The organism is Mongoliimonas terrestris, assembly GCF_001927285.1.
Classification (GTDB): Bacteria; Pseudomonadota; Alphaproteobacteria; order Rhizobiales; family Pleomorphomonadaceae; genus Chthonobacter; species Chthonobacter terrestris.
On the sequence record NZ_MSIG01000015.1, the window covers coordinates 1 to 103,694 of the forward strand.

General features: G+C 69.7%; 99 protein-coding genes. 33 read left to right on the forward strand and 66 right to left on the reverse strand.

Features of this window, described 5'->3' with window-relative positions; all coding sequences use genetic code 11:
• Positions 1 to 105: 105 nt before the first annotated feature.
• From BUQ68_RS18155 to BUQ68_RS18165, 3 genes are read right to left on the reverse strand one after another with little or no spacing between them, the layout of a single operon-like run.
• Positions 106 to 801, reverse strand: coding sequence for a P-loop NTPase family protein (locus BUQ68_RS18155; RefSeq protein ID WP_075217434.1), 696 nt, complete (start codon positions 799 to 801; stop codon positions 106 to 108).
• A complete protein-coding gene (locus BUQ68_RS18160) occupies positions 798 to 1,925 on the reverse strand; it encodes an AI-2E family transporter (protein ID WP_083656695.1) in 1,128 nt (375 codons plus the stop codon). Before BUQ68_RS18160 ends, BUQ68_RS18155 begins: the two co-directional genes overlap by 4 nt.
• A 16-nt stretch (positions 1,926 to 1,941) precedes the next feature.
• Positions 1,942 to 2,487 carry a CDP-alcohol phosphatidyltransferase family protein gene (locus tag BUQ68_RS18165; protein ID WP_075217436.1) on the reverse strand — a complete coding sequence of 182 codons (546 nt, stop codon included), beginning with the start codon at positions 2,485 to 2,487 and terminating at the stop codon, positions 1,942 to 1,944.
• A gap of 176 nt (positions 2,488 to 2,663) precedes the next feature.
• On the opposite strand from BUQ68_RS18165, the gene purM reads away from it, so the two are divergent.
• Positions 2,664 to 3,737, forward strand: coding sequence for a phosphoribosylformylglycinamidine cyclo-ligase (purM, locus tag BUQ68_RS18170; protein WP_075217437.1), 1,074 nt, complete (start codon positions 2,664 to 2,666; stop codon positions 3,735 to 3,737).
• A 19-nt stretch (positions 3,738 to 3,756) separates the two neighbouring features.
• Entirely contained in the window at positions 3,757 to 4,479 is a 723-nt protein-coding gene (gene purN / locus BUQ68_RS18175) for a phosphoribosylglycinamide formyltransferase (RefSeq protein WP_075217438.1), read from the forward strand.
• 67 nt (positions 4,480 to 4,546) lie between these two features.
• Here purN and BUQ68_RS18180 read toward each other — a convergent pair whose 3' ends face one another.
• Positions 4,547 to 4,852: a hypothetical protein gene (locus BUQ68_RS18180; RefSeq protein ID WP_075217439.1), complete on the reverse strand. Its 306-nt coding sequence runs from the start codon at positions 4,850 to 4,852 to the stop codon at positions 4,547 to 4,549.
• Between the two features lie 851 nt (positions 4,853 to 5,703).
• On the opposite strand from BUQ68_RS18180, the gene BUQ68_RS18190 reads away from it, so the two are divergent.
• The 3 genes from BUQ68_RS18190 (at position 5,704) to BUQ68_RS18200 (ending at position 7,870) form a co-directional block, all read left to right on the forward strand.
• Complete coding sequence (locus BUQ68_RS18190) at positions 5,704 to 6,879, forward strand: MFS transporter (RefSeq protein ID WP_075217441.1); 1,176 nt, start codon at positions 5,704 to 5,706, stop codon at positions 6,877 to 6,879.
• A gap of 146 nt (positions 6,880 to 7,025) precedes the next feature.
• On the forward strand, positions 7,026 to 7,193 hold the full coding sequence (gene rpmG / locus BUQ68_RS18195) for a 50S ribosomal protein L33 (RefSeq protein ID WP_075217442.1): 168 nt from the start codon (positions 7,026 to 7,028) through the stop codon (positions 7,191 to 7,193).
• Positions 7,194 to 7,534: 341 nt separating this feature from the next.
• Complete coding sequence (locus tag BUQ68_RS18200) at positions 7,535 to 7,870, forward strand: hypothetical protein (RefSeq protein WP_075217443.1); 336 nt, start codon at positions 7,535 to 7,537, stop codon at positions 7,868 to 7,870.
• A 547-nt stretch (positions 7,871 to 8,417) separates the two neighbouring features.
• Here BUQ68_RS18200 and BUQ68_RS18205 read toward each other — a convergent pair.
• Positions 8,418 to 9,788, reverse strand: a complete 1,371-nt coding sequence (locus tag BUQ68_RS18205; RefSeq protein WP_075217444.1) for a PleD family two-component system response regulator — start codon at positions 9,786 to 9,788, stop codon at positions 8,418 to 8,420.
• A 13-nt stretch (positions 9,789 to 9,801) separates the two neighbouring features.
• A complete protein-coding gene (locus BUQ68_RS18210; protein ID WP_075217445.1) occupies positions 9,802 to 10,173 on the reverse strand; it encodes a response regulator in 372 nt (123 codons plus the stop codon).
• Between the two features lie 246 nt (positions 10,174 to 10,419).
• Here BUQ68_RS18210 and BUQ68_RS18215 point away from each other — a divergent pair, with 246 nt between their 5' ends.
• The 3 genes from BUQ68_RS18215 (at position 10,420) to BUQ68_RS18225 (ending at position 12,841) form a co-directional block, all read left to right on the forward strand.
• Positions 10,420 to 10,695, forward strand: coding sequence for a DUF3572 domain-containing protein (locus tag BUQ68_RS18215; protein ID WP_245293310.1), 276 nt, complete (start codon positions 10,420 to 10,422; stop codon positions 10,693 to 10,695).
• Positions 10,696 to 10,764: 69 nt separating this feature from the next.
• The gene (locus tag BUQ68_RS18220) at positions 10,765 to 11,490 is read left to right on the forward strand and encodes a 3-keto-5-aminohexanoate cleavage protein (protein WP_075217447.1); all 726 of its coding nucleotides are present in this window, start codon (positions 10,765 to 10,767) and stop codon (positions 11,488 to 11,490) included.
• 52 nt (positions 11,491 to 11,542) lie between these two features.
• Entirely contained in the window at positions 11,543 to 12,841 is a 1,299-nt protein-coding gene (locus tag BUQ68_RS18225) for a DNA polymerase IV (RefSeq protein ID WP_075217518.1), read from the forward strand.
• Between the two features lie 969 nt (positions 12,842 to 13,810).
• Here BUQ68_RS18225 and BUQ68_RS18230 read toward each other — a convergent pair.
• From BUQ68_RS18230 to rocF, 3 genes are all read right to left on the reverse strand, one after another.
• Complete coding sequence (locus BUQ68_RS18230) at positions 13,811 to 14,662, reverse strand: MBL fold metallo-hydrolase (protein ID WP_075217448.1); 852 nt, start codon at positions 14,660 to 14,662, stop codon at positions 13,811 to 13,813.
• A gap of 221 nt (positions 14,663 to 14,883) precedes the next feature.
• Entirely contained in the window at positions 14,884 to 16,095 is a 1,212-nt protein-coding gene (gene rocD, locus BUQ68_RS18235; RefSeq protein WP_075217449.1) for an ornithine--oxo-acid transaminase, read from the reverse strand.
• Between the two features lie 30 nt (positions 16,096 to 16,125).
• On the reverse strand, positions 16,126 to 17,097 hold the full coding sequence (rocF, locus tag BUQ68_RS18240; RefSeq protein ID WP_075217450.1) for an arginase: 972 nt from the start codon (positions 17,095 to 17,097) through the stop codon (positions 16,126 to 16,128).
• 139 nt (positions 17,098 to 17,236) lie between these two features.
• On the opposite strand from rocF, the gene BUQ68_RS18245 reads away from it, so the two are divergent.
• Positions 17,237 to 17,662, forward strand: coding sequence for an Lrp/AsnC family transcriptional regulator (locus BUQ68_RS18245; RefSeq protein WP_075217451.1), 426 nt, complete (start codon positions 17,237 to 17,239; stop codon positions 17,660 to 17,662).
• 57 nt (positions 17,663 to 17,719) lie between these two features.
• On the opposite strand, the gene copM is transcribed toward BUQ68_RS18245, so the two are convergent.
• Together copM and BUQ68_RS23395 are read right to left on the reverse strand one after the other, a co-directional pair.
• Positions 17,720 to 18,163, reverse strand: coding sequence for a CopM family metallochaperone (gene copM, locus BUQ68_RS18250; protein ID WP_075217452.1), 444 nt, complete (start codon positions 18,161 to 18,163; stop codon positions 17,720 to 17,722).
• A gap of 53 nt (positions 18,164 to 18,216) precedes the next feature.
• Positions 18,217 to 18,654: a hypothetical protein gene (locus BUQ68_RS23395; protein ID WP_139315271.1), complete on the reverse strand. Its 438-nt coding sequence runs from the start codon at positions 18,652 to 18,654 to the stop codon at positions 18,217 to 18,219.
• A gap of 228 nt (positions 18,655 to 18,882) precedes the next feature.
• Between BUQ68_RS23395 and BUQ68_RS18260 the strand changes: the two genes are divergently transcribed.
• Together BUQ68_RS18260 and BUQ68_RS18265 are read left to right on the forward strand one after the other, a co-directional pair.
• A complete protein-coding gene (locus tag BUQ68_RS18260; RefSeq protein ID WP_075217454.1) occupies positions 18,883 to 20,505 on the forward strand; it encodes a fumarate hydratase in 1,623 nt (540 codons plus the stop codon).
• Between the two features lie 375 nt (positions 20,506 to 20,880).
• Positions 20,881 to 21,480, forward strand: a complete 600-nt coding sequence (locus BUQ68_RS18265; RefSeq protein ID WP_075217455.1) for a L,D-transpeptidase — start codon at positions 20,881 to 20,883, stop codon at positions 21,478 to 21,480.
• 367 nt (positions 21,481 to 21,847) lie between these two features.
• Here the strand turns inward: BUQ68_RS18265 and BUQ68_RS18270 are convergent, their stop codons facing one another.
• Positions 21,848 to 22,219: a gamma-butyrobetaine hydroxylase family protein gene (locus tag BUQ68_RS18270; protein WP_075217456.1), complete on the reverse strand. Its 372-nt coding sequence runs from the start codon at positions 22,217 to 22,219 to the stop codon at positions 21,848 to 21,850.
• Between the two features lie 25 nt (positions 22,220 to 22,244).
• Positions 22,245 to 23,126 carry an NAD(P)-dependent oxidoreductase gene (locus BUQ68_RS18275; RefSeq protein WP_075217457.1) on the reverse strand — a complete coding sequence of 294 codons (882 nt, stop codon included), beginning with the start codon at positions 23,124 to 23,126 and terminating at the stop codon, positions 22,245 to 22,247.
• 178 nt (positions 23,127 to 23,304) lie between these two features.
• Here BUQ68_RS18275 and ade point away from each other — a divergent pair, with 178 nt between their 5' ends.
• On the forward strand, positions 23,305 to 25,104 hold the full coding sequence (gene ade, locus BUQ68_RS18280) for an adenine deaminase (protein WP_075217458.1): 1,800 nt from the start codon (positions 23,305 to 23,307) through the stop codon (positions 25,102 to 25,104).
• A gap of 177 nt (positions 25,105 to 25,281) precedes the next feature.
• Here ade and BUQ68_RS23875 read toward each other — a convergent pair whose 3' ends face one another.
• The gene (locus tag BUQ68_RS23875; RefSeq protein WP_175577853.1) at positions 25,282 to 25,758 is read right to left on the reverse strand and encodes a hypothetical protein; all 477 of its coding nucleotides are present in this window, start codon (positions 25,756 to 25,758) and stop codon (positions 25,282 to 25,284) included.
• Here BUQ68_RS23875 and BUQ68_RS23880 point away from each other — a divergent pair.
• A complete protein-coding gene (locus BUQ68_RS23880; protein ID WP_175577854.1) occupies positions 25,757 to 25,933 on the forward strand; it encodes a hypothetical protein in 177 nt (58 codons plus the stop codon). The two genes, BUQ68_RS23875 and BUQ68_RS23880, sit on opposite strands and share 2 nt — an antisense overlap.
• Complete coding sequence (locus BUQ68_RS18290; protein WP_075217460.1) at positions 25,930 to 26,208, forward strand: type II toxin-antitoxin system RelE/ParE family toxin; 279 nt, start codon at positions 25,930 to 25,932, stop codon at positions 26,206 to 26,208. The genes BUQ68_RS23880 and BUQ68_RS18290 overlap by 4 nt, the downstream gene beginning before the upstream one ends.
• Positions 26,209 to 26,293: 85 nt before the next feature.
• On the opposite strand, the gene BUQ68_RS18295 is transcribed toward BUQ68_RS18290, so the two are convergent.
• From BUQ68_RS18295 to mobA, 5 genes are all read right to left on the reverse strand, one after another.
• Positions 26,294 to 27,130 carry an ABC transporter permease gene (locus BUQ68_RS18295; protein ID WP_075217461.1) on the reverse strand — a complete coding sequence of 279 codons (837 nt, stop codon included), beginning with the start codon at positions 27,128 to 27,130 and terminating at the stop codon, positions 26,294 to 26,296.
• Positions 27,127 to 27,840: an ABC transporter permease gene (locus BUQ68_RS18300; RefSeq protein ID WP_075217462.1), complete on the reverse strand. Its 714-nt coding sequence runs from the start codon at positions 27,838 to 27,840 to the stop codon at positions 27,127 to 27,129. Before BUQ68_RS18300 ends, BUQ68_RS18295 begins: the two co-directional genes overlap by 4 nt.
• Before the next feature lie 128 nt (positions 27,841 to 27,968).
• Positions 27,969 to 28,748: a lysine/arginine/ornithine ABC transporter substrate-binding protein gene (locus BUQ68_RS18305; protein WP_075217463.1), complete on the reverse strand. Its 780-nt coding sequence runs from the start codon at positions 28,746 to 28,748 to the stop codon at positions 27,969 to 27,971.
• A gap of 719 nt (positions 28,749 to 29,467) precedes the next feature.
• Positions 29,468 to 30,745, reverse strand: coding sequence for a molybdopterin molybdotransferase MoeA (locus BUQ68_RS18310; RefSeq protein ID WP_075217464.1), 1,278 nt, complete (start codon positions 30,743 to 30,745; stop codon positions 29,468 to 29,470).
• A 15-nt stretch (positions 30,746 to 30,760) separates the two neighbouring features.
• A complete protein-coding gene (mobA, locus tag BUQ68_RS24495; RefSeq protein WP_342587022.1) occupies positions 30,761 to 31,951 on the reverse strand; it encodes a molybdenum cofactor guanylyltransferase MobA in 1,191 nt (396 codons plus the stop codon).
• Positions 31,952 to 32,145: 194 nt separating this feature from the next.
• Between mobA and BUQ68_RS18325 the strand changes: the two genes are divergently transcribed.
• Positions 32,146 to 33,315 (forward strand): Mrp/NBP35 family ATP-binding protein, encoded by a 1,170-nt coding sequence (locus BUQ68_RS18325; RefSeq protein WP_075217465.1) that lies wholly within the window; start codon positions 32,146 to 32,148, stop codon positions 33,313 to 33,315.
• A 123-nt stretch (positions 33,316 to 33,438) separates the two neighbouring features.
• Here the strand turns inward: BUQ68_RS18325 and BUQ68_RS18330 are convergent, their stop codons facing one another.
• The 5 genes from BUQ68_RS18330 to BUQ68_RS18350 form a co-directional block, all read right to left on the reverse strand.
• On the reverse strand, positions 33,439 to 34,671 hold the full coding sequence (locus BUQ68_RS18330) for a multidrug effflux MFS transporter (protein WP_075217466.1): 1,233 nt from the start codon (positions 34,669 to 34,671) through the stop codon (positions 33,439 to 33,441).
• The gene (locus BUQ68_RS18335; protein ID WP_210215660.1) at positions 34,664 to 35,680 is read right to left on the reverse strand and encodes a DMT family transporter; all 1,017 of its coding nucleotides are present in this window, start codon (positions 35,678 to 35,680) and stop codon (positions 34,664 to 34,666) included. The genes BUQ68_RS18330 and BUQ68_RS18335 overlap by 8 nt, the downstream gene beginning before the upstream one ends.
• Before the next feature lie 344 nt (positions 35,681 to 36,024).
• Positions 36,025 to 36,306, reverse strand: a complete 282-nt coding sequence (locus BUQ68_RS18340) for a DUF3892 domain-containing protein (protein WP_075217468.1) — start codon at positions 36,304 to 36,306, stop codon at positions 36,025 to 36,027.
• A 387-nt stretch (positions 36,307 to 36,693) separates the two neighbouring features.
• Entirely contained in the window at positions 36,694 to 37,719 is a 1,026-nt protein-coding gene (gene moaA / locus BUQ68_RS18345) for a GTP 3',8-cyclase MoaA (RefSeq protein WP_075217469.1), read from the reverse strand.
• Positions 37,720 to 38,403: 684 nt separating this feature from the next.
• Entirely contained in the window at positions 38,404 to 38,886 is a 483-nt protein-coding gene (locus BUQ68_RS18350) for an Lrp/AsnC family transcriptional regulator (RefSeq protein WP_483428771.1), read from the reverse strand.
• A gap of 407 nt (positions 38,887 to 39,293) precedes the next feature.
• Here BUQ68_RS18350 and BUQ68_RS18360 point away from each other — a divergent pair, with 407 nt between their 5' ends.
• Positions 39,294 to 40,790 carry a sensor histidine kinase gene (locus tag BUQ68_RS18360; protein ID WP_245293311.1) on the forward strand — a complete coding sequence of 499 codons (1,497 nt, stop codon included), beginning with the start codon at positions 39,294 to 39,296 and terminating at the stop codon, positions 40,788 to 40,790.
• A 164-nt stretch (positions 40,791 to 40,954) separates the two neighbouring features.
• On the opposite strand, the gene cobT is transcribed toward BUQ68_RS18360, so the two are convergent.
• The gene (cobT, locus tag BUQ68_RS18365; protein WP_083656696.1) at positions 40,955 to 41,992 is read right to left on the reverse strand and encodes a nicotinate-nucleotide--dimethylbenzimidazole phosphoribosyltransferase; all 1,038 of its coding nucleotides are present in this window, start codon (positions 41,990 to 41,992) and stop codon (positions 40,955 to 40,957) included.
• 116 nt (positions 41,993 to 42,108) lie between these two features.
• On the opposite strand from cobT, the gene BUQ68_RS18370 reads away from it, so the two are divergent.
• The 3 genes from BUQ68_RS18370 to BUQ68_RS18380 all read left to right on the forward strand — a co-directional run bounded on the left by BUQ68_RS18370 (position 42,109) and on the right by BUQ68_RS18380 (position 43,554).
• On the forward strand, positions 42,109 to 42,927 hold the full coding sequence (locus tag BUQ68_RS18370; protein WP_175577855.1) for an adenosylcobinamide-GDP ribazoletransferase: 819 nt from the start codon (positions 42,109 to 42,111) through the stop codon (positions 42,925 to 42,927).
• Positions 42,928 to 43,087: 160 nt separating this feature from the next.
• Positions 43,088 to 43,288, forward strand: a complete 201-nt coding sequence (locus tag BUQ68_RS18375) for a DUF1289 domain-containing protein (RefSeq protein ID WP_245293312.1) — start codon at positions 43,088 to 43,090, stop codon at positions 43,286 to 43,288.
• Positions 43,285 to 43,554 carry a hypothetical protein gene (locus BUQ68_RS18380; RefSeq protein WP_075217473.1) on the forward strand — a complete coding sequence of 90 codons (270 nt, stop codon included), beginning with the start codon at positions 43,285 to 43,287 and terminating at the stop codon, positions 43,552 to 43,554. The genes BUQ68_RS18375 and BUQ68_RS18380 overlap by 4 nt, the downstream gene beginning before the upstream one ends.
• 19 nt (positions 43,555 to 43,573) lie before the next feature.
• On the opposite strand, the gene BUQ68_RS18385 is transcribed toward BUQ68_RS18380, so the two are convergent.
• Together BUQ68_RS18385 and dusA are read right to left on the reverse strand one after the other, a co-directional pair.
• The gene (locus BUQ68_RS18385) at positions 43,574 to 44,404 is read right to left on the reverse strand and encodes a sulfite exporter TauE/SafE family protein (protein WP_075217474.1); all 831 of its coding nucleotides are present in this window, start codon (positions 44,402 to 44,404) and stop codon (positions 43,574 to 43,576) included.
• A 639-nt stretch (positions 44,405 to 45,043) separates the two neighbouring features.
• Positions 45,044 to 46,048: a tRNA dihydrouridine(20/20a) synthase DusA gene (dusA, locus tag BUQ68_RS18390; protein ID WP_075217475.1), complete on the reverse strand. Its 1,005-nt coding sequence runs from the start codon at positions 46,046 to 46,048 to the stop codon at positions 45,044 to 45,046.
• A gap of 311 nt (positions 46,049 to 46,359) precedes the next feature.
• Between dusA and BUQ68_RS18395 the strand changes: the two genes are divergently transcribed.
• Positions 46,360 to 47,175, forward strand: coding sequence for an alkaline phosphatase family protein (locus tag BUQ68_RS18395; RefSeq protein WP_075217476.1), 816 nt, complete (start codon positions 46,360 to 46,362; stop codon positions 47,173 to 47,175).
• 399 nt (positions 47,176 to 47,574) lie between these two features.
• Complete coding sequence (locus BUQ68_RS18400) at positions 47,575 to 47,967, forward strand: c-type cytochrome (protein ID WP_075217477.1); 393 nt, start codon at positions 47,575 to 47,577, stop codon at positions 47,965 to 47,967.
• A 116-nt stretch (positions 47,968 to 48,083) separates the two neighbouring features.
• On the opposite strand, the gene BUQ68_RS18405 is transcribed toward BUQ68_RS18400, so the two are convergent.
• The 4 genes from BUQ68_RS18405 to BUQ68_RS18420 all read right to left on the reverse strand — a co-directional run bounded on the left by BUQ68_RS18405 (position 48,084) and on the right by BUQ68_RS18420 (position 50,692).
• A complete protein-coding gene (locus tag BUQ68_RS18405) occupies positions 48,084 to 49,373 on the reverse strand; it encodes an NAD(P)/FAD-dependent oxidoreductase (RefSeq protein ID WP_075217478.1) in 1,290 nt (429 codons plus the stop codon).
• A complete protein-coding gene (locus BUQ68_RS18410; protein ID WP_075217479.1) occupies positions 49,370 to 49,744 on the reverse strand; it encodes a c-type cytochrome in 375 nt (124 codons plus the stop codon). Before BUQ68_RS18410 ends, BUQ68_RS18405 begins: the two co-directional genes overlap by 4 nt.
• Before the next feature lie 238 nt (positions 49,745 to 49,982).
• Positions 49,983 to 50,306, reverse strand: coding sequence for a thiosulfate oxidation carrier complex protein SoxZ (locus tag BUQ68_RS18415; RefSeq protein ID WP_075217480.1), 324 nt, complete (start codon positions 50,304 to 50,306; stop codon positions 49,983 to 49,985).
• On the reverse strand, positions 50,306 to 50,692 hold the full coding sequence (locus BUQ68_RS18420) for a thiosulfate oxidation carrier protein SoxY (RefSeq protein WP_175577856.1): 387 nt from the start codon (positions 50,690 to 50,692) through the stop codon (positions 50,306 to 50,308). Before BUQ68_RS18420 ends, BUQ68_RS18415 begins: the two co-directional genes overlap by 1 nt.
• 317 nt (positions 50,693 to 51,009) lie before the next feature.
• Between BUQ68_RS18420 and BUQ68_RS18425 the strand changes: the two genes are divergently transcribed.
• Entirely contained in the window at positions 51,010 to 51,396 is a 387-nt protein-coding gene (locus BUQ68_RS18425) for an ArsR/SmtB family transcription factor (protein WP_075217482.1), read from the forward strand.
• 652 nt (positions 51,397 to 52,048) lie between these two features.
• Here BUQ68_RS18425 and BUQ68_RS18430 read toward each other — a convergent pair.
• The 6 genes from BUQ68_RS18430 to hydA form a co-directional block, all read right to left on the reverse strand.
• Entirely contained in the window at positions 52,049 to 52,183 is a 135-nt protein-coding gene (locus BUQ68_RS18430; protein WP_075217483.1) for an entericidin A/B family lipoprotein, read from the reverse strand.
• Positions 52,184 to 52,674: 491 nt separating this feature from the next.
• Positions 52,675 to 53,667: an ABC transporter substrate-binding protein gene (locus BUQ68_RS18435; RefSeq protein WP_075217484.1), complete on the reverse strand. Its 993-nt coding sequence runs from the start codon at positions 53,665 to 53,667 to the stop codon at positions 52,675 to 52,677.
• A 115-nt stretch (positions 53,668 to 53,782) separates the two neighbouring features.
• The gene (locus BUQ68_RS18440) at positions 53,783 to 54,925 is read right to left on the reverse strand and encodes an ABC transporter permease (protein ID WP_425349551.1); all 1,143 of its coding nucleotides are present in this window, start codon (positions 54,923 to 54,925) and stop codon (positions 53,783 to 53,785) included.
• Positions 54,922 to 55,851: an ABC transporter permease gene (locus BUQ68_RS18445; protein ID WP_425349552.1), complete on the reverse strand. Its 930-nt coding sequence runs from the start codon at positions 55,849 to 55,851 to the stop codon at positions 54,922 to 54,924. Before BUQ68_RS18445 ends, BUQ68_RS18440 begins: the two co-directional genes overlap by 4 nt.
• Positions 55,841 to 56,647, reverse strand: a complete 807-nt coding sequence (locus tag BUQ68_RS18450) for an ABC transporter ATP-binding protein (protein ID WP_075217525.1) — start codon at positions 56,645 to 56,647, stop codon at positions 55,841 to 55,843. Before BUQ68_RS18450 ends, BUQ68_RS18445 begins: the two co-directional genes overlap by 11 nt.
• A 293-nt stretch (positions 56,648 to 56,940) precedes the next feature.
• The gene (gene hydA / locus BUQ68_RS18455; protein ID WP_075217485.1) at positions 56,941 to 58,404 is read right to left on the reverse strand and encodes a dihydropyrimidinase; all 1,464 of its coding nucleotides are present in this window, start codon (positions 58,402 to 58,404) and stop codon (positions 56,941 to 56,943) included.
• A 214-nt stretch (positions 58,405 to 58,618) separates the two neighbouring features.
• On the opposite strand from hydA, the gene BUQ68_RS18460 reads away from it, so the two are divergent.
• Together BUQ68_RS18460 and BUQ68_RS18465 are read left to right on the forward strand one after the other, a co-directional pair.
• Positions 58,619 to 58,843 carry a DUF433 domain-containing protein gene (locus tag BUQ68_RS18460; protein WP_075217486.1) on the forward strand — a complete coding sequence of 75 codons (225 nt, stop codon included), beginning with the start codon at positions 58,619 to 58,621 and terminating at the stop codon, positions 58,841 to 58,843.
• Positions 58,840 to 59,217, forward strand: coding sequence for a DUF5615 family PIN-like protein (locus tag BUQ68_RS18465; protein ID WP_083656701.1), 378 nt, complete (start codon positions 58,840 to 58,842; stop codon positions 59,215 to 59,217). The genes BUQ68_RS18460 and BUQ68_RS18465 overlap by 4 nt, the downstream gene beginning before the upstream one ends.
• Positions 59,218 to 59,231: 14 nt before the next feature.
• Here BUQ68_RS18465 and BUQ68_RS18470 read toward each other — a convergent pair whose 3' ends face one another.
• The 10 genes from BUQ68_RS18470 to aptA form a co-directional block, all read right to left on the reverse strand.
• A complete protein-coding gene (locus tag BUQ68_RS18470; RefSeq protein WP_075217487.1) occupies positions 59,232 to 60,482 on the reverse strand; it encodes a Zn-dependent hydrolase in 1,251 nt (416 codons plus the stop codon).
• A gap of 26 nt (positions 60,483 to 60,508) precedes the next feature.
• On the reverse strand, positions 60,509 to 60,964 hold the full coding sequence (locus BUQ68_RS18475) for a type II toxin-antitoxin system VapC family toxin (RefSeq protein ID WP_075217488.1): 456 nt from the start codon (positions 60,962 to 60,964) through the stop codon (positions 60,509 to 60,511).
• Positions 60,961 to 61,209 (reverse strand): type II toxin-antitoxin system Phd/YefM family antitoxin, encoded by a 249-nt coding sequence (locus tag BUQ68_RS18480; protein ID WP_075217489.1) that lies wholly within the window; start codon positions 61,207 to 61,209, stop codon positions 60,961 to 60,963. Before BUQ68_RS18480 ends, BUQ68_RS18475 begins: the two co-directional genes overlap by 4 nt.
• A 96-nt stretch (positions 61,210 to 61,305) precedes the next feature.
• Positions 61,306 to 61,725, reverse strand: coding sequence for a type II toxin-antitoxin system VapC family toxin (locus BUQ68_RS18485; RefSeq protein ID WP_075217490.1), 420 nt, complete (start codon positions 61,723 to 61,725; stop codon positions 61,306 to 61,308).
• Positions 61,725 to 61,970, reverse strand: coding sequence for a type II toxin-antitoxin system VapB family antitoxin (locus BUQ68_RS18490; protein WP_075217491.1), 246 nt, complete (start codon positions 61,968 to 61,970; stop codon positions 61,725 to 61,727). The genes BUQ68_RS18485 and BUQ68_RS18490 overlap by 1 nt, the downstream gene beginning before the upstream one ends.
• Before the next feature lie 71 nt (positions 61,971 to 62,041).
• Positions 62,042 to 62,440 carry a type II toxin-antitoxin system HicB family antitoxin gene (locus BUQ68_RS18495; RefSeq protein ID WP_075217492.1) on the reverse strand — a complete coding sequence of 133 codons (399 nt, stop codon included), beginning with the start codon at positions 62,438 to 62,440 and terminating at the stop codon, positions 62,042 to 62,044.
• A 3-nt stretch (positions 62,441 to 62,443) separates the two neighbouring features.
• A complete protein-coding gene (locus BUQ68_RS18500; RefSeq protein ID WP_075217493.1) occupies positions 62,444 to 62,632 on the reverse strand; it encodes a type II toxin-antitoxin system HicA family toxin in 189 nt (62 codons plus the stop codon).
• Positions 62,633 to 62,680: 48 nt separating this feature from the next.
• Entirely contained in the window at positions 62,681 to 62,980 is a 300-nt protein-coding gene (locus BUQ68_RS18505; RefSeq protein WP_075217494.1) for a cupin domain-containing protein, read from the reverse strand.
• Positions 62,981 to 63,004: 24 nt separating this feature from the next.
• Complete coding sequence (locus BUQ68_RS18510) at positions 63,005 to 64,498, reverse strand: CoA-acylating methylmalonate-semialdehyde dehydrogenase (RefSeq protein ID WP_075217495.1); 1,494 nt, start codon at positions 64,496 to 64,498, stop codon at positions 63,005 to 63,007.
• A 216-nt stretch (positions 64,499 to 64,714) separates the two neighbouring features.
• On the reverse strand, positions 64,715 to 66,046 hold the full coding sequence (aptA, locus tag BUQ68_RS18515; protein WP_075217496.1) for an omega-aminotransferase AptA: 1,332 nt from the start codon (positions 66,044 to 66,046) through the stop codon (positions 64,715 to 64,717).
• A gap of 192 nt (positions 66,047 to 66,238) precedes the next feature.
• On the opposite strand from aptA, the gene BUQ68_RS18520 reads away from it, so the two are divergent.
• Complete coding sequence (locus BUQ68_RS18520; protein ID WP_075217497.1) at positions 66,239 to 66,778, forward strand: cupin domain-containing protein; 540 nt, start codon at positions 66,239 to 66,241, stop codon at positions 66,776 to 66,778.
• Positions 66,779 to 66,865: 87 nt separating this feature from the next.
• Positions 66,866 to 67,513 carry an HTH-type transcriptional regulator RutR gene (rutR, locus tag BUQ68_RS18525; protein ID WP_075217498.1) on the forward strand — a complete coding sequence of 216 codons (648 nt, stop codon included), beginning with the start codon at positions 66,866 to 66,868 and terminating at the stop codon, positions 67,511 to 67,513.
• 91 nt (positions 67,514 to 67,604) lie between these two features.
• Here rutR and BUQ68_RS18530 read toward each other — a convergent pair whose 3' ends face one another.
• Both BUQ68_RS18530 and pepN read right to left on the reverse strand, forming a co-directional pair.
• Positions 67,605 to 70,046: a sensor histidine kinase gene (locus tag BUQ68_RS18530; protein WP_075217499.1), complete on the reverse strand. Its 2,442-nt coding sequence runs from the start codon at positions 70,044 to 70,046 to the stop codon at positions 67,605 to 67,607.
• 737 nt (positions 70,047 to 70,783) lie between these two features.
• Positions 70,784 to 73,432, reverse strand: a complete 2,649-nt coding sequence (pepN, locus tag BUQ68_RS18535; RefSeq protein WP_075217500.1) for an aminopeptidase N — start codon at positions 73,430 to 73,432, stop codon at positions 70,784 to 70,786.
• A gap of 463 nt (positions 73,433 to 73,895) precedes the next feature.
• Between pepN and BUQ68_RS18540 the strand changes: the two genes are divergently transcribed.
• On the forward strand, positions 73,896 to 74,366 hold the full coding sequence (locus BUQ68_RS18540) for a group III truncated hemoglobin (RefSeq protein WP_075217501.1): 471 nt from the start codon (positions 73,896 to 73,898) through the stop codon (positions 74,364 to 74,366).
• Between the two features lie 202 nt (positions 74,367 to 74,568).
• On the opposite strand, the gene BUQ68_RS18545 is transcribed toward BUQ68_RS18540, so the two are convergent.
• The 3 genes from BUQ68_RS18545 to argE form a co-directional block, all read right to left on the reverse strand.
• A complete protein-coding gene (locus BUQ68_RS18545; RefSeq protein WP_075217502.1) occupies positions 74,569 to 76,770 on the reverse strand; it encodes an anthranilate synthase in 2,202 nt (733 codons plus the stop codon).
• A 519-nt stretch (positions 76,771 to 77,289) separates the two neighbouring features.
• Positions 77,290 to 78,087, reverse strand: a complete 798-nt coding sequence (locus BUQ68_RS18550) for a phosphodiesterase (RefSeq protein ID WP_175577857.1) — start codon at positions 78,085 to 78,087, stop codon at positions 77,290 to 77,292.
• 79 nt (positions 78,088 to 78,166) lie between these two features.
• Positions 78,167 to 79,318: an acetylornithine deacetylase gene (gene argE / locus BUQ68_RS18555; protein WP_075217504.1), complete on the reverse strand. Its 1,152-nt coding sequence runs from the start codon at positions 79,316 to 79,318 to the stop codon at positions 78,167 to 78,169.
• 560 nt (positions 79,319 to 79,878) lie between these two features.
• Here argE and BUQ68_RS18560 point away from each other — a divergent pair.
• The 6 genes from BUQ68_RS18560 (at position 79,879) to BUQ68_RS18580 (ending at position 86,288) form a co-directional block, all read left to right on the forward strand.
• Positions 79,879 to 81,258, forward strand: a complete 1,380-nt coding sequence (locus BUQ68_RS18560; protein WP_075217505.1) for an NAD(P)-dependent oxidoreductase — start codon at positions 79,879 to 79,881, stop codon at positions 81,256 to 81,258.
• A gap of 83 nt (positions 81,259 to 81,341) precedes the next feature.
• The gene (gene preA / locus BUQ68_RS18565) at positions 81,342 to 82,655 is read left to right on the forward strand and encodes an NAD-dependent dihydropyrimidine dehydrogenase subunit PreA (RefSeq protein ID WP_075217506.1); all 1,314 of its coding nucleotides are present in this window, start codon (positions 81,342 to 81,344) and stop codon (positions 82,653 to 82,655) included.
• A gap of 356 nt (positions 82,656 to 83,011) precedes the next feature.
• Positions 83,012 to 84,595 (forward strand): methyl-accepting chemotaxis protein, encoded by a 1,584-nt coding sequence (locus tag BUQ68_RS18570; protein ID WP_083656710.1) that lies wholly within the window; start codon positions 83,012 to 83,014, stop codon positions 84,593 to 84,595.
• Between the two features lie 192 nt (positions 84,596 to 84,787).
• Complete coding sequence (locus tag BUQ68_RS18575) at positions 84,788 to 85,246, forward strand: DUF4112 domain-containing protein (protein WP_095407372.1); 459 nt, start codon at positions 84,788 to 84,790, stop codon at positions 85,244 to 85,246.
• Positions 85,243 to 85,683, forward strand: a complete 441-nt coding sequence (locus BUQ68_RS23405) for a hypothetical protein (protein WP_139315272.1) — start codon at positions 85,243 to 85,245, stop codon at positions 85,681 to 85,683. Before BUQ68_RS18575 ends, BUQ68_RS23405 begins: the two co-directional genes overlap by 4 nt.
• Before the next feature lie 287 nt (positions 85,684 to 85,970).
• Entirely contained in the window at positions 85,971 to 86,288 is a 318-nt protein-coding gene (locus BUQ68_RS18580; protein ID WP_175577858.1) for an ATPase inhibitor subunit zeta, read from the forward strand.
• Between the two features lie 552 nt (positions 86,289 to 86,840).
• Here the strand turns inward: BUQ68_RS18580 and BUQ68_RS18585 are convergent.
• The 14 genes from BUQ68_RS18585 to BUQ68_RS18650 form a co-directional block, all read right to left on the reverse strand.
• Positions 86,841 to 89,852, reverse strand: coding sequence for a bifunctional [glutamine synthetase] adenylyltransferase/[glutamine synthetase]-adenylyl-L-tyrosine phosphorylase (locus BUQ68_RS18585; RefSeq protein WP_083656704.1), 3,012 nt, complete (start codon positions 89,850 to 89,852; stop codon positions 86,841 to 86,843).
• Positions 89,833 to 91,302, reverse strand: coding sequence for a sensor histidine kinase (locus BUQ68_RS18590; RefSeq protein WP_075217529.1), 1,470 nt, complete (start codon positions 91,300 to 91,302; stop codon positions 89,833 to 89,835). The genes BUQ68_RS18585 and BUQ68_RS18590 overlap by 20 nt, the downstream gene beginning before the upstream one ends.
• Positions 91,286 to 91,969 (reverse strand): winged helix-turn-helix domain-containing protein, encoded by a 684-nt coding sequence (locus tag BUQ68_RS18595; RefSeq protein WP_083656711.1) that lies wholly within the window; start codon positions 91,967 to 91,969, stop codon positions 91,286 to 91,288. The genes BUQ68_RS18590 and BUQ68_RS18595 overlap by 17 nt, the downstream gene beginning before the upstream one ends.
• Positions 91,970 to 92,142: 173 nt before the next feature.
• On the reverse strand, positions 92,143 to 93,684 hold the full coding sequence (locus BUQ68_RS18600; protein WP_075217510.1) for a Do family serine endopeptidase: 1,542 nt from the start codon (positions 93,682 to 93,684) through the stop codon (positions 92,143 to 92,145).
• A gap of 152 nt (positions 93,685 to 93,836) precedes the next feature.
• The gene (locus BUQ68_RS18605) at positions 93,837 to 94,298 is read right to left on the reverse strand and encodes a cytochrome c-type biogenesis protein (protein ID WP_075217511.1); all 462 of its coding nucleotides are present in this window, start codon (positions 94,296 to 94,298) and stop codon (positions 93,837 to 93,839) included.
• Positions 94,299 to 94,390: 92 nt separating this feature from the next.
• Positions 94,391 to 96,379 carry a heme lyase CcmF/NrfE family subunit gene (locus BUQ68_RS18610; protein WP_075217512.1) on the reverse strand — a complete coding sequence of 663 codons (1,989 nt, stop codon included), beginning with the start codon at positions 96,377 to 96,379 and terminating at the stop codon, positions 94,391 to 94,393.
• A gap of 90 nt (positions 96,380 to 96,469) precedes the next feature.
• Positions 96,470 to 96,976: a cytochrome c maturation protein CcmE gene (gene ccmE / locus BUQ68_RS18615; protein WP_075217530.1), complete on the reverse strand. Its 507-nt coding sequence runs from the start codon at positions 96,974 to 96,976 to the stop codon at positions 96,470 to 96,472.
• Positions 96,977 to 97,098: 122 nt separating this feature from the next.
• Entirely contained in the window at positions 97,099 to 98,250 is a 1,152-nt protein-coding gene (gene ccmI, locus BUQ68_RS18620; protein ID WP_075217513.1) for a c-type cytochrome biogenesis protein CcmI, read from the reverse strand.
• 138 nt (positions 98,251 to 98,388) lie between these two features.
• Complete coding sequence (locus BUQ68_RS18625; RefSeq protein ID WP_075217514.1) at positions 98,389 to 99,774, reverse strand: hypothetical protein; 1,386 nt, start codon at positions 99,772 to 99,774, stop codon at positions 98,389 to 98,391.
• A 201-nt stretch (positions 99,775 to 99,975) separates the two neighbouring features.
• A complete protein-coding gene (locus BUQ68_RS18630; RefSeq protein ID WP_075217515.1) occupies positions 99,976 to 100,446 on the reverse strand; it encodes an RT0821/Lpp0805 family surface protein in 471 nt (156 codons plus the stop codon).
• A 198-nt stretch (positions 100,447 to 100,644) separates the two neighbouring features.
• Positions 100,645 to 102,045, reverse strand: coding sequence for an ATP-binding protein (locus tag BUQ68_RS18635; protein WP_210215661.1), 1,401 nt, complete (start codon positions 102,043 to 102,045; stop codon positions 100,645 to 100,647).
• Positions 102,038 to 102,742, reverse strand: a complete 705-nt coding sequence (locus BUQ68_RS18640; RefSeq protein WP_075217516.1) for a response regulator transcription factor — start codon at positions 102,740 to 102,742, stop codon at positions 102,038 to 102,040. The genes BUQ68_RS18635 and BUQ68_RS18640 overlap by 8 nt, the downstream gene beginning before the upstream one ends.
• A 42-nt stretch (positions 102,743 to 102,784) precedes the next feature.
• Complete coding sequence (locus BUQ68_RS18645; RefSeq protein ID WP_210215662.1) at positions 102,785 to 103,084, reverse strand: PepSY domain-containing protein; 300 nt, start codon at positions 103,082 to 103,084, stop codon at positions 102,785 to 102,787.
• A 133-nt stretch (positions 103,085 to 103,217) separates the two neighbouring features.
• On the reverse strand, positions 103,218 to 103,430 hold the full coding sequence (locus tag BUQ68_RS18650) for a hypothetical protein (RefSeq protein WP_075217517.1): 213 nt from the start codon (positions 103,428 to 103,430) through the stop codon (positions 103,218 to 103,220).
• Positions 103,431 to 103,694 lie beyond the last annotated feature (264 nt).

Genomic DNA, 103,694 nt, shown 5'->3' on the forward strand with positions numbered 1-103,694 from the left:
TGGTCCGCCTGCGCGGACCATGACGAGGAGGGTGCGGATATATGAACGGGGCGCGGGCGGCGAACGGGAGCGTCGACCGTCCCCATCCGGCGCTGTCCTTGCACCCTAATCCGCGTCGTCGTCCGATCCCTCCGGCGCCAGGATTTCCGTTGCCATGGCGCGGGTGACGCGGCGGCCGCGGGCGAGGCTTTCGCGGTCGAGGGCGTCGACGATGCGGTTGGCGGCGGCGAAGGACCGTTCCATGCGGATGAGGAGGGTGTCGATGATGCCGGCGTCGAGGTCGATCTGGCGGTCGGCGAAGAGCTTCACCAGCACACGGCGGAGGAGGTCGTCGTCCGGCGGGCCGAGGATGGCCGGCTGGGCGGCGCGCAGGCGCGACAGGAGGTCCGGCAGCGTCAGGCCCCAGTCGCTCGGGATCGAATGAGCGGTGATGAGCACCGAGGCGCCGCGGCCGCGGGCGGCGTTGAGGATGTGGAAGAGCGCGGTCTCGTCGAGGGAGGGCTCGTCGGCGTCCTCGACGACGAGGGCGCCGCGGCCGACGAGAGCCGTCGGATCGGTGCCGGCGAGGTCGCTGGCGCGGACGATGGGGGCGTTGCTGCGCTCCGCGAAGGCGCGGGCGAGATGGCTCTTGCCGGACCCGGCCGGGCCGATCAGGAGCACCACGGAGGCCGGCCAGTCGGGCCAGGCGTCCACGAGGGCGGCGGCCTCCTCGTTGGCCTCGCCGACCAGGAAGTCGGCGCGGCCGAGGGCGGCCTCGTGCGGTAGGGAGAGCGGCAGTTGCTTGGGGCGTTGGCCGGTCATTCTCCTGCGGCTCCCTCGCGCGGCATGTCGATGGTCTTCGGCGGCACGGTGACGAGGGGCGGCACGGCGCGGCCCCGGTAGAGGGGGCTTGCCATGTATTGGGCCAGGCCGAAGCGGAGGAGGACGCTGACGGCGGTGGCGGCCGGCACGGCGATCAGCATGCCGACGAAGCCGAACAGGGTGCCGAAGGCGAAGAGCGCGAACATCAGCCAGACCGGGTGCAGGCCGACGCTGCCGCCGACGAGCTTGGGCTGCAGGATGTTGCCCTCGATGAACTGGCCGACGGCGAACACGGCGGCGACCACCAGCACCCAGGTCCAGTCCGGATAGAACTGCACGATGGCGACGCCGATGGCGATGCCGCCGCCGATGATGGACCCGACATAGGGAATGAAGCTGATGACGCCGGCGAACATGCCGATGAGGAGCGCGAAGTTGAGCCCGGTCAGCGTCAGCCCGATGGCGTAGAAGAGGCCGAGCAGCGTTGAGACCGCCACCTGGCCGCGCACGAAGTTGGAGACGCCCTGGTCCATCTCGCGGGCGAGCCGGCGGATGGTGGGCTGGTGGTCGCGCGGCAGCCAGCCGTCCACGGTGGCGACCATGCGGTCCCAGTCGAGCAGCATGTAGAAGGCGACCACGGGGGTGACGACGAGGAGCGACACGACCGAGAGGAGCGCCTGCCCGCCGTTCCAGATCGACGAGAAGATGCGCATGATCCAGGCGCCGCCCTGGTTCACCACCTCGCCGAGCGAGCCCTTCATCTCCTCCGGCGAGAGGCGGAGCAGCTCGGTCAGCCGGGTGCCGGCGGTGTCGTTCACGAAGCCCTGGAGGCGGTTCATGTAGTCGGGCAGGCGGGCCATGAAGGCGGCGAGCTGGTTGCCGAGCACCGGCACCACGACGATCAGCATGATGACCGCGACGAGGACGAAGAGGACCAGCATCAGGACGGTGGCGAGGAGGCGGGAGAGGCCCGCCCGCTCCAGCCGGTCGGCCACCGGGTCGAGCAGGTAGGCGAGCGCCATGCCGGCCACGAAGGGCAGGAGGATGCCGGAGAAGACATAGAGGAAGAGGCCGAGCCCGACGGCGGCCAGGACCCAGAAGAGGATGGTGGACCTCAGTGTCACGCGCGGGTGCTCCGTTTCACGGCCGGCTCGGCTCGCCCATATGGCGGATCCATCCGATGAGGTAGGCCGCGGCGGAGACGACAGTCAAGGCGGCGACCACCCAGATGAGGACGTCGGTCATCGGCGCGAGCCGATAGTGGAAGGCGAGATCGGCGAGCGCCACCGCGGCGAACAGGATCTGGGCGGCGGTGTTGGCCTTGGAGACGAGGAGCGGCTCGATGCGCACCGGCCGGCCGATCGCCAGCGACACCATGACGGCGCCGACGATGAGGATGTCGCGGCTGACGACGAGCACGGCGAGCCAGCGCGGCACGTAGCCGGTGACCGCGAGCGTTATGTAGATGCAGACGAGGAGCGCCTTGTCGGCGATCGGATCGAGGTAGCGGCCGAGCTCGCTCGCCTGGCTCGGGAAGGTGCGGGCGATGGCGCCGTCGATGCCGTCGGAGATGCCTGCCGCTACGAACACCGCGAACGCCCAGCCGTAGGCGCCTTCCAGGAGAAGGAGCACCAGGGCCGGCACGGCGATGAGCCGGGCGAGGGTGATCAGGTTGGGCAGGGTCACGGGGGTTGCGAGGGGCGCCGCGTCTGGAGGGATCCGATCCCTCATGTGGCAGCGCGCGGGGCGGATGTGAAGGGCGGCCCGGACGGCGGCGGATCGGCGATTGCGCCTTGCCAAAGCCGCCGGTTTCAGGTTTGTGCCGTTCCGATGACCCGCCGCATAAAAGGACGACGCGGACGATGAGCGACGACAACCGCCGCAACGGCCTCACCTACCGGGACGCGGGCGTCGACATCGACGCCGGCAACGCCCTCGTGGAACGGATCAAGCCGCTGGTGAAGGCGACCCGCCGGGTGGGCGCCGACGCGGACATCGGCGGCTTCGGCGGTCTGTTCGACCTCAAGGCCTGCGGCTTCAAGGACCCGGTGCTGGTGGCCGCCAACGACGGCGTCGGCACCAAGCTGCGCGTCGCCATCGAGGCCGACCGTCACGACACGGTCGGCATCGACCTCGTCGCCATGTCGGTGAACGACCTGGTGGTGCAGGGCGCCGAGCCGCTGTTCTTCCTCGACTATTTCGCCACGGGCAAGCTCTCGGTCGACACCGCCGCCAGCGTGGTGGCGGGGATCGCGGACGGCTGCCGGCAGGCCGGCTGCGCGCTGATCGGCGGCGAGACGGCCGAGATGCCGGGCATGTACGCGGACGGCGACTACGACCTCGCGGGCTTTGCCGTGGGCGCGGTGGAGCGCGGCGACATCCTGCCGAAGCCGGACGTCGGCGCCGGCGACGTGATCCTCGGGCTCGCCTCCTCGGGCGTCCACTCCAACGGCTATTCGCTGGTGCGCAAGGTTGTGGAGCGCGCCGGGCTCTCCTACGCGGATCCGGCGCCGTTCGCGCCCGGCACGAGCCTCGGCGCGGCGCTGTTGACGCCGACGCGCATCTACGTGAAGCCGCTCCTCGCCGCCCTCCGCGAGACCGGCGCCATCAAGGCGCTCGCCCACGTGACCGGCGGCGGCTTCGTGGACAACATCCCGCGCGTGCTGCCCGCCGGCACCTCGGCGGCGATCGACCTCGACGCCGTGCCGGCTCTGCCGGTGTTCGGCTGGCTCGCCCGCACCGCCGGGATCGATCAGGCCGAGATGGTGCGCACCTTCAACTGCGGCATCGGCATGATCGTGGTGACCGCCGCGGCGGACGCGGACCGGGTGGCGGCCGTGCTCTCCCGCGAGGGCGAGACGGTGGTGCGCCTCGGCAGCCTCGTCGCCGACGAGGCCCGGCCGCGCACGCTCTTCGACGGCAGCCTTTCGCTCTGACGGGCGGCGGAGACGCGCGATGACGGCCGCCACGCCCTCCCCTTCCACGTCCGGTTCTTCGCACTCCGGTCCTTCGACGTCCGGCCGGCGGCGGGTGGGCGTGCTCCTGTCGGGACGGGGGTCCAACATGCGGGCGCTCCACGCGGCGACGCTGACGCCGGGCTTTCCGGCGGAGATCGTGGCCGTGGTGTCCAACCGGGCGGACGCCGGCGGGCTCGCCTTTGCCGCGGAGGCCGGCATCGCGACCGCGACGGTCGATCACCGGGCCTTCGCGGACCGGGAGAGCTTCGACCGGGCGGTGGACGCGGAACTTGCCCGCCAGGGGGTGGAGCTGATCACGCTCGCCGGCTTCATGCGGATCTTCTCGCCCTGGTTTCCGGCCCGCTGGAACGGCCGGATGATCAACATCCACCCGTCGCTGCTGCCCAACTACAAGGGCCTCCACACCCACGCCCGCGCCCTCGCCGACGGGGTGCGGATCGCCGGCTGCACGGTGCACTACGTGACGGCGGACCTCGACGCCGGGCCGATCATCGCCCAGGCGGCCGTGCCGGTGCTGCCCGGCGACACGCCGGACAGCCTCGCCGCCCGGGTGCTCGTCGCCGAGCACAGGCTCTATCCGCACGCGCTCCGGCTGGTGGCCGGCGGTGCCGCGTGGCTGGAGGGCGAGACGGTGGCCTACGACCCGGCCGTCGCGCACGCGGACGCCGAGCGGATGATCGTCCCGCCGCTGCCGGGCTGAGACGGGGCGCGGGCGGTTCGTGCGCGGGCGCGAGACCAGTCGGTGAGTGGGCGCGCGGGCGGGGCCCTCAGCCCTTGAAGCAGGCTGCGATGGCAGCCTTCAGCGCCTGGTCCTGCTGGGCCGTGAGGCCGCCCGACCGCGGCTGGTCGAAGCTTGAGCCTTCCACGCCCTTCATGGCCGTGCGGCTGGCGCAGCGGCAGTCCTCCACCATGGACGCGCGCCGGACATCCTTCACGGCGAACTGGCGGTAGATGCACGTGTCGAGAAGCTGCCGCTCCAGCGCCTCCCGGGAGATCGGGGCCGCGTGGACGGGCGACCAGACGCCGAGGGTGGACGCAAGGCCGAGGGCAAGAAAAAGGCGTTTCCGCATCATGATTGGGGCTCGGGAGGATTCGACGGCGCCGCTTCGCCGCGCCCGAGGTTTACAAGGCGCGGCGGGGAACGCAATCGGCTGTTCGCGGAGGATGGGTGTGGGGTGGGCGATGCGGGGTGGGCGGGTGCGGTGAGGTTGGCGGCGGCGAAGGCGGTGAAGGTGACCCTTCAACGCTCACGGGAGGACGTCACCCCGGCGAAGGCCGGGGTCCAAACGAAGGCGGGGGGATCCGCGCCGGTTCGGGGCCGGACCGTCGGCTGGATCCCGGCTTTCGCCGGGATGACGGGTGAGGGTTGGGATGAATTCTGGCTTTCACCGGGGTAATGGCTGAGGGTTGGGGGGGTTCTGGATGAGCGCTACGTCCCGCCCTCACCCACACGATCGTCATGGTCCGCGGAGGCGGACCAGCCACGCATTCCTGGCGCGGTCGGAATGCGTGGGTGGTCCGGCTGAACCGGACCATGACGAGGGGGGTGGGGCGGCACCGGTCCCGCCTCTCCTGATCGTTGCCGACTGGTCGCCCGAATGCGTGGGTGGTCCGCCTGCGCGGACCATGACGAGGGCGGTGGGTGTGGAGGGGGCGGTGCGTCTCCGGTTCCTCGCTCGTTACCGCTTTCGTCCGCCCCCCTCTCCTCCCTCGTCATGGTCCGCGGAGGCGGACCAGCCACGCATTCCTGGCGCGGTTGGAAAGCGTGGGTGGTCCGCCTGCGCGGACCATGACGATCACGGAGGGGGCGGCGGGCGGCTTGGTGAACGGTGGGGTGGTTTGACAGGAGGGGGGGAGTGCTGGCCTATGCTGCGTCCCCGCCCGGCAGCCGCCGATCGGGTCATGACCGTTCGGATGCCATTCGATGACCGCCCTCCCCGCAGCGCCCCTCGACCGCACGCGCCTCATCGGCATCGCGGCGGCCATTTCGGCGACCACGGCGGTGGGTACGTCGCTGGGGCTGGGGTTGCCGCTGCTGGCGATCACGCTGGAGAGCCGGGGCGTTTCCAGCTCCACGATCGGGCTCAACACCGCCATGGCGGGCGTGGCGGCGCTGGCGGTGACGCCGTTCGTGGCGCGGATCGCGCGGGCGGTGGGCGCGGCGCAGCTGCTGCTCGTGTCGCTGGTGATCGCCACCTTGAGCTTTCCGCTCTTCTTCGCGGCGCCGGACCTCTGGATGTGGTTCCCGCTCCGGCTCGTCTTCCACGGCTCGATCACCTTCGCCTTCGTGCTGTCGGAGTTCTGGATCAACGCGCTCGCGCCCGACGGGCGGCGCGGGCTGATCCTCGGCATCTATGCCACCGTCCTGTCGCTCGGCTTCTCGGTGGGGCCGATCGTGCTCGGGCTTGTGGGAACGGAGGGCTTCCTGCCGTTCGCGCTCGGCACCCTCGTGCTCGGCCTCTCCAGCGTGCCGGTGCTGTTCGCCCTCAAGGCCAATCCGGCCATGGAGGAAGCGCCGCGCGGCAATTTCCTGCGCTATCTGACGCTGGTGCCGCTCGCCACCTTCGCGGGCTTCGCCTTCGGGTCGACGGACAGCGGCGTCCTCGGCTTCATCGCCCTCTACGGGCTTCGGCTCGGCTACGACACGGCCGGCGCGGCGCTTCTCGTCACGGCGGTGGCGCTCGGCAACGTGGTGTCGCAGATCCCGCTCGGACTCCTGGCCGACAAGGTGGACCGGCGCAAGCTGCTTGCCGCCATCGCGGGGGTGGCCACGCTCGGCATGGCGCTGCTGCCGGCCGTCTCCGGCGATCGCTGGGCGACGTTCGCGCTTCTCACCGTGTGGGGCGGCGTGGTGGCGGGGCTCTACACCGTGGGACTGGTGCACCTCGGCGCCCGGCTGAAAGGCTCGGATCTGGCCGCCGCCAACGCGGCCTTCGTGTTCATGTACGCGCTCGGCATGCTGGTGGGGCCGGCCCTCGTCGGCGCGGGCATGGACGTGTGGGATCCGCACGGGCTTGCGGTGGTGCTGGCGGTCATCCTCGCCGCCTACACGGCGCTGGCGCTCTGGCGCATCGCCACCACGGCCAACCGCAATCTCTGAGCGGCGGACGACCGGCCCGCCGGACGAAGCTTTCTTGACATTCGGCCCGTTTCGACTAGGTTGCCGGCCGATCAGACTCCGCCCGAACGGCGGGGTCCGGCCGTGACGGCCGTCCCCAGATTGCACCGAACAAGGAATAGGGCGCCATGGCCAAGGCGACGACCATCAAGATCAAGCTCATCTCGACCGCCGACACCGGCTACTTCTACGTGACGAAGAAGAACAGCCGCACGATGACCGAGAAGCTGACGATGAAGAAGTACGACCCGGTTGCCAAGAAGCACGTCGACTTCAAGGAAGCCAAGATCAAGTGAGGTCCCGGCCTCCGGGCCGAACGGATCCGCGATCGTCGAGGGAAGCCGCCGCAAGGCGGCTTTTTTCATGGGCGCCGCGGCTGTTCTTTTCCGGCTCGTGAAGGTCGGACTCGTCCGACCTTCACGAGCGTTACGGCCTGACCGGCCGGCGCCCGGTCGGGCTTGGTAAAGGGGACCACGCGGAGGGCGGCTTTTTCGTCAATTGCCACGCAATTTACGCAATCGATCGACGGATCCGCAACAGGCGCCGGGGCATGCTCGGCGAACGCCTGGGACGTCCGGTTGGCGGATGTCCGGCGGATCCGGCGAAGGGCGCAGCCCGGCCGGTGGGGGAATACCGCATGAAAGCTTCTCTGACGCTGGTCGCCGCGGCGGCCGGCCTTCTCGTCGCCGCCGGCGCGGCCCGGGCCGAGGACCTGACGTTCACGCTCATCAACGGCACCAACTCCACGCTGACCGAGTTCTACACCTCCCCGACGGACGTGGAGAACTGGGAGCAGGACGTGTTCGGCAAGGGCGTGCTGCCGCCGGGCCACGAGGTGGAGATCACCATCGCGGACGGCCGGTCGGTGTGCGACTACGACATGCGCTTCGTGTTCGATCCGGACAGCGACCTGGACGTGACCGAGGACACCCAGAACCTCTGCGAGATGGGCAGCTACACGATTCACGAGTGAGACGGCCTGACCGGCCGGCGCCCGTTCGGACTTGCCTGCGCTTGTGGAATCCCGACGAGTCGGGATTTCACGAGTTCGGTATGAGGGCTGGAGCGACCGGCCGGCTCCGGACGCAGAAAAGCCCCGCATGGCGTCGGGGCTTTTCCTCGGAGCATGACGGGTCCGGACCTCACCGGGTCCGATGGCGGCGGACCGGCAAGGGTGTGGCCGGTCGGTTGCGGATCAACGAGGAGGCCACTCTTCCCGCAACCGACCGGACCTGCCCCACGGACTCAGGAGATGCGGCGGACCTGAGCGAACCGCGGGGACCTTTTGAGAAACGGCAGCTGTTCGAAAGTGGAACTCGCGTCGCCGACCGCTTCTTCTTGATCCGAACCTAGATTCGCCAGCCGAAAAGCACAACGCCGACATATGAATTGAGTCGAATTGGATCCAGTCTTAGTGAACCGTTAAGGTAAACGACTTGGATCCGGACGCCATTCGCGGCCGAAGATCGGCAACAACGCTTCAGGTGATGGCGGCGGGGGGCGAGCGGGCGCGCCTTCGCTCAGGCGGCGGCGGCGACGACGCGGTTGCGGCCTTCGCGCTTGGCCTGGTAGAGCGCGAGGTCGGCGCGCTTCAGCATGGCCTCGGGCGTGTCGCCGGCCGGGTTCAGCGAGGCGATGCCGATCGAGATGGTGACGTTGAGGAGCTTGGTGCCGCCGGCGATGCGGAAGGGCTCGCCGGCGATGCGCTGGCGCAGGCGCTCGGCCACCATGTGGGCGAGCTCGCCGTCGGTCTCCGGCATGGCGACGACGAATTCCTCGCCGCCGAACCGGCAGGCAAGGTCGATGCCGCGCACGTTCTTGCGCACCCGCTTGGCGAATTCGCGGAGCACGTCGTCGCCGGCGTCGTGGCCGTGGGTGTCGTTGACGGCCTTGAAGTGGTCGATGTCGACGACGAGGACGGCGAGTTCGCGAGCGCGGGCGAGCGACTGCTCGACGAGGGCCGACAGGTGGCTTTCCAGGTAGCGGCGGTTGTGGAGGCCGGTGAGGCTGTCCACCAGGGCCATTTCCATGGTCTGGGCGACGTTGTCGCGCAGCTTGTCCGTGTAGCGCTTGCGGCGGACCTGGGTGCGGACGCGGGCGAGCAGCTCCTGGCGGTCGATGGGCCGGACCAGGTAGTCGTTGACGCCGAGGTCGAGGCCGCGGAGGAGCCGCGCGTTGTCCTCCGGCTCGGCGACGAGCAGGATGGGCAGCATGCGCGTGCGCTCCAGCGAGCGGAGCTGGGAGCAGAGGCGGAGCGCGTCGTAGTCGGCGAGCGAGATCGACACGATGACGAGGTCGTAGTTGCCCTCCGCGGCGCGGAACAGGGCCTCCTGCGGTTCGCCCTCCACGTCGACGCGGTTCTCCACGCCGAGGCCCTGGGCGATGCGCTCCGACGAGGACGCGCGGTCGTCCACCACGAGGACGCGGCCGGGCTCCTTGCGGGTGAGGTCGGCGAGGCTGAACCCCTCCTCCATGCCGAGGCCGCCCTGCATGGCGCGGATATGCAGCTCGTCGGTCAGCATCTTGAGGCGGACGAAGCTCTTCACGCGGGTGATGAGCGCGAGGTCGCTGACCGGCTTGGTGAGGAAGTCGTCGGCGCCGGCTTCAAGGCCGCGCACCCGGTCGGACGCCTGGTCGAGCGCCGTCACCATGATGACGGGGATGTGCATCAGGGCGGGGGTGTTCTTGATGCGGCGGCAGGTCTCGAAGCCGTCGAGGCCGGGCATCATGGCGTCGAGGAGGACGATGTCGCACGGCGAGCGCGCCAGCAGGTCCAACGCATCCTGGCCGGACGTGGCGGTCCGGACGTCGAAATACTCGGCCGACAGGCGGGCTTCGAGCAGCTTGACGTTGGCGAGGATGTCGTCGACGACGAGGACGCGAGCGGTCATACGGGTACGAGCCTCATCCTTCTCCGAGATAGGCGCGCACCGTTTCCAGGAACTTGGAGACGGAGATGGGCTTGGAGATATAGGCCTCGCAGCCGCCCTGGCGGATGCGCTCCTCGTCTCCCTTCATGGCGAAGGCCGTGACGGCGATCACCGGGATGGCCCTCAGCTCGTCGTCCTCCTTGATCCACTTGGTGACCTCCAGGCCGGAGACCTCCGGCAGCTGGATGTCCATCAGGATGAGGTCGGGCTTGTGGGCGCGGGCCAGATCGAGCGCCTCGATCCCGTTGCGGGTCTGAATCGTGCGATAGCCATGCGCTTCCAGGAGGTCATGGAAGAGCTTCATGTTCAGTTCGTTGTCCTCGACGATGAGAACCGTCTTCGCCATGCATCTGCTCTTCCGCCCACGCGAATGGGCTTTCTGGCTGTAAACGCACACGCGGCCGAGGGTCTCGCCCAAGGACGCACGAACCGATCGTACCGCTCCGCATACACGTGGGTTAAAGTCCGTCCCGAAGGTACGGACACGTCGATACAAATGATCAACGCCCGGACATTCATGATATGTGCAGCAGCCTACTCGGGATTCCTTACGTAAACGCAAACGGTAGGACCGATGCGGAAAATTAACCGATTGTCGCGCGAGGGTGCGGAGGCCATTGCAATTTCGGGCCTGCAGTTCCTCGTGGAAAACCCGGATGCACTCGGCCGTTTCCTCGCCCTGACCGGAATCGGGCCAGGGGACATCCGGGCGGCCGCGCAGGAGCCGGGTTTCCTCACCGGCGTACTCGAATTCTATCTTGAGGACGAGTCCTTGTTGCTGGCCTTCGCGGCATCCCAGTCGATCCGTCCCATGATGATCGCCGCCGCCCGCCTCGTGTTGTCGCCGGAGGACAGCGAACTCTCCTGACATATACGGTCAGGAGAGGGCGTTAGTGTCCGGTCTCCTCGTCAAATCAAAGTGATGGATGGTGGTTCGATGATCCAGGCAGCGCTGAACGGCGGCCGCAGCCGCCGCTTCCACTCCGCCGTGCCCTGTTCGCCGGCGGAGATCGCCCGGGAGGCCGCGGCGGTGGTGGCGGCGGGGGCCGGATCGCTGCACATCCACCCGCGCGACCGGGAGGACCGGGAGAGCCTCGACCCGGACGTGATCGCCTCGGCGCTCGAAGCCGTGCGGCAGGCGGTGCCGGGAACGCCCGTGGGCGTTTCCACGGGCGCCTGGATCCCGCCCGGCGGCGCGGCCCGCCACGACGCCATCCGGGCCTGGACGGTGCTGCCGGACTATGTGTCGGTGAACCTGATGGAGCCGGACAGCGCCGCCGTGATCGCGCTCGCGCTCCAGCGCGGCATCGGCGTGGAGGCGGGCGTGTGGTCGCCGGCGGACGTGGACCTTCTGGCCGCCCATCCGGACGCGGGACGCTGCCTGCGGCTTCTCGTCGAGATCAACGAGCAGGATGTGGGCGAGGCGCTTGCCGCCTTCCGGGCGACGCTGGCGCGGGCGGACCATCACGGGCTGACGCTGCCGGTGCTGGCGCACGGGATGGACGCGGGCTTCTGGCCGGTGCACGCCGCCGCCATGGCGCTGGGGCTCGACACCCGCGCGGGGCTGGAGGATTGCGTGTTCCTGCCGAACGGGGCGCTTGCGCGCGACAACGCGGACGCGATTGCCGCCGCCCTCGCCTTCCGGCACGATCGCGAGACCTGATCCTCCGGGAGGGCCGCCGACCGCCGTGCCGACCGAGACGCCCGCCCCTGCCCTGTCCGATCCGGCTCCCGCCGCGCCCTTGGGCGTCTGCCGGGACTGCCTGACGCCGGCGCCGGCGGAAGGGCGGCGCTGCGCGGCGTGCGGCAGCCCGCGGCTGCTGCGCCACCCGGAACTTGCCGCCCTCTCCATCGCCCATGTGGACTGCGATGCCTTCTACGCGGCGATCGAGAAGCGCGACGATCCCTCGCTCACCGACAAGCCGGTCATCATCGGCGGCGGCCGGCGGGGCGTCGTCTCCACCTGCTGCTACATCGCACGGATCGAGGGCGTCCGCTCGGCCATGCCCATGTTCAAGGCGCTGAAGGCCTGCCCGAACGCGGTGGTGATCAAGCCCGACATGGAGAAGTACGCCCGGGTCGGCCGCGAGGTGCGGCAGATGATGCTGGACCTGACGCCGCTGGTGGAGCCGCTGTCCATCGACGAGGCCTTCCTGGACCTTTCCGGCACGGAGCGCCTGCACGGCGGCATCCCGGCGGTGACGCTGGCGCGGTTCGCCCGGCGGGTGGAGAGGGAGATCGGCATCACGGTGTCGGTGGGTCTCGCGCCCAACAAGTTCCTCGCCAAGATCGCCTCGGACCTCGACAAGCCGCGCGGCTTCACGGTGATCGGCCGGGCCGAGGCCGCCGCCTTCCTGGCGCCGCGGCCGGTGACGACCATCTGGGGCGTCGGCGCGGCGTTTTCGGCCAAGCTCGCCGGGGATGGCATCCGCACGGTGGGCGACCTCCAGGGCAAGAGCGCCGCCGACCTCGCGCGCCGCTACGGCGCCATGGGGCTCCGGCTCGCCAAGCTGGCGCACGGGGTGGACGACCGGAAGGTGGACCCGACGTCGAAGCGTAAGAGCGTCGGCGCGGAGACCACGTTCGACGACGACCTCGCCGCGCTGGCGGACCTCCGCCCCATCCTGCGGCGCCTGTCGGAGAAGGTGGCGGCACGCCTGAAGGCGCTCCACATCGCCGGACGGTCGGTGACGCTGAAGCTGAAGACGCAGGACTTCCGGATCGTCACCCGCTCGCGCACGCTGGCGGATCCGACCCAGTTGGCGGACCGGATCTTCCAGGCGGCGGACGACCTTCTGGCCAAGGAGCCGCCGGGGCCGAAATACCGGCTGATCGGCGTGCAGGTGGCGGAGCTGGAGGGCGACCGGCTGGCCGATCCGGCCGACCTCGTCGACCCCGGCGCCGCCCGCAAGGCGGCGGCGGAGCGGGCGATGGACAGCGTGCGGGCGAAGTTCGGCGTGAAGGCGGTGGAGACGGGGCTGGTGTTCGACGCGCGGCGGAAGAGGGAGCGGTGAGGGGGCGGGTGAGCGGGTGCGGGCTTTCGCCGGGATGACGGTGGAGGACGGGTCGGGTCCGGAGGGTGGCTTGGTTCGGATGATCGGGCGGTTCACGTCCCCAGGTCGTCACCCCGGCGAACGCCGGGGCCCAACCGACGGCGGCTACGACCGTGCCGGTGCGCATGGGACGCGGACGGTTGGATCCCGGCTTTCGCCGGGATGACGGTGGAGGATGGGATGACGGTGGAGGATGGGATGGTGGGATGACGGTGGGGATTGGGATGACGGTGGAGGACGGGTCGGGTCTGGAGGGTGGCTTGGTTCGGATGATCGGGCGGTTCACGTCCCCAGGTCGTCACCCCGGCGAACGCCGGGGCCCAACCGACGGCGGCCACGACCGTGCCGGTGCGCATGGGACGCGGACGGTTGGATCCCGGCTTTCGCCGGGATGACGGTGGAGGATGGGATGACGGTGGAGGATGGGATGGTGGGATGACGGTGGGGATTGGGATGACGGTGGAGGACGGGTCGGGTCTGGAGGGTGGCTTGGTTCGGATGATCGGGCGGTTCACGTCCCCAGGTCGTCACCCCGGCGAACGCCGGGGCCCAACCGACGGCGGCCACGACCGTGCCGGTGCGGATAGGACGCGGACGGTTGGATCCCGGCTTTCGCCGGGATGACGGTGGGGATTGGGATGACGGTGGAGGACGGGTCGGGTCTGGAGGGTGGTTTGGTTCGGATGATCGGGCGGTTCACGTCCCCAGGTCGTCACCCCGGCGAACGCCGGGGCCCAACCGACGGCGGCCACGACCGTGCCGGTGCGGATAGGACGCGGACGGTTGGATCCCGGCTTTCGCCGGGATGACGGTGGAGGATGGGATGACGGTTGGGGGGACGGGAGGACGGTGGCGGACGAATGACGGTGGGGGACGGGAGGACGGTGGGGGACGGGATGGTGGAGGATGGGTCGGGTCTGGAGGGTGGCTTCATGACGTTGCCGACACCAGGTCCTCCGCCGGCTGGCCGCCGAGGATGTGGAGTTCGCCGGCGTCGTGGCTGCAGAAGATGGTGATGCCGGCGTCGGGGGCGTTGGCGAGGGCACGGAGCCGTTGCTGGTTCTCCAGGCGGGCGTCCTTGTCGACGTTCATCAGGTCCTGGTAGGCGCGCATGCCCGGCGGGCAGGTGCGGTCGGGACCGTGGATCTCGCCGTGGAAGAAATAGGCGTCGCCGGCGTGGAGCAGCCAACGGCCGTCGGTGTGCACCGCCACCCCTGCGTGGCCGGCGGTGTGGCCGGCGAGCGGGACGAGCAGGATGTCGGACGGCAGGCCCTCCAGGTCGCGGACGGCGGGAAAGCCCATCCAGTTCTCGCCGGTTGCCGCGTAGGGACGCCAGTTCGTGGTGGCCGCCCACTGGGTCTGCCGGTAGCGGCGACGGGCGACGAAGCCGCGCGCGTGCTCGGCCGAATGAAGCTCGTCGGCCATCAGGTGCACGGTGGCGTGGGGGAAGTCCGAAAGGCCGCCGGCGTGGTCGAAGTCGAGGTGGGTGAGCACGATGTGGCGCACGTCGCGGGCGTCGAAGCCGAGCCGCTCCACCTCGCCGAGGGCGGTGTAGCGCCGCTGCAGCTTGATGTTGTTCATGCGGCGGAAGAGGCCGCTCAGCCGGTCGGGACGGCGCACGTCGCCGGTGCCGAAGCCGGTGTCGACGAGCACCAGGCCGGCTTCGCTCTCGATCAGCAGGCAGTGGCAGACGAGAGAGGCCGTCGCGCCCCGGCTTCGCCCGTCGAACCAGGCGCCGCCGATGGGGCACATGCAGCCGCAGTTGAGATGATGGACCCGCACCGTTCGGCCTCCCTTGGCTCCCGCACCCCATGGTGGATGCGCCGCACCTTTGGGCGGTGCTGCGCATCCGCCTGGTGCCTTGAAGCGGGAACGATGGAGGAGTCGGGTTGTTCCGCCGGAACACCCGGCCGGCGGCAGCAGGACGGCCGCGGCGGGTCGCGCCCGAGGTGCGGGCGCGACGGGGCTTTTCAGGAATGCACCGACTGGCCGGCCAGGGTTGCTCAGCCGGCGGCGGTGAGCACCGCGCGGATCCGCTCCAGCGCCCAGTCCACCTCGTCCTTGGTGATGACGAGCGGCGGGGCGATGCGGATGGTGTGGCCGTGGGTGTCCTTGGCGAGGACGCCCTTGGCGCGGAGCGCCTCCACATGGCGGCGGGCGCCGTCGGCCTCCGTGTGGAGTTCCACCGCCAGCATCAGGCCGCGGCCGCGCACGTCCTTGACGAGGTTGGAGCGGATGCCCTGGAGCTCGGTGCGGAAATAGTCGCCGAGGCGGGCGGAGTTCTCGACCATGTCCTCCTCCACCAGCACCTTCAGCGCCGCCCGGGCGACCGCGCAGGCGAGCGGGTTGCCGCCGAAGGTGGAGCCGTGCTGGCCGGGCTGGAGGGTGCCGAGCACGTCGGTGTTGGAGAGGACGGCCGACACTGGGTAGAAGCCGCCGGAAAGCGCCTTGCCGACGAGGGTGACGTCGGCGACGATGCCCTCGTGCTCCTCGGCGAGGAGCTTGCCGGTGCGGCCGAGGCCGGTCTGGATCTCGTCGAGGATGAGCGTCACCCGGTGGGCGGTGCAGATCTCGCGGACGCGCTTGAAATAGCCGGCCGGCGGGATGATGACGCCCGCCTCGCCCTGGATGGGCTCCACCAGGAAGCCGACCGTGTTCGGCGTGATGGCGGCCTCCAGCGCGTCGGCGTCGCCGAACGGCACCACCTTGTAGCCGGGCGTGAAGGGGCCGAAGCCGCCGCGCGCGTCCGGATCGGTGGAGAAGGACACGATGCCGAGGGTGCGGCCGTGGAAATTGTCGGCGCAGACGATGATCTCCGCCTGGTTCTCCGCGACGCCCTTCACCTCGTAGCCCCACTTGCGGACGGCCTTGACGGCGGTCTCCACCGCCTCGGCGCCGGAGTTCATGGGCAGCACCTTGTGGCTGTCCGTGAGGGCGGCGATCTCCTCGTAGAGGAGCGCCAGCTGGTCGGAACGGAAGGCGCGGGAGGTGAGCGTGAGCCTGCCGGCCTGCTCCACCATGGCGGCGAGGATCTTCGGGTGGCAGTGGCCCTGGTTCACCGCCGAATAGGCGGAGAGGCAGTCGAGGTAGCGGTTGCCGTCCGTGTCCCACACCCAGACCCGTTCGCCGCGGGTCAGCACCACGTCGAGGGGCTTGTAGTTGTGGGCGCCGAGCCGGTGCTCGATCTGGATGAAGTCCTTGGCGTGGAGGGTCATGGGCTTGGCTCCGGTTGGGCTCGGCTCCGGTCAGGCGGGCTGGCGGTGGAGGACGGTGAGCCCGAAGAGGCTCGCGGTGAGGTCGGCGACGAGGCGGGCGGTGCGGCCGCGCTCGTCGAGGAAAGGGTTGAGCTCGACGAGGTCGAGGGAGCCGAGGAGGCCGCTGTCGTGGATCATCTCCATGACGAGGTGGGCCTCCCGGTAGGTGGCGCCGCCCATGACGGCGGTGCCGGTGCCGGGCGCCAGCGACGGGTCGAGGACATCCGCGTCGAAGCTGACGTGCAGGTGGACGTTGCGGGCCTTCAGCCGGGCGAGGATGCGGCCGAGCGGGGCGGCGATGCCCTCCTCGTCGATCTGGCGCATGTCCACCACCTCGACGCCGTGGTCGGCGAGGGCGCGGCGCTCCTCCCGGTCGACGGAGCGCACGCCGAAGAGGGACACGTTGGCCGGCGACACGCGGACGAGGCCCTCGTCGCCGGCGAGCGGCGCGAGGCTGGCGTCGCCGGTGAGATAGGCGAGCGCCATGCCGTGCATGTTGCCGGACGGGGTGGTGGCGGGGGTGTTGTAGTCCGCGTGGGCGTCGAGCCAGAGCACGGCGAGCTCGCGGTTCGCCTCGCGGCAGGCGCGGGCGACGCCCGAGATGGTGCCCATGGAGAGCGAATGGTCGCCGCCCATGAAGACCGGGATGCCGCCGGCCGCCGTCATGGCGTGCGCCTCGTCGTGGATGGCGCGGGTCCAGGCGGTGATCTCGGCGAGGTTGCGGCAGCGGGTGGCGGCCGCGGGGTCCATGGGCGGAACGACCGGCACCGGCGGGGTCATGTCGCCGCGGTCGTCGACCCGGTAGCCGAGGTCGGCGAGGAGGGCCGGCAGGCCGGCGGTGCGCAGGGCCGCCGGGCCCATCAGCGTGCCGGCGGTGCCGGCGCCGCGCTCCGACGGGATGCCGAGAAGGCTGACCCGGCTCTCGCGGAACCCGTTCGGAAATCCACCCTCGTGCTTCGTCATCCCCGTCACCCGCCGTCGTGCCCCGTGTTGAAGAGGAGCCAAGGGTGAGGCTTGACGGTGTCAACGAAAAGCCAGCAGTGTGCTGCAGATTGCTCACGATCCTGACGTTTCGTCAGGGTTGGCTGACGGAGGGCGCGCCTTGGACCTGGACGAGACCGACCGGCGGCTGATCGCGGAGCTGCGCGACGACGCGCGCCTGCCGGCGGCGACCCTTGCCCGGCGCCTGGGCGTGAGCCGGGGGACGGTGCAGAACCGGATCGACCGGCTGGTGGCCGCCGGGGTGGTCCTCGGCTTCACGGTGCGGGTGCGGGGCGACGTTGAGGCCGGGCGGATCCGGGCGATCACGGCGCTGGAGGTGCGCTCGGCGGACCTCAAGCTGGTGATCGCGGCGCTGAAGCGGCTGCCGGACGTCGCCCGCATCCACTCCACCAACGGGCGCTGGGACCTCGTGGTGGAGGTGAACGCGGGCGATCTCGCCAGCCTCGACCGGACGCTGCACGACATGCGGGCGATCCGGGGCGTGTCGCTGTCGGAGACGAGCATCCTGTTGTCGGAGATGACGTGAGGATGGAGGCGGCGCGGGGGGATCGGGTCCGCCCGGGCCTCAGTCGTGGAAGGGCCGCTACTGGACGCCCTTGGCCTTCAGCCAGGCGCGCATGGAGGCGACCTCCGCCTCCTGGGCCTTGATGATGGTCTCGGCGAGCGCGCGGTTCTCCGCGTCCTTGCCGTACTGAAGGAGGATGCGGGCCATGTCGATGGCGCCCTCGTGGTGGGCGATCATGCCGCGCACGAAATCGACGTCCGGGTCGCCGGAGTATTCGATGTCCATGGCGGCGTGCATGCGGGCGTTGGCCGCGCGGAAGGCCTCCGACGACGGGCCGGTGTCGCCCTTCGGCGCGCCCATGCCGGGCATGGCGCCGCCGCCGTGGCCGGCGTGCGGGTCCATGGGCATGGCGGCGGGGGCGTCGTGACCGCCGTGGCCGCCGTGCTGCATCTGGGCGGCGGCGGGCGTCAGGGCGAGGCCGAGCGCCACGGCGCCGGCGGTGACGGTGTTGAGAAGGGTCATGGATCTGTCCTCGATAGGGTCTCGACGATGCGCCGGGTGATGCGGCGCGGGTGTCAGACGGGCGATCGAGGCGGCGGGTCCGGGCGGTCCGGCTCGATGCCGGGCAGCGCGCCGGAGAGCGCGGGGCCGACCCGGAGGCGGGTGACGGGCGCGTCGTCGTTGGCGGCGGAGACGGCCGGGAGGGTGACGCAGACGGCGCAGACGCAGGCGTCGGCGCACGGGGCGGGACTGGTGGGCGAAGGGTCGTCCGGAGAGGCCGCCGACGGGTGGGCGATCGCGGCGGGCCGAGACGTCGCGCCGTGGTGGTGGGCGGCGTGGGCGGCGGCCATGCGGTGAGTGGTCGGGTGGGCCGTCGCGGGAGATGGCGCCAGGGTCCGGTGCAGGCACGGTCCGCCCGGTCCGCCCGCGTGGGCGTGCGCCGGGCCGAAGCCGATCCCGAGGGCGACGGCGAGCACGACGAGACGGAGGACGAGGGCGCGGATCGATGCCAAGGGCGGCGGGCTCCGGTGCGAAGGGCGACGCCGCGAACCGGCCGGCGCCCTCTCCCCTCATGTAGACCCCGAAGGCGGCGGCGCCAAGACCGCCCTCTCCCGCCGAAGGTCGTGGCCGCCCCGGCTTGGCGCAGTGCGGCAAAGGGACTAAACCCGGCTGATCGGGCGCCGATCAGGCGCCGCCTGCCCTTTCCTCCCTGCCCGTTCTCCTGAGGAGTGAGCCAGCCCATGTCCGAGCCTCTCGTCGATACCGGCCTCTTTCCGCTCGCGCCCGACGCCACGCCCTACCGCAAGCTGACGGACGACTTCGTGTCGACGGCGACGTTCGAGGGCGAGGAGATCCTGAAGGTGGAGCCGGAGGCGCTGCGGCTTCTGGCCGAGGCGGCCTTCATCGACATCAACCACCTGCTCCGGCCGGGCCACCTGGCGCAGCTGACCAAGATCCTGGACGATCCGGAGGCGACGTCGAACGACAAGTTCGTCGCCTACGATCTCCTGAAGAACGCCAACATCGCGGCGGGCGGCGTGCTGCCCATGTGCCAGGACACCGGCACCGCCATCGTGATGGGCAAGAAGGGCCGAAGGGTCTGGACCAGGGGCGGCGACGAGCACGCCGTCTCGCGCGGGGTGCTGGACGCCTACCTGAAGAAGAACCTCCGCTACAGCCAGCTGGCGCCCGTCTCCATGTTCGAGGAGCGGAACACGCGCAACAACCTGCCGGCGCAGATCGACATCTACGCGGAGGGCGAGGACGCCTACAAGTTCCTCTACGTCGCCAAGGGCGGCGGATCGGCCAACAAGACCTTCCTGTTCCAGGGCACCCCGTCGCTGCTCACCCACGACCGGATGATCGCCTTCCTGAAGGAGAAGATCCTCACCCTCGGCACCGCCGCCTGCCCGCCCTATCACCTGGCGATCGTGATCGGCGGCACCTCGGCGGAGATGACGCTGAAGACGGTGAAGCTCGCCTCCACCCGCTACCTGGACGGCCTGCCGACCCAGGGCTCCGAGCAGGGCCACGCCTTCCGCGACCTTGCCATGGAGGAGGAGATCTTCAAGGCAACCCAGGCGACCGGCGTCGGCGCCCAGTTCGGCGGCAAGTACTTCTGCCACGACGTGCGCGTGGTGCGCCTGCCCCGGCACGGCGCCTCGCTGCCGATCGGCATCGGCGTCTCCTGCTCGGCGGACCGGCAGGCCATGGGCAAGATCACCCGCAGCGGCGTCTACCTGGAGGAGCTGGAGCACAATCCGGCCAAGTACCTGCCCGAGGTGGACGATACGACCCTCGGCGGCGATGTGGTGCAGGTGGACCTGACCCGGCCGATGGCGGAGATCCTGAAGACGCTGTCGGCCTATCCGATCAAGACGCGGCTGTCGCTGACCGGGCCGCTGATCGTCGCCCGCGACCTCGCCCACGGCAAGCTGCGCGAGCGGCTGGAGAGCGGTGAGCCGCTGCCGGATTATTTCAAGAACCACCCGGTCTACTACGCCGGCCCGGCGAAGACGCCGGAGGGCTACGCGTCCGGGTCGTTCGGGCCGACCACCGCGGGCCGCATGGACGCCTATGTGGACCAGTTCCAGGCGGCCGGCGGCTCCATGGTGATGCTCGCCAAGGGCAACCGCTCCAAGGCGGTGCGGGACGCCTGCCACAAGTACGGCGGCTTCTACCTCGGATCGATCGGCGGCCCGGCGGCCCGCCTCGCGCAGGACTGCATCAAGCACGTGGAAGTGGTTGAATTTGCAGAACTTGGCATGGAAGCCGTGTGGAAGATCGACGTGGTCGACTTCCCGGCCTTCATCGTGGTGGACGACAAGGGCAACGACTTCTTCCAGGCGCTGAACCTCGGCTGATATGCCGCCTTCGGGCCGCCGGCGTGATTCGCCGGCCGCCCCGGCGAGGCGGGGTCATGACGGCTGGAATGCGCCATGATCGGCCGCAATCCGATCGCGCGCGGACGGGATCCTCCGTCGTTCAGACAGGTCTACGGCACTGAATTCCTGAGCCGTGGGCCTCTCTGTGGCGGATCGGCAACAGGGAGAACCGCCGGCCGACGGAAAATGCGGTCCGGCTCGGTTCGTTGTTGAATCCGTAACCAGCCGGGCGCCATCGTCTCCTCGAAGCGGCACTGGATGGACGGCGGCGGTGGTCACCTCTCACGGGGTGGGACTCGCCCTGACCTTGGCCGCTCCCATCTTCGGCCCCTCTTCCTTTCGGTGCGTACATCCATGCGCAAGCTTCTTCTCACCACGGCGGGCGCCTTTCTGGCGATCCTCGCGGCGGCCGGATCGGCCACCGCCCAGGAGGCGACCACCAAGCGCTATTACGATCCGGCGTCCGGCTCCTTCGAGACCATCGTGGTCCGTCCGAAGCGCCAGACCGCCAACCCGGTCCCGCGCGAGGTCATCAGCTACGAGGGGCCCTACAAGAAGGGCACCATCGTGGTGAACACGGAGGAGCGTCGGCTCTACTACGTGCTCGGCGACGGCAAGGCGCTGAAGTACGGCATCGGCGTCGGCCGCCCGGGCTTCACCTGGGCCGGCACCCACTCGATCACCCGCAAGGCCGAATGGCCGGGCTGGACACCGCCGCCGGCCATGCGCAAGCGCCAGCCGGACCTGCCCTACCACATGCCGGGCGGCCCGGATAACCCGCTCGGCGCGCGGGCCATGTACCTCGGCTCGACCATCTACCGCATCCACGGAACCGCCGAGCCCTGGACCATCGGCCAGGCGGTCTCGTCCGGCTGCATCCGCATGACCAACGACGACGTGGCCCACCTCTACGAGCAGGTCGGCGTCGGCACCAAGGTCATCGTCGTCCGCTGAGGCGGGATGATCGAGCGTTCGAAACGACAAAGGGACCGGTGATCGCCGGTCCCTTTTTTTGTCAGTCGGTGCGCCGATCAGGGCGCCGACTCAATCCTTCCCCTCAGGGGAAGGTGGCCCAGAGGGCCGGAAGGGGTTGTGTTTTTTTCTTTTTTGCGTCGGCAAACAACAAGTACACGCTGTCGAAACGAAAAAGACGACCCCTCCCCCGGCTTCGCCGGACCCTCCCCTGAGGGGAGGGACTGTCAATCTTTCCCCAGCTTTGCCGGACCCCGCTCCGCAGTTACGGGCCGGCTCCGCCTTGGCTTTTGGCCAAATCCTTATGGGAGGGATCATGCGAGCTTCGGCGTTGCCCGACGTCCAACGTTCAGCGCTTGCGGGGCTCGCGGCTCATGCCCTTGGCGGCGAGTTCGGCCTCGTATTCGGCCATCATGGCGGCCTGGCCCGCGCCCATTTCGCGCAGAAGCGCCCAGGGGTAGATCCCGGTGTCGTGCATGTCGTCGAAGCGCAGGCGCACCGCGTAGGCGCCGACCGGCTCCACGGCGAGAATCTGCACGTGGCGCTTGCCCGGCACCGTCTGCCGCTGGCCGGCGCCGTGGCCCTGGACCTCGGCGGACGGGGAGCGGACGCGCAGGAGCTCCGCCGGAATGGCGTAGCGGGAGCCGTCGTCGAACGAGACGGTGAGGGTGCGCTTGTCCTCGGACAGGCGGATTTCGGTCGGCCAGGCGGTGTCGGTCACAGGCGTCGGCTCCGGGCGGGGGCGCTCAGGTGTCGGACTTCGGGGTGATGCGGGCGATGAGGCTCGATGTGTCCCAGCGGTTGCCGCCCATGGCCTGGACGTCGGCGTAGAACTGGTCGACCAGGGCGGTGACCGGCAGGCGGGCGCCGTTCCGCTTGGCCTCGTCGAGCACGATGCCGAGGTCCTTGCGCATCCAGTCGACGGCGAAGCCGAAGGCGAACTCTCCCGCGTCCATGGTCTTCCAGCGGTTTTCCATCTGCCAGGACTGGGCGGCGCCCTTGGAGATGACGCCGATCACCTTCTCCACGTCGAGATCGGCCGCCTTGGCGAAGGCGATGGCCTCCGACAGGCCCTGGACGAGGCCCGCGATGGCGATCTGGTTGACCATCTTGGTGAGCTGGCCGGCACCTGACGGCCCCATCAGGCCGACCATCTTGGCGAAGGACCGGATGACCGGCTCGGCACGAAGATAGGCGGCCTCGTCACCGCCCACCATGACGGTGAGCGCGCCGTTCTCTGCGCCCGCCTGCCCGCCAGACACGGGCGCGTCGAGGAAGAAGAGGCCGCGCTCGGTGGCGGCGGCGGCCAGTTCGCGGGCGACCGCGGCGGACGCGGTCGTGTGGTCGATGAAGACGGCGCCGGGCGCCATGGCGGCGAAGGCGCCGCCCTCCCCGATCGTCACCTGCCGGAGGTCGTCGTCGTTTCCGACGCAGGCGAACACGAAGTCGGCGCCTTCCGCCGCCTCGGCCGGGGTGCGGCCGAACGATCCGCCGTTGGCCGCCACCCAGACCTCGGCCTTGGCGGTGGTGCGGTTGAAGACGCGGGTCTCATGGCCGCCGCGGGCGGCGAGGTGGCCTGCCATGGGGTAGCCCATGACGCCCAATCCGAGAAACGCGACCTTGGCCATGACGATGCTCTCCCTTGCGGCTTGTTCTTTCGGTTCTTAACCGGTCGGCGCCCGGTTGTCAGGCATCCGTTCGAAGGGCGGGTCGCGCTCCTCCGTCCCGCGTCCGCCGGGCACCCCTTTTCGAACCGACCGGCGACAGGCTAGGGTCCGTCGTTCTGCCACCGAAAAGGAACGACGCATGACCGGCATGGCGACCTGGGCTCAATCCGCCGCGCGGCTGATCGACGTGGCAACCGGCCGCGCGCCGGCCGACATGGTCATCCGCGGCGGGCGCTGGGTGAACGTGCACACCCGCGAGGTTCTGCCCGGCCATGACGTGGCGATCAAGGCCGGCCGGTTCGCGGCCATCGCGGCGGACCTTTCCTACGCCATCGGGCCGGACACCACGGTGATCGAGGCGGACGGGCGGTACATGCTGCCGGGGCTCTGCGACGGGCACATGCACGTGGAAAGCGGCATGGTGACCGTCACCGAGTTCGCCCGGGCGGTGATCCCGCACGGCACCACATCCATGTTCATCGACCCGCACGAGATCGCCAACGTGCTCGGGCTGCCGGGCGTGCGGCTGATGCACGACGAGGCGCTGACGCTGCCGATGAACGTCTATGTGCAGGTGCCGTCCTGCGTGCCCTCCGCCCCCGGCCTGGAGACGCCGGGCGCCACCATCGGGCCAGACGACGTGAAGGAGGCCATGGGCTGGCCGGGCATCATCGGCCTCGGCGAGATGATGAACTTCCCGGGCGTGGTGGCCGCCGACGAGACAATGCTGGCCGAGATGGCCCACACGATGGATGCCGGCAAGACCGTGGGCGGCCACTACGCGGCCTTCGACCTCGGTCGCAACTTCCTCGGCTATGTGGCCGGCGGGCCTTCGGACGACCACGAGGGCACCAGGCTGGAGGACGCCATGGCGCGCGCCCGGCTCGGCATGCGGCCGATGCTGCGGCTCGGCTCGGCCTGGTACGACGTGGCGACCCAGATCAAGGCGATCACCGACCACGGGCTCGACCCGCGCAGCTTCATCCTCTGCACCGACGACAGCCATTCCGGCACGCTGGTGCGCGACGGGCACATGGACCGGGTGGTGCGCCACGCGATCGCCCAGGGCTGCCCGCCGGTGATCGCCATCCAGATGGCGACGCTGAACACCGCCCAGCATTTCGGCCTGGAGCGGGAGATCGGCTCCATCACGCCCGGCCGGCGGGCGGATCTGGTGATCACGTCCGACCTCGTGGCGCTGCCGATCGACCTGGTGATCGCCCGCGGGACGGTGCTGGCCGAGGACGGACGGCTGACCGCCGACGTGCCGCCCTATGCCTATCCGGAGGCGGTGAAGACCACGGTGCGGCTCGGCCGGCCGCTGACCGCCACCGCGTTCGACATCAAGGCGCCGGAAGGGCGCAACGCCGTCACGGCGCGGGTGATCGGCATCGTGGAGAACCAGGCGCCGACCCGCGCCCTCACCGCCACGCTGCCGGTGGAGGACGGGCTCGCTGTCGGCGATCCGGACAAGGACGTCTGCCAGATCGCCCTCGTGGAGCGGCACAAGGGCACCGGCGGGGTGGTGAACGCCTTCGTGTCGGGCTTCGGCTACACGAAGCCCTGCGGCATCGCCTCGACGGTGGCGCACGACAGCCACCACATGATCGTGGTCGGCACCTCGAAGTCCGACATGGCGAAGGCCGCCAACCGGCTGGCGGAGGTGGGCGGCGGCGTGGTGGTGATCTCCGAGGGCGAGGAACTGGCGCTCGTGGAGATGCCGATCGCCGGCCTGATGTCGGACGAGCGGGCCGAGATCGTCGCCGCCAAGGCGGACCGGCTGGTGGAGGCCATGCGGATCTGCGGCTGCACGCTCAACAACGCCTACATGCAGCACTCGCTGCTTGCGCTCGTGGTGATCCCCGAGCTCCGCATTTCCGACATCGGGCTCATCGACGTGACGACGTTTTCGCCCGTCAACCTCTTCCTAACCGATTGACCGTCGCGCCAAAGGTCGCGAGAACCTATCGGCTCACTGAAGCGTTCCTGCTTCGAGACGGCGTGTTCAGGTGTCCCTTCTCAAAGCCGGTTCGGCGGAGACGAGACGGCCGGTCGAACGTCCGATCTTGAGCAGAGAAAGCCGGCGCGACGCCGAACGGAGGACGAAATGAAGAAGCTACTTGTCGTGGTTGCTCTGGGCATGGGACTTGCCGGCTGCCAGGGTCAGACGCAGACGCAGCAGCGCGTCACCACCGGCGCCGCCGTGGGCGCGCTCGGCGGCGCGGCGGTTGGCGGTCTGGCCGGCGGCGGTCGTGGAGCGGCCATCGGCGCGGTGGCTGGCGGCATCGGCGGCGCGGCGGTTGCCGGTGCCACGGCGCCCCGCAACTGCACGGCCTACGACAGCTACGGCCGTCCGTACGCGGTCGTCTGCCCATAAATTTTCCAAAAGGTATAGAAATGGAAAGCGCCGATTGTCATCGTTGACATCGGCGCTTTTTATTTCACCCTTATTTCCTGATCTTTCCCGACCAATGATTTCGTCTTCGCGCAAACGAAATACTTTTTTCGCTATTTGAATGTTGATTGTTGCAGTTTGATTCGTATTATCGCCTAAGAAACCGTTTTCCTGGGTGGTGGGCTGGAGTAGCGGCATGGCGAAGCAGGATTTTAGGGGATCAGCGCGTCATAAGGAAAAACAGGACCGTTGGGTGAGAATAGAGGTGAAGAGGGCGCTCTCCATGCTCGACATGCCCGGCACGGTGCTGCGGGGCCACGAGAGCGTGATGTGGCGTGCCCGGCAGCATCTGGCCGGAGGATCGGCACCATGACGGCCAGCATCGTTTGGACTCCGCTCGCCGAGGGCGATCTCCTGTCGGCGGTCGACAGGTTGAAGAACACCGGCCTCGACCCCGACGACTTCCTCCAGACGGTCGACGGCGATCTTCTCGCCCTCGCCGACAGCCCCTATCAGGGTGAGATGGGACGCGTCACCGCGACGCGCGAGTGGCCGATGGCGCGGCACGACTATCTGGCGGTCTACATGGTGCTGCCGGCCCAGATCACCGTGCTGCGGCTTTTGTCCTTGAAGTTGGACGACGCCTGATCTGCAGGCGACCGCCGCGGGACGTTCGTCCTCTCCGGGCATGCCCGGCCCCGACCCTTCATCCGCCGCCTTCGACGGCGGGTGTTCAGTCGGTCCGCTGCAGGTGGCGCGTGAGGCGGCGCTCCAGAACGTCCCAGACCCGCCGGAGGATCTCCACCATGGCGAGGTAAAGGATGGCCGCCCAGAGATAGACCTGCAGGTCGTAGGTCTTGGAGAAGGCGTAGCGGGTCTGCCCCATCAGGTCGAGCACCGTGATGATGGAGGCGATGGCCGAGCCCTTGATCATCAGCACCACCTCGTTGCCGTAGGGCCGGAGCGCCGTGATCAGCGCCTGGGGCACGATGATGCGCGCGAGCGTGACGCCGCGCGGCAGCGCCAGGGACTGGGCGGCCTGCCATTGGCCGCGCGGGACGGACCGGATGGCGCCGGCGAGGATCTCGGCCTGGTAGGCGGCGGTGTTGAGCGCGAAGGTGAGGACGGCGCAGTTGAACGCGTCGCGGAAGAACCACCAGAGCCCGATCTCGCGGAAGAAGCCCACGAACTGGCCCGCCCCGTAGTAGACGAGGAAGGTCTGGGCCAGGAGCGGCGTGCCGCGGAAGAAGTAGGAATAGGCGAAGGTGACGGCCCCGATCGCCGGGTTGGCCGAGAGCCGCCCGGCGGCGACCGGGATCGACAGCGCCGCCCCGATGACGAGCGAGAGGCCGACCAGTTGGAGCGTCGTCAGGACGCCGTCGAGGATGCGCGGCAGGTAGCGCGCGATCATCTCGCCATCATAGCCGGCGACCAGCAGCCACAGGATGGCGACGCCGAGAAGCGTCCAGAGCGCCAGGATGCCGAGGCCGGCGATGCGCGCGCCACCAAGGCGGCGGCGGGCGGCGGCGGGCGGCGGCGACGCCGGGATGAAGGCGGCGGCGGCGGTCATGCCCGCGTCTCCTGGCCCCGTTCGGCCCAGCCGGAGATGAAGCCGAAGGCGATCGACGACACCATGGAGAGCACCAGATAGATCATGCAGGCGACGAAGAAGAAGAGGAAGGGCTCCTTCGTGTTGCCGACGGCCACGTTCGTGTTGCGCAGGATGTCGCTGAGCCCGATGACCGACACGAGGGCGGTGTCCTTCAGGAGGATGAGCCAGAGGTTGGAAAGGCCCGGCAGCGCCAGCCGCACCAGCTGCGGCAGGATGACCAGCCGCATGGTCTTGATGCGGTTGAGGCCGAGCGCCTGGGCGCCTTCGTACTGCCCGGCCGGAATGCCGCGAAAGGCCGAGAGGAAGACCTCGCTCGCATAGGACGAGAAGACCAGCGACAGGGCGAACAGGCCGGCGACGAAGCCGTTCACCTCCGTCGGCTGACCGAACAGCCGCTGGGTGAAGGCCGAGAGGGCGATCTGGCCGCCGTAGTAGATGAGGAAGAGGGTCAGGAGTTCCGGCAGGCCGCGGAACAGGGTGGTGTAGATGTTGGCGCCGGCCCGCAGATACGCGTCCTCGCTGGTCTTGGCGAGCGCCACCAGGAAGCCGAGGGCGAGGCCGAACGGCAAGGTCGAGGCCGCCAGCGAGACGGTGACCCAGACGCCGGACGCGATCTCGTCGCCCCAGCCCGTCGGGCCGAACGAAAGGAGACTGAGGGCTTCGTTCATCGCGGATACCCTGTTCCCATCAACGGGTCACGGCCGGAACGGGTCACGGCCGGACAGGGCGCCCGGCCGTGACGATCGGCGGTCGACCGGGAGGCGGCGGGGTCGCCGCGCCCCGGCGCCGGACGGCGTCAGCCGCCGTAGACGTCGAAGTCGAAGTACTGCTTGTTGATGGTCTCGTAGGTGCCGTTCTGACGGATCGCCTCGATGGCGGCGTTGAACTTCTCCTGGAGCGCGGTGTCCTCCTTGCGAAGGGCGATGCCCGCGCCCTCGCCGTGGATCTCCTGCACCGGCGTGATGGTGCCGACGATCTTGCAGCAGGCGCCCGCCTCGGATTCCACCCAGTCGGAGAGCACCACCACGTCGTCCACCACGGCGTCCAGACGGCCGTTCTCCAGGTCGAGCTTGTACTCGTCCGCGGTCGGGTAGAGCTTGACGTCGCTCTGCGTGAGATACTGCTCGGCGTAGGTGGAGTGGGTGGTGGAGGACTGGGCGCCGACGGCGAGATCCTTCAGGTCCTCGGCGGTGATGCCGGTGACCGGCGAGTCCTTCGGCACGGCCACGGCCGGCGGGGTGTTGTAGTACTTGTTGGTGAAGGCGACGGACTTCTTCCGCTCCTCGTTGATCGACATGGACGCGATGATGGCGTCGAACTTGCCGGCAAGGAGGGCCGGGATGATGCCGTCCCAGTCCTGGACGACGAACTCGCACTCCACCTTCATCTCGGCGCAGAGCGCCTTGGCGATGTCGACGTCGAAGCCCTTCAGTTCGCCATTGGCATCCTGGAAGTTGAAGGGCGGGTAGGCCCCTTCGGTGCCGATGCGGACCTTCGTGATGTCCTGGGCGACGGCGCCGCCGACGAGGGTGGCGAGCACGGTGGCCGCGAGGGCGACGGTCTTGAGCATGCGCATGAAAACCCCACTGTTCCATCTCCGCGGGCGTCTCTTCCGTCGTCGACGACATCGGGGATGAGGCAAGAGAAGCCGCGGACTTTTGTTGTTCTGGTTCGCGTCTCGTGCCCGAAAAGCCGCGGTCCGGGACCGTGGCAACGGGCACTTGCGGCGCATTGTCATCCATGATTCCGATGACATGCAATGTCTTAAATCTCACAAGGCAGTCCTGTCCCGCATAAGGATCGCGGGCCGTCGCGGGTGACGTCGGGGCAGGTGGAGCGTGACGATTGAGACGGATGGGATGGGTGGCCGGCCTCTCACCGATGCCGAGCCAGAGCCTGCGGCTCGCACCGCCCGCCCGCTCGACCCTCCACCGTCGACCGTCATCCCGGCGAAGGCCGGGATCCAACCGTCGGTGTTGTGTCCGCGCCGGCGCGGCCGTGGCTGCCGTCGGTTGGGCCCCGGCTTTCGCCGGGGTGACGACCTGGGGACGTGAACCGACCAATCATCCGAACCGCGCCGCCCTCCCGGGCCCGATCCACCCTCCACCGTCATCCCGGCGAAGGCCGGGATCCAATCGTCAGGGTCGTGTCCGCATCGGCGCGGACCTAACCGCCGTCGGTTGGGCCCCGGCTTTCGCCGGGGTGACGACCTGGAGTGAACCGACCGATCATCCGAACCGCGCCGCCCTCCAGGGCCCGATCCGCGCTCCACCGTCATCCCGGCGAAGGGTCGGATCAGGGGAAGAAGCCGGCGAAGGGCATGAAGGCGACGAGGTCGCCGGCCTTGACGGAGGTGACCGGCTCGGGGATGTCGACGAAGCCGTCGGCTTCGCGAAGGCCGGTGATGAGGCCGGAGCCGTCGCGGGCGAACTTCTCCACGCGCAGGGTGCCGTCGTCGCCGCTCACAAGGATGGCGCGGAGGAACTCCCGACGGTCGGGCTTCTTGGACCGGATCTCGAAGGCGGCCGGCAGCGGATAGCGCACCGGTTCGCGCCAGGACGCCCCTTCCAGGCGCGAGAGCAGCGGCAGGCCGTAGAGCAGGAAGCAGGCGAACACCGCGACCGGATTGCCCGGCAGGCCGAGGAAGACGCAGTCGCCCACCTGGCCGAGGGTCATGGGCCGGCCGGGCTTGACGGCGATCTGCCAGAGGTGGCGGCGGCCGACCTCGTCGAGCGCGGTGACCACGTGATCCTCCTCGCCGCGCGACGCCCCGCCGGAGGTGATGATCACGTCGTGGGTGGCAGCAGCGGCCACGATGGCGTCTCGGATCGCCTCGAACCGGTCCGGCAGCACGCCGAGGTCGGTGACGTCGGCGCCCGCCTTGCCAAGGAGGCTGGTGATCAGGGCGTGGTTGCTGTCGTAGACCTGACCGGGCTCGATGGGCTGGCCGGCGCGGACGATCTCGTCGCCGGTGGAGAGGATGGCGACCTTCAGGCGGCGGCGGACCGCCACCGTCTCCCGCCCGAGGGACGCGAGGGCCGCGACGTCCTGCGGGCGGAGGCGGGTGCCCTCCCCCATCACCAGCGTGCCGGCCTTCAGGTCCTCGCCGGCGCGGCGGCGGTTGGCGCCGGGCTTCAGGCCGGGCGGCACGATGACGAAGGCGGCGCCGTCTTGGGCATGGGTTTCGCAGTCCTCCTGCATGGCGACCGTGTCGGTGCCGGCCGGCATGGCGGCGCCGGTGAAGATGCGCACGGCGGCACCTGGGGGCACCGGAGCGGCGCGCCGATGGCCGGCGGCGACCCGGTCGATGACGGGGAAGAAGCCGCCGGTCGCCTCGAAGGACGCGGACCCATAGGCGTAGCCGTCCACCGCCGCGTTGTCGGAGAGCGGCACGTCGCGGGGGGCAAGGACGGTCTCGGCGAGAACACGGCCCCCAGCGTCGATCACCGGAACCGTCTCCGCTGTGGCCACCGGCCCGACCCGGTCGAGGATCAGGGCGAGCGCCTCCTCGTGGGTCATCCGCTCCTTGTCGGTCAGGAAGCAGTCGTCGAGCAGGCGGCGGTTGGCTGTCATCGGGGTCCGAAAGGCTCAGGGCTTGCGGGTGACGAGGAAGCTGGCGAGCGCCTCCACCTCGTTGAGATTGAAGACGGGAATGCTGGCGCGCACCGTATGGTCCGCCGCGATGGCGATCACGTGCGGATCGGCCGGATGGAGCGGATCGTGGCGGGCGGCGGCGGTGCGGCGGACCTCCACCTTGGGGATGGCGGCGGTCTTCCAGCCCTCCACCAGAACGATGTCCGCTGGATCGAGCCGGGCGAGCACGGCCTCCAGCGACGGCTCGTCCTCGGGCGCGGCCAGTTCCTGCATGATCGCCACCCGGCGGGCGGAGACGAGCGCGGTCTGGGTGGCGCCGGCCTCCCGGTGGCGGAAGCTGTCGGTGCCCGGCTGGTCGATGTCGAAGGCGTGGTGGGCGTGCTTGACGGTCGCGACCGTGTGGCCGCGCGCGGTGAGATCGGCGACGAGGCGGGTGACGAGGGTGGTCTTGCCGCTGTTCTTCCAGCCGGCGAAGCCGACCACGACGCCGTGCTGCTGCAGCGGCGTCTTGCTGGAGCGATCGAGATCGGCCTGGAAGGCCAACGCCTTGGCGATCTCCTCGGCCTCGATGAGTTCGCTCGGGGTGTTGACGTTGAAGAAGCTGTCGACCGTGCGATCGCCGACCCGGATGGGCGGGAAATGGACGGTGTTGTGCTGGCGCGTCTCCACGAAGGCGCCGACCTTGCGGTTGCCGCCGTCGAGGAAGTGCTTGAGCTCGGCCCGGAGCGCCATGGGCCAGAGGCCGAACACCGGGTGGGTGCCGTCGTCGGAGGCGGCGATCACCACCGTGCGGGCCGAAAATGCAGCGTCCAGAAGGCTTTGCGCGAGACCTTCGGGGAAGAAGGGCGTGTCGGCCGCCGCCGTGACGATGAAATCCGCCTCCGGATGGCGGATCGCCGCATAGTCCATGGCGGCGAGGACGCCGGCAAGCGGGCCGGGGAAATCGTGCAGGCTGTCGGGCACCACCGGCAGGCCGAAGCTGGAGAAGCGGCTCGGGTCGCCGTTGGCGTTGATGATGAGGACGTCGGCCTCGGCGGCGAGGCGGTCGATCACGTGGGCGATCATCGGCCGGCCGGCGAGGAGCCTCAACCCCTTGTCGCCGCCGCCCATTCTGGACGAACGGCCTCCGGCCAGGATGCAGCCGACGACCTTCGGACGGCGCGAGGCGGTGTGGGTGTCGATCATGGGAGGAACCCTAGGGTGAGTGGGGCCGTGGATGCAAGGCGGCGCGCCGGGTCGGGGCGCCGCAGGCTCGCCGGCAGCCTGCGGCCGCTGGCTTGCGCCGACCTTGATCCGGCCGCGCCCCGCGCGGCCCGGCCGCGTTGACCGACCGGCGCCGAGGGCATAGCTAGGGAGGGAAGAGATGGACGGAGTTGACAATGGCCGGGCCGAGCAAGACTGACGTGCTTTCGGAGCTGAAGCGGATCCGCGATCCGCTCTCCGGAGGGGACATCGTGACGAGCGGCATGGTGTCGGACATTTTCGTCAACGACGGGCGGGTGATGTTCTCGCTGACGGTTCCGGCCGATAAGGCACGGGAACTGGAGGGTTTTCGCCGGGACGTTGAGACCGCCGTGAAGGCGATCGCCGGGGTGGAGCGGGCGATGGTGGCGCTCACCGCCGACGTGAAGCCGGGCGCCCGGCCGGCGGCGGCGCCGGCCCCGAAGGGCGGCGGGCAGGACCACGGGCACGGGCATTCGCACGGACACTCCCATGCGCCGGGCGGCGGGCAGGCGCAGAAGCCGGGGGTGCCGGGGGTGCGCTTCATCGTGGCGGTGGCGTCCGGCAAGGGCGGCGTCGGCAAGTCGACGACCGCCGTCAACCTCGCCCTCGGACTGGCGGCCAACGGCCAGCGGGTCGGCATCCTGGACGCCGACATCTACGGGCCGTCGGTGCCGCGGCTGATGCGTCTTTCCGGCCGGCCGCAAGTCGTCGAAGGGCGGATCCTGAAGCCGATGGAGAATTACGGCCTGAAGGTCATGTCGATCGGCTTCCTGGTGGAAGAAGAGACGCCGATGATCTGGCGCGGGCCGATGGTGGTCTCGGCCATTACGCAGATGCTGCGGGAGGTTGCCTGGGGCGATCTCGACGTGCTGATCGTCGACATGCCGCCCGGCACCGGCGACGCGCAGCTGACGATGGCCCAGCAGGTGCCGCTGGCCGGCACGGTGATCGTCTCCACGCCGCAGGATCTGGCGCTGATCGACGCGCGCCGGGGCGTCGCCATGTTCAAGAAGGTCGAGGTCCCGGTGCTCGGGATCGTTGAAAACATGAGCTATTTCGTCTGTCCGCACTGCGGCGGGCGGTCCGACGTGTTCGGCCACGGCGGTGCCCGGCACGAGGCGGACCGGATCGGCGTGCCCTTCCTCGGCGAGGTGCCGCTGGAACTAAAGATCCGCGAGACCTCGGACGCCGGCCTGCCGGTGGTGGCGACGGAGCCGGATGGGCCGCACGCGGCGGTGTACAGGTCGATCGCCGCCTCGGTGTGGCAGACGCTGACGGGCGAGACGCCGGTGCGGCGGGCGGCGCCGCGCATCGTCATCGAGTGACGATCGGGGATAATCTGTCGCGGTTTGGAGCGGGTCTGTAGCGGCTTGTAGCCGGGCCTGTAGGGGCTTGGCGGATGCCATGTAGCGGCTTGTCGCCGGGTGTAGCCGTATTGTAGCCGACGGTCAGCCGGCGCGGCGGACGGCTATGCCGGCGAGGAGGCTCAGCACCGCCGCGACGGCCATGATGACCACCATGGCGAAGGGCGTTCCGGTCCAGACGGTGATGAGGAGCGCCCCGGCAAGGGCGCTCGCCCCGGCGCCCACCCCCATCTGGAAGCTGCCGGCGAGACCGGAGGCGGCGCCGGCAAGGTCCGGCCGGACGCTGACCGCGCCGGCGATGGCCGACGGCAGGGTGATGCCGTTGGCAACGGCGATGCCCACCATGGGGCCGAACAGCGCCATCGGATGCATGATGCCTGCAGCGAACAGCAGCGCCATGGCGAGTACGCTCAAAAGTTGCAGGAGGTTGCCGCCGGTGATGAAGAGGGCGACGCCGTAGCGGGCGGCGTAGCGGCCGGAGAGAAAGTTGCCGACGAGATAGCCGCCGGAGACGGTGAGGAAGTAGACGCCGTACATGGCCGGCGAGACATGCATCAGCACCGACACCACGTAGGGCGCGCCGCCGAGGAAGGCGAAGTAGACCGCCGAGGCGAAGGTGGAGACGCACACATAGCCCCAGAAGAGCCGCGACCGGCCGAGGGCGCCCCACTGGGCGACCAGTTCGCGGGCGGTGATAGTGCGCCCGACGTTCGGGTTCGTCTCGTGAAGGCCGAGGATGGTGGCGACGAGGATGCCGGCGCCGAACACCACGAGCACGGCGAAGCTCGCCCACCAGTCGGCCACCTCCTGCAGCACCCCGCCGATCAGCGGCGCCACCATGGGGGCGACCGACATGCCCATGGTGACATAGCCGATCATGGAGGCGGCGCGGTCGCGGTCGTAGATGTCGCGGACGATCGCCCGCGACAGGGCCATGCCGGTGCAGCCGCCGGCGCCCTGGAGGATGCGGGCGGCGATCATCACCTCGATGGAGGGGGCGACGAGGGCGAGGGCCGAACCGACGGTGAAAAGGGCGAAGCCGCCGATTGCCACCGGCCGGCGGCCGTAGCGGTCCGACAGGGGGCCGACGATCACCTGGGCGAGCCCGGTCGCCAGCAGGTAGAGCGAGAGGGTGAGCTGGACCTTGGCGTAGGTGGTGTCGAAGGCCTCGGCGAGGCGGGGCATCGACGGCATGTAGATGTTGATGGCGACCGCGTTGACCGCCGCCATGGCGACCAGGAGCAGGATGTGCGGCCGGCGCGACGGCGGCAGGGCCGCGCCGTCGACGGCGAGAGCAGGCTCGGGCCGGTCAGCCAACGGGCGTCTCCTCGGACGGGCGGACGACGCCGGGGCGCGGGTTGGCGGGATCGCGCGGCAGGGCGCCCGCCGGCCCGGGCTCGGCGGCGGCGGCCATGCTGGTCTTCAGGTGGAGCTGGCGTTCGCGCAGGAACGTATAGACCCCCGCCCCCACCACGATGGCGATGCCGAGGAGGGTCGGCCCGTCGGGCACGTCGCCCCAGACCAGATAGCCGATGACGATGGCGTAGACGATGAAGGAATAGCGGAAGGGCGACACGATGGAGACGTCGCCGCTGCGCATGGCGATGATGATGAAGATGAAGCCGCCGATGAGGAAGAGGCCGCTGCCGAGGGTGAGCAGCGCCTCGTGGCCGGTCATCAGCCGCCACTCCTCGCCGAGCGCCATGCCGGCGCCGGACACCATGACGGCGAAGGCCGTGGTGGCGGTGATGAAGAGCGTGGGCGTGGACGCCGGGATGCGGCGGGTCATCAGGTCGCGGAGGACGACGAGGCCGACGGAGGCGAGCGCCATCAGCGACCAGATGCCGAAGCCCTCCGCGCCCGGCCGGACGATGATGAGGATGCCGAGAAAGCCGACGAGCACGGCGGTCCAGCGGCGCCAGCCCACCTTCTCGCCGAGGAAGACGGCGCCGGCCGCGGTGATCATCAGGGGCGCCGCCTGGGCGATGGTGCTGCCGACGGCGATCGGGATGTGGAGGAGCGCGGAGAGATAGAGGAGTGTCGCCGCCACCTCGCCGAAGATCCGGAGGCCGAGGGCGGCGGAGAGATGCTGACGGGCGTTGCGCAGGGCGCCGAACCAGACGGCGGCCACGCCGACGAACACCACCGAGGCGACGCCGCGCCAGAAGATGACCTGCCCGAGCGGCAGCGTCTCGCCGGCCGCCTTCACCAGGGTGTCGTTGAGAATGAAGCAGAGGCAGCAGACGAGCATCGCCAGGATGCCGCGGACGTTGTCGCGGAAATCGGACGAGGGGGACGGCGGCGACGCGGATGAGGAGGAGGACACGGGAGGCAACGGATACCGATGGTGGGATGCCGCGGCGAGCTGTCCGCGTCAGGGGCCGACGCAGCGGCGGCCGGCCGGGCGCACCTTCGTCGTTTGCGCCCGTCTGGACAAGATCGGAAGTTTGCGCGAGGGCGGGCTGTTTCGGGCACCACAATGGGTCGGAAGGCCAAGGATCGCAGCGACACTTAATCGTAGAAGCAGAATTCCACACAGGAGCACATTATCGTAGTAACGTTCAATACTACATGTCTAGAACACATGTATCGCAGCTTATCAGGGGTGGGCGCGAGTGATTTCTCGCGCCCGATACACAGATGATAAGCGGGATCGCTCTTCGTCGTTGGTTATGGACAGCGAGGAAGCTTTAGGAGGTTGTTGGGCTCGACTCCGTCGGCTTCTGTTTTCAGGTACTTTCGGCCGTTTGATCTCGCGGCGACCACCACCCAAGCGAACTTGTTTTCTGGTGTCGTTGTCCAGAGGCGGTAAGCGCCGGTTTCAATACCGTGGATCAAGGTATCGATCTCGCGGTACCACCCTCCTCCTGAAGGACCGCCAAGCCCATCGATACGCTGATCGGGGTCGGTCCCATCCGGGCGATGGCACTTAACTTCATAGCTCTCAGCCATATAAGGACTTCCTTATGGCGCCTACGAGAGCATTGACAGGAAGTCGATTCCACACCCTAAGTAAGGTGCTTCTAACAGAGCGACTTCCCGCATTGCTTTCCAGGCGGTTGCGGGTATACGGGAAGACCAGGGCTCCTAACCCCTGGTCTTTTCCGCATAGTCACGCCGAATCATCGGTTGCAGCGAAACCAGGCAACATCCTGAGGCTTGTCGATCGAAAGCGTCAAGGAAGTGCGCACCGGCTGTTAGGTTTTCCACGTTTGCTTCAATGCCCGCGTCCCAACGTGCCGCTTGTTCAGAGCTGACTTGGAGCGTCCAGCAAACATTTTTCGCCGCTACACTGTGCTGCCTACGGCAGCGCCGTATTCACGCGCCCGCTCCCGCGCGTCAGCCGCCGGTGACGGACATGTGGCGGCCGACCGCCGGGGCGGCGCGGACGCGGTCGATCACGAAATCGTGGCCCTTGGGCTTGCGGCCGATGGCCTCGTCGATGGCGGCGTGGAGGAGGTCGTCGCCCTCGGAGGCGCGGAGCGGGGCGCGGAGATCGGCGGCGTCCTCCTGGCCGAGGCACATGAAGAGCGTGCCGGTGCAGGTGACGCGGACCCGATTGCAGCTTTCGCAAAAATTGTGGGTGAGCGGCGTGATGAAGCCGAGGCGCCCGCCGGTCTCCTTCACCCGTACGTAGCGGGCCGGACCGCCCGTCTTGTAGGGGATGTCCTCCAGGGTGAAGCGGTCCATCAGGCTGGCGCGGACGCGGCTCAAGGGCAGGTACTGGTCGGTGCGGTCGCCGTCGATGTCGCCGAGCGGCATGGTCTCGATCAGGGTGAGGTCGTAGCCGCGCTCGTGCGACCAGACGAGCATGTGGTCGATTTCGTCCTCGTTGACGCCCTTGAGGGCCACCGCGTTGATCTTCACCTCGAGGCCGGCCTTGGCGGCGGCATCGAGGCCGGTGAGGACCTTGGAGAGATCGCCCCAGCGGGTGATGGCGTGGAACTTCACCGGGTCGAGCGTGTCCACCGACACGTTGATGCGCTTGACGCCGCAGTCGGCGAGTTCGGCCGCGTAGCGGGCGAGCTGCGAGCCGTTGGTGGTGAGGGTGAGTTCCTCCAGGGCGCCCGATGCCAGATGGCGCGACAGGCGGCGGAAGAGCTGCATGATGTCCCGCCGCACCAGGGGCTCGCCGCCGGTGATGCGCAGCTTCCGGACGCCGCGCGACACGAAGGCGGTGCAGAGCCGATCGAGCTCCTCCAGGGTGAGGATGTCCTTCTTGGGCAGGAAGGTCATGTCCTCGGCCATGCAGTAGACGCAGCGGAAGTCACAGCGGTCCGTGACCGAAACGCGCAGATAGGATACGTGCCGGCCGAAGGGGTCGATCAGCGACGTCCCCTGCCGCAGCGGTTCGGCGATATCCATGAAGCCCTGTCCTTCCCGTCGGCGCGTGTCTCCGGCCAACCCGCCGCGCCCGCGCTCGTTCCGCCCCGTGAGGGGCTTGGGGGTAATCTAACGTTGCGGGCGAGGGATTTGAAGGGGTGGGGTGGGGGTGCTTTGGGGGAAGAGCGTGGGGGGGTGGGGGTTGGGGGGGGGGCGGTTGACCGTTCGCAGAGATCGTCATGGTCCGCGGAGGCGGACCAGCCACGCTTTGGGGTCGGTGGAATGCGTGGGTGGTCCGGATGAACCGGACCATGACGATGTTGAGGATGTTGGGGATGTTGGGGATGTTGGGGGGTTGCAGGCAGGCGACCCCGCGCGGACGGGGTGCCGTCGGTTCTCCCACCCGTCACCCCGGTGAAAACCGGGGCCCAACAGACGGAGGACGGATCCGCGCCGGTGGGGTGGGCAGGGGCGTCGGCTGGATCCCGACTTTCGTCGGGATGACGGGCGCGCGTCGGGATGACGGGCGCGGAGGGATGACGGGCTCGCGCGTCGGGATGACGGGCGCGCGGAGGGATGACGGGCTCTCGCGTGGGGATAACGGGCGCGCGGAGCGATGATGGGTTCGCGGCGGGTCGGACGCGGAGCGGCCGGGGTGGGGTGGCTGGGGGTGGGGTGAGGCGGCGGACGTCGCGTGTCACGTCGCCAGGCTTCCTCCCCCTCACCTCAGGTGCCCTTGTCCTTTTCCAGTGGGACGAAGCTCAGAGGGAGAGCCGTGGTGTACTTGATCTGCTCCATGGCGAAGGAGGACGACACGTCGGAGATGTCGATGCGGGCTATGAGCTTCTTGTAGAAGGCGTCGTAGGCCTCGATGTCGGGCACGACGACGCGGAGGAGATAATCGACCTGGCCGCTCATGCGGTAGAACTCGACCACCTCGGGGAAGTCGCGGATCAGTTCGGCGAAGCGCTTCAGCCATTCCTCGGAATGCTGGTTCGTGGTGATGGCCACGAAGACGCAGACCTTGGCGTTGATCTTCTTCGGGTCGAGCACCGCCACCCGGCGCTGGATGACGCCGTCCTCCTCCAGCTTCTGGATGCGGCGCCAGCAGGGCGTGGTGGAGAGACCCACGCGCTTGCCGATCTCGGCGACCGGGATGGTGGCATCCTCCTGGAGGATGGAGAGGATCTTGCGGTCGAGACGGTCGATCATGGGCGGGCGATCAAGGGGTGGGCGGTCATGGAGTGGGCGATCAAGGGGTGCGCGGTCAGGGGGCGGGCGGTCAGGGGGCGGTCGATCATCGGGCGGGCCGGAGCGGTGGCGGGGCGGTAGGACCGTGTTCCAACGGGCACCGTCGGGATCGGCGGATGAGGGAATTTTATTCCAAGCAGTGTTGCTTCGCGCCGAGGCGAAAGTCAACGCGCCGACCCTCGCGGCACGGCCGGAACGGGGCGGTTAACGGGGCTTAACCATGAATGGACACCCCGGCTTAAGGAAACCGCCGTAGGGTTTGCAGGCTGGCGCGGTTCCCGTTCGCCGGCTTCCCGGCGCATCCTCAAGGCCCGCACGCGCGCATGAACGACACGCCCATCGGACGGACAGCGGAACGCACGGAGATGAATCGCCGCAAGGCCGATCGTCGCCGCGAGGTTTCGCGCACCGTCAAGACCGTGCGCGAGCGGCTGTCGTCGACCACCGGCACCCGGCCGGCCTTCGACTACGAGGTGCTGCTCGGCTATGCGCGCAACCGCATGGCGGCGTGGCTGGCGATCGCCATCATGGTGCTGGCGGTCGGCTACAGCAGCATCTACTTCGTGCCCGTGGAGGCGCTGGCCGCCTGGGGCGCGGTGGCGTTCGGCATCCACGCGCTGAACGGGCTGACCTACCGGCGCTTCGTGTCGCAGCCTGCGACGGACGTGAACCTGCAGCGCTGGCAGCGCCAGTTCACCATCGGCGAGGTGCTGTTCGGCATCGTCTTCGGCGCCCTCTTCGTGATCCCCTCGGAGCTGCGCGATCAGGCGGCGGTGCTGCAGTTCGGCACCATCCTCCTCTCCGTGGCGGTGATCGCCATGGTGGGCAGCAACCTGCCGAAGGCGGTGATCGGCGGAACGCTGCCGATCACGCTGCTCGGCGGGGCGAGCTTCGCGCTCGTGGGCGACTTCCTGTCGCTGACCATCGCGGTGTTCGTGGTGTTCGCGGAAGGCTTCTTCATCGTGCTGGCCTTCCGGATGCGCCAGAACGCCCTCGCCATGCTGGAGTTCCGGGCGGAGAAGGACGCGCTGATCGCCGAGCTGGAGCAGGCGAACGCCATTTCGGACGAGAGCCGGCGGCGGGCCGAGGAGGCCAACCTCGCCAAGTCGCGCTTCCTCGCCACCATGAGCCATGAGCTGCGCACGCCGCTCAACGCCATCCTGGGCTTCTCGGAAATCATGCAGGGCGAAGTGTTCGGGGCGATCGGCAACGCGCACTACAAGGAGTATGTGACGGACATCCACAACTCCGGCAAGCACCTCCTCAACCTCATCAACGAGATCCTGGACCTCTCGCGCATCGAGGCCGGGCGCTACCAGCTGAACGAGGAGGCGGTGACCCTCGCCCATGTGGCGGAGGACTGCCACCACCTGATGAAGCTGAAGGCGAAGACCAAGAACCTCACCATCCACCAGCAGTTCGAGCCGGACCTGCCGAAGATCTGGGCCGACGAGCGGGCGATCCGGCAGATCATCCTGAACCTCCTCTCCAACGCGGTGAAGTTCACCCCGTCGGGCGGCGAGATCTGGATCAAGATGGGCTGGACCGTGGGCGGCGGGCAGTATGTGTCGATCCGCGACAACGGGCCGGGCATCCCGGAGGACGAGATCCCCATCGTGCTCTCCGCCTTCGGCCAGGGCTCGCTCGCCATCAAGACCGCCGAACAGGGCACCGGCCTCGGCCTGCCCATCGTGAAGGCGCTGATGACCATGCACGGCGGCAAGTTCGAGCTGAAGTCCAAGCTGCGCGAAGGCACGGAGGCGATGATCACCTTCCCGGCCGCGCGCGTGATGGAGGTGATGCCGGCGATCCCGGACCGGGTGCAGCCGGCGCCGGCGCCGATGCGGCGGGCGGTGGGGTGAGGCGTTAGCCCGGCTGGTTGCGGGTGTTTCCGGCTGGCTTGGGAGGTTCACCCCTCACCCTGCCCTCTCCCTCAAGGGGAGAGGGTTCTTTCGGCTGATTGCGGAGGTTCACCCCTCACCCTGCCCTCTCCCTCAAGGGGAGAGGGTTCTGGCGCGGCTGTCCGTCAGGTGGCTTTGTCGGCGACGCCGGCTTGTTCGAAGGTGGCCATGCCGGCGTGGGTGAGGGCGGCGGTGCGGACGAGGCTGGCGGCAAGGGCCGCGCCGGTGCCTTCGCCGAGGCGCATGCCGAGATCGAGGAGCGGGGTCTTGCCGAGGCGGGCGAGGACGGCCCGGTGGGCGTGCTCGGCGGAGGCGTGGCCGATCAGCACGTGGTCGATGGCGGCCGGATCCATGGCGTGCAGGATGGCGGCGGCGGCGGTGGCGACGAAGCCGTCCACCACCACGGGTACGCGCTCGAAGCGGGCCGCGATGAGGGCGCCCACCATGGCGGCGATCTCCCGGCCGCCGAGCCGACGCAAAATCTCCAACGGATCGCGGACGGCGCCGATGCGCGCGACGGCGGCGGCGACCGCTTCGGCCTTGCGGGCAAGGCCCGCGTCGTCGACGCCGGTGCCGCGGCCGACCCAGTCGGCCGCCTCGCCGCCGTAGAGCGCGTGATAGAGGGCGGCGGCGACCGTGGTGTTGGCGATGCCCATCTCGCCGGTGATCAGGAGATCCATGCCGCCGGCGATCGATTCCATGCCGAACGCGATGGTGGCCGCGCAGGCCGCCTCCTCGAAGGCGTCGGCCTCCACGATGTCGGGGGTCGGGTGTTCGAGGGCGAGGTCGAGCACCTTCAGGCCGAAGTCGTAGGCAAGGCAGATCTGGTTGATGGCGGCGCCGCCGGCGGCGAAATTGTCCACCATCTGCTGGGTGACGCTCGCCGGGAAGGCCGAGACGCCCCGCGCCGCGATGCCGTGGTTGGCCGCATAGATGCACACCACCGGCCGGTCGACCCGGGGCTGGCCGCGGCTCTGCCAGGCGGCGAGCCATTCGGCCAGATCCTCCAGCCGGCCGAGGGAGCCGGCCGGCTTGGTGAGCCGGGCGTCGCGGGCGCGGACGGCCGCGACGGCGCCGTCGTCCGGGCCGGGCATGCGGGCGACGAGGTCGCGGATGTCGTCGAACGGCAGGCCGGACATGGTGCCCCCGGACATGGTGCTCATGGTGTCATCCTCTCTGGCGCACGCGATGCGACGGGCGTTGGCCGTTGGTCGTGGCGACGGCGCGGGTGCGGTTCTATACAGGAGACCCGCCCTCAGATCCAAACGGGACAACACTCTTGCCGCCGACCGCGCGCGACCGCACCGCCTTGCCCTCCTGGCGCGTTCAAGCCGCGCTCACCGACCTTGCCGGCATCGTGCGCTTCCTGTCGCGGCTGCCGGTGCCGCGCCTCGGCGCCGGCGACGACCCGGCGCGGCTGCCGGACTTCCGCCACGCCGGCGCCCTCCTGCCGCTCGCCGGGGCGGTGATCGCCCTGCCGGCCGCGCTGACGGCGGCGGTGGTGGCGGCGAGCGATCTGCCGGCGCTGCTCGCGGGCGGGCTGGTGGCGGCGGCGGGGCTGCTCGCGACCGGAGCGCTGCACGAGGACGGGCTTGCCGACACGGCAGACGGGATCGGCGCGGGCGGCGGGGCCGAGCGGCGGCTGGCGGCCATGAAGGACAGCCGCATCGGCGGCTTCGGGGCGGCGGCGCTCGCCATGGTGCTGATTCTCCGCGCCGCCGCCATCGGGGCTGTGCTGGCCGCCGGACCGCTCGCCGCCGCGCTGGCGGTGCTGGCGGCAGGCGCGGCCAGCCGGGTGCCGCTGGTGCTCGTCTGGGCCTTCGTGCCGACGGCCCGGCCGGGCGGGCTCGCCGACCAGGCCGGACAGCCGAGCGAACGGGCGGCCGTGGTGGCGGCGCTGCTCGGGGCGGGGCTCGCGGCGCTCGCCCTGCCGGCGGCGGGGCTCGGCGGCGTGGCGCTCGGGCTGCTGCTCGGGCTGGTCGCCGGAATGGTGCTGGCGCGCTATGCCCGCAAGACGCTCGGCGGCCAGACCGGCGACGTGCTGGGCGCCACCCAGCAGGTGGGCGAGATCGGCTTCTACGTGGGGCTCCTGGCGTGAGGGCAGGACGGGGCGGCGCCGGGTTGCGCCGCGAAATCGTGGGCGGCGCGACGAAGGGCGTCTGGCGTGCGGGCCGGTGCGATGCCATATGGGCATGGATCCGGCCCGGTCCCGCGCGGTCTTCGCGCGCGGCCGCGGCCCCCTGACGAGAGCCTCACCCGTGACCACCGCCTCGACGCCCTGCGTCAAGACCTGCATCATCGACCCGGTCAGCCGGCTCTGCGTCGGCTGCTGGCGGACGCTCGACGAGATCGGCGGCTGGAGCCGGATGAGCGAACCGGAGCGGCTGGCCGTGATGGCCGTGCTGCCGGCGCGGGCCGGGCGTCCGCACACGGGCGGAGCGCCTGGAATCCGCCGATGAGACAGCCGTTCCTCCTTGTCGGCATCGCCATCGTGCTGACCGCCATGGTGGTGCTCGTCGCCTTCGACGACGGCGGCAGCCTGGGCGGTCTGGACAGCGACACCTTCGCCCGGACGGCGCAGCTTGGCGCGCTGGCGCTCGTGATCGGCTCAGGCCTGTTCGCCACGCGCAAGGGCGCCATGGCGCGCTTCCGCCAAGCGATGATCTGGCTGGCGGTCGCCTTCGTGCTGGTGGTCGGCTATCTGGCGTTCAACGGGCAGCTCTGAGGAGCCGCCGCCGGTTCGCTCAGGTCAGCGAGACGATGAAGCGGGCGGCGACCAGGATGAGGAAGATGCCGAAGAGGATCTCCAGCCGGCGCTTGGGGAGCGCGTGGGCAAGCCGCACGCCGAGCGGCGCGGTGACGAGCGTGATCGGCACGATGAGGGCGACGCCCATCAGGTTCACGTAGCCGAGCGACAGCGGCGGCAGACCCGGAACGCCCCAGCCGGCGACGATGAAGCCGATGGTGCCGGGCACCGCGATCAGCGCGCCGACGCCCGACGAGGTGGCGACGGCCTGGTGCATCGGCCGGCCGTAGAGCGTCATGTAGGTGTTGTTGAGGACGCCGCCGCCGATCCCCATGAGCGTCGACAGGAAGCCGATCACCGCGCCGACAGCCGCCCGCACGACAGGGCTCTTCGGCAGGTCGTCGCCGAGGCGCCAGGACGCGCGGTTGAAGATCATGCGGAGCGCGAAGAGGGTGGCGATCACCGCGAAGACGAGCCGCAGCCCCTCGCTGGAGAGGTGCGAGGCGACCGCCGTGGCGGCGACGACGCCGAGCGGGATCCAGACGATCCAGCCTTTGAGGAGCGCCATGTCCACGACGCCGCGGGCGTGATGGGCTTTGAACGAGCGGATCGCCGTCGGCAGGATGATGCCGGTGGAGGTGGCGATGGAGATGTGCATGCGCACCGCCTCGTCCACCCCGGCAAGGCCCAGCACCTGGAAGAACACCGGCACCAGCACGGCCCCGCCCCCGACGCCGAAGAGGCCGGCGAGCACGCCGGACACGAGCCCGGCGGCAATCAGCGCCGCGGCGAGCTCGAGGAGTTCGAGCGAAAGACTGTCGAGGGACATGAGGACCGAGAGGGAGGCACGCCGAACGGAAACGCACGGCCGGGCGGCCCCGTGACGCCCGCGCCGTCGAACCCGGGTGAGATGAGCGACGGTCCGGGTGCGAGGGGGGTCTTACGGCATAAAGGCGTGATGGGAAATAGAATTTGGGGTGGGGGTGGGGGTAGCGGGAATGCGTGGGTGGTCCGCCTGCGCGGACCATGACGATCGGGGCGGATGGGGGGCGCGGGCCGTGACGATTGGGGGAGGATGGGGGCGGGCGCGGGAACGCGCCGACCGGAAACCCAGGTCGTCACCCCGGCGGAAGCCGGGGCCCAACCGTCTGGTGGATCATCCGCGCCGGTGCGGATGGCGGCGCCGTCGGTTGGATCCCGGCGTGCGCCGGGATGACGGCGTGGGGATGGGGATGGGGCGCGCGTGGGGATGCGTGGGGGGTCCGTCGGCGCGGACTGTGACGATACCGGGGGTGCGATATGCGTGGGTGGTCCGCCTTCGCGGACCATGACGATCGCGGGAGGATGAAGGGGCCCTTGGGGACCTTGCCGCCGAGCGAGGTCTGGCGCTTGCCGCTTCGGCCTCGCTTTCCTCCGACGTCATGGTCCGCGGAGGCGGACCACCCACGCTTTCTTCCGCGTAAAGCCTTCACGCGGCGGTGGGTTGGGTGCGGGATGTCAGGGCCGCGAGGGCCTGGTCGAGGACTTCCAGGCCGGCGCCGGGGCGGACGGCGCCTTCGGTGAGGATGCGGCGCCAGGCGCGGGCGCCGGGGCGGCCCTGGAAGAGGCCGAGCATGTGGCGGGTGACGTGGCCGAGGCGGCCGCCGGCGGCCAGGTGCGCGGCGATCGGGGCGCGCATGGCCTCCACCACCTGGAAGAGATCCGCGTCGGGGCCGGGGGCGCCGTAGAGGCGGCGGTCGGCGGCGGCGAGGATCGACGGGTCGTGGTAGGCGGCGCGGCCGATCATGACGCCGTCGAGGCCGCGGGCAAGCAGCGCCTCGGCGGTGTCGAGGTCGGCGATACCGCCGTTGATGCCGACGAAGACGTGTGGCAGGCGCGCCTTCAGGCGCACCACCCGGTCGTAGTCGAGCGGCGGGATGTCGCGGTTTTCCTTCGGGCTGAGGCCCTTGAGCCAGGCCTTGCGGGCGTGCACCCAGAGGGCGTCCGCACCGGCGGCGAGCACCGCGTCGGCAAGAGCGTCGAGGGCGGTCTCCGGGTCCTGGTCGTCGACGCCGAGGCGGCACTTGACGGTGACGGGCACGGTTGCGGGGACCGCCGCCCGCATGGCGGCGACGCAGTCGGCGACGAGCGCCGGCTCCTGCATCAGGCACGCGCCGAAGCGGCCGGACTGGACCCGGTCGGACGGGCAGCCGACGTTGAGGTTGATCTCGCCATAGCCGAAGTCGGCGCCGATCCGGGCGGCGGCGGCAAGCTCGGCGGGGTCGGACCCGCCGAGCTGCAGGGCGACGGGCTGCTCCTCGGGCGAGAAGCCGAGGAGGCGCGCGCGGTCGCCGTGGATGACCGCCGGGGCGGTGACCATCTCGGTGTAGAGGAGCGTCCGCGCGCTGAGGCGCCGGTGGAAGAGGCGGCACCAGCGGTCCGTCCAGTCCATCATCGGGGCGACGGCGAGCCGGTGTGCGGGATAGGGCGTCATGCGGCTTCTTGGGTTCGGGCGGCGGTCCGTCGCGGCGGACGGCGCGTTTGCCAGAGGTATGGGGGCGCGGCGGCGCGAGGGCAAGATGGAAGCGCGGACCGCGGGGCTGATCGGGGTGCGCCCCGGCATCGCCGGTCATCGGATTTTGGTATTCGCCGGCTAGAGCATTCTCCGATCAAGTTGCACGACTTGATCGGAGAGAGAATGCTCCAGGTCATTGGATCTGGAGCGATTTCTTGTCGACCAGACGATTCCGTCAGGGACGACAAGCGCTCCAGGGTGCGGTGGACAGGATTGCCGAGGGGACGGGCATGAGCAAAGTGATTCTGGTGGTGCTGGACGGGCTGCGCTACGACGCGGCGCGCACGTGCCTGGGCTATCTGGAAGGGCTGGTGGCGGCCGGGCGCGCGGACGTGCGCAAGGTGACGTGCGAGCTGCCGGCCATGTCGCGCCCGCTCTACGAGACCCTCCTCACCGGGCGGCCGCCGGTGGACCACGGCATCGTGTCGAACGGGATCCAGCGGCGCTCGCGCGGGGACAACCTGTTCGCCCGCTGCCGGGCGGCGGGGCGGACCACGGCGGCGGCGGCCTATCACTGGGTGTCGGAGCTCTACGTGTCGACGCCGTTCGATCCGCACCGTGACCGGATCCTGCTCGACGGGACGGGCGACATCAACCACGGGGTGTTCTACTGGAGCGACGGTTACCCGGACAGCCACCTGTTCGCCGACGCCGAATGGCTGATCCGCGCGCGCGATCCGGACTTCCTGCTGCTCCACCCGATGAATGTGGACGATGCCGGCCACAAGCACGGCGGCGCCAGCACCGGCTACCGGGACGCCGCCCGGATCCAGGGCGACCTCCTCGCCCGCTACCTGCCGGGATGGCTGGAGACGGGGCGGCAGGTGATCGTGATGGCGGACCACGGCATGGGCGACGACGGCAACCACGCCGGGCCGGTTCCGACGGAGACGGACGTGCCCTTCTACACGGTGGGGTTCGCCGTGGAGCCGGGCCGCATCATCCGCCAGCCGGAAGTCGCCGGGCTGATCTGCCGGCTGATGGGGATCGCGCCCGGCGCCCTGCCGGCCTACGAGGGGCCGATCGCGGGCGAAGCCGGCCGCTGACCGGGTCGACGGGTTGGACGGCGGGCGCAGCCATCGGCGGGCGGCGGATCGCGGCGGGCGAGAGCCGAGGGACGGCGGTCAAATATGCGGTATGGACGGCGACCGGGCGCGCGCCATATGACAGAGTGGGACGGACGGACGCCTGAACCGGGGCGGACGCTTTGACGCAGCAGCACAAATTCGCATCGCCCCGGTGCCGGTCAAACTCTAACGTCCCGTGCGGGTTTGCCCGATGGTCGTCAGCCGGTGACCGGTCACCGGCGGGTCGTCGCGGCAGGCGGGGCGGCAATGCGCCATAAGGCGCACCGCGCTCATCGTGCGTTCATACGGCGTGCGCGATAAGGATCATGGGAGCGAACGGTCCGGACCGTTCGTCCGAGAACGACAAGGAAGGCTAGCATGAAGAAGAGCTTGGTTCTGACCGCTGTGCTCCTCGCCAGCTTCGCGACGGGCGCCCAGGCGGCCGGTGATGCGGCGAATGGCGAAAAGGTCTTCAAGAAGTGCGCGGCGTGCCACGCCGTCGGCCCCGAGGCGAAGAACAAGGTCGGCCCGCACCTCAACAACGTGGTCGGTGCCGCGATCGGCAAGCACGCGGAGGACTTCAAGTACTCCAAGGCCCTGACCGACCTTGGCGATGCCGGCAAGGTGTGGGACGAGGCGAACCTCTCGGCCTGGCTGAAGAACCCGAAGGAATTCGCCAAGGGCAACAAGATGGCCTTCGCCGGCCTGAAGAAGGAAGAAGAGATCGCCGACGTGATCGCCTATCTGGGCACCTTCTCCAAGACCCAGTAAGCCATCCCGTCGCGGCACGCCCGAAAGGCGGCCGGCGCGGATCGTCACGGTTCAGAAAGCCCGCTCCGGTCGCCGGGGCGGGCTTTCCGTTTGGGCGGACGGTCCGGTGCCGCCGGTCAGCCGAACATCTCGGCGGTGATGGCGGCGTACCAGTTCTCCGCCTCGTCGACGGCGCGGCGGCGCTCGGCGGCGGGCTCGCCGGGCTGGCTGACGAAGCCCTTTACGGTGGCGATGCCGCCGGCCTTCTCGCCGTAGAGCGCGCCGACCTTCACGCCGTCGTCCGGGGCGATCAGGCTCCAGCAGGTGTTGAAGTAGCGCGGCTCCGGGCGCGGCCAGCCGAGGAGGTCGGCGAGCACGGCGACGGCGGCGACGCGGCCCTGGCTTGCGGCCGCGAAGGCGGACTTCGGCATCTCGCCGGCCTTGGCGGCGTCGCCGATCACGTGCACGAAGGAATCCATCGGCGAGCGCATGGCGGCCGGCACGACCGGGCACCAGCCGTCCGGGTCGGCGAGGCCGGCGTCGACGGCGATCGGCGCGGCCTGCTGAGGCGGGATGACGGTGATGAGGTCGCCGGAAAAGACGTCGAGGCCGGTCTCCACGCTGTTCGTCGCCGGGTCGACGGAGAGGATGCCGCCGTGCACGGAGGGCGGCAGCCACTGCACCATGCCCGGGGTGTGGCGCTCCCAGCCCTCCTGGAAGAGCGCCTGCTTGGAGAAGGTCTCCTTGGCGTCGAGGATGGTGAGGCGGGCGCCGGCGCGGCCGGTGGCCTTCAGCCGGTGCGCCATCAGGGCGGCGCGCTCGTAGGGGCCGGGCGGGCAGCGGTAGGGATTGGGCGGCACCAGCATGACGATGGAGGCGGTGGGGCCGAGGGCCTCCAGCCGGGACCGGAGGAGCGTCGTCTGCGGGCCAGCCTTCCAGGCGTGCGGCATGGTCAGGGCGGCGGCTTCCGAGTAGCCGGGCACGGCCTCGTGACGGAGCGCGATGCCGGGGGCGAGGATGAGGCGGTCGTAGGGGATGGTCTCGCCGGTGGCGAGGCGGATGGCGCGGGCGTCCCGGTCGATGGCCTCGGCGCGGCCGTGGACGACGGCGATGCCGTCGGCGGCCAGACCCGCGTAGCCGTGGGTGATGTCCTCCATGGCGCGAAGGCCCGCGATCACCCAGTTGGAGAAGAAGCAGGTGACGTAGGAGGGCGCGGCCTCGACGAGGGTCACCGACACGGCCTCGCCGCCGAGGCGCTTGGCGGTGCGGGCCGCGACCGCGCCCCCTGCCCCGCCGCCGAGGACGACGATGCGCGGCGGCGCGGGCGTGGCGCCGCGGGCGGATACCGCCATTACGCCGGTCGCCAGCATGGCAAGGCCGAGGACGCGGCGGCGGGTGGCGGTGAAGGGCTGGCGGGTGGCGGTCATGGGGCGGCTCCGGGCTGGCCGGAGGCATTCGGCCGGTTCGGAGGGGACGTCGCCTCCAGGTGGCGGGCGAGAGCCGCCAGGGTGGCGTCGTCGAGGCCGGCGACGGCGGCGGCCATGACGGCGCTCGGCCGCTGGCCGTCGCGGTAGGCCTTGAGGGCGGCGAGGGTGTCGTCCGCCGGCCGGCCGGCGAGCGCGGGCATGGGCGAATCGGCGGCGGGATCCGCAGGGGCGTCCGCCCGAGGGGCGTGGCAGCCGGCGCAGGTGGCGGCGAGGTAGGCGATCCGCAGATCGTCGGCCGCCGCCGCCGGCATGGTGAGGAGCGCCGCGCCGAGGACGGCGGCGACGCCGCGTTTCGCCGGTTGCCCGGTCATGGATGGATCCTCCCCCTTGCCGCCGGGTCTTGTCGGTCCGGTCGGCTAGAGCGCTTGTCGACCTGACGGAATCGTCAGGTCGACAAGAAATCGCTCCAGATTCAAAAGCCTGGAGCATTCTCTCATCGATCAAGTCGTGCAACTTGATCGGAGAATGCTCCAGCCTTGCGGTATCATCGTACACATGCCGGACGGGCGCCAGCGTCTTGGCGGTCCGTCGCCGGCCTTGAGCCGGCCGTCAGGCCTCCACCTCGATGAAGGCCTCCACGGCGGTCTCGGCGCCGCCGTCCTCGGTGTAGACCACCGTGAGCGTGCCGGAGCGGCGGGCGAGAAAGGCGAACTCCACGTAAGGGTTGGCGGCGATGCCGGGCTCCAGGTCCATGACGAGGAGCGGTTCGCCCTCGAAGCTGCAGGCGATGCGGTAGACGATCCGGCGCGGGACGCGGCCGCCGTCCGGCCCGAGGCGGAGGCCGGATTCCATCGGGTGCATCAGGAGGGCGCGGACCGGCACCACGTCGCCGGCCCGCACACGCTCGGGCAGCCTCAGACGGGGGCGCTCCATCAGCCCGGCTCCAGCGGCAGGTCGAATCCGCAGCCGCCGACGACGACGGCGATCGCCGCCTCGGCGCGCAGCACCTGCCCGCCCGCGGTCTCGGCGAGCGCCACGACGGTCTGGGACCGGGCGAGCCGGATGCGGGTGGAGAGGCGAAGCGGGACGCCGGTGTCGCCCACCGTGACCGTGGCGAGGCGGACCAGCGGATTGTCCGGGGCGAGCAGGCGCACGCGCACCACACGATCGGGGCCGGTTCCGGCGGACGTGACGGTGACCGGAACCGAGTAGCCGCTTTCCGCAACCGGCGGCGCTTCCAGGTTGAGTCCGTCGGCGCGAACCGGTCGCCCGGCTGTGAAGAGAGCGACTTCCGAATCAAAGCGTTCGGTCGCCGCCAACGACACACCCGGCCATGCCGCCGCGGCAGGCCCGAGCAGGGCCAACCGGAGAAAGTGCCGCCGCGATTGTCCGTGTCCGGGCGCCGCCGTCGACGGTCGGACTAACCGGCTGACGCATAAGCGATATCCCCTCATCTCCCCGTCTCCGCAGTTTTATTTATGCGCCCTGGTCCGGTCAGCCTTGACGCCAAAGAAACGCCAAGCCGCATTTTGGGCTTTGCTGATTGCAATAAATGCGTATAGTTTTGCAGAAATAGACATAGAAAAAAGCATTTCTTGCATGCGCCCTTCCCTGCCGCACATCTATGGAGTGTCCGATGCAGCATGACGTTCAGCTCTCCCAACCGCACCCCGACATGGGTGTCGTCGCCAAGAAGGCGAGCGACACGCTCCGCGCCCTTTCCCACGAGCATCGGCTGATGATCGTCGGCCTCCTCGCGCGCGGCGAGAAGTCCGTGGGTGAGCTGGAGCGCATCCTGGAACTTCCGCAACCGGCCGTGTCCCAGCAGCTGGCCCGGCTGCGTCTCGACAACCTGGTGTCGTGCCGCCGCGACGGCCGGACGATCTACTATAGCGTCACGCCGAACCGCATCATGGAACTCTTCGGTGAACTGTACGTCATTCTGCAGCCCGGCCGCGCCTTCGAGCCGGCGGAGGTGCAGAGCTTCGAGCAGGTACAGTACAGGTCCGCGGCCGCGCGCTGACCGCCGACCTGGGGAGGGGCGGCGTCGATGAGGACGGGCGCTTGCGCATATTTCGCGCGGCGATCCGGACGACGAAGTGTCGGCGGGCACGCAAGAAGGGCCGCCGACCGATCCAGATGATACAGCCTCCGCGCCGCAGCCGTTGGGTCGGCGTCGGGGCGTGACGGCTTGAAGCCCGCAGCGGTGCGCCTAGGCCGGAGGGCCGCGAGGCGGTCGTCGGGACGGGCTCCCGGCGGACCGGTCTCAGCCCGTCGATCGGCTTGAGGCCCTGGCGCACTCTCCGGTCGGGTTGAAGGACCTGATCGTCGAGGGAATGCTCCGGACTTCTGACCTGGGCGCGTGACTGGCGCGCGATTTTCGATCGACCTGACGATTGCGTCAGGGACCACACGCACGCTGGCGGGCCGACCCGGATCGGGGCGAGCCTTCGTGAGGGCGAGACGTCATCAGGGCGAGACTTGGTCAGGGTGGCCGTGGTCGGGGCGCTCCCGGATCGGAGCGGCCCCTTCCAGACGGCGCAAGATCTTGAACCCGGCGGGCGAAGGGCGACAAACGTCCGGCCTTCGCGCGCATGACGGCCGCGGCGACCGTCGCCCGTTCGGGGTTGCCCGCGCGCGGCGCCCCGACAGGTCGGGACGCTGCGATCCGGACCTTACTGGGAGACGTCTTCCACGGCCTGGCCGGTCTCACGGACGTCGCGGCCGACGCCGCGCACGGTGTTGTCGCACGCGGCGAGGACGAAGGCGGAAACCAGGACGGCGACGATGGCGGTGTAGGACTTGGTCATGTGCGAAGTATCCTTGTCTTTGACGCACGGTCCGGTCCCGTCCAGGCCGGGCCGCGTCCGCCGGTGCGGAAGCGGCGCCAGATCCGATGGGGCGATCCGCCCGACAGCCCTCGCGCCTAACGGGCACCTTCGCGCCCAACGGGCGCCAGAGGGGTAATCGATCGGACCGACCCTGGCAGCCTGACAAGGGTCCGGCGCACTGGCCTGCGTCTATCGGCCATCGCGCATGTCCCTAACGCGAACGGCCGGGACTCTTGTTCCCGGCCGTTCCTGCTTTTCTGATGGTGATTTGCGGCCATGCTTTCCGGGGCGTCTCCGCGCCGGGAGCGGGCGGCCTAGAGCATTCTCCGATCAAGGTGCACGACTTGATCGATGAGAGAATGCTCCAGGCTTCTGAATCTGGAGCGATTTCTTGTCGAGCTGACGATTCCGTCAGGAAGGACAAGCGCTCTCGCATTCCGCCTTCAGCGAGCCTCGACCGCCTCGGCGGATCACTTCAGCTTGTCGGTCACCGCGTGCGACCAGGCGCCTTCCGGGGCCTTGGTGATGACCGGCGCTTCGCCGCCGGCGGCGAGCAGGGTCTTCACGGTGCGCTCGTAGTCGGCCGGGTCGAGGGTGCCGTCGGAGCCCTCGGTGAGCTTGTTGATCTCGCCCATCATGCGGACCTGATGCTGCTCGGTCTGGGCGCCGGTCTCGTCGTTGTCGAGGACGATCTGGGCGGCCTCCTCGGTGTTCTCGCGGGCGTAGGCCCAGCCCTTGAGGGAGGCGCGGACGAACTTGGCCATCTTGTCCACGAAGGCCGGATCCTGGAGCTTGTCCTCCATCACGTAGAGGCCGTCCTCCAGAGTGGCGACGCCCTGCTCCTCGTATTTGAACACCACCAGGTCCTCCGGCTTGAAGCCGGCGTCGATGACCTGCCAGTACTCGTTGTAGGTCATGGTGGAGATGCAGGCGGCCTGCTTCTGGATCAGCGGATCCACGTTGAAGCCCTGCTTCAGCACGGTGACGCCGTCGGCGCCGCCGGTGGTCGGGATGCCGAGCGTCGCCATCCAGGACATGAACGGGTACTCGTTGCCGAAGAACCAGACGCCGAGGGTCTTGCCCTTGAAGTCCTCCGGCTTGGTGATGCCGGTCTCCTTCAGGCAGGTCAGCATCATGCCCGAGCGCTTGAACGGCTGGGCGATGTTGACGAGCGGCACGCCCTTCTCGCGGCTGGCGAGGGCGGAGGGCATCCAGTCGACGATGACGTCGGCGCCGCCGCCGGCGATCACCTGCGGCGGGGCGATGTCCGGGCCGCCGGCCTTGATGGTGACGTCGAGCCCCTCCTCCTCGTAGAAGCCCTTGTCCTTCGCCACGTAGTAGCCGGCGAACTGGGCCTGGGTGACCCACTTCAGCTGGATGGTGACGGGATCGGCGGCGAGCGCGGGCCCGGAGACGAGGCCGGCGACGAGGCCGAGAGCAGCGATTGCACGTGTGGTCGTCATGGTGCTTCCCCTCTTTATGTGCCTTCGGTCGCCGGCTCGATCCGGCGCCTTGGGTGCATGCGCATCCGGGCGGGTGCGCCCGGATACGGTATCTGCCGACCCCCTCCCCGCTCCTTTAGCGGCGCATGGACGGGTGCCAGAAGGTGACGAACCGCTCGACGAGCCCGATCGCCGCGTAGAAGAGCGACCCGGCGAGCGCCGCGACGGCGATCTCGGCCCACACCATGTCGATCGCCATGCGGCCGACCTCGGTGGAGATGCGAAAGCCCATGCCGACGGTCGGCGTGCCGAAGAACTCCGCCACGATGGCGCCGATGAGCGCCAGGGTGCAGTTGATCTTGAGGGCGTTGAAGACGAACGGCATGGCGGCCGGCAGGCGGAGCTTCAGGAGCTCCTGGCCGTGGCCGGCGGCGTAGGTGCGCATCAGGTCGCGCTCCATGCGGCCGGACGCGTCGAGGCCTGCGAGCGTGTTCACCAGCATGGGGAAGAAGGTCATCACCACCACGACGGCGGCCTTGGACGGCCAGTCGAAGCCGAACCACATGACCATGATGGGCGCGATGCCGACGATGGGGAGCGCCGAGACGAGGTTGCCGACCGGCAGAAGGCCGCTCTTCAGGAAGGGCACTCGGTCGACCACGAGGGCGACGAGGAAGCCGGCGCCGCAGCCGAGCGCCCAGCCGATGAGGACGGAGTGGAGGAAGGTCTGGCGGAAGTCGGCCCAGAGGGTGGCGGTCTCGGCGACAAGCCGCGCCCCGATGGCGGACGGCGCCGGCAGGAGCACCGGCGGCACCCCGAGGCCGCGCACCAGAACCTCCCAGAGGATAAGGAGCCAGGCGCCGAAGAGGACGGGGATGGCAAGATCCGCCGCACGGCGGGCGAGCGGGTGGCGGAGCGTGAGGCCGGCAATGCGGTCGACGGTCGTCCAGGCGAGGAGCCAGACGGCGATGAGGGCAAACCAGAAGCCCTGGCTCATGCCGGGGGATCCCGACGGCATGGGGGCGTTCGGCAGGGCGTCGATCAGGAGGGCGGCGCCGGCGAAGGAGGCGATGAGGCCGAGGCCGATCCCGAGGGCTTCCGCGCCGCGCAGGAAGGCGGCGGCGGCCACCACCACGAGGGCCGTCAGGCCGCCGAGGGGGATGGGGGAGAGGCCGAGGGCGTTCGCGTCGCCCGGCAAGGGAAAGGCGAGGAAGACGGCGACGAGCGCCAGGAAGGGCAGCACGCCGCCGCCGCGCAAGGGAGCGAGGAGCGCGTTCACGAGCGGATCCCCATGCGCTGGCGGACGATCCCATCGAGCATGCCGACGATGGCGACCAGCACGGCGGCCATGAGGGCGGCGGCGAAGAGGGCGGACCAGATCTGCACGGTCTGGCCGTAGTAGGAGCCGGCGAGGAGCCGGGCGCCGAGGCCCGCGACGGCGCCGGTGGGCAGTTCCGCCACGATGGCGCCGACGAGGCTGGCCGCGATGCCGACCTTCATGGAGGTGAAGAGAAAGGGCACGGCGGCCGGGAGGCGGAGCTTCCAGAACACCTGGGACGACGTGGCCGTGTAGGTGCGCATGAGGTCGAGGTGCAGCCGGTCGGGCGAGCGCAGGCCCGTGACCATGCCGACCGCCACGGGGAAGAAGCTGAGATAGGTGGAGATGAAGGCCTTCGGCAGGAGGCCGGTGACGCCGATGGCGTTGGCCACCACCACGATCATGGGCGCGATGGCGAGGATCGGGATGGTCTGCGAGGCGACGATCCAGGGCATCAGGCTCTTGTCGAGGGTGCGGCTGTGGACGATGAGGACCGCGAGCACGATGCCGAGCAGCGTGCCGATGGCAAAGCCCACCAGGGTGGACGAGAGCGTGATCCAGCCGTGGTAGACGAGGCTGCGCTTGGAGGTGACGGGGGTCTCCACCGTCGTCTTCCAGAGTTCGAGCGCCACCTGGTGCGGCGACGGCAGGATGGGCCGCTCCATCTGGTAGGTGGCGAGGAAGAGCGTGCGGGCGGTGTAGGGCGTGCCGGCGCGCTCGAAGGCGTCGCGCTGGACGGTGACGTTGAGGAGGTAGGTCGCCGCCAGCCACACCGCCAGGAGCGCCGCCACGACGGTGAGCACCGGGATCGCCCGCTCGTTCATGAAGCGGGCCACCGGGTGCGGCCGGAACACGGAGCGGAGGGGCGTGAGCGCTTCAGTCGGCATAGGAATGGCCGGCGCGCAGGCCCTCGCGGACCCGGTGGGCGATCTTCAGGAAGTCCGGCGTCTCGCGAATGTCGAGCAGGCGCGGGCCGCGCGGCAGGTCGCTCTCCACGATGTCGTGGATGCGGCCGGGGCGCGGGCTCATGACGACGATCTTGGTGGAAAGGTAGACCGCCTCCGGGATGGAATGGGTGACGAAGACGACGGTCTTCTCGGTCTTCGCCCAGAGCTGGAGCAGCTGCTCGTTCAGATGGTCACGGACGATCTCGTCGAGGGCGCCGAAGGGCTCGTCCATCAGGAGGAGGTCCGGCTCCACGGCGAGAGCGCGGGCGATGGAGGCGCGCTGCTGCATGCCTCCCGAGAGCTGCCAGGGGAATTTCTTCTCGAAGTTGACGAGGTTGACGAGGGCGAGGTTCTTCTTCACCCGCCGGATCCGCTCCGCCTTCGGCAGGCCCATGACCTCCAGCGGCAGGGCCACGTTGGCCGCGATGGAGCGCCAGGGGTAGAGGGCGGGCGCCTGGAAGACGTAGCCGTAGGCGAGGTTAAGGCGCGCCTTCTCCGGCGTGGTGCCGTTGACCGTGATGGTGCCGCCGGTCTGCTGTTCCAGATCCGCGATGACGCGCAGGAGCGTGGTCTTGCCGCAGCCGGACGGGCCGATGAAGGAGACGAAGTCGCCCTTCTCGATGGAGAGGTCCACGTTGGAGAGGGCGTGCACCGGCCCGTCGGCGGTGTCGAAGGTGAGCGACAGGCCGCGGATGTCGATGACAGCGGGCCGGGTGGAGGCGCGGGCCTCTGTCATGGCGGGGTCCTGGGAGCGGGGTTCCTGGCGGCGCGTGTCGAGCGGGATGACGGTGGCCATGGCGGGGGCTCGGGTGGGGGCATGGTCGGGAGGGGAGGAGGTTCGCCCCCAGAAGAGGAGAGGCGGACAGGTTGGCGGTTCACCCCTCTCCCTAACCCTCTCCCACAAGGGGAGAGGGGATGGGGCGCGGTTCGGGTGCAGGGCTGGCGAAGGCCGTCCGGCCACCCGCCACGCACACCCTCCCCCCTCGTGGGGGAGGGTTGGGGAGAGGGGGAAGCCCCGCCCTCCGCCAATCACACCCCGATCGGCATCATCTCCGGCTTGCGCTCGATCATGCGCGGGGCGGTGATCTCCTTCCAGACGCTGAGGGCCTGGTTGACCGGGTTGTGGGCCTTGCGGGGGATGAACTGGCCGCGGCCGGGGCGCGGGCTGTCGTTCTTGCCGTCGGCGTAGACCACCTCGCCGCGCGAGAGGGTGTAACGCGGCAGGCCGGAGACCTCGACACCCTCGAAGACGTTGTAGTCGATGATGGAGCGCTGGGCGGCGGCCGCGATGGTCTTGGTCTTGGTGGGGTCCCAGACCACGATGTCGGCGTCGGAGCCGGGCAGGAGCGCGCCCTTGCGGGGATAGAGGCCGAGGATCTGGGCGATGTTGGTGGAGGTGAGCGCCACGAACTCGTTGGCGGTGATGCGGCCGGTCTTCACGCCCTTGGTCCAGAGGACGGGCATGCGGTCCTCAAGACCGCCGGTGCCGTTCGGGATCTTGCGGAAGTCGCCGAGACCGAAGCGCTTCTGCGCGGTGGTGAAGGCGCAGTGGTCGGTGGCGACCACCTGGAGCGACCCGGCGGAGAGGCCGGCCCACAGGCTGTCCTGGTGCTGCTTGTTGCGGAACGGCGGCGACATCACCCGGCGGGCGGCGTAGTCCCACTCCTGGTTGAAGTACTCGGTCTCGTCGAGGGTCAGGTGCTGGACGAGCGGCTCGCCATAAACGCGCATGCCCTTCTGGCGGGCCCGGCGGATGGCCTCGTGGCTCTGCTCGCAGGAGACGTGGACGATGTAGACCGGCACCCCGGCGGCGTCGGCGATCATGATGGCGCGGTTGGTGGCCTCGCCCTCCACCTCCGGCGGGCGCGAATAGGCGTGCCCCTCCGGCCCGGTGACGCCGGCGGCGATGAACTTGTCCTGGAGGGCCGCGACGATGTCGCCGTTCTCCGCGTGGACGAGCGGCAGTGCGCCGAGCGCGGCGCAGCGCTGGAAGGAGGCGAACATCTCGTCGTCGTTCACCATCAGGGCGCCCTTGTAGGCCATGAAGTGCTTGAACGACGTGACGCCGCGGGAAACAACCTCGGCCATCTCGTCGAAGATGGTCTTCGACCAGCCGGTGATGCACATGTGGTAGGAATAGTCGGCGCAGGCCTGCCGGGTGGCCTTCTCCTCCCAGGCCGCGATGGCGTCGAGGAGACCGCCGTCGTTGCGCGACGGGATGACGAAATCCACCACCATGGTGGTGCCGCCGGAGAGGGCCGCCGCCGTGCCGCTCTCCCAGGTCTCGGCCGCCGTGGTGCCCATGAAGGGCATTTCCAGGTGGGTGTGCGGGTCGATGCCGCCCGGCATGATGTAGGCGCCAGTGGCGTCGAGCACCGTCTCGGCGGTGAGGCCAGGGCCGATGGCCGCGATCTTGTCGCCCTCGATCAGAACGTCCGCCTCGTAGGAGCGATCGGCGGCCACCACGGTGCCGCCCTTGATGACTGTCGCCATGTCCTCAACACCCTCTGTCGGTCACCGCTCTCGAGGCGGCTTGATTTTGACCAGATGATCGAAGTTTTCCGCACCTCGGTCAATCGGGCAGCGTGCCTCTTTCGCAGCCAGATTGACGTTTGACGTGGACAAAAGGAAGGCCAAAGCGCGCGGTGGGCGCGCTTGGGCGAAGGCGCGCGATCGCGTACACTGGGGACGAGAAACGGAGGTCGGGATGGCGTGGGCGCGTGAAAAGCCGAAGCCGGCGAGGATCACCTCGAACCCTGAAATCATGGGCGGGGAGCCTTGCGTGGAGGGAACGCGAGTGCCGGCGGGGAACATCCTGGCCGAACTCAAGGCAGGGACGCCACGCGTCGACATCTTTCGTGCGTACCCCTCCATTCCGCCGGACGCGATCGACGCCGTGATTGTGTGGGACCAGAACGGTCGGCCGCTTTGATCGAACCGTTCCTGGTCGATGAGTGCTTGTCTCCGCACCTTGTGGCCATGGCGCATGCGCGCGGCTACAGAGCCCTGCACGTGCTCCATCGAAACCTGCAGGGAACGTCAGACCGGGGCCTGATGCGGCTCGTCCGGTCCGAAGGGCTGATCCTCGTCACGAGCAACCGAAAGGACTTCCTGGCTCTTTATCGCCAGGAAGCCTTGCACCCCGGCCTTGTCATCATCGTCCCTGGAAACCTCCGAGAGGACGAGCAGATCCGATATTTCGGGCTTGCTCTGGAGACCGTCGCCAAGGCTGGAGACATGGTCAACAAACTGCTCGAGGTCCACGCGGGCGGCTTTGTCACGATCGTGGACTGGCCGCCCGCCTGACAGGCAATTTTACCTCACCCCACCACTTCCGCCGTCTCCAGCGCCGCGTGCAGAAGCACGTCCGCGCCGGCCGTTGCCCACGCCTTGCTGATCTCCTCGTCCTCGTTGTGGGAGAGGCCGTCGACGCAGGGGCAGAAGATCATGGCGGTGGGTGCGACGCGGTTGATCCAGCAGGCGTCGTGGCCGGCGCCTGAGACGATGTCGCGGCGGGAATAGCCGAGCCGGTCGGCGGCGTCGCGGATGCGGGAGAGGAGCGTCTCGTCGAAGGCCACGGGATCGAAGGCGCCGACCTCCTCGATCTCCATGCCGAGCTTCAGGTCCTCGGCGATCTTCGCCGCGCCGGCACGGATGCGGGCGTCCATGTCGGCGATGACGGCCTTGTCCGGATGGCGGATGTCGACGGTGAACACCACCTTGCCCTGGATGATGTTGCGGCTGTTCGGATAGACCTCCATGTGGCCGACCGCGCCGACCGCAAGCGGCGCGTGGCTCCAGGCCACCTCGTCCACCAGCTGCACGATGCGGGCGGCGCCGAGACCGGCGTTGATGCGCTTCGGCATGGGGGTGGAGCCGGTGTGGGCCTCCTTGCCCGTGAGGGTTATCTGGAGCCACTTCAGGCCCTGGCCGTGGGTGACGACGCCGATGTCGATGCCCTCGTCCTCCAGGATCGGCCCCTGCTCGATGTGGAGCTCCAGCATGGCGTGCAGCTTGCGCTGGCCCACCGGCTCCGGCCCCTCGAAGCCGATGCGCTTCAGCTCGTCCCCGAGGCGTTTGCCCTCCGCGTCGGTGCGGGACTTCGCCCAAGCCTCGTCGTAGCGGCCGGCGAACACGCCCGAGGCCACCATGGCGGGGACGAAGCGGGTGCCCTCCTCGTTGGTCCAGTTCACGACCTCGATGGGCCGCCGGGTGCGGATGCCGAGGTCGTTCAGCGAGCGGACCACCTCCAGGGCGCCGAGCACGCCGAGGACGCCGTCGTACTTGCCGCCGGTCGGCTGGGTGTCGAGGTGGGAGCCCATCATGACCGGGTCCAGGGAAGCGTCCGTGCCTTCGCGGCGGGCGAACATGGTGCCCATGGAGTCCACCGCGACGGTCATGCCGGCGTCCTCGCACCAGCGTTGGAACAGGAGCCGGCCCTCGCGGTCGGCGTCCGTGAGGGTCTGGCGGTTGTTGCCGCCGCGCACGCCCGGCCCGACCTTGGCCATCTCCATTAGGCTGTCCCAGAGGCGGTCGCCGTTGATGCGCAGGTTGTCGGTGGGGGTGGTCATGGGGATAGGGGCTCCTGGGGGCATGGTCAGGTGGGACGTAGGGCCGGATCGGCCGAGAAGGGGTCGAAGGCCGGCACGCCGGTCGGTTCGAAGTGGCGGAGGTTGCGTGTGAGGATCGTATAGCCGCGCACACGCGCGATACCAGCGATCATGATGTCGGCCAGCCCCGGGTGGCGTCCTTGGGCTTGCAAGGAATCAGAAAGAGCACCGGCATCGATCGCAGACTGACGATCGAGGTCAACGATATGATCGCTGAAGTCGACGAGGACGCCGTTGAACCAGACGTCCAATGCCGCCGACCGCTTCTCGGCTCCCGATCGGCGCAGCTTCTGGATGCCCTGCTGGATTTCCAGCAATGTTATCGTCGGCAGGTACAGCAAATGCTGGTTTTCGCGCCCCCATCGCACAAGTTCGTTCGATGGTGCGGGTCGGCCCGGCGCGAGGGCCGAAAGCACCGAAGTGTCGAGTAGAAAACGGGTCACAGATCGATGTCGCGTATGCGAGGGCGCTCTTCTTCGTCGAGTTCGACCGGATAGGGAATTTTCATCAAGTATTCGAAGAAGTTCGCTTCTTCCTTCTCCGGAAAGAGTTTCCGGCCTTCTTCCAAAGGTACGATCATGACCGCCTCGCGGCCATGCTTGGTGATGACGACGTGGTCGCCCGCCTCGACCGCCTCGACGAGTTCGGAAAGACGAGCCTTGGCGTCCCGCAGTTGGACCTTGTTCATAGCGCCCTCCGCATCTGTGACCACATGTGGTCATATTACGCCGCGGACGGTGGAACTTCAACGCCCGCCTGTTTGATGTCGAGCCCAGGCCGCCGTTCAGGCTAGGTCAGTGCGGGCGAAGTCGTTGCCCTTGTAGAGGAGGCCGACGCCGCCGACCTTGGCACAGGCGTAGGCGAAGCAGTCGCCGAAATCGAGGTCGGCCGTGTGGCCGACGGCCTTGCCGAAGGTCATCGCCGCGTCCAGCGCGGCCCGGCCGATCTCGTCGGTGATGGGCATCTCGGCGGCACCGATCTCGTCCAGAAAGGCCGAGACCAGACGGGCGGCCGCGGCGATCGTCGCCGCATCCGGTCGGTTTGCCGCGCCGGACCGGGAGCGGGCCAGGGAGACCGCCGCCTCGAACCGGACAAGGGGCGAGACGTGGATCGGCCCCTTGGCGGCCTCGATGCGGTCGAGGAGGCTTTCGGCGTCCGCCTCGCGGGCGAGGATGGCCACGATGGCGGACGCGTCGATGAACATCAGGCGTCGCCCCACATCCGGTCGGCATAGGCCTTCTGGTCGAAGTCCCGGTCCGCCGGGCCGAGGGCGTCTGCCTGCGCCTGCAAACGGGCGACACGCTCCTTGAGCGGGAGGCCACCCTTCTGCCGGTCGATCTCGCGGCGAAGCGCAAGGCGGACCGCCTCCGTCTTGGAGCCGGCCTTCAGAAGATCCCGCAGTTCGGCCGCCATGGCGGCCACTTCCTCGTCACGGACATAGAGCGGCATCTGTATATCCCTTTGTCGAAACGGAGGATATCATGACGGCCGACAAGCCGGGAAGGGCTCCGCAACGCCGATCATTCCGCCGCTTCCGCCATGAACTTGCGTGCGGCGGAGACCAGGAAGCCGGAACGCGAATAGCCGTGGGACTCGGCGAAGGTGTCGATGTCGCGAAGCGCCTCTTCCGGGAGCGTGATGTTCACACGGACCGTCTTGGCCGCAAGCTTCAACGGCACCAGGAGCGGAATGCCGCCCTCAGATTGCGGCGCGGCCATCACGGTGGCGAGCGGCGACGGTTGGGGGACCGGCAGACCTTCCGCCAGCATGCCTTCCACGTGCAGCGCCAGCGCTTCCTCGGCGAGGGCGCGGAGTTCGTCCAGGTTTTCAGAGGCGGTCACGCACCCCGGAAGATCCGGGAAGGAGAGGCCGTAGCCGGCGCCCTCGCCGCCGTGAACGATGCCGATGTAGGTGGCCATGGCTTACCTCAGCTTGATGCCGGCCTGCTTCTCGATGCTGGCCAACGTCCCGATCGGGATGTCGCGTTTGGGATGCGGCAGGGTCACCAGTCCCGGCTTTATGGGATGCTTGAACTGGACGTGGCTTCCCACCTGTCGCACCCGGTACCAGCCGTCCACCTCAAGCAGCCTGAAGACGGTTCGGCTGTCCATCTTCACGTGTCCAGTGTGTATAGATGGATACCGGGCCTCACCTGTCAATCACCGCTTGAACTCCACCTCGATGAAGCTCATCGGCTCGGTTCCGCCGTTGACGACGTTGTGCTCGACGCCTTCGGGCCGGGTGTAGGTGGCGCCAGCCGCCACCTCGACCCGGCGCTCGCCGGCCGCGTCCTCGATGAGGAAGGAGCAGTGGGTCATCGGGATGACCAGATAGGCCATGCCGTGGCGATGCCAGCCGGTGTCGGCGCCGGGCTGAAAGTCCCAGCGCGTGACGCGGCAGCGGTCGTCGTCCTGCAAGACGGTCGAAACCGCCGGTGGCCGTGCGTGGAACCTCGACATGGACTGCCCCTCCCCGCTTCCGTCTCACATCGTCGGGAAGGTGAACACGGCGCCGGACTTGATGCCTTCCGGCCAGCGCTGCGTCACGGTCTTCAGGCGGGTGTAGAAGCGCACGCCTTCTGGGCCGTAGATGGAATGATCGCCGAAGAGGGAGCGCTTCCAGCCGCCGAAGGAGTGGTAGGCGACCGGCACCGGGATCGGCACGTTGATGCCCACCATGCCGACCTCGATGCGGTCGGCGAAGGCGCGGGCGGCGTCGCCGTCGCGGGTGAAGATGGCGGTGCCGTTGCCGTACTCGTGCGCGTTGATGAGGTCCACCGCGTGGTCGTAGGTGGGGGCGCGCAGAACCGAGAGGACGGGGCCGAAGATCTCCTCCTTGTAGATGGTCATCTCCGGGGTCACCCGGTCGAACAGGGTGCCGCCGACGAAATAGCCGTTCTCGTAGCCCTGAAGCGAAAAGCCGCGGCCGTCGACGACGAGGTCGGCGCCTTCCTTGACGCCCTGGTCGATGTAGCCGAGCACCTTCTGCTGATGCGCCTTGGTGACGAGCGGACCCATCTCGGCGGCCGGGTCGGTGGCCGGACCGATCTTCAGGGCCTCCACCTTGGGCTTCAGCGCCTCCACGAGCCGGTTGGCGGTCGCCTCGCCGACCGGGACCGCGACCGAGACCGCCATGCAGCGCTCGCCGGCGGAGCCGTAGCCGGCGCCCATGAGCGCGTCGACGGCCTTGTCGATGTCGGCGTCGGGCATGACGATCATGTGGTTCTTGGCGCCGCCGAGCGCCTGTACGCGCTTACCCTTCATGGTGCCGGTGGCGTAGACGTATTCGGCGATCGGCGTGGAGCCGACGAAGGACACGGCCTTCACGTCCGGATGGTGGAGGATGGTGTCCACGGCCACCTTGTCGCCGTGCACCACGTTGAGGACGCCCGCCGGGAAGCCGGCCTTCTCGAACAGCTCGTAGGCGAGCATGACGGCGCCCGGGTCGCGCTCGGACGGCTTCAGCACGAAGGTGTTCCCGCACGCGATGGCGATCGGGTACATCCACATGGGCACCATGGCGGGGAAGTTGAACGGCGTGATGCCGGCGACAACCCCGAGTGGCTGACGGTCGGAATAGCTGTCGATGTCCGGGCCGACGTTGCGGGAGAACTCGCCCTTGAGGAGGTGCGGAATGCCGCAGGCGAACTCGATCACTTCCAGGCCGCGCTGCACCTCGCCGAGGGCGTCGTCGTGGGTCTTGCCGTGTTCCGCCGAAATGGCGCGGGCGATGTCGGCCGCGTGGGTCTCCACCAGCTCCTTGAACTTGAACATGTAGCGCGCGCGCTTCAGCGGCGGCGTGCGGCCCCAGGCGACGGAGGCGGCCTTGGCGGCCGCGATGGCGGAGGCGACCTCCTCGGCAGAGGAGAGCGGGACGGTCGCGATCTCTTCGCCGGTGGCCGGATTGAACACCGGCGCGGTGCGGCCGGAGGTGGAGGCGACGAGCTGGCCGCCGATGGCGTTCTGGATGGTGCGCATGGGTGTTTCCGTCCTGGGTGGTGTTCTGGTTGTCGGCTGGCGGGTGGGGCTCCCCCCTCTCCCCAACCCTCCCCCACCAGGGGGGAGGGAGCGCGTCGGCGCTCGGGGTCAAGGGAGGCGCTCCGCCGGCCGATCGCTAGGGCGCCGGAACCGATCGGGGCCCCCTCCCCCCTCGTGGGGGAGGGTTGGGGAGAGGGGGGAACCGCCCCCCGTCCCTTACTTCAGCTTCGTCAGCACCATGGCGAGCGTCGCCACGATCTCGTCGATCTGGTCGGTGGTGATGATGAGGGGCGGCGAGAGGGCGATGATGTCGCCGGTGGTGCGGATGAGGACGCCGTCCTCGTAGGCGTCGAGGAAGGCCTGGAAGGCGCGTTTCGTGGGCTCGCCGGGGATGGGCTCCAGCTCGATGGCGCCGATGAGGCCGATGTTGCGCACGTCGATGACGTGGGGCAGGCCCTTGAGGGTGTGGAGTGCCGTCTCCCAGTAGCTGGCGAGTTCGGCGCCGCGGGTGAGGAGGCCCTCCTCCTCGTAGGTGTCGAGGGTGCCGAGGGCGGCGGCGCAGGCGACCGGGTGAGCCGAGTAGGTGTAGCCGTGGAAGAGCTCGATCAGGTGCTCCGGCCCGGTCATGAAGGTCTCGTAGATCTCCGAGGAGACGAACACGCCGCCCATGGGGATGACGCCGTTGGAGATGCCCTTGGCGGTGACCACCATGTCGGGGACGACGTCGAAATACTCCACCGCGAACGGGGTGCCGAGGCGGCCGAAGCCGGTGATGACCTCGTCGAAGATCAGCAGGATGTCGTGCTTGGTGCAGATTTCGCGGACGCGCTTCAGGTAGCCCTTCGGCGGGATGAGCACGCCGGTGGAGCCGGCGACCGGCTCCACGATGACGGCCGCGATGGTGGACGGGTCGTGGAGGGCGACGAGCTTCTCCAGGTCCTCGGCGAACTCCACCCCGTGCTCCGGCTCGCCGCGGGTGAAGGCGTTGCGGGAAAGGTCGTGGGTGTGTCGGATGTGGTCGACGCCGGTGAGCAGGGTGCCGAAGAACTTGCGGTTGTTGGTGATGCCGCCGACCGAGATGCCGCCGAAGTTGACCCCGTGGTAGCCGCGCTCGCGGCCGATCAGGCGGAACTTCTGGCCCTTGCCCTTGGCCCGGTGATAGGCGAGCGCGATCTTCAGCGCGGTCTCCACGCTCTCGGAGCCGGAGTTGGTGAAGAAGACGTGGTCGAGCGGCTTCGGCAGGTAGTTGACGAGCCGGGCGGCGAGTTCGAACGCCTTCGGGTGGCCCATCTGGAAGGCGGGCGCGTAGTCCATCTCGGCGATCTGCTTCTGCACCGCCTCGACGATCTTCGGCCGGGCATGGCCGGCGTTGCAGCACCAGAGGCCCGCGGTGCCGTCCAGCACCTTGCGGCCGTCCGCGGTGGTGTAGTGCATGTCCTTGGCGCCGACGAAGAGCCGCGGGTTCTTCTTGAACTGCCGGTTGGCGGTGAACGGCATCCAGAAGCTGTCGAGGTTGTTGGTGCCGGGCTGGGCGGCGGGGCTGGACATGGCGGGTGTTTCCCTTCTGGCGGTCGGCCCCGGCCGGGGCCTTCGAGCGCGCACGTGGCCGACACTGTAGCGGCACCCCAGGATAGTGAACAAGGCGATATGTTCGAACGGTCGCACGCCCTGTTCCGGCTTGCTTTTTCGCCCCTGCCGTTCAAGATCGCGAACATCTGAACAGGCGCGGCGGAGCGGGCGATGGACGTGGGCGGGCGATTGCGGGCGGTGCGGGAGGCGCGGGGGCTGTCGCAGCGGCAGCTGGCGCGCAAGGCGGGCATCTCCAACGCCACGGTCAGCCAGATCGAATCGAACGCCATCAACCCCTCGGTCGGCGCGCTGAAGCGCATTCTCGACGCGGTGCCGATGCCGCTCGCCGACTTCTTCGCCACCGGGGAGGCGCCCGCCAAGGTGTTCTACCGGGCGGGGGAATTGACGGAGATCGGGCGCGGCGGCGTCTCCTACCGGCAGGTGGGCACGGACCTCACCGGCAAGGCGCTGCAAATCCTGACGGAGCGTTATCAGCCGGGCGCCGATTCCGGCCGGATCCCGCTGAAGCACCAGGGCGAGGAGGCCGGCGTCATCATCCGCGGCGAGCTGGAGGTGACGGTCGGCGACCAGCGGGCGGTGCTGGGGCCGGGCGACGCATACTATTTCTCAAGCGCCGAGCCCCATCGTTTCCGCAACGTGGGCGCGGAGCCGTGCGAACTGGTCAGCGTGTGCACGCCGCCGTCCTTCTGATCCCCCTGCCCCGCCGCGCTGGCGGACCCTCGACGGGCCGGGCGGATCGGCCTACAAAACCAAACGATCGGGCGCGGACCTTGATGCATGGATGATTTCAATCTAGCCCGGGCGCGCGCCTCCAAGAAGCGCACGCGCATCCAGGCCGAGAACGAGGAGAAGATCCTCGACGCGGCGCTCGACGCCTTCTCCACCTACGGCTTCCGGGGCGCGACGGTGGACCAGATCGCCGAGCGGGCCGGCATGTCGAAGCCGAACCTCCTCTACTATTTCCGCCGCAAGCAGGACCTCTACACGGCCGTTCTCCAGCGCACGCTCGACATGTGGCTAACGCCGCTCGGCGAGATGAACGCGGACGGCGACCCGGCCGACGAGATCGGCCGCTACATCCGCCAGAAGCTGGAGCAGTCGCGCGCGCATCCGCAGGAAAGCCGGCTCTTCATCGGCGAGATCATGCAGGGCGCGCCCCTTCTCGACCAGGTGCTGAAGACCGAGCTGAAGGAGATCGTGGAGGAGAAGGCCGGCGTCATCCGCGGCTGGGTGAAGGCCGGCAAGCTGGCACCGGTGGAGCCGGTGCACCTCATCTTCATGATCTGGGCCACCACCCAGCACTATGCGGATTTCGACGCCCAGGTGAGCGCGCTGCTCGGCTCCGGCCTCGCGGACGACCAAGTGTTCAGCGACGCGGTGGAGACGGTGACGGGGGTGCTGCTGCGGGGCATCCTGCCGCGATAGACGCGCGGGTGCCGCGCCAGGGCGCGGTTCGCGAGGGGCGCGGCCCCTGCACCGATCGACCCGTCCGGTCGGCGACGGGACGACCCTGGCGTCAGTGGACGGCGCGGCTGCTGCCGCGGGCGTTCGCCACCGCAACGGCGCGGGCAAGGCCGCTGGAGGCCGGGACGGCGGTCTGCTCGGCGACCGCGGCGGTGCCGTCGCTGGCGGTCGGGGCGGCGATGCGCGGGAAGCGGACCGTGACGGTGGTCCCGATGCCCTCCGACGACGAGATCGCCATGGTGCCGCCGTGGAGCTCCACCAGCGAGCGGGCGATCGCAAGGCCGAGGCCGGAGCCCGGGTGCTTGCGCGTCAACTGGTTCTCCACCTGCACGAAGGGCTGGCCGATCTGCTGAAGGGCCTGGGCCGGGATGCCGATGCCGGTGTCGGCCACCGTGAAGACCATCATCGGCCCCTGCATGGCGGTGCTGACCGTCACCGAGCCGTTCATGGGCGTGAACTTCAGGGCGTTGGAGAGGAGGTTGAGCGCCACCTGCTTGATGGCCCGGCGGTCGGCCACCATGGGCAGGGCGGCGTCCAGGCTGGTGACGAGGTGGATCTTCCGGTCCTCCGCCTGGGGCGTCATGATGCGGGTGGATTCCGCGATCACGTCGTCGAGCACGACGCTCTCCAGGGTGAGGTTCACGCGGCCGGCCTCGATCTTCGACATGTCGAGGATGTCGGAGATGACGTTGAGCAGGTAGGTGCCGCTCTCGTGGATGTCGAGGCAGTACTCGTCGTACTTGGGCGAGCCGAGGTCGCCGAAGAGGCCCGAGCGCATGATCTCGGAGAAGCCGATGATGGCGTTGAGCGGCGTGCGCAGCTCGTGGCTCATGGAAGCGAGGAATTCCGACTTCGCCCGGTTGGCGGCCTCGGCGCGGGCCTTCTCCTCGGCGTACTTCTCGGCAAGTTCGACGAGCTGGGTGGTCTGCAGCTGCATCTGGTGGCGGCTCTGGCGGAGATCCGCGACCGTCGCCATCAGGCGCCTCTCGCTGTCGAGCAGCCGCTCCTCGTGCCGCTTCAGCTCGGTGATGTCGGTGCCGACCGACACGAAGCCGCCGTCCTTGGTGCGGCGCTCGTTGATCTGCAGCCAGCGGCCGTCCTCCAGCTGCGCCTCGTAGGAGCGCTCACCGGAGAAGTCGCCCATGCGGCCGTGGCTCTGCACCACCGGCTGGCGGGCGGACGCCATGACGGCGTCGTAGGGGGTGCCGGTGCGGGTGACCATGTCGGAGAGCTGGTGCAGCGACTGGTACTTGGAATTGCACATGACGAGGCGGTTGTCGTCGTCCCAGAGCACGAAGGCCTCCGAGATGGTCTCGATGGCGTCGCGCAGGCGCAGGTCCGCCGTGGCGGTCATCTCGGCGAGGCGCTTCTGCTCGGTCACGTCGACGGCGATGCCGATCAGGTGGGGCGCGCCGTCCCGGTCGCGGACGATCTCCAGGCGGGCGCGCAGCCACACCCAGTGGCCCTCCGCGTGGCGGATGCGGAACTCCAGGTCGGCGGCGTTCTGGCCGGTCTCCAGGATGTCGCGGGCAAGGCCGTAGAGGTCCATGTCGTCCTGGTGGATCAGGGCCTGCAGCTCGGAGAAGCCCATCAGGTCCTGGTTCGGCTGCATGCCGAGGATGACGTACATGGATGGCGACCAGAACAGCCGGCCGCGGGCGAGGTCCCAGTCCCACAGGCCGCAGCGGCCGCGTCGGAGCGCCGTGTCCACCCGGATCTGGGTTGCGGCGTAGATGCGATCCGCCTCGGTGGCGCGCGAGGTCTGTGCGAAGAAGGCGTAGACCATCACAATGAGGATGCAGCTGGTGCCGATGAAGAGCGACACGTTCATCGACACGTCGCGGCGCCAGTTGAGGAAGATCTGGTCGGCCGGTTGGTAGACCGCCACGGAGCCGCGCGCGCCAGCGAGGTGATGGACGGCGGCGTAGGCCTCGCGCCCGTCGTCGAGGGTGAGCGGCAGCACGCCGGCGCGCTCGCCGAACACCACAATGGGCTGGCTCGGCCCGAAGAAGGTGCTGAGGTTGCGCCCGACGAGGGATGCGTCCTCCGGCGCGGTGGCGTGGATCTCGCCGTCCACGTCGGCGATGAGGATCACCCGGCCGTCGCTGGTGGCGGACGGGGGGAGCGCCTCGCGAAGGGCGGTGCGGATGGAATGGGCGTAGCCGGCGGCCGTCTCGTCCTCCGGCGCGCTCGCCGAGAGGGTGGCGTCCAGCGTCTCGGCCAGCATGGCGATCATGTCGCGGGCGGCGCGGTCGGTCTCGTCGCGGCGCTCGGCAAGGTTGGTGACGCGGGCGATACCGACCACCAGGAGGAAGACCGCGATGAGCACCGGGATGGAGCGCCGGAAGATCGGCTCGGCCTGTACCAGCCGCCGGTAGGCCGGCTGCGCGAGCAGGCGCGCGTGCCCCTTCAGCGCGCCTTCTGGTTCGGACGGCGTCCGAAAGAGCAGTGATCGCCATCCGCCCGAGGCGTTGGCAGAGTCCGCCCGCCCCATGCCGGCCCCCCACTCGATTTCCTGGTTGCTCGATCCGCCGCCGCAGCGGGGGCCTCGGTGCGGCCACCGCGTCCCGAATCAGCAACCTGAGTGTGAATCAGAGGGATTCGACCTGTCCAGGGGCGCTGTCTGAAAAACAGGTTAACGGCCTGCGGCGACGTTGATGTGCAACACGCATAAATACGGGGTTGAGGGAGGGGGACGGGGGGCGGAGGACGTGGCATCGGGGGGCCTGTGCCGATGCGTTTTCCCAGGACGTCACCCCGGCGAACGCCGGGGCCCAACCGACGGGCGCATCGTCCGCACGGGCGCACACGGCACCGCCATCGGCTGGATCCCGGCGTTCGCCGGGATGACGGGTGGCGGGGGTGGGAGGTGGGGCGAGTTGCCGGATGCCGGAGGGCGATCCGCGCCCTCCCGTCCCCCGCCATCGTCGTGGTCCGCGGAGGCGGACCACCCACGCTTTTCGCCGTTGAAATGCGTGGGTGGTCCGGATGAACCGGACCATGACTAGCGAGGAGGTGAAGGTGGATGGCCGGAGGCCGGGTGACGATCCGCGTCCTCTCGACCCCCGCGATCGCCTTGGTCAGCGGAGGCGACTTCCACCGACGGCCGCACAGGCGCACCCCTGACGGCCGCGGAGGCGCCTCCCCCAACGGCGGCGTGGGCGGCCACCACCGGCGCCTCCCCCACCGGCGACGCAGGCGGCTCCCACCGACGAAGGTGCCCTCCCCTCTTTACGCGAGGGTGCGTTCCACGATGTCGCCGACGTCGCGGGAGAGGCCGGGTTTGGCGGCGATGCGGTGGAGGGCGGCTTCGGCGAGGGCGCGGCGGCGGGGCTCGTAGCTGCGCCAGGAGCGGAAGCTCGTGACGATCCGGGCGGCCACCTGCGGGTTCTTCTCGTCGAGCAGGATCACCGTGTCGGCCACGAAGCCGAAGCCCGCCCCGTCCGGCCGGGCGAACTGGGTGGGGTTGAGGTTGGCGAACGAGCCGACCAGCGCCCGGGTGCGGTTGGGGTTGCGGAAGGAGAAGGACGGGTGGGTGGTGAGCGCCTTCACCCGGTCGAGGGTGCCGGTGTCGGGCGCCGTCGCCTGGACGGCGAGCCACTTGTCGACCACCAGGGGCACGTGCCCGTAGCGGGCGTGGAAGCGGTCGAGCGCCGCGGCGGCGCCGGGGGCGTGCCGGTGCACCAGGATGGAGAGGGCCGCCACCCGGTCGGTCATGTTGGTGGCGCTGTCGAACCGGCGCTCCACCGCCTCCAGCACCTCGATGCGGCCGGTGGCCGACAGGAGGTCGAGGGCGGCGTTGACGAGGGCGCGCCGCCCGGCGCCGGCCGCGTCCGGGCGGAACGGGCCGTCGCCGGCGGCGCTCGCGTCCGACACCACGTGGGCGAGCGTCGTCTCCATGCGGGCGCCGATGGCGGCGCGCAAGGTCCGGTGGGCGGTGGCGATGGCGTCCGGGTCGACGTTCTCGCCGATCTCGCGGGCGATGTCGTTCTCACCGGGCACCGCCAGCATGAGGGCGCGGAAGGCCGGGTCGAGGGACGGGTTGGCGACGGTCTCGTCGAGGGCGTCGAGGAAGCCCGGGTCGATCCGCGGGGTGGCGCCCCCGCGCACGGCCTCGGCGCCGGCCACCAGCATGGTCATGGCAAGCGACGAGGCCGCCTGCCAGCGGTTGAAGCTGTCGCTGTCGTGGCGCATCAGGAAGGTGAGGTCCGACGGCGCGCTCTGGAGCTGCGGCTTCACCGGGGCGGAGAAGCCGCGGAAGAGCGACGGCACCGGACGCTCGGCGACGCCGTGGAAGACGACCTCGTGGCGTGCCTCGGTGAGGACGATCACGTCGTCGCGCACCTCCGCGCCCTCTGCGGCCTGATAGGTCATGTCGGCGCCGTTGGAGCCGACGAGGCCGAAACGCACCGGGATGACCATGGGCGCCTTGCGGGGCTGGCCGGGGGTCGGCGGCACGGTCTGGCGGAAGGCGAGCCGATAGGTGCGTGCATCCGCGTCGTAGGTTTCGGCGATCTCCACCACGGGCGTGCCGGCCTGCCGGTACCACAGCATGAAGTCGTCGAGCGGGCGCGCGGACGCCTCCGCGAAGCAGGCGACGAAGTCTTCCACCGTGGCGGCGTCGCCGTCGTGGCGGTCGAAGTAGAGGTCCATGCCGCGCCGGAAGGCGTCGTCGCCGATCAGCGTCTTCAGCATGCGGACGATCTCGGCGCCCTTCTCGTAGACGGTCGCCGTGTAGAAGTTGTTGATCTCCTTGTAGGCGTCCGGCCGCACCGGATGGGCGAGCGGGCCGCCATCCTCCGGGAACTGGTGGCTGCGGAGGGTGCGGACGTCGGCGATGCGCTTCACCGGCCGGGAGCGCATGTCGGAGGTGAACTCCTGGTCGCGGAAGACCGTGAGGCCCTCCTTCAGGCAGAGCTGGAACCAATCGCGGCAGGTGATGCGGTTGCCGGTCCAGTTGTGGAAATACTCGTGGGCGATCACGCCCTCGATGCCCGCGTAGTCGCTGTCGGTGGCGACGTCCGGGTCGGCGAGCACGTACTTGTCGTTGAAGATGTTGAGGCCCTTGTTCTCCATGGCGCCCATGTTGAAGTCCGAAACCGCGACGATGTTGAAGACGTCGAGGTCGTACTCCCGGCCATAGGCCTCCTCGTCCCAGCGCATGGAGCGCTTCAGGGCGTCCATGGCGTAGTCGATGCGGCCCTCGTTGCCGTGCTCCACGTAGATGCCGAGTTCCACCGTGCGGCCGGAGGCGGTGACGAAGGTGTCGCGCTTGGCGGCGAGATCGCCGGCGACGAGGGCGAACAGGTAGGCGGGCTTCGGCCAGGGGTCGTGCCAGACCGCGAAGTGCCGGCCGTCCGGCAGGTCGCCCGCCTCGACGCGGTTGCCGTTGCCGAGGAGCACGGGCGCGGCGGCCCGGTCGGCCTCCATGCGCAGGGTGTAGACGGAGAGGACGTCGGGCCGGTCGAGGAAATAGGTGATGCGGCGGAAGCCGTCGGCCTCGCACTGGGTGCACCAGACCCCGTTGGACCGGTAGAGGCCCATCAGCTTGGTGTTGGCGGCCGGGTCGAGCACCGTCACCAGGGTGAGGCGGAACGGGTCGGCGGGCGGGCTCTGGAGGATGAGGCCCTCCGGCGCGGCGGTGTAGGTCTCCGGCGGCAACACCTTGCCGTCGATCGCCACCGAGCCGAGGGTGATGTCGTCGCCGTCGAGGAGAAGGGCGGCGCCGGGTGGCGTGCCGTCGCGCCGGCGGAGCGCCAGCGTCGCGGTGACGGTCGTCTCGGCCTCGTGGAACGCCACGGCGAGATCCACCGTGTCGATCGCATAGTCGCTCGGCCGATAGTCGGCGAGGCGAACGGGTTCCACAGTCTCCAGTCGCAACGGCGCGTCCTTCCGGTCTGAACCACCTTATCTGTGGTCTAGCGCCCGGTGGGGGGCGGGACAAGGCCGCGACGGGCCGGGCCGGGCCATCCGACGGATCGGACGTGGAAAAAAGCCGCCGGCCGGTCTTGCGCCTCCGGACGGGTGGCTCCACATTGGGATCACCATCAACAACCGAAAGGAGGTGATCCAGTGTCTCATTGTCATACGTCGCGGTCCGCCGCTGCAGGGTCCTGGATTGTCGCCTCTTCCGAGGTGACCTCCGCCTGACGTCGGCGCCGGGTGCATCCCGGAAGGCCGTGACCGGCAATGGAAAGGCCGCTCCCTCGGGGGCGGCCTTTCTTGGTTTCGGGGGTTTGATGCGGGCCTGCGGACCGGATCGGGGCTCCTACGGGGTTGGCAGGCGCGTCGCCGGCGGCGCAGGATGCGCGATGCATCAGACCGCGCGGACAGGATTCAACCCATGACGGACGATCGCTTCATCGTCAGGGCGGCACCGGTGCCGCCGCCGGCCGATCCGCCGGTGCGCGGGGTGGACGAGGCGATGATCCGCCGGCTCGTGGAGCGCTTCTATGACGCCGCCCGCACCGACGACGTGCTCGGGCCGGTGTTCGATGCCGCCATTCCGGACGACGCCTGGCCGCACCACTTCGACACGCTGACGGCCTTCTGGTCGTCGGTGATGCTGAAGACCGGCACCTATGGCGGCCGGCCGATGCCCAAGCACGTGGCGCTCCCCGGTCTCGACGATCAGCACTTCGTGCGCTGGCTCGGCCTCTTCCGCCGCGCCGCCGAGGAGGTGCTGCCGCCGGAGGCCGCCGCGCTCTTCGTGGCGCGGGCCGAACGGGTGGGTCACAGCTTCCGGCTGGGGGTCAAGTTCCACCGGGGCGAGCACGTCTCTCTGGTTGAACCGATCCAAGCGCCAGTCATATGACAAATGGGTCCGGGCCAAAAAAGAGGGAGGCCGAAGCCTCCCTCTGAAGTTTGGACCGCAATACCGCGATAACGCGGTTGCCGGAAATCCGGCATGCAGAGGCATCTGCGCCAGCGGAACGCCTCCGCGCCGGGAGGATAACGCCATTTGGCGAGGCCATGCACGCCTGAAATTCAGGGTTATACTTAGCGAAGTGTGAACGTCACACAGCGGGGGCCATGCCGAGGCCGCCTACACGCGAGCCGAGCAAACCGCGTATGGCATTGCTTACAATGACATGCCCTGCATCGTCGCCCATCGACATGATGCTTTCCGGGTGGAATTGCACTGCGGCGATCGGCTCGCGCTCATGCTCGATCGCCATGATGATTCCGTCGTCCGTGGTGGCCGTGACGGCGAATCCCCCCGGCAGCGACTCAGGCAGGGCGTGGAGCGAGTGGTAGCGGCCGACGATCACGCGGTCCGGCAGGCCGGCGAAGAGGAGCGAGTTGCGCGCCACGGACACCTCCGACGGCTTGCCGTGCACGGGCGTGTCCAGCCGGGCGAGCGTGCCGCCGAACGCCTCCACCATGGCCTGGAGGCCGAGACAGACGCCGAACATGGGCAGGTTCCGCTGGCGCACCGCCTCGATGGTGCGGGCGCAGTGGAAGTCGGACGGGCTGCCGGGGCCGGGCGACATCACCACCATGTCGGGCTTCAGCGCGTCGAGGAGGGCCGGGTCGACGCCGACGCCCTTCGACGAGCGGATGGTCACCACTTCGGCGCCGGTCTGGCGGAAGTAGTTGGCGAGGGTGTGGACGAAGCTGTCCTCGTGGTCGACGAGGACGATCTTGAGACCCTTGCCGATCAGGTCCGGGCCGTTGGAGAGCACGGCCGAGCGCGCCTTTCCGGCCTCCCGGATAGCCGCCATCATGGCGGAGGCCTTGAGTTCGGTCTCCTTCTCCTCCTCCATGGGGATGGAGTCGAAGAGGAGCGTCGCGCCCGCGCGGACGGCCGCGATGCCGTCCTTGATGCGCACGGTGCGCAGCGTCAGGCCGGTGTTGAGGTCGCCGTTGAACAGGATGGCGCCGACCGCGCCGCCGTACCAGGCGCGCGGGCTCTTCTCGTGGTCCTCGATGAACTGCATGGCCCAGCGCTTCGGCGCGCCGGTGACGGTGACCGCCCAGGCGTGGCTGAGAAAGGCGTCGAGGGCGTCCATGCCCTCGCGCAACCGGCCCTCGATGTGGTCCACCGTGTGGATGAGGCGGGAGTACATCTCGATCTGACGCCGGCCGATGACGCGCACGGAGCCCGGCTCGCAGATGCGGCTCTTGTCGTTGCGATCCACGTCGGAGCACATGGTGAGCTCCGCCTCGTCCTTCTTGGAGTTGAGGAGCGCGCGGATCTGCGCCTCGTCCTCGATGGCGTTGGCGCCGCGCCGGATGGTGCCGGAGATCGGGCAGGTCTCCACCCGCCGGCCGGAGGTGACGCGCACGTACATCTCCGGCGACGCGCCGACCAGGTATTCGGCCTCGCCGAGGTTGATGATGAAGCCGTAGGGCGACGGGTTGATCTCCTGCAGGCGGCGGGAGATGGCCGACGGGGGGGCGGTCGGCCGCTCGTAGAAGGTCTGGCCGGGCACCACCTCGAAGAGGTCGCCGCGCCGGAAGTACTCCACCGCCTTCGACACGGAGGCGGCGTATTCGCCGGGCTCGTGGTCGCCCCGGCCAGGGATGCGGTCGGACGGGCGGAAGGGCGTGCGGGCGCCGTCGCGCGGCAGGTCGTCGGTCGACATGCCGGCGACGGTGAAGTCGTAGGCGTAGACGGTGGCGGCGGCGCGGTAGTGGTCGACGATCAGGATCTCGTCGGGGAAGTAGAGGACGAGGTCGCGCTGGTCGGCCGGCCGGTCGAGCTTGAAGTCGATCGGCTCGAACTGGAAGGCGAGATCGTAGCCGAACGCGCCCCAGAGGCCGAGGTTCTGGTCGGCTTCGCTGCGGAAGAAGGCTACGATCCGGCGGATCACCGAGAAGACGGACGGCTGGCGGGAGCGCTCCTCCTCGGGAAAGCCGGGCGTCGGCGCCTTCACCGTGAGGGTGATGCGCTCAGGGCCGGCCTCGAAGGAGACGAGGTCGTCGCCGCCCTCGATGGCCCTCCGGAAGGCCGGCAGCAGCACCCGGCCGCGGGCGTTCAGCGCCTCGATGGTGAGGCCGCGGCCGCGGGCGGTGAGCGCCACCGGCGGGTTGACGAAGGCGATGTCCCAGCGGGCGTAGCGGCCGGGATACTCGTAGTTGGACGAGAAGACCGCGCCGCGGCTTTCATCCAGCTTGTCCACATAGGTGAGGGCGGCGTCCTTGTAGGTCACCTGCCGCGGCATGCGCGTGACGGCGACACCGCCCGCGGTCGTGAACGCTCCCGTCTCCACCATTCCGGCGTCCTTCCCTGAAATCACCCGTGTCATCGGTCCGTTGTCCCTGCCGTGGCGCCCGCGGGCCACCCGGTTTCCGGACTTCTTCTGTCGCCAGACACGAAAAAGGCCGCCGGGTGGATCCCGGGCGGCCATCTGAAAAGCTCACACGCACGCATGCGGAAGCGGCCGCCCGATCAGGAGCGCCGCCACCACCAGCCAAGAGCCACGTGCGATAGGTTCATGGGAGATAGCGATAGCCGAACGGCCGAAAGGGCGCAAGGCGGCTGGGTTTGAAGCGAGACTTTGGTCTGAAGCGCTTCTTGATCCTTCCCCTTAGGGGAAGGTGGCCCGAAGGGCCGGAAGGGTTGCATTCTATCGATTTTTTTCGGGTGCCCCCTGCTCGACCTGGAAACAAAACGCGCCGCGTAGAGGAAAAAGACGACCCCTCCCCCGGCCTTCGGCCGGACCCTCCCCTTATGGGAGGGATCCTGGCTCCTCGCACCGATGGATTGGCGGTTCAAGACAATCAGGCGACGCTTACGCGCGGAAGCGGCGCGGGGTGGCGCCCTCGCCGGTCTGGACGAGGTGGGTGACCAGCCGGCGGCCGTCGTAGCGGTGGAGGAGGAAGCCCGGCGTCTCCAGGGTGTATTCCGGGTTGCCGGCCTCGTCGCCCGGGCCGAGCGCGATGGCGTGGCAAAGAGCCGGCGCCGTCATGGCGATGGTGCCGCCGAAGTTCGTCGTGACATGACGGTGGACGTGGCCGGCGAGGACGCGGAGGACCGCCGGATGGCGCGCGACGATCGCCTCCAGGGTGATGGCGTCGGTGAGCCGCCAGCGATCCATGATCGGCATGCCGGTTTCGAACGGCGGGTGGTGCAGGAAGACGATCGTCGGCCGATCAGGCGCCGCCGCGAGCGTGCGCTCCAGGAAGCCGAGCCCTTCGGCGCCGAGCGTGCCGTGGATCTGGCCGTCGACGAGGCTGTCGAGGCCGATGAAGCGGAGGGCGCCGAGATCGGCCGCGTAGTTGAGCCGCCCCTCCCCCGGCAGATAGGCGTGGGACGGGAAGGCGGCGCGGATCATCGCCCGATCGTCGTGGTTGCCGGGGACGAGGTGCACCGGCATGGCGAGGTCCGCCAGCACGGCGGCGGCGGCGGCGTATTCGGCGGGCTCCACCCGGTCGGCGATGTCGCCGGTGACGATCACCGCGTCCGGACGATCCGGCAGGGCCCGGATGCGGTCGACCGCACGGCGCGCGAAGGCGACGCTGTCCACCCCGGGCACCACGTCGAGGCCCCCGGCGGTGCAGTGGAGGTCGGAGATCTGGACGATATTCACGGCAGTCCTCGCAATGGCGGCGACGGCGCATGGTGCCGTCCTTCGCGAGAGTCGTCCATGGGGTCGCGGCAGGCGCCGCCTAGGTCGCGGCCGCCTCGATGACCTTGGCGACGAAGCGCTCGCAGGCGGCGATCTCGCTGGCGGCGATGAACTCGTCCGGCTTGTGGGCCTCGCCGATGGAGGCCGGGCCGATCACCACGGTGGGGATGCCGGCCGCCTGGAACAGGCCCGCCTCGGTGCCGTAGGCCACCTTGCCGTGGTCGTTGCGGCCGGCGAGGCGTTTGGCGAGCCGGGTCACGTCCGCGTCCTCCGCCGTCGCGAGGCCGGGGAAGCCGGAGGTGACCTGGAAGGCGATGCCGGCCTCCTCGGCGACGGCGCGCATCTCCGGTTCCAGCTCGGTGCGGGCGAAGGCCTCCACCTCGGCCACCAGCGCGTCCACGTCCGCCTCCGGCAGGGCGCGGAACTCGAAGGCGAGTTCGCAGCGGTCCGGCACGATGTTGAGCACGGTGCCGCCGTGCATGGTGCCGACGTGGGCGGTGGAGACCGGCACGTCGTAGAGCGGGTCCGTCGGACCGGCGGCGAGGCGGCGGCCGATCTCGCGGATCTTCACCACCAGCCGGGCGGCGTACTCGACCGCGTTCACCCCGTGGGGCGCCAGCGACGAGTGGCAGGCGCGGCCGGTGACGGTGACCTTCAGGCTGCGCTTGGCCTTGTGGCCGATCACCGGCAGCATCTCGGTCGGCTCGCCTACGAAGCAGGCGAGCGGCGGCGCGGAGCTTTCCGCCAGATGCCGGATCATGCTGCGCACGCCGAGGCAGCCGACCTCCTCGTCATAGGAGAAGGCGAGATGGATCGGCCGCTTCAGGTCGGCCCGCACCATCGCCGGCACGGCCGCGAGGCAGACCGCCAGGAAGCCTTTCATGTCGCAAGCGCCACGCCCGTAGTAGCGCCCGTCCCGCTCGGTGAGGACGAACGGGTCCGTCGACCAGTCCTGCCCGTCGACGGGCACCACGTCGGTGTGGCCGGAGAGCACGTATCCGGGCACGTCCGGCGGCCCGAGGGTGGCGAGGAGGTTCGCCTTCTCGCCGGTCTCGTCCGGGATGCGGAGGGAGGCGACGCCGTGCCCGGCGAGGTAGCTTTCGACCCAGGCGACGAGCGGGAGATTGCTGTTGCGGCTGGTCGTGTCGAACGACACGAGCCGGGCCAGGATGTCGACCGAGGTCAGCGACACGGTGTGGAACGCCTCTGAAGGTACGCCAGATCCGGCGAGCCTATCCGCTGCGCGCGGCCGGCGGAAGCGCCCGGCTTCCGGTGCACCGCCCGGCGCCAGCCGATGATCGGCGTCATTTTGTGCGCGGGTGGTCGAAAGCGATGCAGCGGCGGGTCCGAAAACCTGATTTTTGCGTTCATGTTCAGGTGAACAGAGGCTCTTCGCCAGTATCGCCAACGTGTTGAGATCGACGCGCCAAGCCGCTGACCTTGCGGGGATCGGCCGGATAGTCGGCTCGGTGACCAACAATCAAGCATCGACGCCGCGCGCATTCGCACCGCACCATGCAGCACTGGGTGCGGGCGCTTGACGGTTCGATTTTTTTACCGAAAGATCAAGGAAAGGCGCGGATCGGAAGGTCCGGCCGCAAAGGCGGACAGCAGATCCGCCGAGAGGGTCGCCGCCCGCGGGGGCGGCAGGGATACCGGGCGCGTCATCCGCGCGGCCGGCATGCGAACGCTGATTGACCGACGTCCGGCAGCCAGGCCAACCGCCCAGCCGGCGAACGGAGGAGTGAACCGATGTCATCCGTCCTCGACGCGCTGGCGACCGTGCCGGCGGGTACCGACGTCGCCGCCGGTCGGCTGTCGCCCGACCAGTATGCGAAGAACTTCGCCGACATGCACGACCCGCTCTCCCGCCACGAGGCCGTGGTGGAGAGCGACCGCTGCTACTTCTGCTACGACGCGCCTTGCCAGAAGGCCTGCCCCACGTCGATCGACATCCCGCTCTTCATCCGCAAGATCGGCACCGGCAACGTGGACGGGGCGGCGGAGACCATCTTTTCCGCCAACATCCTCGGCGGCATGTGCGCCCGCGTCTGCCCGACGGAGACGCTCTGCGAGGAGGCCTGCGTGCGCAACACGGCCGAGGACCAGCCGGTCCGCATCGGCCTACTGCAGCGCTACGCCACCGACCACTACATGGACGGCCACGACAGCTACGGCACGCGCAAGGCGCCGACCGGCAAGCGCGTCGCCGTGGTGGGCGCCGGCCCGGCGGGCCTTGCCGCCGCCCACGCGCTTGCGGTGGAAGGCCACGACGTGACCCTCTTCGAGGCGCGCCCGAAGGCCGGCGGCCTCAACGAGCACGGCATTGCGGCCTACAAGGCGGTGGACGACTTCGCGCAAGCGGAGGTGGACTTCGTGCTCTCCATCGGCGGCATCACGCTGGAGGCCGGCAAGGCCCTCGGCCGCGACGTGCGCCTCGCCGACCTTCGCCGCGACCACGACGCCGTCTTCCTCGGTCTCGGCCTGCAGGCGGTGAACGCGCTCGGCCTGGAGGGCGAGGGCATGCTCGGCGTGGAGGACGCGGTCTCCTGGATCGAGACCCTGCGCCAGGCGCCCGACAAGGCCATGGTGCCGGTCGGCCGCCGTGTGGTGGTGATCGGCGGCGGCATGACGGCGGTCGACGCCGCCGTGCAGGCGAAGAAGCTCGGCGCCGAGGACGTCACCATGGTCTACCGCCGGGGACAGGCGCAGATGAACGCCTCCGCCTACGAGCAGGAGGTGGCGCAGGTGAATGGGGTGAAGATCGTGACCTTCGCGGCCCCCGCCGCCCTCCACGGCGCGAACGGCGTGGTCACCGGCGTGGAGTTCGAGCGCACCCGTGACGGCCTCTCCGGCCGGCTGGAAGGCACGGGCGAGCGCTTCGTGCTGGCCGCCGACCAGGTGATGAAGGCCATCGGCCAGGTGTTCGTGCCCGGGCCGGTCGCCGGCGAGACCGCCGAGGCGGTGGCGCTGGAGAAGGGCCGCATCGTTGTCGACGCGGAGGGGCGCACGTCGCTCCCCAAGGTCTGGGCCGGCGGCGACTGCGTTCTTGGCGGCGAGGACCTCACCGTCCAGGCCGTCGAACACGGCAAGATCGCCGCCCGCTCCATCCACGCCGCGCTGATGGGGTGAGCCGACCAAGGCTGCACAAAATCCTTCCCCTAAGGGGAAGGATCGGGCCCGCCTCTCGACCTCTTTTTCCAGGACTGACCGCCATGGCCGACCTTCGCACCGACTTCATCGGCATCAAGTCGCCGAACCCGTTCTGGCTCGCCTCCGCGCCGCCCACCGACAAGAAGTACAACGTGGAGCGCGCCTTCAAGGCGGGCTGGGGCGGCGTCGTCTGGAAGACGCTGGGCGAAGACCCGGAGATCGTCAACGTGAACGGCCCGCGCTACGGCGCCGTCCACTCCAACGACCGCCGGCTGATCGCGCTCAACAACATCGAGCTCATCACCGACCGGCCGCTGGAGGTGAACCTCCGCGAGATCGCCGAGGTGAAGAAGGCCTTCCCCGACCGGGCGATGGTCGTCTCGCTGATGGTGCCGTGCGAGGAGCGCAACTGGACCACCATCGTCAAGCGCGTGGAGGAGACCGGCTGCGACGGCATCGAGCTCAACTTCGGCTGCCCGCACGGCATGAGCGAGCGCGGCATGGGCTCCTCGGTCGGCCAGGTGCCGGAGTACATCGAGATGGTCACCCGCTGGTGCAAGGCGGCGAGCCGCATGCCGGTGATCGTGAAGCTGACGCCCAACATCACCGACATCCGCTATCCGGCGCGCGCTGCCAAGGCCGGCGGGGCGGACGCGGTGTCGCTCATCAACACCGTGTCGTCCATCATGTCGGTGGACCTCGATCTCTTCGCCCCGACGCCCACCATCGACGGCAAGGGCAGCCACGGCGGCATGTGCGGGCCGGCCGTGCGGCCGATGGCGCTCAACATGGTGGCCGAGATCGCCCGCGACCCGGCGACGGCCGGCCTGCCGATCTCCGGCATCGGCGGCATCACCACCTGGAAGGACGCGGCCGAGTTCATCGCGCTCGGCGCCGGCAACGTTCAGGTCTGCACGGCGGCCATGACCTACGGCTTCAAGATCGTGGAGGAGATGATCGACGGCCTCTCCGCCTACATGGACGGCAAGGGCTTCCGCACCATCGAGGACTTCCGCGGCCGCGCCGTGCCGAACGTGACCGACTGGCAGTATCTCAACCTCAACTACGTCACCAAGGCGCGGATCGACCAGGACCTCTGCATCAAGTGCGGCCGCTGCCACATCGCCTGCGAGGACACCTCGCACCAGGCGATCACCCATCTGGTCGACGGCCAGCGTCACTTCGAGGTGATCGACGAGGAGTGCGTCGGCTGCAATCTCTGCGTCAACGTCTGCCCGGTGGACAACTGCATCACCATGGTGGAACTCACCGAGGGCGTCGACCCGCGCACCGGCCGGCCGATCCACCGGGAATACGCCAACTGGACGACGCACCCGAACAACCCGGCGGCGGTGAACAAGGTGGCGGCGGAGTAGAGAGATCGGCCTCCGGACCGGACTTCTCCCGACTATCGCGGGCCAGGTTTCTTCCCTGGCCCGCGGTTATACTTCCAGGAAGTCGTATACGATTTGCAATACCAATTTCAACTCACTCTTATCAATGACGCAAGCTACTTTCTACCGAATATAAGAAATTATACGTACCGCTTTATCATAAGACAATCATGAACTCTTAAGTTCACGGCCCTAGCCTCGGCCCGCGGAATATGGAAGACGTCCGGGGGCTTGATAGAATGCGCGTACAGAACCTTCCCGTCATCGCCAAGGTGCTTGGACTGCTCGGGTGCCTGGGGGCGGGATCCTTGGCGGGGGCCGGATTCGCCTCCTTCGAGATGCATCAGATCGATGCTGCCTACCAGAACCTGCTCCACCACACGGCCGCAGCCTCGCTCGACTTCTCCCGGGCCTCCGGCGACCTGACCGACGTGCGCGCGGCGCTCTTCCTCCATGCGGCAGCCACCACGCCCGAGGACAAGGCCGAGGCGGTCGAGGAGCGGACGCACGCCATGACGGACCTCGACGCCTCGATCGAGCGGGCGGCGGCGGAAGCACCGGCCTTCGCCGACAGGGTCCATGCCATCAAGGCGGACATCCATGCGGCCTTGTCGGGGCCGTGCGCCGAGGCCGGCCGCCTGGACCAGACCGCCAGCCCGGATGTGCTCCGCCTCTTGACCGAGGACTGCTCCCCGAAGCTCGTGGAGATCCAGAAGCGGGTTCTCGCCCTCAGCGACTCGATCGTGGAGGCGATGCACACGGAATCCGACGCGCAGACGGAGGCCGCCGAACACGCCTCCACCGTCACCGTGTCGGTGATCGGCGCCATGACGGTGCTTTTGATCGGCGTCGCCTTCGTCGGTCTGCGGGCGAGCGTCACCCGGCCGCTCGGTCACCTCATGGGCACCATGGCGACCATCCAGGCCGGCAATCTCGCCGTGCCGGTCGACCATCGGGACCGGACGGACGAGGTCGGCGCTCTCGCCAACGGCCTGGAGGCCTTCCGCCAGTCGCTGGTGGAGGCGGAGGCGATGCGCGCGGCCCAGGAGGCCGCGAAGGCCGCCGAGGCGGCCGCCATCCGTCGGCGCGCCACTCTGGCGGAGAGCTTCGTCGGCCGGATGCAGGATCTCGCTGACGGCTTCGCCCGCTCGTCCGCCGAGGTGGCCGACGCGGCGCGCAACCTCTCCGCCACCGCCGAGGAGACCTCCCGCCAGGCCCAGGCCGTCACCGGCGCCGCCGAGGAGGCTTCCGCCAACGTCCAGACCGTCGCCGCCGGCACCGAGGAGCTTACCGCGTCCGTGCGCGAGATCAGCCAGCACGTGCGCCGCTCGTCCGACATCGCCAGGTCCGCCGCCGAAGAAGCGGCCGCGAGCAGCCGGAACGTGGAGGCGCTCTCCACCAGTGCCCGGCAGATCGGCGAGGTGGTGGAACTCATCTCCACCATCGCGGCCCAGACCAACCTCCTCGCCCTTAACGCCACCATCGAGGCCGCGCGCGCCGGCGAGGCCGGCAAGGGCTTCGCCGTGGTGGCGAGCGAGGTGAAGGCCCTGGCCGACCAGACCGCCAAGGCGACCGGGGAGATCGGGCGCAAGATCGCCGAGATCCAGGACGCCACCGGCACCACGGTGGACTCGATCAACACCATCGTCCGCACGATCGGGATCATCGAGGAAACGTCGCAGTCGATCGCCGGGGCCGTGGAGGAGCAAGGCGCCGCGACCGACGAGATCGCCCAGAACACCGGCCGTGCCGCCCGCGGAACCGCCGAGGTCTCCAGCAACATCGCCGGCGTCGGCACCGCGGCCGAGATGACCGGCGCCGCCTCCACCCAGCTGATGACCCTCTCCGGCCACCTCAGCCAGCAGTCGACCCAGCTTCAGGGCGAGGTCGCCGACTTCGTCGTGAGCCTGCGGGCGGCGTGAGGGCCGAAGGCTCGCGCACCGCCTTGGCGGCACCCGCGGCGGCAGGGCCGATCCGCTGCGCCTGTTGAAATCCGGTGCTCCGGTCCCGATATCAGGTCTGTCGGGTCCGGGCCCCTCTGGCGAACGTGCTGTTCGCGATGTCGGACCCTTCCACGCGCCGAGCGCCGTTGCGCCGCCTCATGGAGGGTTCCCTTGACGACCTACGCTGAAATCATTCCGCCGTCCGCCGCCCATCACCCGGTCGGGTCCGCGTCGCTCGACGCGCTCCTGGCCGCCGAAGGCCGGCTCGACCGCTTCGCCCGGATCATGGACAGCGCGGTCGGCATTCCGGGCACGCGCCTGCGCTTCGGCGCGGACAGCGTGATCGGCCTGGTGCCGGGCGTCGGCGACGCCGCCACGCTCTGCCTCTCCGCCTACCTGGTCTACGAGGCCCAACGCCTCGGCGTGCCGGACAAGATCCTGCGCAAGATGCTCGCCAACATCGCCATCGACGCCGCCATAGGCGCCGTGCCTCTGCTCGGCGACGTGGCCGACGTCTTCTTCAAGGCCAACCTGAAGAACATGGCGCTGATCCGCCAGCACATCGCCGCGCTGAAGCTTGAGCATGCCGCGCCGGTCGGCGTCTACCGCAGTGCGGGAGGCGCCCGATGAGAGCACTTGTCCTTGTCGGCACGGGCGCGCTTCTGCTCATCTGGTCAGCAATTGCCTGGATCATTTATGCGGTCGCCGAATTTACAGGAACGGCGGCCGCCCTCAACGCGGATATTCTGCCGATTCCGCCGGAATGGGTGGTTTTCGTCTCAGAAATCCTTTCCGGAGCCGGAGGGATCGGTGCTACACTCGTTTGGGTGATTTGGCTGGTCGGCGCCGCCGTCATCGCGGGCATCGGCGCGATCGGTCTTCTGATCGCCGGGCGCAAGCCTGGCGCAAGCCGACCGCGCGATCCTTTTCCGGTTGCGGGGTCCGGTTCGACCCGGAGCTTCCCGTCGGCAAGCTCCGATCCGGTGGCGTTCCGTCGACCGTCCGACAGGAAGGTCGACGCGGAGGCCGCCGTTCGAGGGCTGGTGCGCCGTCTGCGCAGTCGCTGACCGGCCCGAGTTGGATCGTCTCAGGCGCCGTTCCCTCGCGAAGGCCCGCGACGGCTCGGCGCATGAGACTTTCGGCGTGGTGCGGTACGCCATGGCATTTTTTCGCGTACGATCATGCCTGCTGTCTGTCGCGTAGGCCTGACCGGTCCCCGGTCGGGTCGGAGTCCCTCATGAACGGACAAAAGTCCGGATGAGGCGGCACCTGGGGGTGCCGGTCGATGGGAAAGCAGCAAACGGGAGGATGCCCTATGTCGGAAGCGATCGGAGGAGAGCAGAGATTGGCGTGCGTGGCGACCTTGGGCGCCATGTCGATCGCCGTGTGGGCGGGCGAGCGCCTCGGCCTGAGGGGTGACGCGCTCTGCCGCTACGTGGCGCGGGTCGTGGAAGCGGGCCTCGGCGACCGGGGCCACAGCGGCGCGATCGGCCGCATCGTCCGCGATCTGGACGCCGCCGGCATGCCGGCCCGGGCCGAGGACATCGAAGCCATGATGAACGGCTTCGAACGCCGCCTCCGCCTCGACCTCGGCCTGCCGGTTCGAACCGGCCAGTTCGTCATCGACCCGTGCGCGATCCGCTCGGGAAACGAGGCGATCCAGGCGGCTTGAGTGCGGACAGGGGCCGTCCGCGTTTGAATCAGAGCGCCTGATCGGCTCGCGTTCAATCGACGTGCGTTTGATCAGCGCGCGCTTGATCAGCATGCGCTCGCCCCGTGTGCGCTCGCCCCGCCCCGTCATGGTCCGCGAAGGCGGACCACCCACGCATTCCGACGTCAATGCCGGGACGGCAGACCACTATCGAGACGGCGCGGCAACGTCACGCCCAGCCCTTTCACGCCCGCCCCCGTCGTCATCCCGACGAAAGTCGGGATCCAGCCGACGCAATCGTCCGGTTCAAGGGAGCGGATTCCATCGCCGACAATTGGGCCCCGGCGTTCGCCGGGGTGACGGCTTGGGGCGACGGAAGCGAACAAGCGTGGTCTGGACCTGCCCTCCATTGTCCCGCCAGATACCCATCGAGCCCGTCGCGGGCGCGCCGTCACCGTGAGGGTTTCCGCCGGCCGAGAGACGCATCGGACTGCGGGGCGGGTCCGCCTTCGCGGACCATGACGGCCAAGGTCTGCGCGGACGGTCGAAGCACGCCGCCACCTGTCCAACCCCCTACCCCTTCCGCCGCTCCACTGGCCCTACCACCCGCTCGAACACCGCCCGCACGGCCGCCTGCGTCTGGCGGAGGTGCGCCTCCAGCGTCTCCACGCTGGGCATGCCGCCCGCCTGGGTCACCAGCGCCAGGAAACCCTTCGGCGCCTCCGTCGGCTTGAACCGGCCGGCGATGCCGAGGCGGAGGACCTGGGTGAGGTCGTTGTAGAGGCGGATGGCGGGGATCAGTACTTCGCCGTCGGCGCGGGAGAGGACCCCGGCCCGTTCCGCCAGCACCAGCGTCGCCTCCGTGTTGGTGGAGACGATCCGCGGATGGGCGCTAGCATGGAGGAGTTGCAGGGTCTGGGCGAGGAACTCGATGTCGATCAGCCCGCCCGGCACCACCTTCATGTCCCACGGATCGGCGGAGCCCTTCTCCTGCTCGATCCGGGCGCGCATGTCGGTGACGTCGGCCAGGATGGCGTCCGGGTCGCGCGGGCGGGCGAGCGTCTCGGCGATGATCGCCTCCACGTCCCCGCCGAGGCCGCCGGTCGCCGCCACAACGCGGGCGCGGGTCAGCGCCATGTGCTCCCAGGTCCAGGCGTCCGCGCGCTGGTAGCGGGCGAAGGCGTCCACGCGGGTCGCCAGCGGGCCGGCGTTGCCGGAGGGGCGGAGCCGGAAGTCCACCTCGTAGAGCTTGCCCTCTGCGGTCGGCGCGGCGAGCGCCGTCACCAGCCGCTGGGTGGCGCGGGCGAAATACTGGCTCGGCGCCAGGGGCCGCGCGCCGTCGGAGGCGGTGGCGTCCGGGTCGTGGTCGTAGAGGAGGATGAGGTCGAGGTCGGAGGCGGCCGTCATCTCCCGGCCGCCGAGCTTGCCCATGGCGATCAGCGCCACCCGGCCGCCCGGCACCCGCCCGTGCGCCTTTTCCAGCTCGTGCAGCGTGGCGGCGAGGAGCCGCGCCAGGATGACGTCCGCGAGCCGGGCATAGACCGCCCCCGCCCGACGGGCCGAGATGGTGCCGGAGAGCACGCGCACGCCGATCAGGAACATCTGCTCCTGGCCGAAGATGCGGGCGCGGTCCAGCACCTCCTCGTAGGCACGGCTCTCGCCGAGGCTGAGGTCGAGCCGCCGGTCCAGTTCCTCCGCGTCCGGCACCGTGCCGAAGAAGGCGGGCTCCAGCACCGCGTCCATCACGTGCGGCCGCCGGCCGACGATGCCGGCAAGGCGCGGCGCGGTGCCCATGATGGTGGCGACCAGCGTCAAGAGCGCCTTGTTCTCGGCGATCAGCGAGAAGAGCTGCACCCCCGCCGGCATGTTCTTCAGGAACGTGTCGAAGGCCGTGAAGGCCGCGTCCGCCGCGTCGGTCTCGGCGAGGGCGGCAAGGAGTGCCGGGGTGATCTCCGTCAGGATCTCGCGCGCGCGGGTGGAGCGGGTCGCCGCGTAGCGGCCGAAGTGCCAGGCGCGCACAGCCCGCGTCACCACGTCCGGCCGCTGGTAGCCGAGGCCGGCGAGGGTCGCCAGCGTGTCCGGGTCGTCCTCGTCGCCCGTGAAGGAGAGGTTGCCGAGGCTGCCGGCGAGCGACACCTCCTCCTCGAAGAGGCCCGCATAGTGGCCCGACACCGTGTGGAAGCGCCGCTCCAGGGCAGCGGCGAACGCCTCCGCGTCGCCGATCCCCATCATCCGGCCGATCCGGGCGAGCCCGTCCGGCGTCTCCGGCAGCGTGTGGGTCTGCTCGTCGGCCACCATCTGGATGCGGTGTTCGACGGCGCGCAGGAACAAGTAGGCTTCCGCGAGGTCGTCGCGGGCGGCGGCGTCCAGCCAGCCGTGGGCGACAAGGGCGTCCAGCATGGCGATCGTCCCGCGCCCGCGGAGGTCCGGATTTCGCCCGCCGGCGATCAGCTGCTGGGTCTGGACGAAGAACTCGATCTCCCGAATGCCGCCGCGGCCGAGCTTCACGTTGTGGCCGTAGACGGCCACTTTGCCGTGCCCCTTGTGCGCGTGGATCTGGCGCTTGATCGAGTGGATGTCGCGGATCGCCGCATAGTCCAGGTACTTGCGCCAGACGAAGGGGCGGATCTCCTTCAGGAACCCCTCCCCGGCCGCGATGTCCCCGGCGCATGGCCGCGCCTTGATCATGGCGGCCCGCTCCCAGTTCTGGCCCATGCTGCCGTAGTACTGGAGCGCCGCCAGCACCGACACGGCGATGGCCGTCGCGCCCGGATCGGGCCTCAGCCGCAGGTCGGTCCGGAATCCGTAGCCGTCCGCGGTCCGCTCCTGCAGGATCTTCACCAGCTGGCGCGTCATGCGCACGAACAGCGTGGCGGCGTCCGCCTCCGCCGGTACCGGCGCGATGTCCCGGTCGTAGAAGACGATGAGGTCGATGTCGGACGAATAGTTCAGCTCGAACGCCCCGTGCTTGCCCATGGCGAGCACGATCCAGCCGCAGCCCGCCTCCGGATCCTCGGGGTCCTTCAGCGCCATCCGCCCCGCCGCGTGGGTCGCCCGCAGGATGAAGCGCACGCCCGCGCGCACGCACCCGTCGGCGAGCCGGGTCAGCGCGTCCGTGACCGCCGGCACGTCCCAGACGCCGCCGAGGTCGGCGAGCGCGATGACGAGCGCCGCCTCCTGCTTGGCCTGGCGCACCGCGCGCATCACCGCCGCCTCGTCGGCTGGTCGCGCCGCGATCAGCTCCGCCACCAGCGCCGCGATCCGGGCCTCCGGCGCGTCGGCGAGGATCCGCGCCAGCCGCTCCGGCCGGCGGAACAGGTGCTCGCGCAAGTAGGGGCTGTCCGACGCCGCCGCCAGCACCAGCGCCTCCCCCGTCGGCGCGGCGGCGATCGCGGCGGCGAGCCGGCCGCTCTCGTCGGCCTTCAGCGCGTCGGCAAGATCGGAGCGGGCGAGCGCGAGGTCCGGCCCCGCGTCCGGCACCCGCGCGATCCGGCTGGCGAGGCCGCCCGCCGCTTGACCAGCGCCTGTCGGCACACCGTTGGACGGCGCACCGGCGGTCGGCGCTTCAGTGGACGTCGGTTCCATGGTTCTCCTCCGCGCCCCCCGTCTCAAGCCGGACCGGCAGCACCAGCGTGGCCGCAAGGCCCGGACCGGCGTCGGCCAGCGCCAGCCGGCCGCCGTGCAGCCGCGCGACGGCCGAAACGAGGCTGAGGCCGAGGCCCGAACCCGGCAACGTCCGGCTCCGTTCCAGCCGCACGAAGCGCTGCGTCACCCGCTCGTGGTCCGCCAGTGGGATGCCTGGGCCGTGATCGACGACCGTGAGGTGCACCTCCTCGCCCACCCGCTTGGCCCGCAGTTCCACGGTGCCGGCGAGCGCCGGGGCCACGGTGCCGGAAAGCGCCGGGGCGCCCTCCTCCGGCGGCAGGGCGTACTTGATGGCGTTGTCGAGGAGATTGGTCAGCGCCTGGCTGATCAGCGCCCGGTTGCCGGCGATCGGCAGCGGCCCGTCCACCCGGGCCGTGAGCGTCCCGCCCGCGTCCTCCACAACCGGCTCGTAGAGCTCCGCCACGTCGGCCGCGATGGCGGCCGCGTCGAGCGGCTTCAGCTCGTCGCCCGACGATCCCGCCTCCACCCGGGCGATCCTGAGCAGCGCGTCGAAGAGGTGGATCAGCTCGTCCGCGTCCTCGATGGAAGCGCCGATCGCCTCCCGGTAGCCCGCCTCCCCGCGGCTGTCGCGAAGAGCCGTCTCCAGGCGGTTGCGCAGGCGCGTCAGGGGGGTCTTCAGGTCGTGGGCGATGTCGTCCGACACCTCCTTCAGCCCGGTCATCAGCGCCTCGATGCGCTCCAGCATGTGGTTGAGGCTGGTGGCGAGGTTGTCGAACTCGTCGCCCGAGCCGGTCACCTGCAGGCGCCGGCCGAGGTCGCCGGAGATGATCCGCCGCGACGTCTCGGCCATGTCCTCCACGCGGCCGAGCACGGAGCGGCTGACGAACACCCAGGTGACGAGCCCCATCACCACCATCACCAGGATGACGAACTGGATGGACTCGGCGATCACGTCCTCGAACTCGGTGCGCTCGCCCACGTCGCGGCCGACCAGCAGGCGGAAGCCGCCCGGCAGCGCGAACACCCGCACCAGCGCCTGGAACTCGCGCGCCACGTCGCCGTCGAGCCGCTGGTAGCTCACCTGCACGGGCTTGCCGTCGGGCAGGTTGAGGACCGCGAGCGGCAGGTCCGCCACGTTGCCCACGATGGTGCGGCCGGAGAAGTCCGCCACCAGATAGAGGCTGGCGCTCGGCCGCCGGCTGCGGATCTCCACCGAGCCCACCACCTGGCGGATGCCGCCGCGGCGGTACTGCTCCACCAGCGACGAAATTTCCGTGGCGATCGAGGATTCCAGCTGACGGGTCAGAAGGTCGGTGGTCGATCGCGAGATGTAGGCGATCAGGAACAGGGTCAGTCCGGAGAAGACCACCAGGTAGACGAGCGCGAGCTTGAAGGCGGTGGTGCGGAACAGCCTACCCGGGGACGGTATCACGGATCATGTATCCCGCGCCGCGGATGGTGTGGAGGAGCGGGCGCTCGAACCCCTTGTCGATCTTGGACCGGAGCCGCGACACGTGCACGTCGATGACGTTGGTCTGCGGGTCGAAATGATAGTCCCACACGTGCTCCAGCAGCATCGTTCGCGTCACCACCTGCCCGGCGTTCCGCATCATGTACTCCAGCAGGCGGAACTCGCGCGGCTGCAGCGGAATGTCCGTGCCGCCGCGGGTCACCTTCTGGTTCAGCCGGTCGAGCGTCAGGTCGCCCACCCGGTAGCTGGTGTCCACGTCGCCCGGCCGGTTGCGGCGGGCCAGCGCCTCGATGCGCGCGAGCAGTTCGGAGAAGGCGTAGGGCTTGGTCAGGTAGTCGTCGCCGCCGGCGCGAAGGCCCGCCACCCGGTCGTCCACCTGCCCGAGGGCGGAGAGGATCAAGACCGGCGTGCGGTCGTTCTTCTGGCGAAGGTCTTCCACGATGGAAAGGCCGTCCCGCTTCGGCAGCATCCGGTCCACGACGAGCACGTCATAGCCGCCGGCCTCCGCCAGCTGCTGGCCCGCGTCGCCGTCCGCCGCGTGGTCGGACGCGTGCCCGGCCTCGTCGAGGGCCCGGGTCAGGTAGGAGGCGGCTTCCTTGTCGTCTTCGATGATGAGGACACGCATGGTCATCAGTCTAACCCCGTCGACCGGATTCGGCGACCATTTCGCGGGCGGTCCGCGCATGGCGCGCCGGCCCGCCCCATGGCGGGTGCGAAGACGGCGGCGGAGCATGGCCCCGCCGCCGGATCTCTTCAGTCTTTCGGCTTACCGCGAGGCCCGTCGCCGGGCCGCCAGGGTCAGGCCTTGTCGAGCGACAGGGCGACGAAGCGCAGGTTCTCGCCGGTGCGCACCCGCAGGAGCACGGACTTCCGCCCGGCCTTGCTGGCCGCTTCCAGGTTGCTCTCCACGTCGCGCGGACCGCTGACCTTCTGGCCCGCCACCTCCAGGATGATGTCGCCCTGGCGCAGGCCCTTCTCGGCGGCCTTGCCGTCCGGGTCCACCTCGGTGACGACCACGCCCTCGTCGCCGGCACCGGCCGTGGAGGCCGGGGCGAGCCGGAGGCCGAGGCCCTCGATGCTGGCCGGGGCCGTCTCGGCCGGGCTGAGGGCCGCCTGCTGCTGCTCGCCCGGCAGGGTGCCGAGCTTTACCGCCACGGTCTGCTTCTCGCCGTCGCGATAGAGCTCCACGTCCACCGTGGTGTCCGGGTCGTAGCCCGCGATGGTGCGGGCGAGGTCGCGGGCGCTGTCCACCGGCTCGCCGTTCACCGCCACGATGGCGTCGCCGGCGCGGATGCCGGCCGCCCCGGCCGGGCCGTTCGGCTGCGGCTCGGTGACGAGCGCACCCTTGGCCTCGGCAAGGCCCAGGCTGTCGGCGAGATCCTGGGTCACCGGCTGGATCTGCACGCCGAGCCAGCCGCGCACCACCTGGCCGTCGTCCATCAGGTCTTCCACCACCGCCTTGGCGGTCGCCGCCGGGATGGCGAAGCCGATGCCGACCGAACCGCCCGACGGGGAGTAGATGGCGGTGTTCACGCCGATCACCTCGCCGGTCAGGTTGAAGGCCGGACCGCCGGAGTTGCCCTTGTTGATGGGGGCGTCGATCTGCAGGAAGTCGTCGTAGGGGCCGGCGCCGATGTCACGGCCGCGGGCCGACACGATGCCCGCCGTCACCGAACCGCCGAGGCCGAACGGGTTGCCAACGGCCACCACCCAGTCGCCGACGCGGGTCTCCCCGGCGGCGAACTCAACGAACGGGAAGGTGCGCTCCACGTCCACCTTGACCACCGCGAGGTCGGTCTTGGGGTCGGTGCCGACCACCCGGGCCGGCAGTTCGGTGCCGTCGGTCATCACCACGGTGACCTCCTCGGCGCGCTCGACCACATGGTTGTTGGTCACCGCGAAGCCGTCCGCAGTGATGAAGAAGCCGGAGCCCTGGGACTGGGCGAACTGTTCGCCGCCGCGCGGGCCACGCTGACCCGGCTGGCCGGGCACGCCCGGGCCGCCGGGCTCGCCGAAGCGACGGAAGAACTCGTAGAGCGGATGATCCTCCGGAATCTCCGGCATGCCGCGGAACTGGCCGCCGGGCGCCTGCGCCGGCTCTGCGCCAGACGCCTTGACGCGGATGGAGACCACCGCCGGCTGCACCCGCTCCACCACATCGGCGAAGCTCAGCGGCTGCTGGATCTGGTCGGAGATGTTCTGGGCGTTGGCCGCAATGTCCGGGACGAGAAGGGTCTCACCCGCAACGAGGCCGCCGATGGTGAGGGCGGCCACGCCACCGATCAGCGCCTGCTTCAGGCTGCTCCGGCGACGGTTGGACGAGGTGTGGGGGTTGGTCATGGGTCGGCTCACTCCAAAGCGCTCAGACAGCGTGTCCGCCCCGGATCGTCTTCGCGATCCGTTTAGCCTGGCGGGGCGGCAGCTTCTGTGCCTTGGATATGGCGCCTCAATCTTCGCCACAAAGTGTTCGCGGCAATTAAATCTTGGTAAGGTCAGGAACGACGCATGTCGTCCTCGGAAAGCACGCGCGCCAGCGCGGCTTCTTCTTCCGACGTCAGGCGGTTGTCTGCACCCGCCCGGTTCCGCCGGCGCCACGCGGCGAAAGATGCGAACGCCCCGATGGCGAGAAGCACCGGCGCCGCCAGCCACAGCACCAGGGTATGGCCCTGGAACCGCGGCTTCAGGAGCACGAACTCGCCGTAGCGCGCCACCAGGAAATCGCGCACCGCCGCGTCGGAATCGCCCGCCGAAAGCCGTTCGCGCACCAGGACGCGGAGGTCCTTGGCAAGCTGCGCGTCGCTGTCGTCGATCGACTGGTTCTGGCAGACCATGCAGCGGATCTCCGTGGAGAGACTGCGCGCCCGCGCCTCCAGGGCCGGGTCGCTCAGCCGCTCGCTCGGCTGCACGGCGAGCGCCGGTCCGGCAAGGGCCGCAAGCGCGAGTAGGCCGGCCATAAGCCCTCGGAGGACGCGCCGCCCCGCCCGGTGCGCCCACCCGTTCGCCGCGTCCGTCGTCAGCGAGGAAAACCGTGCCATCCGCCGCGTCCTCATTCCGCCGCCACCGGCGCGGCGGACGCCGCGCGGGCCGGTTTCGGCGCGCCGACGCGCAGGCGGCGGTCCGACAGGGAGAGAAGGCCGCCCGCCATCATCACCAGCGAGCCGAGCCAGATCAGCGTCACCATCGGCTTGTCGAACATGCGCACCACCAGCTGGTCGGTGCGCTCGCTCTCCTCGCCGAGCGTCACGTAGAGCTGCGAAAAGCCGTGCGTCACGATGGAGGCCTCCGTGGTCGGCATCTGGCGGGCAGTGTAGAGCCGCTTCGCCGGATCCATCTTGGCCACCACCTCGCCGTCCTTGCGCGCCGTCATGTGGGCGACAAGCTCGGTGAAGTTCGGTCCGCGCCGGGTCTCCGCGCTGTCGAAGGTCACCTCGTAGCGCCCGATGGTGGCGGTCTGGCCGGGGGTCATCACCAGGATGTTCTCCACCTGCAGGGTGGAGACGCCGACGATGCCGAGCAGCGTCACCCCGAGGCCCGCATGGGCGACCGCCGTGCCGAAGGCCGCGCGCGGCAGGCCGGCGAGCCGGCGGAGGCCCGTCGCCAGCCCCGCCTCGCGGAAGCGGGCGCGCGTCACCAGTTCGCTGAACGCGCCGACGATCAGCCAGGCGGCAAGGCCGACGCCGAGCGCCGCCAGCACCGGGCCGCCGGAGGTCAGGTAAAAGGCGACGAGCGTCGCCACGATGGCGGCGGCGAAGGCCACCATCAGCCGCTGCGAAGCCCCGAGGACATCACCGCGCTTCCAGGCCAGATACGGCCCGAACGGCACCGCCATCAGGAGCGGGATCATCATCGGCCCGAAGGTCAGGTTGAAGAAGGGCGCGCCGACCGAGATCTTCTCCCCCGTCACGCCTTCGAGCGCCAACGGATAGAGCGTGCCGACGAGCACGGTCGCGCAGGACGCCGTCAGGAGGATGTTGTTGAGGACGAGCGCGCCTTCCCGGCTGACCGGCGCGAACACGCCGCCTTGGGTCAGCTGCGCGGCTCTTGCGGCGAAGAGTGTCAGGCTGCCGCCGATGAAGACGCAGAGGATCATCAGGATGAAGACGCCGCGCGCCGGGTCGGTGGCGAACGCATGCACGGAGGTAAGCACGCCGGAACGGACCAGGAAGGTGCCGAGCAGCGACAGCGAGAAGGTCAGGATGGCGAGGAGCACCGTCCAGATCTTCAGCGCGTTGCGCTTCTCCATCACCACCGCGGAATGGAGGAGCGCGGTGCCGAGGAGCCACGGCATGAAGGAGGCGTTCTCCACCGGGTCCCAGAACCACCAGCCGCCCCAGCCGAGTTCGTAATAGGCCCAGTAGCTGCCCATGGAGATGCCGGCGGTGAGGAAGATCCAGGCCGCCAGCGTCCACGGCCGCACCCAGCGCGCCCAGGCGGCATCGATCCGCCCCTCGATCAGCGCCGCGACCGCGAAGGCGAACGAAATCGAGAAGCCCACATAGCCGAGGTAGAGGAGCGGCGGATGGATGGCGAGGCCGATGTCCTGCAGGATCGGGTTGAGGTCCTGCCCCTCGAACGGCGCCGGGTTCATCCGGATGAAGGGGTTGGACGTCACCAGGATGAACAGCAGGAAGGCCACCGTGATCCAGCCCTGGACGCCGAGCACGTTGGCCTTGAGGCTCGCCGGCAGATTGCGCCCGAACACCGCCACGGACGCGCCGAAGAGCGCCAGGATCAGCACCCAGAGGAGCATGGACCCCTCGTGGTTGCCCCACACGCCGGTCACCTTGTAGAGCATCGGCTTCAGCGAATGGGAGTTCTCGTAGACGTTGGCGACCGAGAAGTCCGAGATCACGTAGGCATAGGTGAGCGCCGCGAAGGAGAGCCCGACGAAGGTCAGCTGGGCGAGCGCGATCGGGCCGCCGACCGCCATCAGCGCCGCGTCGTCGCGCCGGGCGCCGACGATGGGCACCACCGATTGCAGGAGGGCGAGCGCGAGGGCGAGCACCAGCGCGAAATGGCCGATCTCAACGATCATCCTGTCCGTCTCCTCCCCTTCGGGCTCTTCGGCCCCTCGTCCCCTGCCGTCAGGCCGGCCGGACCGCTTGTCGGCTTTTACCGGTCGCGTCTAGTTCGTCAGCTTGGCCGGGTCGCTGGTCGCCGGCGCCGAAACCGGCGTCGCCGCCGCGGGCTTGCCGGCGCCGTCGCCTTCCCACACGCCCTGCGCCTTCAGGGCGTCCACCACTTCCTTGGGCATATAGGTCTCGTCGTGCTTGGCGAGCACCGTGTCCGCCCGGAACACGCCGTTCGCGTCGAGCACGCCCTCCGTCACCACGCCCTGCCCTTCCCGGAAGAGGTCCGGCAGGAGGCCGGTGTAGGTCACCCGCACGTGGTTGACCGTGTCGGTCACCTCGAACGCCACCGTGGTGTCCGCCCCGCGGTTCACCGATCCGTCCTTCACGAGCCCGCCGAGCCGCAACCGCTGGCCGGGTTCGGCCCCGGCCTCGGCCAGATCCGTCGGCGTCTTGAAGAGCGCGATCTGGCCGGAGAGGCCATAGAGGGTGAGGCCGACGGCCGCGGACAGCACCACGCCCACCGTGCCGATCAGGGTCAGCCTGCGCGTCTTGCGCGTCATCGCCATCGAAGTCGCCTCGCGGTCTGCCGCAGTCAGAGGGTCGAGTAACCAAGGGTCGAAAGTCAGCGGGTCACATGCGGTCGGTCCGGCGGGCGCCCGTCACGGCGCCCGGCGAACGGCCCTCAGGGTATCAGGCCTACGCTCTTGGCCACGTCCCGGATTTCGGCCAGGACGGTCGGATCTTCCTTGAAGGTCTCTTCGGCCTTTTTGAGGGCGGCGGACGCGTCATCCGGTCGCTCCATCACCCCATAGGCGCGGATCAGCTGCATCCACCCGGCCGGATCGTTGGGCGCCTCCGCCAACCGGTCGGCGAGCCGCTGCACCATGCCGTCCACCATGGCGGCCCGCTCCTCCGGCGACATGGCCGCGGCGGCCGCCATCGTGCCGGCGTCCGGACCGGCGGCCATGCGCGGCGGCAAGGTGGCCGGCTCGGCCGTGTCGGCCGGCTGGCCGAGGGCGGCGAGCGCCTGCCGGCGACTCTCCCGCACCGGCTCCAGCCAGGGCGCGTCCGCCGGCGACCGGCGGATGATCTCGTCGTATTCGGCAAGGCTCTCCGCGTTGCGGCCCGACTGCAAGAGCCCGAGCGCCCGGTAGTAGCGCGCCTTCACCCGCTCCGGATCGGCCGCCACCGCCGCGTCGAGCGCCGCCTGCGCCTCCTCGGAGACGAGCCCGCCGTTCGCCGCCACCAGGGCCTCGCCGAGGGCCTCGCTCACCGGCGGGGTCGGCCCCTCCAGGCGGATGATCTCCCGGTAGGCCCGCACCGCATCGTCCAGCCGCCCCAGGCGGCCGTAGATCGGCGCCAGCACGCGCCAGCCTTCCAGGTTGTTCGGCTCGTTGACGAGATGCGCCTCCACCCGGGCGATCATCTGCTGCACGTCGTTGGGATCCGGCGGCGCGTCGAGGCGCGCCCGCAGCGGCTGGTCCGGCAGGGTCGGCGAGCCGATGCCGGCGTAGACGCCGAGCGTCACCAGCGGCAGCACCACCATGGCGGCCACCGCCGCCGGCCGCGCCCAGGACCGCCGGCCGCCGGCCGCCTCCGCCGCCGCGTCGGCGCGGATCAGCCGGCGGGCGATCTCGGCGCGCGCGGCTTCGGCTTCCGCCGCCCCGATCAGGCCGCGCTCGCGGTCGCGCTCCAGCTCGGCGAGCTGATCCCGGTAGACCGCCTTGTCGTGGGCGCTCGCGGGCGTCGCAGCCCGGTTTCCGCGCGCAAGCGGCACGATCACGGCCAGCGTCGCCGCGACGGTCATCAGGGCGAAGACGATCCAGACCAGCATGAGGGCGACGTCACCTCCGGATTGTCGCGCGGGATCCGGCCGCCCCGGACACGCGACAGGCCATTTTCTGGCCGTTGCCGTGTCAGATAGGCGAGATCGCGATCATCCTCAATGATATCCGTCAAACCGTCGCAGGTGTCACTCGAAACTCGGCAGCTTCTGGCGGCTGCTGGCGGCGATGTCGCGGCTCTTGCGCACCAGGGCCGTATGCTCCTCGCCGAAGGTGATCTCGCAGAGGCGGAGCAGCGTTTCGGTCGCCTCGAAGAGGTTCTCGTGCAGCGACCCGTAGGAGGTCCGCAGTTGTTCGATCAGCCGCGCGCCCTGCACCTCCAGCGCGCGCTCCACCACCGGCGTCAGCCGGGTCACTGCCTCGTTGAGGGCGAACGCGTCCTTGGACTTGCGCACCGCCATCAGCAGCGACACCGCCCGGATGGCGTCGGAGGCCTCCGCGCTGCCGGCCCGGATCTCCGCCGTCACCGTCAGCGCCGCGCGGATCAGCGCCACCACCCCTTCCAGATCCTTCAGGATGAAGTCCGACATGGTCCGCCGCAGCGCGCTCAGCCGGCGGAACCAGACGGTGTCCTCCTCGATCTCCAGCACGCCCGTCAGCGCCCGCACCGCCTCGTGGTAGCGCTTGATCTCGGCGATCTGCTCCGGCAGGTCCGCCGTCGCGCGCAGCCCCTGGTAGCGCGTCACCGAGCGCTGGACGATGGAGAGCGACACGTCCACGAACACCCGGCCGGGCGAGCGGCGCACCGCGCTGATGTCCGTGTCGCCCGACAACGCCAGCGCGATCCGGGCGAGCGTCGCCGGCGTCGCCACCCGCGAGGCGCAGGCGACCGCCGCATAGTCCGCCTCGTTCGGATAGGTCAGCACGAAGGCCGTCGCCTGCTCGATCGCCAGCCGTTCGGCCGCGTCGCCCGGCAGCACCTGCGCGGGCAGCCGCATCAGCAGCCGCTCCAGGAGCGGCAGGCGCTCGGCGATGGCCATCAGGTCGAAGAGGTCCTTCACCACCTCCTCGCCGCCCACCGCCAGCACGAAGCGCTGCATCTTCTTGAAGTCGTCGCGCGCCTGGGCGGCCTGGCGCATCAGTTCGCCCAGCACCGCGTCGCGGAGCACGCCGAGGTTTTCGTTGAGTTCGCGCTCGCTGGAATAGCCGCGCAGCGCGTGCGGGTTCAGCCAGGTGCGGAACAACTCCGGCATGGCCGTCCGCGTCACGTAGGCCCACACCCGGTCGAGCGAGGCCGCGTTCACCCAGCCGGTCTGGCGCGGCGACAGGTCCTCGCCGATCACGAAGGGGGCAAACGGCGCGAAGAAGCTATCCTTCACCGTGGCGGGGTCGGGCATCACCGCGCCCGTGCCGTGCACCACCGTGCGGGTGGCGTCGAGGATGAGGCGCGCTTCCCGGTCCGACGCGACGTCGGACTTGGTCTCCAGCGTCCTCAACAGGAGCGAGCGGGCTGCTGGCGAGAGCCCGTTCAGGTAGTCGACAACCTTGTCTTGGATCGGCCTGCCTTCAGACATTGTCTCCGCTCGCTTTTTAGCGATGCGATGGATGAAGGATGGTGAGGCAGAACAGTTACCGAAGCGTGAGCGGCGGCAGCGCTTTCGACAGGGGCATGGGCCGACATGAAACGGGGCCGCCCTGCGCATCGGCGCAGTCCGCGGCCCCGTCGGGGTCGATCGTCGCCTGCGGGCCTCAGCCCACAGGACGCCCAATGGGCGTTAGCCCACAGGACGCCAAGTGCCGTCCGGATTGCGGCAGGCCTGTCCGCGCATGGTCTCCGGGCGGCCGTCGATGTAGACGGTGCTCACGTAGTCGCGGCACTGGGAGTTGTTGACGTAGTAGGTCGGCCCGGTCTGGACATCGCCGTAGGCGCCGCTCTGCGGGTTCGACCAGCGCTGCGGGGCGCCGGAGTCCAGCGCCTGGACCTGCGAGGCGTAGTAGTACTGCCGGTCTTGCTCGTCCATGCGGGCGCCGATCTGGTTGCCCAGGAAGCCGCCGATCAGGGCGCCGGCCGCCACCGCCGCCACCTTGCCCGAGCCGGACCCGAAGGCGGACCCGATCGCCGCGCCGCCGACCGCGCCGGCAAGGGTGCCGAGCGTCGACTTCTGACCCACGGTGGGGTCCGAGGCACAGCCTGCGAGCGTGGCCCCGACCAGCCCGACCGCCATCATCTTCTTCAGAAACATCATGTCTCCCGTCTCCGCATCACCACGCCGCCAGAGAGGCGCGCTGCCGTCGCCATCCGCACGGATCTGGCCCGAACCCGTCGGTTTCATCCCGGTTCCTTGAGACAGGAACATGGCCGAATTGCGAAGTCCAACAGGTCTTCGCGCGGGGTGCGCCGCCGTCCGTGGCGGAGGATGAGACCGGATAGCCCTAACAGCGGGTTAACTCTGCGGCAGCCGCACCGTCACCTTCAGGCCGCCGAGATCGGAGGCCGAAAAGCCGATCCGCCCGCCATAGGCCTCCACCAGTTCGTCCACGATCGAAAGGCCGAGCCCGGAGCCCGGCACGCTCTCGTCCAGCCGGCGGCCGCGGGCGAGCACCACCTTGGCCTCCGCCTCGGTCAGGCCCGGGCCGTCGTCCTCCACCATGATGGCCACCATCGGCCGGGCGCTGCCGTCGTCGGGCGCCGCCTCCACGCTCGCCCGCACGGTGCCCCGGCCGAACTTCGCGGCGTTGTCCATCAGGTTGCCCACCAGTTCGTCGAGGTCGCGCCGCTCCACCCGCACCTTGAGGTCGGCCGGACCCGTCGTCTCGATGGCGAGGTCCCGGTCCGCATAGGCCCGGCGCAGCACCGCCGCCACCCCGTCGATCGCCCGGCGCGGCTCGGCCGCGGCACCCACCACCCGCCGCTCGGCGGCCATGCGGGCACGGTCGAGATAGCGGTCCACCTCCGAGCGCATCACGCCGACGAGGTCCGCCACCTTGGCGCCGAGCGGCCCGTTCTCGGCCCGCGCCTCGTTCAGCATCACGCTCAAGGGCGTCTTCAGCGCATGCGCGAGGTTGCCCACGTGGCCGCGGGCGCGCTCCACGATGGCGCCGTTGGTCTCGATCAGGGCGTTGAGTTCCTCCGCCAGCGGCGCGATCTCGCGCGGCAGCCCGCCGGAGAGCCGGGTCGCCTGCCCTTCGCGAATGGCCTTCAGGTTGTCCCGCATGGTGGTCAGCGGCCTGAGGCCGAGCCGCACCTGCAGGATGGTCGCCAGCACCAGGCCGACCGCGAACACGATCAGCGTGGCGAACACCCGGTTGCGGAACGACGCGATGTCGGCCTTCAGCTCGTCCGCGTTGCCGGCCACGATCACGTCGAGGTTGCGGTCCCCGATCAGCCGCACCCGTTGCGCCACCAGCCTCAGCTCGTAGGAGAGCGGGCCCGGCACGTAGCCGCCGATGACGCTGCCGTCCGGCGGCGGCTCCGCCACGTCGAGCAGTTCGCCGAACAGCGAGCGCGATGCCGCCGTCACCTGGCCCGTGCGGGCGTCGCGCACCATCCAGTACCAGCCGGAGAGCGGCAGGTTGAAGCGCGGTTCGCCCGCGTTGTCGAAGGCCGGCGGCTCGCCCTCCGGCGCCACCGCCACCGCGCCCGCAAGCGTCTTCTGGTAGACCGCCAGCCGCGCGTCGAAGGCCCGCTCCAGGCTGTCCCGGTAGAGCTGCGTCAGGAGCAGGCCGGCGACCGCCAGCGACACCGCGCTCCAGGCGACCGCCGACACCACCAGGCGGAAGGCGAGCGACCGCTCCGCCGTCAGCACGGATGCAAGCCGGCCGGCGAGGGTCGGCGTCTCAGCCACCGCCGCCGCCCGCGCCGCCGCTGCCCGCCGCGCCCGGTCCGCCCGACGCGATCCGGTAGCCGAGCCCCCGCACGGTCTCGATCAGGTCCACACCCAGCTTCTTGCGCAGGCGGCCGACGAACACCTCGATGGTGTTGCTGTCCCGGTCGAAGTCCTGGTCGTAGAGGTGTTCCACCAGTTCGGTGCGCGACACCACCTTGTCCTTGTGCAGCATCAGATACTGGATCAGGCGGAACTCGTGCGAGGTCAGCTTCACCGGGTTGCCCGAAACGGTCAGCCGCCCGCCCTTCACATCGAGCCGCACCGGCCCCACCTCGATCTCGTTCGACGCGTGGCCGGCCGCCCGGCGCACGAGCGCGCGCAGGCGCGCCAGCACCTCCTCCATGTGGAAGGGCTTGGCCACATAGTCGTCGGCCCCGGCGTCGATGCCGGCAACCTTGTCGCTCCACCGGTCGCGGGCGGTGAGCAGCAGCACCGGCATGCGCCGGCCATCGCGGCGCCAGGTCTCCAGCACGCTGAGGCCGTCCATGGCCGGCAGGCCGATGTCCAGCACCACCGCGTCATAGGGCTCCGTGTCGCCGAGGAAGTGCCCCTCCTCGCCGTCGAAGGCCACGTCCACCACGAAACCCGCATCTCGGCAGGCGACTGCCAGCTGCCGGTTCAGGTCCTTGTCGTCCTCCACGATCAGCACGCGCATGGCGGTTTCATCTCGTCCTTTTCAGATCCGGATCCGGAGGGCTCAGCGGCTCAGCACCTCGCCCGTGCGCGCGTCCACCACGATCGTCAGCACCCGCCCGCCCGGCCCCATCACGGCGAGGTGGTAGACGAGCCGGCCGCCGCTTTCGCAGAGGTCCGCGTTGACGATGTCGCCGTCCACCCGCCGGGCCACCGCGCTCAGCCGCATGGCCTCGCCGGAGGCGACCGCCTGGGCGGCCTCCCGTCCGGAGAGGCAGGCGGCCGATGCGTCCGTCGCGGTGGCGACCACCGCGACGGCGAGCATCGAGCCGAGGATCGGGGCGAGGATGTGGCGTCGGATCATGGCCGCACCATAGGGGTCCCGCCCTGAACCGTCCATGAATGGTGTACGGCCCCGCATGTCGCCTTCAGTCTTCTACCGACCTGCCCGGCCACACCGGTGTTGGCAAACGCCGAACCGACGCGCCCGCTCGCTCTCAACCGCTTCCCGCCGGCTCCGGATCGTCTTCCGGCGGCACGAACGCCCCCGCCTCCAGCCGCCAGCCGGGCGCCACCGCGTCCGGGCACGGCAACGCCACATGGCCCGGCGCAGGCGCGAAGGTCGCCGCCGGATCCACCAGGGTCACGTTCACCACCGCCCCGTCCGCCGCCACGATCGCGGTCCGCACCGCCTCGCTCGTCTCGCTCATCGCCCGTCACCTCCAGATCGCCCTCGTCAATCGATAGCCATCGCCAGCCGATCGCCATCGCCGGCGGATCGTCGTGATCAGCCGATCGCCATCGTCAGCCGATCGCCCAATTCAGCCGATCGCCATGATCCACGCCTCGCCCCGGCCGCCCGCGCCGCCTGCCCCGCTCGGCGCGCCGTTGGTGGAGCCGCCGCCCCCGCCGCCGCCGCCGCCCGGCATGCCGCCCGCCCCGCCGTTGCCGCCGGCCGCCGTGCCGGCGTCGTT

Excerpts from the sequence above, each read along its gene's own strand:
- BUQ68_RS18305 (WP_075217463.1), bottom strand. The coding sequence starts at position 28,748 with ATGCGCATGCTCAAGACCGTCGCCCTCGCGGCCACCGTGCTCGCCACC.
- BUQ68_RS18505 (WP_075217494.1), bottom strand. The coding sequence starts at position 62,980 with ATGTCGAGGTTCCACGCACGGCCACCGGCGGTTTCGACCGTCTTGCAG.
- BUQ68_RS18155 (WP_075217434.1), bottom strand. The coding sequence starts at position 801 with ATGACCGGCCAACGCCCCAAGCAACTGCCGCTCTCCCTACCGCACGAG.
- BUQ68_RS18180 (WP_075217439.1), bottom strand. The coding sequence starts at position 4,852 with ATGATGCGGAAACGCCTTTTTCTTGCCCTCGGCCTTGCGTCCACCCTC.
- BUQ68_RS18275 (WP_075217457.1), bottom strand. The coding sequence starts at position 23,126 with ATGGCCAAGGTCGCGTTTCTCGGATTGGGCGTCATGGGCTACCCCATG.
- BUQ68_RS18200 (WP_075217443.1), top strand. The coding sequence starts at position 7,535 with ATGAAAGCTTCTCTGACGCTGGTCGCCGCGGCGGCCGGCCTTCTCGTC.
- BUQ68_RS23880 (WP_175577854.1), top strand. The coding sequence starts at position 25,757 with ATGGCGAAGCAGGATTTTAGGGGATCAGCGCGTCATAAGGAAAAACAG.
- BUQ68_RS18500 (WP_075217493.1), bottom strand. The coding sequence starts at position 62,632 with ATGGACAGCCGAACCGTCTTCAGGCTGCTTGAGGTGGACGGCTGGTAC.
- rocD (WP_075217449.1), bottom strand. The coding sequence starts at position 16,095 with ATGACCCTCCACGCCAAGGACTTCATCCAGATCGAGCACCGGCTCGGC.
- BUQ68_RS18430 (WP_075217483.1), bottom strand. The coding sequence starts at position 52,183 with ATGACCAAGTCCTACACCGCCATCGTCGCCGTCCTGGTTTCCGCCTTC.
- BUQ68_RS23405 (WP_139315272.1), top strand. The coding sequence starts at position 85,243 with ATGAGAGCACTTGTCCTTGTCGGCACGGGCGCGCTTCTGCTCATCTGG.
- BUQ68_RS18480 (WP_075217489.1), bottom strand. The coding sequence starts at position 61,209 with ATGAACAAGGTCCAACTGCGGGACGCCAAGGCTCGTCTTTCCGAACTC.
- BUQ68_RS18640 (WP_075217516.1), bottom strand. The coding sequence starts at position 102,742 with ATGCGCGTGCTGATCGTGGAGGACGACAAGGACCTGAACCGGCAGCTG.
- BUQ68_RS18295 (WP_075217461.1), bottom strand. The coding sequence starts at position 27,130 with ATGACCGCCGCCGCCGCCTTCATCCCGGCGTCGCCGCCGCCCGCCGCC.
- copM (WP_075217452.1), bottom strand. The coding sequence starts at position 18,163 with ATGACCCTTCTCAACACCGTCACCGCCGGCGCCGTGGCGCTCGGCCTC.
- dusA (WP_075217475.1), bottom strand. The coding sequence starts at position 46,048 with ATGACGCCCTATCCCGCACACCGGCTCGCCGTCGCCCCGATGATGGAC.
- BUQ68_RS18405 (WP_075217478.1), bottom strand. The coding sequence starts at position 49,373 with ATGACCGCCACCCGCCAGCCCTTCACCGCCACCCGCCGCCGCGTCCTC.
- BUQ68_RS18625 (WP_075217514.1), bottom strand. The coding sequence starts at position 99,774 with ATGTCTGAAGGCAGGCCGATCCAAGACAAGGTTGTCGACTACCTGAAC.
- BUQ68_RS18400 (WP_075217477.1), top strand. The coding sequence starts at position 47,575 with ATGAAGAAGAGCTTGGTTCTGACCGCTGTGCTCCTCGCCAGCTTCGCG.
- mobA (WP_342587022.1), bottom strand. The coding sequence starts at position 31,951 with ATGATCGACACCCACACCGCCTCGCGCCGTCCGAAGGTCGTCGGCTGC.
- BUQ68_RS18460 (WP_075217486.1), top strand. The coding sequence starts at position 58,619 with ATGGCGTGGGCGCGTGAAAAGCCGAAGCCGGCGAGGATCACCTCGAAC.
- aptA (WP_075217496.1), bottom strand. The coding sequence starts at position 66,046 with ATGTCCAGCCCCGCCGCCCAGCCCGGCACCAACAACCTCGACAGCTTC.
- ade (WP_075217458.1), top strand. The coding sequence starts at position 23,305 with ATGACCGGCATGGCGACCTGGGCTCAATCCGCCGCGCGGCTGATCGAC.
- BUQ68_RS18595 (WP_083656711.1), bottom strand. The coding sequence starts at position 91,969 with ATGCGTGTCCTCATCATCGAAGACGACAAGGAAGCCGCCTCCTACCTG.
- BUQ68_RS18190 (WP_075217441.1), top strand. The coding sequence starts at position 5,704 with ATGACCGCCCTCCCCGCAGCGCCCCTCGACCGCACGCGCCTCATCGGC.
- BUQ68_RS18415 (WP_075217480.1), bottom strand. The coding sequence starts at position 50,306 with ATGGAGCGCCCCCGTCTGAGGCTGCCCGAGCGTGTGCGGGCCGGCGAC.
- BUQ68_RS18645 (WP_210215662.1), bottom strand. The coding sequence starts at position 103,084 with ATGATCCGACGCCACATCCTCGCCCCGATCCTCGGCTCGATGCTCGCC.
- BUQ68_RS18540 (WP_075217501.1), top strand. The coding sequence starts at position 73,896 with ATGACGGACGATCGCTTCATCGTCAGGGCGGCACCGGTGCCGCCGCCG.
- BUQ68_RS18220 (WP_075217447.1), top strand. The coding sequence starts at position 10,765 with ATGATCCAGGCAGCGCTGAACGGCGGCCGCAGCCGCCGCTTCCACTCC.
- rutR (WP_075217498.1), top strand. The coding sequence starts at position 66,866 with ATGGATGATTTCAATCTAGCCCGGGCGCGCGCCTCCAAGAAGCGCACG.
- BUQ68_RS18360 (WP_245293311.1), top strand. The coding sequence starts at position 39,294 with ATGAATCGCCGCAAGGCCGATCGTCGCCGCGAGGTTTCGCGCACCGTC.
- BUQ68_RS18585 (WP_083656704.1), bottom strand. The coding sequence starts at position 89,852 with ATGGAACCGACGTCCACTGAAGCGCCGACCGCCGGTGCGCCGTCCAAC.
- BUQ68_RS18340 (WP_075217468.1), bottom strand. The coding sequence starts at position 36,306 with ATGGCTGAGAGCTATGAAGTTAAGTGCCATCGCCCGGATGGGACCGAC.
- BUQ68_RS18650 (WP_075217517.1), bottom strand. The coding sequence starts at position 103,430 with ATGAGCGAGACGAGCGAGGCGGTGCGGACCGCGATCGTGGCGGCGGAC.
- BUQ68_RS18260 (WP_075217454.1), top strand. The coding sequence starts at position 18,883 with ATGTCCGAGCCTCTCGTCGATACCGGCCTCTTTCCGCTCGCGCCCGAC.
- rocF (WP_075217450.1), bottom strand. The coding sequence starts at position 17,097 with ATGACGAAGCACGAGGGTGGATTTCCGAACGGGTTCCGCGAGAGCCGG.
- BUQ68_RS18425 (WP_075217482.1), top strand. The coding sequence starts at position 51,010 with ATGCAGCATGACGTTCAGCTCTCCCAACCGCACCCCGACATGGGTGTC.
- BUQ68_RS18300 (WP_075217462.1), bottom strand. The coding sequence starts at position 27,840 with ATGAACGAAGCCCTCAGTCTCCTTTCGTTCGGCCCGACGGGCTGGGGC.
- BUQ68_RS18265 (WP_075217455.1), top strand. The coding sequence starts at position 20,881 with ATGCGCAAGCTTCTTCTCACCACGGCGGGCGCCTTTCTGGCGATCCTC.
- BUQ68_RS18605 (WP_075217511.1), bottom strand. The coding sequence starts at position 94,298 with ATGGCCGGCCTACTCGCGCTTGCGGCCCTTGCCGGACCGGCGCTCGCC.
- preA (WP_075217506.1), top strand. The coding sequence starts at position 81,342 with ATGGCCGACCTTCGCACCGACTTCATCGGCATCAAGTCGCCGAACCCG.
- BUQ68_RS18435 (WP_075217484.1), bottom strand. The coding sequence starts at position 53,667 with ATGACGACCACACGTGCAATCGCTGCTCTCGGCCTCGTCGCCGGCCTC.
- BUQ68_RS18310 (WP_075217464.1), bottom strand. The coding sequence starts at position 30,745 with ATGACAGCCAACCGCCGCCTGCTCGACGACTGCTTCCTGACCGACAAG.
- BUQ68_RS18570 (WP_083656710.1), top strand. The coding sequence starts at position 83,012 with ATGCATCAGATCGATGCTGCCTACCAGAACCTGCTCCACCACACGGCC.
- BUQ68_RS18490 (WP_075217491.1), bottom strand. The coding sequence starts at position 61,970 with ATGCCGCTCTATGTCCGTGACGAGGAAGTGGCCGCCATGGCGGCCGAA.
- BUQ68_RS18470 (WP_075217487.1), bottom strand. The coding sequence starts at position 60,482 with ATGACCACCCCCACCGACAACCTGCGCATCAACGGCGACCGCCTCTGG.
- BUQ68_RS18495 (WP_075217492.1), bottom strand. The coding sequence starts at position 62,440 with ATGGCCACCTACATCGGCATCGTTCACGGCGGCGAGGGCGCCGGCTAC.
- BUQ68_RS18545 (WP_075217502.1), bottom strand. The coding sequence starts at position 76,770 with ATGGTGGAGACGGGAGCGTTCACGACCGCGGGCGGTGTCGCCGTCACG.
- BUQ68_RS18510 (WP_075217495.1), bottom strand. The coding sequence starts at position 64,498 with ATGCGCACCATCCAGAACGCCATCGGCGGCCAGCTCGTCGCCTCCACC.
- rpmG (WP_075217442.1), top strand. The coding sequence starts at position 7,026 with ATGGCCAAGGCGACGACCATCAAGATCAAGCTCATCTCGACCGCCGAC.
- hydA (WP_075217485.1), bottom strand. The coding sequence starts at position 58,404 with ATGGCGACAGTCATCAAGGGCGGCACCGTGGTGGCCGCCGATCGCTCC.
- ccmI (WP_075217513.1), bottom strand. The coding sequence starts at position 98,250 with ATGCTGGTCTGGATCGTCTTCGCCCTGATGACCGTCGCGGCGACGCTG.
- BUQ68_RS23875 (WP_175577853.1), bottom strand. The coding sequence starts at position 25,758 with ATGCCGCTACTCCAGCCCACCACCCAGGAAAACGGTTTCTTAGGCGAT.
- BUQ68_RS18630 (WP_075217515.1), bottom strand. The coding sequence starts at position 100,446 with ATGATGTTTCTGAAGAAGATGATGGCGGTCGGGCTGGTCGGGGCCACG.
- BUQ68_RS18560 (WP_075217505.1), top strand. The coding sequence starts at position 79,879 with ATGTCATCCGTCCTCGACGCGCTGGCGACCGTGCCGGCGGGTACCGAC.
- purN (WP_075217438.1), top strand. The coding sequence starts at position 3,757 with ATGACGGCCGCCACGCCCTCCCCTTCCACGTCCGGTTCTTCGCACTCC.
- BUQ68_RS18395 (WP_075217476.1), top strand. The coding sequence starts at position 46,360 with ATGAGCAAAGTGATTCTGGTGGTGCTGGACGGGCTGCGCTACGACGCG.
- BUQ68_RS18530 (WP_075217499.1), bottom strand. The coding sequence starts at position 70,046 with ATGGGGCGGGCGGACTCTGCCAACGCCTCGGGCGGATGGCGATCACTG.
- BUQ68_RS18205 (WP_075217444.1), bottom strand. The coding sequence starts at position 9,788 with ATGACCGCTCGCGTCCTCGTCGTCGACGACATCCTCGCCAACGTCAAG.
- BUQ68_RS18385 (WP_075217474.1), bottom strand. The coding sequence starts at position 44,404 with ATGTCCCTCGACAGTCTTTCGCTCGAACTCCTCGAGCTCGCCGCGGCG.
- BUQ68_RS18450 (WP_075217525.1), bottom strand. The coding sequence starts at position 56,647 with ATGACAGAGGCCCGCGCCTCCACCCGGCCCGCTGTCATCGACATCCGC.
- BUQ68_RS18290 (WP_075217460.1), top strand. The coding sequence starts at position 25,930 with ATGACGGCCAGCATCGTTTGGACTCCGCTCGCCGAGGGCGATCTCCTG.
- BUQ68_RS18600 (WP_075217510.1), bottom strand. The coding sequence starts at position 93,684 with ATGACCAACCCCCACACCTCGTCCAACCGTCGCCGGAGCAGCCTGAAG.
- BUQ68_RS18520 (WP_075217497.1), top strand. The coding sequence starts at position 66,239 with ATGGACGTGGGCGGGCGATTGCGGGCGGTGCGGGAGGCGCGGGGGCTG.
- BUQ68_RS18380 (WP_075217473.1), top strand. The coding sequence starts at position 43,285 with ATGAGACAGCCGTTCCTCCTTGTCGGCATCGCCATCGTGCTGACCGCC.
- BUQ68_RS18485 (WP_075217490.1), bottom strand. The coding sequence starts at position 61,725 with ATGTTCATCGACGCGTCCGCCATCGTGGCCATCCTCGCCCGCGAGGCG.
- BUQ68_RS18210 (WP_075217445.1), bottom strand. The coding sequence starts at position 10,173 with ATGGCGAAGACGGTTCTCATCGTCGAGGACAACGAACTGAACATGAAG.
- BUQ68_RS18325 (WP_075217465.1), top strand. The coding sequence starts at position 32,146 with ATGGCCGGGCCGAGCAAGACTGACGTGCTTTCGGAGCTGAAGCGGATC.
- BUQ68_RS18445 (WP_425349552.1), bottom strand. The coding sequence starts at position 55,851 with ATGCCGACTGAAGCGCTCACGCCCCTCCGCTCCGTGTTCCGGCCGCAC.
- BUQ68_RS18610 (WP_075217512.1), bottom strand. The coding sequence starts at position 96,379 with ATGATCGTTGAGATCGGCCATTTCGCGCTGGTGCTCGCCCTCGCGCTC.
- cobT (WP_083656696.1), bottom strand. The coding sequence starts at position 41,992 with ATGAGCACCATGTCCGGGGGCACCATGTCCGGCCTGCCGTTCGACGAC.
- purM (WP_075217437.1), top strand. The coding sequence starts at position 2,664 with ATGAGCGACGACAACCGCCGCAACGGCCTCACCTACCGGGACGCGGGC.
- moaA (WP_075217469.1), bottom strand. The coding sequence starts at position 37,719 with ATGGATATCGCCGAACCGCTGCGGCAGGGGACGTCGCTGATCGACCCC.
- BUQ68_RS18410 (WP_075217479.1), bottom strand. The coding sequence starts at position 49,744 with ATGACCGGGCAACCGGCGAAACGCGGCGTCGCCGCCGTCCTCGGCGCG.
- ccmE (WP_075217530.1), bottom strand. The coding sequence starts at position 96,976 with ATGACGCGCAAGACGCGCAGGCTGACCCTGATCGGCACGGTGGGCGTG.